Here is an 84,142-nt window from a genome sequence, read left to right on the forward strand (position 1 = left end):
CCACTGGAGCTTTTTGTTTGTTTTACAATACAGATACAGCAGGCAAACAAGAGATAGCACAGAAACAATTCAAATCAACAGTAATACAGATTCCAGTTCGCTCTAAATCTTCTGGTGATTCGTCATCAATTTGATCGCATGGTGTATCACCAGTTTTTTTATGGTCTTCAAATACAAGTAATTCTAATGTAGCACAGCAGTCTTTTACTTTGTTTACACGGAAAATAAAGCTCTCCACACAATCGAAACGAGCATTACCGTGAGTAACAATTTCAGCACCTATGCCTTTGAAAGGCTCTCCTTTTTTGGTGAAAAGAATAAATGGAACAGTATCAAAGTTCGTACTTGTTTCTCCAGAAATTAAATTTTTGATGGAACGATGACAGCTGATATCACAATTTTGATTATCTACATCTTCTTGCGCTTCTGCAATCGCCCTCACCACATCACAGACACAATCATTATGAGTAACAACACCCATTAATTATACCCTCCTTAAAGAAATATTAATCCGAACACTACAATCTATGTAGCTAGGGTTATTTGGTATGGTCAGTCACCATGGGGAATCGGCTGAATTTCAAGAGGTGCTAGTTTTTATGGTGATCCTGCATTTGTACAGAAAACAAAAGAATGGACAGAAGAAGAAAGTTGTCCAGACTTCAGGGGTATTGTGTGATGATCTGTAAGACGAAAACCCGTACAAAAGATTATCTGCGAACGTTGTATGAGAAGCGAGTAGATGGAATTATCATGGGTAGTGTCACGCTTGATGAAGAGACCTATAAAGAAATTGCCAGCAAGGATATACCAGTAGTAAATGTAGCCGCTAAATCACCCTATACAAAAATTCCTTTTATCAATATTGATGAATATCTGGCTTCCTATGAAGCTGTCAACTACTTAATGAAGCAGGGACATCGTCAGATCGGAATAATCTTTGGCACTAAGGGTGATCATTGTGAACAAGGATATAGAATAGCATTGGAAGATGCTGGTTTAAAGGAGACAGAATACTGATATAAGGATTATTATTTTGAGAGCGGTATATAGAGGAACTGCTAGTACATTTTCCGAATATGGCCGCGGTGTTTGGTGTCAGTGATGAAATGGGTGCAGGTGTGCTATCCTGTCTATACCAGAAACAGATAAAAGTACCAGAGCAAATATCTGTGATTGGTTTTGACAATACATTGACAGCGAAGAAGGCTATACCTCCTTTAACCGTGGCACAGCCGCTTTTTGATATGGGAAAATCGGCAGTAGAATTGTTAGTGAATCACGAATTTATGGAAAATAAAATTTTTCCTCATCGGATTGTAGAAAGAAAAACCGTTCAAAAATTATCATAAAGGTGCGTAAATGAATCTAGTGCAGCTTCTAGGATAAGCTTTTTGAACAATTTATCGCAGTGTAACTGGCTGTAAGACCCCCACTTCAAGCAATAAGGGAATACGTCATGTCAAAGTGGGAGATCCAACAGCCAATAACGGCCCGATTGGCTCAACTAACGTTCAGAGGTGGGGATGGAAAAAAACCCCTCTGAACGAAGTTTCACTTTATAAAATAAAAGAGGAGTATATTTGGACTTCAGCCAAACATACTCCTTTAACAATTGGAGGTATTTAGCAAATAACAAATGTTCTAATTGCTAATTAATTCCCAGACAAAGGCACTTCCGGGTGTTTCCCCCAGTGTCCACCACCGTGCTTGATAGACAGCTCCTTGGTAACTGACACGATCTCCATTAACATATACAAGCGAAGCATCCCACGCATCTGGTAATTCACCAGGTTCTTCTGGTTCACCCGGTTCCTCGGGCTCTCCCGGTTCTACAAAATCCCCATCAAAATTAGCATCAATTACTTGGTAGAAGGCATTTGGTGTGTCAGCCACTTCCCAATAAGCAAGAATCACATGATAGCCTTCACGTGGAGGAATCTCACAGTCGTGTGTGGTAACGGCATCAGGACGCTGTCCGTGATCATCATATGTGCAAAATAATTCAAAGTCAGATCTTTTTAATGGTGTATTTGGATCCCAATCTTCTTTGGTAATATAATAATCCCAGTTTGCTGTCGCATGTGCGGCGGTCAATGTCCATTCAAAAGTAAAGGCTCCACTGGACATAGGTACTTTCGCCCAGCGATAAGCTGACTGCTCGTCCAATTTAGGGAACACGCCTCCCGCGCTGGCGATTTGACCATCTGGCACACCAGATTCTGGATAGTTTCCTGGTCCTTCTAAGCTTTGTGGTTCATAAATTACTGCCCCACAATCATTGTTTACACCATTGGCACAAAGTACCGCACGGCTTTCTGGATTACTTACATAACCATGAGCAGAAACAACGGTTGTAAACAGCAAAGACACCATCAATAACCCTATTGTCATAAAGCTAATTTTTATCAGGTTTACTTGAAAAAAATGTGATTCAGCCACTATACAACTCCTCCTTTTTTAACTAGATGTCTATACCTAAAAAGACAGGAAAACACAAAATAAAACTATTTAACCGCTCCTCCTTTCTATTTTTAAGATGAAGGCAAGCGCTTACAGTTTCTAATTCTAAAAAAATTGCTTAAAAATGTCAATACTCAATCTTAAAATGATTAAAAAATCCTATTCAAAGCTTAAAAAACCAATCTAAATCAATTTATGTAAAATTTTTATAATTTAAGGATTGATTTGTTTAAGGTATACTGGTATAGTTATCTTAACGTTCAGTTGTGATATCTGGACTAGATCACTTTAAGCGAAAAAGACAGGGGGGAGATTGTATGCAAGAAAAATCGGAAATCACAATAGAGCGAATCCGGCCAAAGAAAAAGCGAAATATCTTTTATCGCTATTTTAAACAATTTGATTTGCAGATGATGGTTATTCCGGGGTTATTATTTATTTTTATTTTCAATTACATACCGATGTACGGCGTATTGATGTCATTTCAGGACTATAACATATTTGATGGCATGAGAAATAGCCCTTGGGTAGGGTTTAAACATTTTGAAATGTTTTTTAATGATCCGCGCTTTATGGAAATTATGCGCAATACCATCGTTATCAGCGGTCTGAAGATTTTGATTTGTTTTCCAGCACCTATTATTCTGGCGCTGATGTTAAACGAAGTAAAAAATATGGCCTTTAAGCGGTCGGTTCAGACGATTACTTATTTACCGCATTTTCTTTCGTGGGTTATCGTTGCAGGTTTTGCGATGTCGATTTTAGCAACTGACAATGGGAGTTTGAATATCGCCTTAGAAAAGGCTGGTCTGATTGATGAACCTATCAATTTTTTAGCGATTCCGCAATATTTTTGGACGATTATTGTAACCACTAATCTGTGGAAATCGATTGGTTTTGCTTCTATCGTTTATATCGCAGCTATTGCTGGTGTAGATCAGCAATTATATGAGGCAGCAGCATTAGATGGGGCAAGCCGTTTTAAACAAATGTTTTTGATAACGATTCCATCCATTATGCCGATTATTGTTATTTTCTTTATTCTAGAAGTGGGGAACCTCTTAAATGCTGGATTTGAAGATCTCTTAATCTTAGGTGATGATGCCATCCTGCGCTCTGTATCAGATGTACTGGATACCTATGTTTATCGAGTCGGAATTGGGAGCGGCAGATATTCATATGCAACGGCTATTGGATTATTTAAAGCTGTGATTAGTGTTGGTTTATTAACATTAGCGAATTATCTGGCAAGAAAAACAGGTAACAGCTTGTGGTAATTTAAGCAATGGGGGTGAACATATATGATTAAACCAACCTTTGGTGACAGAATAATGATCTTTATGATTTATGTCTTTTTAATAGTATTGGCATTTGTCACTTTTTATCCTTTCTGGAATTCACTTGTTATCTCGTTCAATACGGGCAAAGATACTATGTTAGGCGGAATTACTTTCTGGCCTCGAGAGTTCACTTTGGAGAATTATCAGATTGTCTTTCAGGATAAACGATTGTTAAATGCTTTTATGATTACGATTTTACGAACAGCAATAGGTACTTTTCTATCTGTTCTTGTAACCGCTTTATTGGCATATGGGCTCTCCAAGAAAGAATTGATAGGCAGAAACTTTTTTATGATTTTTTGCTTGCTGACTATGTTTTTCAGCGGAGGGTTAATTCCAACGTTCTTGTTGGTGAGAGGCTTAGGATTAATGGATTCTTTTTGGGTGATGATCATCCCGTCTTTAGTGCTGGTCTGGAATATGATTATCTTCCGAACATTCTTTAATCAATTGCCTAAAGGACTGGAAGAATCAGCGAAAATAGATGGCTGCGGCAATTGGCAGATCTTCTTTCGGATCGTCTTACCTTTGTCAGGTCCGGTGATTGCTACCTTGTCTTTATTTACCGCTGTATTTCACTGGAATGACTGGTTTTTTCCAAGTATTTATATTACTTCGGAGAATTTAATCCCGATTCAAACACTGTTAAGACAAGTACTAAACTCTAACACGGTTACATCGCAGATGAGTCAGCTTGATGCAGGGGCGCTTTCACATATGTCTAGTGTGGCAAAAGTAACAGGAAAGTCTTTGTCGATGGCAACAATGATGGTAGCAACTATTCCGATTATGCTTGTATATCCGTTTGTACAGAAGCATTTTGTGAAGGGTGTGTTAATCGGCTCTTTAAAAGAATAGCAGAGAGTCGATAGGAGTTTGTTTTAAAGCTAATGGCTTTAAATAGAGGTTTTTGCAGTAGATCAGTCTGTGAAAATCAAAAAAATGAATAAAAGGGGAGAGAAAAGTTATGAAATTTAAGCAGCAGCATTGGTACACTTTACTTATTTTGTTGCTGACGGTCGGCATTATTGCGGGGTGTTCTGAATCGAGCACAAATACCGACGCGGACAGTGACCAAGAAGAGACAGAGAACGGTGAAACAGCAGATGGAGAACCATTCGTTCTTGGGGAAGAACCGCTGGAGATTACGATGTTTGGTAATTATGACTGGTACACCATGCCTGGCTGGGGAGATGACGAGGCAACAGCATGGATTAAGGAAAATAAGCAGGTCGACATTACAGCCGTTGATGGCGGCGGTAATGCAGAGCAGCGTTTGACAACGATGATAGCTGGGGAGGATTTGCCAGATTTTATTTGGACAGACAGAGGAACTCCTGTTGAACGCTTGCGAGAAGGCGGTGCATTAGTACCATTAGATCCATATCTTGATAAATATACTAATTTAAGAGATTGGTTTGGCGAGGCAGGCATCAATATGCTTCGTTCAGAAGATGGTCATCTTTATCAATTCCCGAATTGGTATAATTCCAGTCCATTCGGAAATGCAGGTTATGTAGTGAATAAAGGGATTTATGAAGAGCTAGGTTCCCCGCCATTAGAAACAACGGATGATTTATATGAATATTTAAAACTGGTACAGGAAAATTATCCTGATGTAATTCCATTTGAAGTCGGTATTGATGGTCAAGGAATTAATGTGCTCTATTCTGCTTTTGCAGAAGGGGAATCCCCGGCAAATATCAATAATATCGCTGTACCGCAAGGGGATCAGCTCGTATCGATCTTTACGGATGAAAATTATATTGAGTCGATGAAATATGCCAGTCAATTGTTTAGAGAACGATTAATTACACAAGATGCTTTAACACAAGATCAAGATATGCTGATTGAAAAGGTGACAACGGGTAATCTTGCTGTATATGCAGCAGCCAGCCCGACTGATCATGCCAGAACAGGTCACTATGCCTTACAAGAAGAAGATCCGGATGGCGGTTATTTCATGATCTGGCCAATCCACAAAGAAGGATTAGATAAGAATGAAATTTATCCAGGCTCTTACAATATGATGGGGTGGAATGTCAGTGTTATTACCAAAGCGGCAGAAGATCCTGAGAAAGTCTTTGCCTTCCTTGATTGGTTAACAGGTCCAGAGGGACAGGCATCATTGATTTTCGGTCCCGAAGGAAAGTATTGGGATGGATTTGATGAAGAAGGCTTCCCACGATTTACGGACGCTTATTATGAAGATCCAGAAGGTTTAGCAACAATTGAAGAAGATACAGCTAACTTCCAATGGAATGGAAATTCTAATTTCTTGGATACAGCAAAAGCTAATTTTGAAGCCACATTGTCAGAAGAACATCGTAACTGGACAACACACTGGCAACACACGATTACATGGGATACACAGTATGATGCCACACAATATTTGAATATTAGTCCACTTCCAGAAAGTGAAGAGGGTATTATTCAGCAACGTATAGGAGAGATTTTTGAAGAGGCACGCGCCGAAGCTTTGTATGCCCAGAGTGATGAAGAGGTTGAGGCTATCATGGCAAGGGCAGAAGAATCTGCCCAGAGTGTGGGTTATCAAACATTGCTTGATTTCCAAACGGAGAAATGGCAAGAAAACCTGGCAACTTTGGCAGGGGAATAAAAAGTTAGTATAAAGGTTCCTATAGTGAGGGATTTTCCCCCTCGCTACAGGACGGCGATAAAGCTGGAAGGGAGCGGTATAATGTGGAATGGATCGGAATAACAGGAAAGTTATATCAACTATGTCACTGGGTGATGAAATTATTGATAGTTAATCTGATTTGGATAGGTTTTAATTTCCCGGTTGTGTACTCGGCATTAGCAACTTTAGATGTAAGAACAATCGATGAATTATATCTGATCTTGTTTACCATGATTGCTCTTCTTCCCTTTATCCTTTTTCCGGCTACTGCAGCCATGTTTGCTTTGGTTAGGCGGGCAGTGATTCATCGTATACAAGATCAACTATTCCGTACATTTTGGAGGTTTTATAGGCAAAATTATCTGCAAAGCATGACAGGTGGTATTATTTTCACAATTATTTGGGGGATTTGGCTGGTGAATTATCAGCTGTTAAATGCTGAAATAGGTTCAGGGTTATTTTATATTTATCTGCTACTGACCGTTTTTCTGCTCGCCTTTACTAGCTATTTTGTAGCTGATATAGTACATGTACACTTAAATGTATGGGCTAGTTTGAAGAAGGCGTGTATGATCAGTCTTGCCTTTCCGCATTACACGATCGCAAGTATTGGTGTTTCTACTGCTGCCCTGTATATTTTGTATCAGATACATCCGTTATTTTTCATCTTATACAGCGGGATTGTGCCGACGGTTATCGTTTTTTTAAGTTATTATTTGATTGTCTTGCGTGCCAGTAAAATGATGCAGGCAAATATGGAAGCAAAGAAGGCGTTTTTCTAGGAGAATGTCTGCTTTTGCTGACCATTAACAAGCTGCAGACGGAGTCATTATTCCGTCTGCAGCTTTTTGAAGTTGGTAATTATATACAATGTCAGCCGTTAGGAGTTATTTCGGAAATATTATCCGTTGAAGGTTCGGAGAGCAGGGCAATTGCTGTTGCTGACCATCTCGCTTTATCTAATGACATCCTGTCTTTGTGCGGTCACGGCTTGCTGGATGTCAGCTTCACTGGCTAAGGAAGTATCTCCAGAGATCGTGTGTGCCAGCATAGAGGAGGCAACGGCGAATTGAATCGTTTGTTCAGCTGGATATGACTGTAATAAGCCATGGATAATCCCGGTAGTGAAAGCATCACCGGCACCAATGCGATCGAGTACGGCAAAATGCTGCTGGGATGCATAAGAAAAAGTAGTATCTTGATAGAGGAAGCCGCGAATCGAATGGCTTTCATCTCCATGTACATCCCGGTGTGTTCCTGCAATGCAGGAAATGTCATACGTATCAGCAATCTTTGGTATTAACTCTTCTAACTGCTTTTCTCGTGTAGTATGGGCAGAGGGGTAACCTAAGATATACAGGGCATCCTTTTCATTCATCATCACCATATCGGCCAGTTTGAAGAGTTCTTCATAATGCGGTTTTGCCTGCTGATAACCAGACTCTCCCCAAAGTGCTGGCCGGTAATTACAGTCAAACAGGATCATGCCGCCATTTTCTTTAACCAGCCTTGTCAGCTGTTTTAACTGTGAACGGACTTGGGCATTCATAGCCAAGGTAATGCCGCATACATGTAAAAGTTGAATATCTTGTGCCATTTTGACAAAATCATAGTTAGCGGTATCTGCTGTATTAAAGCTGCTCTCTATGCGGTTAGAATAGGTAACACGACTAGGGCGTGCCCCGAAGCCGTTTTCTAAGAAATACATACCGAGATACTTGCCGGAACGTGAAATATCTCCAGTAGAAATCCCTAACTTCTGTAAGTAGCTTAGTGCAGCATCTCCTAAAGAGTTGTTTGGCAAAGTGGTAATGAGCTTGGTCGAGTATCCTAGCCGTCGGAGACTGCCAGCAATATTAACTCCTGTACCAGAGAAGCTGTAGTTTAATTGACTTGCTTGTGTCAGCAAATCGTGTCCAGGTACTTCCAAACGCATCATCACTTCCCCAAACGCAGCAATGGTTTTAGGCATATTGATCCACCAGCTTTTTGATTTCAGCTAGTAAAAACTTGGTATCCTCTATTCGTGTAGCACCGGTTTCTTTGTCTATAATCGAGGAATAAACATGCGGGATTACCTTTGGAACACCAGCAGCTAAGGCGATCTCCACAATCTCTGAAAAATTATCCAAGTCAATGCCGCCGGTTGGTTCTAGTGCAAAATTCTCTTCACTGCATGCAGCAGCAACAGCTTGAAATTCTTCTTTTGTAGAAAGTCCCTTCATTGGGAAATATTTAATCGCATTTCCGCCCATATCTTTTATTAAGTGAATAGCTGATTTGACTGGAATAATCGCCTTTTCGCCCTTTTCGCTTATTGGTCCTGTGGATATATTGACATAGCCAGGTTGACCAGTTGGTGTCACCAGACAATTAATCCAGCTGTCTGTTTTTCTGATATTAGTACGGGTATGACCTACAAATGGGAAGACTTGATTAATGTGTTTCCCAGGATAAGATTGAACAATTTCTGCAACTACTTTTCCTTGTTTACTGTCACCAGCTCCTAGGCCGATCGAAACCGCATCATTAATGGCTGCTCCATATTCCTTCATAGCGGCAACCGCTTCAGAGATCTGGGCATAGTTTTTCGATAACACCCCAATCAAAACAAAGCCTTCAGCTGCCTGGAATATTTCTTTGGCGTTTTCTACGCTGTTGGCCAGTACATTTAATGCAACACGATTTTTGTAAAAGTGATCTGAAATAGTAGACATGCTTCAATTTCCTCCTAAAATTGCTTGTATTCTCTGAACAATTACATCCATATCATCGCCTTGTAATGGACGTGGATCAATATCGAAAAAGCCTTGTTTCATGCCATAATCCCGTGTATAAATGGCGATCGGGCCTGTTTTCAGCTTGGCAACCGTTTCTTCAGCCGTTTTCTTTGCGACAGTACTATCTATTTGAATACGTGCCCGGTATATTTCCCTGCCTGCCTCATCTTGGACAATCTTTACAGATACGCCTGGCAATGAATCTAAAGCTGTTAGTGCCGTCAAACTTTCTTTTTCTTGCTGGCTATTATCAGGCCGTTCCCAATAGTTATCAAGTGCCTGCAATAGGCCGAAGCTGGCTTCTTTGCCTACTTTCATACTTCTTCCGATGCCATGCAGCTGTACTTTTACCCAATCTATATATTTTTTCTTACCTGCGACAATGCCGGATGTAGGGCCTTCAATTGCTTTGGAACCGCTATAAATCACTAAATCAGAACAGGCAGGGTATTTGCGCAGGTCTTCTTCTGCCGCGGCATCTATAATTAATGGGATACCATGCTGTTGTGCTGCTTCCCAAGCTTCTTCTGCCGAAATGGTATTCTTCTGTACAGCGTGATGTGATTTTACATAAAGGATTGCTGCGGTGTTGTCATTAATAGCTTCCGTTAGATGCGTCTGCTTCCCTTCATTGGCATAGCCAACCTCGACTAATTTGCCTCCGCCTAAATAGACCATCGTTTCAATTGGTGCACCGTATTGCACATTGTGTCCTTTAAAAGCGATAATTTCGTTTTTTTGAATCGGTGTTTGATGAAGGGTCAAACTTTTACGCTGGTTCCCTTGTGTAATAATCCCGGCAACAGAAAGGGCAATCCCGCTTGAGGCCGAATTAACAATTACGGCATCTTCGCTGCCCAATTGTTTGGCAATATGTTCCCCCGCCTTGTTAACCAAATCATCTATTTCTACATAGTTTTGTGCACCGATCTTCATAGCTTCAAGTACTTTATCGTTTGGAGCAGAAACACCTAGGATACTCATGCGTCCGCTGGCATTTACCACTCGTTTTAATCCGTATTGACTATGTAATGAGTTCGCCATTTTTCACCACTCCTATTGTGTTAATCATTTGCTTGGCAGTTCTTGTCTCTCCATCCGAGTCTGTCAATGTTTGTTTTGCCGCTACGACTTCAAATAGGGTCAGATCTGCTGGACGGCCAGCTTTTAGCTGTCCTAACTCTGGCTGGTGGATCGCTTTGGCAGGCTGCACGGTAACGGCATCAATGATCTGTTCTAAGCTGTAGCCAAGCAATAGAAATTTACTTGCTACATGTGCCAAACTGTAGACTGGGCCGTTTTTGCGATTATCCCGATAGATGTCGGAACTGATAGAAAAGGGTGCGATACCGTGCCGTTTAGCCTCTTCTGCAACCTTGAACGAGAAGCTGGCACTGCCATGTCCTACGTCTAATAAGACCCCTCGTTGAATTGCCGCCAGCAGAGATGGTAATGGTTTGCCATGCAAATCAAATAAATTATTTGCCTTTCCATTTAAAAAATGGGTAATGATATCCCCTTGATCTAAGAGTTGAAGAATGCTATTGATATCTGGCGGTCCAGATCCAATGTGCACCATTAAGGGGAGTTTTGTTTCATCAGCAAATTGTCTGGCTGTTTCTAATGGTTTCAGACCGCTGTCTTTGACTACACTTTGGCTCATTCTTACTTTTAACCCGACGATTTTATCGCAATGTACTTTAATGGTATCCAGTAATGCCTGCTTGTCTAACCATTCAAGGTTTGATAATTCATCGATTCGCTGTAAACCAATGGTGGAGATATTCAAGAATGCAAGCAAGTCGGTTTTGAAAGTAGCAGCAACTGGGAGGATATCGCTTACATTGTCGGCACCGCAACTGCCTGCATCTACTATCGTAGTAACTCCTTGTCTAACTCCGATCTCATCGATATCATCTCCATAAGGATGGAGGCGATTATTGGCATGGACATGCAAGTCAATCCAGCCGCTGGATACATAACAACCGGAATAATCATATTTTTGCTGTGCTTGTCCTTGTCCTGCTGTTGCGATTTGCTCTATTTGTCCATTCTTAACGACAATATCTACCAATTCTCCTGTTACGAATTGCAGGTTCTGTAAGACATAAGAAGTTGTCATATAAAATTCCTCCTAACAATATTAAGAATAGCAATTTCAGATATAGATGTCTATACATATTTCTGATTTTTTAGAATAATAAAAGAATGAAAGGATAGATTCTTAAAACTCTTAACGTGTGTGTTCAAAAACCATTATGTCTTGACAGACACATAATCCTTGAAAACTTTGTCCGCTCTTCTTGTTTGATTCATTCGGGGCTGTTGGATGATTTCTTTTGATTGTTTCTAATACTGGGAAAGAGCATTCACATAAGATATCCTTTTTTACTTTCTAAGTCGCTTTCGACAGAAGGATGAGATAGCCTTGGCATATGCTTAAAAAGCAGCTTATAGGGGTTTGAAAAGATAAGACAAAGCCGGCATCCTATCAAATGATAAATCTTTAAACCGATAAGTAAATCCCAGCATCTTATCAAAAGCCTGCTCTTTGGTATTTGAAGAGATCGAACAGCCATAAAGGTATCAACAAAAATGGAGACCTTTACGACATCTTTTTCAACCGTCTGAAAAGAATAAGTCTTTGTGTAAGTCATGCATCTAAAAAGAGGGGGGAGCCTCTATCAACCCTTCTTATTCATGGTAAAAACCTATAGTTGCAAAACAGAGGATATCCCGTGTTTTTGTGAGGAGTGTACTCATCATTATTCAGTAGAGTGGCGCAAAGAAACAGCCTGTCGCCTCAAGTAGTTCCTATTTATTTAACAGTGCCAAGTGCAGCCACTTAGTCCTAGTTTTCGTATAAAAAGTTTCCAATGGAGGAGCAAGTTGACGAAGTGATTTGCTGGTTATCATTTGGCGTCCTTTTGAACAATTTCTTAAAGCAAAGTGACCCAATCAGGTACCGTCATACTGCATAATACATCTAATTCCTTTTCTCTGTTGTAAGTATAAGAACTGACCGCAGCTAGCTCTTCATTGGCGAATCCTGGATGGGTCATTACCTCAACAGAGGAATAAGGCTGCTTCCTTAACTCATTAAATAGATTCTCATTTACTCTATCTCCATAGAAATCGAGCCAAAGGGCTTCTGTAAGTAACAAGTCAGGCCTGTCTTGAAGAGAGTCAACGCAGCGAACGGGCACTTGGTATTCAACAGCCAATTCCACGATGACTTGCTTCAAAGGCAGCCAGCCGTGAATATGGTGGTGGCTGTCTAAATGATGTAAGGTCAGCCCTGTCTGTTTAAATGCTTCTATTTGTGCACGCCATTCCTGCTTTACTTCCATGAGGTCAGGTGGTTCCATGGTTTGGAAGTGCTTTGTCCACTTAAAATATCCTTGCTCATCTGTGAGATTAGTTGTAGAAGCGGTTAAAGGTTTGCCGAATGTAAGTGTTAGATGTACGCCAATATCTAGTGAAGGCACTTGTTTGGCTAATGAAGCGGCATAGTCAACGGCCTTCCCATTCATCAATAAAGTGGTCGATGAAACTACGCCATTGTGATGAGCTTGAATAATGGCCTTGGAAACAGCCTTTGTTAATCCGAAATCATCGGCATTAAATAAAACCTGCAATTGGATGCACCTCCTGTTTACATATCTGGATCTTCAGGATAGAACCTTTCAATCACGAAATTAGTCTTATCTCCTCTAAAATAAGATTGGGAATATTCAATTGTTACTCCTTCTTTATCCTCGGCAATGGTTTCAATATAAAAACATGGTAAGCCGATTTCTGATTCTAAATAATAGGAGATAGCTTCATCAGCCAGTGTAAGTTCAATATGTTCCGTTGTTTTGGCAATGGCTACATGAAAATCTTGTTTTAACGCTTTATAAAGCGAGGTTTCTGCTTGTTCTTTCGTAATACCGGGCGCAATATTCCAAGGGATATAAGAAATTTCATACTGAGTTGGTGAATTGTTGGCTTTTCTTACCCGTTCGATTTTTTGGATCGGATCATTTAATGGGACATCTAAGGCTAATTGTATCGTTTCGCTGGCAGGAATTACAGATAAATTGATTAATACGATTTCGGCAGTTTTCCCTTGCACTTCAATTTGATCAACATATCGCTTAACTGTTTGAGAGAGGGTTTGATGCACCTTTTTATCGGCAACAAAGGTCCCTTTTCCTTGTGTTCGCTCTAAATATCCTTCCAATGTCAATTGGTTCAATGCGGCCCTAACTGTTGTTCGGCTTACATCAAAGGTTTTACACAGTTCCAATTCGGTAGGGATCTTTTCTCCTTTTTGATAGGTGCCATTTTTGATCCGTGCTAATAGTTCGCTTTTGATATGGGCATGTAACGATTGTTTTTTCTCCATTGTTTTCTCCTTTATGCCTGTAGTCGCCATTTTTTTTAGTTTACTAAATACGAATTTAGTTGACAAGTCAAAAAGGTAATTACAAATAGGGGGAAGTATTATTTAGTATTTACATTTTTATGATTGTATGATACTTTTTAATTAAAATAATGGAAATATTAACAATTATAATCGTTATGCTCATACTATGGATGGAAGTTTCCCCGTAACATCACCATATGATATCCCAATCAATGATTCTCAAGATAAAGGAAGTGTATGTCAACTATTCCCCTTATCAGAGCTAGCAAGTTAAGGCTGGTTATCTAAGGACGAAAGCTATGAATGGGAATGAAAACGCTTATCATATATTTGAAATCAAAGATATATTGTGTTGATTATTTCAGAAAGGGGGCGGTAAGGGCATGAATACATACATGCAACAATTTATAGAGATAGCAGGAAAAATCGGGGCTCAAAGACATTTGACGGCTATTAGAGATGGTTTTGTTGCCGTGATGCCTTTGGTGATCATTGGTTCATTAGCAGTTTTGATCAATAACTTTCCGCCATTAGGACGATTTCATTTGGCGGCATGGCTGAACGCAATTTTTGGTGAAGGGAATTGGCAAAAGGTGGGAGGGAATATATGGGAAGGGACTTTTGCTATACTTGGCTTACTTGTTTCATTTACAATTTCCTATCATTTGGCAAAAAGCTATAATATAGACAGATTACCTGCTGCTCTGCTCTCTGGGGCGTCTTATATAATCTTAGTCCCGGTTACAGCGGATTTTGGTCTGGATATGGATTGGCTTGGAACACAAGGGTTGTTTGTTGGGATTATTATAGCATTATTAACAACGGAATTATTTCGAATTTTTCTCATTAATCCTAAATTGATTATCAAAATGCCTGAGGATGTTCCGGCAGGAGTGACTAATTCCTTTAAGTCACTCATCCCTATTATGCTTGTTTTATTTATAGTTGGCTTATGTCAGTCTTTGCTTTCTATTTTGGCAGATACGAATATATTTGAAATTATTTTTACAGCTATTCAACAGCCAATTCAAGGATTAGGTGATTCCCTGCCGGCAGCAATTCTTGTAGCCTTGCTTACACATGTATTATGGTTTTTCGGTTTACATGGCACCAATATAACAGGTGCTATTACGGAACCGATTTATATTTCATTGGTAGAAGAGAACTTGCGCTTATTTGGTATGGGGATGTCCGCATATGACGTACCTAATATCGTTACTAAACCTTTTCTGGATGCCTTTGTATTTATGGGCGGTGCTGGTACTACGATTGCCTTATTGGCAGCCGTTTTCATAGTGATTCGCACCCAGAAAAATCATCCCTATCGACAGGTTGCCAAATTATCAGCGCCTGGCAGTATGTTCAATATTAACGAACCGGTGATTTTTGGCTTACCAATCGTGTTAAATCCAATTATGCTGATCCCTTTTGTATTAGTGCCAGTGACCTTAACGATTATTTCGTATATGGCTATGTTCTTGGGAATTGTACCGAAAACAGTGGCAATGCTGCCATGGACCACACCGCCGATTCTCAGTGGATATCTTGTTACCGGCGGGAGCTGGCGGGGAGTCGCACTTCAAATATGTAATTTATTGATAGCAATTATTATCTATATTCCTTTTTTATTAGCAGCTTTATCTGCAGCTAAACAACAAGAACGAGTGGAGGAGGTATGATATTGGAAGCTAATGAAGAATTGCAAAGAATTTCTTTTTCGATCATTCTCCATGCTGGTAATGCACGATCATCTGCAATGGAAGCCATTAAACTGGCAAAAGAAAACCGTATCCAGGAAGCGCAAGCAAAAATGGATAGTGCAGATGTCGATTTTGTCAAGGCGCATCAGGAGCAGTCGCAGCTATTGTCTAAAGAGATTCGTCATCCAGACGAAAATCACCTTTCGATTATACTGGTTCATGCGCAGGATCATTTGATGAATGCATTAACAATCAAAGATTTGGCGTGGGAAATGATAGAGATGTATCAACGATTGAATAAATTGGAGGTGGCGATAACTTGAGGGTAGTATTAGTATGTTCTGCCGGTATGTCTACTTCTATTTTGGTAGAACGAATGAAAGAGGCCGCAGAAGAACAGCAAGTATATTTGAATGTGAAAGCAGTGGCGGAGTCTGATTTGCGTGATAACCTTCATGAATTAGATGTTGTCTTGATTGGTCCGCAAGTGCGCTATTTGGAAAAAAGCATTAAGGAGAAGGTAGAACCAACAGGGGCAAAATGTGATGTCATTAATCAACAAGCATTTGGATTAATGCAAGGGAAGCAAGTGTTAGAACAGGCATTAAACTTAATGGCAAGTAATGATTAAATATGGTGATAAGAGGCGGAAGTAGATAGGTATTTTGTTAGCGTCCGTAAGTCCTTACTTTATTCCCTCTTTCATGAGAAACCATGTTTTATGTTTTATAAAATACTCCTTTTTAGTGAGGCTGTCAATGGAGGAAGGGTTTCTACAAATTAAATTTTATAGGTTAACGTTTCCTCCCGCTCTTTTAACAAAACTTAAAGAGGTCTTTCTTTAAAATGAACGAAGTGCAACCAATGTGTTAGGGATTTCTTATAAAGCTTTTGACAAGGTGTGGGGAACGAAACAATTTCAAACGAGTGAGCGTATACAAAAGAGAATGGAGGCGATACCATTATGTCTAATTATTTAATAAGTCTTGATTTATCAATTTTAATCAGTGGAGAAATTCAGTCTATTAAAAAGTGATTTTACTAAAACTATATCCCGTTAAGGCAGTTTTCTAGTTCTGCAGACAACAACAAACTGCCTTATAACAATAGTTATAGGGCAGTTTGTTGCATGCCACCTAACGTTCCAAATCAAGCATAAATTGATACCTGTCTGCCCGATAAGAAGATTTAACTACCTCGAAAGGTGTGCCATCGTCTAACTGTGTAATCCGCTTCATAAGCAGTACCGGGGAGTTTTCCGGAATGTTTAAATATTCTAATTCTTCATCATTGGCAATTGTTGCTTCAAACAGCTGGCTTGCACGTCCAATTTTCAGACCTAGATCGTTTTCGATATATTGGTATAAGGAAGATTGAACAATATTATCTGTCAAACCTTTGATTAAATTCGCCGATATATAGGTGCGTTCCAAAGCCATCGGGATATCTTCTGCTAAACGAACCCGTTTCACTTCATATACCGGTGAATGTTCAGCAATGTTTAAGTGATTAGCTAAGTTCTTTTTGGCTGGGACAATCTCGAAGCTGATTAATTTGTTACTTGGGGTCATGCCGCGTGCTTTCATATCTTCTGTAAAACTAGTTAACCCATTTAAGTTCTGTTCGAATTTCTTTTCCGTAATAAAGGTTCCTTTTCCCTTAATACGGTGAAGGTATCGTTCGTTTACTAAATTAGTAATTGCTTGTCTGACAGTCATACGGCTAATGTTGAGTTGTTCGGCATACTCTCTTTCTGAAGGCAGGGCATCTCCCGGCTTATATTCACCTTTTTCGATTTTGCTCTTAATCTGCTCTTCTAATTGATGATAAATCGGTATCGGTGACTGTTTATCAATCATGATTAAGACTCCTTCCAAATAGTATACGATTCTCTAAAGTGCATCCTCTGTAGCAATCACTGTCACATGTGGATGTTGCTGTAATATGGAGGCTGGGAAGTCAGTAGTAACTTCACCATGTAATAGATGTTGTAAAGCCTCTCGTTTTTGTTCACCTGAAACGATTAACAACATTTCTTTGCTGTCCATAATGGTACGGATACCAGCTGTAATCGCTTGTCTAGGTACTTCCTCCAATTTGTCGAAAAAGCGGGCATTTGCCTTGATTGTTGACTCTGCTAAATCAACAACATGTGTACGCTGTTCGAATGGAGTGCCTGGCTCGTTAAAACCAATATGACCATTGTGGCCTAATCCTAGTAATTGCAAATCAATGCCGCCATGTTGTTTAATAAGGTCTTCATATGCCGAACATTCCTCTGTTAAATCAGCTGCTAAACCGTTAGGCAGAAACACCTGAGTATCAGGAATATCGATATGGCTGAATAAATGTTTGTTCATGTAATAGTGGTAACTGTTTGGGTCTTCTACTGGTAAACCAATGTATTCATCTAAATTAAACGAAGTAACACCTTGATAAGTGGTATCGTTTTTTTGGTGCTCTTCTACTATATTAGCATAAGTTTGAACGGGTGTGCCTCCTGTGGCCAGCCCAAGCACTGCCTTTGGATTTGCTTTTACCTTTTCAATAATAAATTGTGCTGCTTTTTTACTCATATCTTGATAATCTTTTGCTTTAATTAATTCCATATTCATTACTCCCTTTCGTAAGCTACTTCTCCTCGACAAAGTGTCAGAATAATATCATGATGTTTATCTAATAGGACAATATCTGCATCTTTGCCTGCAGCAATAGATCCTTTTCGATCAGCGATGCCTAATTCGATAGCGGCATTGGTTGAGCCCATCTTAATTACTTCCTCGACGGTACAGCCGGCGAAGTCCATCATATTCTTGAGTCCATTTCCTAAGCGGAGCGTACTCCCGGCAATTGTGCCGTCTTCTAATGTAGCTTTTTGGTTCTCAACTAAGACTTTCTGTCCGCCTAGTTCATATTCGCCATCTTGTAAACATTTTGCACGCATGGCATCTGTAATTAAGAGTAACCGGTCTTCCCCTTTTAAATCAAAGGCGATTTTGGCTGCCTCTGGAGTTGAATGAATGCCATCTGCAATCAGTTCTACCATTAATTCTTTCCGAAGCCATGAGGCTCCAACTACACCAGCCTCCCGGTGATGAAAACCTCTCATTTGATTATAGAGGTGGGTGATATGTGACAAACCATGATTGATGGCTGTGTCTATTTCTTCTGCTGTTGCATCAGTGTGGCCAGCCGAAGGAATAATGCCGTGATCAGCTAGATACTTCGTAAATGTCAAATCTTCATCTAATTCGGGAGCAAGCGTGACTAATCGAATATGCTGATTGGCTAACTTATTCCATTTTTGAAACAATGAAATGTTAGGTTTTTGGATATATTCTTCTGGCTGCGCTCCTTTTCTTTTAGCATTAACAAATGGCCCTTCTAAGTGAATGCCAATAATTTCCGCTTGATTGACAGGTTGTTCTTCCATATAGGCAGCGGTAGCTGTTAAGGCTTTTTCAATGTTTGCTTCGCTTTGTGTCATGGTAGTAGCCAGAAAAGCGGTTGTTCCTTCCGCAGGCAGAGCCTGTGCCATTGTGTCCAAAGCTTCAGCAGTTGCATCCATCACATCTGCTCCGTTGGCGCCATGGATATGCACATCAATTAAACCAGGAATTGCCTTTGTTTCCTCAGCGAAGGATAAGACATGATAGGAATTCGTTTCGGTTAAGTTATCCATATCCCCAATTGTTTCTATTTTTCCATTAATTATTTTAATAAATCCTTGTTCTATATATTGGTTATCTGCGTAAATCTGAATATTTTTAATCAGGATTTTCTCTTGTTTCACGTGTGTTCACACCTTTTTGAAGAAGTAATGTAAGTATAGAATAACAGGTTAAAGTATGGTTGTCTATACATAATTTAATTGTTTGAATAATTTGTCATAAATATCGCCTCTATCCTTTTAAATCAAGTAATTAATTTGGTATATACCATTAATGTAGTTACAAATAAAAACAAAATAGGTATACCGTGCATAATTCCTTTTTTATATAAAAATAATAATTGATTTATATATAAAAAAATAAAAGTAATAACAATTATATTTGTATTATTTATCGAATTAAAATAGAAAATATTCTTTTTTAAATTTAAATGTAGTAACAAATATTATATTTGTATTGACAAATTTGTATCAAGTGATTATATTAGGTATAGACAACTGAACACAGTTGATTGAAAAAATAGACAAAAGAGAGGGGAAGTTAGTAATGAAAAAATGGAATTGGATTGTAATGTTAACGTTTTCTTTGGTTGTGTTGATGCTGGCGGCATGTGGTAATAGTGATGCAGGGTCAGCAAGTGATAATGAAAATGGTAGTAACAATTCAGGGGATGAACAAACAGAACAAGAAAATGTGAACTTACGTGTGGTAACAACGATGGCTGGAACGGATCCAGCAGGGGCAGTATTTCAAGAAGTCTTAGATGAGTTTGTGGAAGAACATCCACATATTTCGATTGAAAATGATTCACAGTCGGCAGACGCCGGAACTATTCGTACGAAAGTCAACACCGATTTCTCTTCTGATAACGAACCAGATATTATGTTTTATTTTAATACCGTAGACGCAGAGGGAATTATCAATGAAGGTAAAGTAGTGAATTTGGAAGAAGCAGAAGGAATTGATTTATCAGGGTTTAATTCCATGTTGGAACAGCAAAGACATCAAGATGGGAATATCTATGCTGCGCCGCAATCAGGTTTCTATGAAGCATTGTTTGTCAATAAAAAATTATTTGAAGAAAATGATATAGAACTGCCAACAACTTGGGAACTATATGAAAAAGCAATTGAAGAATTTGCTAAGACCGATATTGTTCCATTAGCAGCTTCAACGGAAGATTCTTATTATGTTGTAGAACATTATTTGTTGGCAGCAGGCGGTATGGAGAATTACAACGCAGAATTAGCAGATAAAAATGAGGCATGGGCAGAAGGATTAGATTTAATTAAGCAACATGCAGATATGGGGGCGTTTACTCCTGATGCAGCAACGATTGATTTGGCACTTGCACAAGAATTATTTAAGCAGGAACAAGCTGCTATGATTTTTGAAGGGTCTTGGTTATGGGGGCAGCTAGAAGAAGCAGGAATGGGTGAAGATGTGCTTGTTTTACCTATGCCAATTAAGGAAGGCGGAGAAACAGGTGAATTAGTTGGCGGTGCATCACAAGGCTGGTTTGTTAGTAGCAAATCTTATGAAGATGAAAGTAAAAAGGATGCCGTTGTAGAACTATTTAATTATTTAACTTCTGAAGATGTGATTGTTCAAATTGCTGGAGCAACTGGTCAGCCGCCAGCGAAAGGTGAACTGACAGATCTGCCGGATTATTTGAAAGCAGGGCATGATTTAGTAGCAGATGCACCAGCAGTTGCTCTTCCGATTAATGATCGTATTTATCCAGAGTCATTTACACATATTCGTACCAGTGTACCGGCTATTGTGAGCGGTGATAAGACGGGTGCGGAAGTGATAGAGATGGCAGCAGAAATGGAAGAATAATAGAATATTAGATAACGAGAGGGGTTGCCCTGAAATCAGGCCAGCCTCCTTGTTTATCATTTTTATGATACAAAAAAAGATAAACAAAGGTAGCTAGTCCTAATCGCTATGAAATATATCAATGGCAACTCTGTTATATCCAGAGCTGTTTTGTCAGCTTTTTTGCATAGCGATGGCATGTTGGACTGGCTGATCTAGCAAGGAGGATCACATGAAGGGTGACAGAATATATATATTCCTCTTTTTGACACCAGCATTTATTATTACGGGTATTTTTCTATACTACCCATTTATAGAGAATCTTTTGCAGAGTTTTTATAATACAGATGGATTTTTCAATTCGACCTTTATCGGATTGGATAATTACATTCGCTTGTGGAATGACGAAATTGCGAGAACGGCGCTGTTTAATTCATTAGAATTAATCTTATATGTAACGGTTTTTCAGGTGGGTATTGCCTTGATTTTGGCGATTTTGGTCGATTCGATTACCAAAGGAGCCGCATTTTACCGCACCACCTTTTTCTTTCCTATCGTGATCTCTGGCGCAGCTATCGGTTTGTTATTTACTTTGATTTATAATTATCGAAATGGTCTGTTAAATGAGATATTGGTCAGTATGGGAATGGAGCGGGTGCTTTGGCTCACGGAACAATCTTCTCTATATATGGTAGCTATACCAACTGTATGGAATTATGTCGGCTTTTATTTTGTTATTTTATTAACAGCGATTCAGAAAATTCCAAATGATTTCTATGAGGCTGCAAAGTTAGAAGGCATCACTGGCTTCCAAAAGATGTTCCGCTTAACGATACCGTTAATTGTTACCGATTTAAAGACGTGTATGGTACTGGCAATTACCGGGACGTTAAAAATATTTGAATTAGTTTACATTATTACAAGAGGCGGACCAGGAAATTCATCTGAGGTACTAGGCACTTATATGTACCAAAAGGCGTTTGAAGATACGGCTATGGGATATGGTGCTACGATTGCTGTTTTGATTGTGGTATTAGGCTTAACATTAGCATTTATTACAAATAAACTGCTAAAAAGAGAAGAAGTGACTTACTAGCTAGAGAAGAGGTGGATACAGAATGGAACAAGCGAGGGAACGACGGTTAACATTTTGGGAGAGAATGCAAGAACGATATTTTTCGCAATCTAAGATAGGAAAAATATTTATCTATGTCGTGTTAACCATTTGGTCAATGACTACCATTTTTCCTTTGGCATGGGTGTTTTTAAACTCATTTAAGGAATCACGAGAGATTATTACCGATACATTTAAACTGCCGACTGATCCAACACTGCAAAATTATGTGAATGCATTTGAAACGGTGAATATTGGCAGGAGTTATCTAAATAGCTTTATTATCTCAGGGTCTGTTGTATTATTAGTATTATTTATTGGAGGGATAGCTGCTTTCGCAATGGCACGGATGCAGTTTCGCTTGCGCGGCTTTTTGCAGACGTTATTAGTTGCAAGTCTGCTTATTCCATCTTTTGCAACGATCGTTCCTGTATATCGAATGATGATTGGCATGGATTTGGTCAATACGTATCGAGCTTTGATTATTCCACAGACGGCTGGCAATTTACCGTTTGCCATCCTGGTAATCAGCGGTTATATGGCAACCATACCAAGGGAATTAGAAGAGGCAGCCGTCATGGATGGGTGCGGCCGGTTTAGAATGTTTACAAAGGTATTTCTGCCGATATCTTTGCCATCCTTTGCCACAGTTGGCATCTTTGTTTTTCTATGGTCTTATAATGATCTCTTCTCTTCTTTAGTATTAGTATCACATGAGAAGGTGGCACCGATTGTAGTATTGTTATCTAATGTCAGTTCACAATACGGTACTGATTATGGATTGATGACTGCAGCTATTGCGATGACAGTTATCCCAGTTCTGATATTCTATCTTTTGGCTCAAAAAACTTTTGAAAAAGGGGCGACATCTGGAGCTGTTAAGGGATAAACTGATGTTTCCATTAGTAAGCATGCCCCCTTGCTAATGGTCATTTTACTGATTAAAGGAGGATCTGTATGCAATTGTGTCTGAAAGGTAATTATCAGCCTTTTTTACCAGGATTGAAGGAATTAGCAGATGAAGTTGGCATTTCTTACGGAGAAGAAGGTGCGGTATTAACGATTGAAAAAAGTGATAGTGATGAAACAATTATTTCCTGTCGAGACGGTGAAGGAGTTATCTATTATGCAGAGAACTATCATGTTTTTCGAGCGTTTGGGATATTTGTGGAAAAATGGATGACAGGTCAGCAGTTTGAGAAGAGAGAAAAGCCGCAGTTTCAAACGATCGGTCCGATGTTTGACTTTTCGAGAAATGCAGTAATGCGTGTTGATCAGTTAAAGGGAGTTTTAAGAAAGCTGGCATTAATGGGATTCAATGCAGCGATGATGTATATGGAAGATACGTATGAAGTAGAGGAACAGCCTTATTTTGGCTATATGCGCGGCCGGTATAGTGCATCCGAATTAAGAGAACTGGATGATTATGCATATAACTTAGGAATAGAATTGATTCCGTGTATTCAAACTCTGGCTCATTTAGAAGAATTCCTAAAGTGGGATGCTGCGGCGCACTTAAAGGATACACGCGGTGTACTGCTGACGGAACAAGAAAAAACCTATGACTTCCTGCGGCAAATGATTACAGCGGCGCAACAGCCATTCCGCAGTAATCGCATTCATATTGGTATGGATGAGGCAGAAGAGTTAGGAAGGGGGATTTTCCTCAATCGCTTTGGTTATAAAGATCGTTTAGATATTATGCTGGATCATTTGGAGCGAGTGATAGAAATTACCGAAGATTTGCATTTAGATGTGATGCTTTGGAGTGATATGTTTATCAAGCTTGCCTCAGAGTCTGGGGAAGATCATTATAATATGGAAACAGAAATTTCAGAAGAAATGCAGGGTAAGATCCCAGATAGTGTGACGCTTATGTATTGGGATTATTTCCATACGAACAAGGCAGACTATAAGAATATGATTGACAAACATAAGCAATTGGGACAAACTCCCGCATTTGCTGGAGGAATTTGGGTGTGGAATACCTTTGCTACGAAATATGACTTATCCTTGCAAACTAGTGAAGCGGCTCTGCAAGCCAGTAAAGAAGAAGGGATTAAAGATGTCTTTGTTACACTATGGGGCGATGATGGCTATGAGAATAATTGTTTAACGGCCTTGCTTGGTCTTCAGTTATATGCCGAGCATCAATACCAGCAGACAGTTCCCCTAGCTGAGCTTTATCAGCGGACAAAATTTTGTACAGGTTTAGATGCCGACCAATTTCTATTATTAAGTGAGTTAGACCATATTCCAGGTGTGGCAGAAGGAAATATGGATCAAACGAACCCATCCAAATTTTTATTGTGGCAGGATGTGCTTCTTGGTGTATTTGATAAGCATATAGAAGGATTAGATATAGCTGCTCATTATCAAGCATTAGAACGTAAAATAAAATTATCGAGAAATTCCGATTCTGAGCTCGACTTTATTTTGGATGTACCTGAGAAACTGTGTGCTGTGCTGACTAAAAAAGCCAGTCTAGGAATCGATCTGAAGCAAGCCTATGACAATCAACAGGACGATACGTTAAAAGAATTGGCAAATCAGTATATTCCTGACGTGATCGAAAAAGTTCAAGAATTGCATGAGGCACATAAAAAACAGTGGCTCCGAATTAATAAGCCATTCGGATGGGAAGTCATTGATATCCGTTATGGCGGATTATTAGCCCGGTTACAAACTGCAATAGAACGCATTAATCAATATCTTGACGGCGAATTGGCTGCTATTGAAGAACTGGAACAGGAACGGCTGCCATATAACCATAGGGTAGCGAAATCCACTGGATTAGGCTGGTCAAGTTATTATTATCGTATTGCGTCACCGAATGCCTTTTTTCATGTACTGCCAATCTATTAAGCTATGTAATAAAGGAAGGTCAATTAGACTATATTTCTCTGATCTTTTACCTGCTCGTGATTTAGTTCTATTCCAGGTGGCTTAAGCCTCAACTAGTCTTCATGGACCAAGTGATAGGGACAATAAAATGGAACCATCAGCAAAGTGTCTCTCTTTCTACTTTGGAATTTGCTGTTCTGTCATGACATCAGTCTGTATTCATGCTATGATAATAAAAACTAAATGACAGGAAGGAGAGACAGAAAATGGTCTTGTACTTGTATGCATTGGCCGCAGTGATAGCTGGTATAGGAATTATGGCAGTCTACCGTCAAACGCTTGACGCATTAATTGATAAACCTGATCAAATCATGCAAATCCAGACACGATTTTTTACAAGAATTGCAATGGTGGAATTCATTCCGCTTGTTTTACTTGTGGCTGGATTTGCATTTGGTCAAGGGCAAGAAGTGCCGCAAATACATATCATTATTTCAACTGTGGTTGTGATCATTATACTTTGCTATAATCTTTTCTTTACTTTCTCACAGCGGGCACAGATGAGAGATTATGCACAGCGTACACCAATTGGGAAAGAAAATGAGAGGGTGACAGCTGCCATCAATGTCTTATCGATGATCACGCTAGCCTTCTCTGTATCTATACCTTTGATTGCGATTATTTTTATATTCCTTACGCTTAGTTAATAAAATGGAAGAACATAAAGGGGGGAGTCTGTGCCTGTGTATCAATTAGTAATCGGTTCTTATGGCAAAGAAGACCAAGCAGCTATCCAAATAGTTGAATTTGACAGTGACAAATTAACATTTAAAAAATTGAAAGAACAGACGGGTGTTGCCTCCCCATCCTTTTTGACCTTGGCGCAAGATGGCTCATCTCTTTATGCTGTAAGTGAGGTGGAAGAAGGAGCAGTCATTAGTTATGACTTGGAGGAAGAATGGCAGGAAACAAATCGACAGCCTACAGGAAAAGGGCCGTGCTATTTACACTTGGCTCACGATGCCAGCTATATCATTACAACGAATTATGGAGGCGGTACGATTTCCTTGCATCCATTAGATGCAGGAGGAGCAGTCCAGCCTTTAGCAGATACATATAGTCTAGGAGGAAACCAGACTGATTCACATCCACATATGTGTTTTCCACTAGGGAGCAGCCATGATTATTTTATCACAGATCTAGCACAAGATAAGTTATTTTTATTTCATGTAGATACAGATAATTATCAGTTGATAAAAAAGAAGGCGTTTTCCCTGACAGCGGGATCTGGACCAAGACATATTGTTTGTAATAAGCAGCAAAAGATATTTTATATTGTTAATGAATATCAGTCTTCTGTTTCGGTCTATCAATTTCATGAACAGGAAGAGATGTTAGAGCTGAAGCAAGAAGTGCAGACAATAGCAAGTCAGCAAACAATAGAAAATTATGGTGCTGATATTCACCTGTCACCAAATGGTGAGTACCTTTATACCTCTAATCGAGGCAGAAATACGATTACTAGTTATCGCGTATTGGCAGATGGTTGTTTGCATTATTGGGGAGAAACTTCAGTCATTGGAAAATGGCCTAGGAATTTCACCTTATCTGACGATGGAAAGTATTTGTTTATTGCTAATGAACATAGTAACTATATTTCCGTTTTGCAAACAGGAGAAGATGGAGAATTAATGAAGACAAAGGCTCGATTCGACATCTTTGCTCCAACATGTGTGCGTAATTATTATGGAAAGGGGTAAGTACTATGACGGATATGATTGTTAATCTTCATTCAGAGTTGTTAGAGGAGAAACTTGAACAAAAAGGGGTCATAATCAGAAGAGTTGTCCCGCCAGAGAAACATGTGGTATTGGAATGGGTAGGAAAGCATTTTTCGGAAAAATGGGTAAGTGAATGCGATGTTGCATGTTCTGTAACACCTGCTGATTGCTTTATAGCAGTCAAAGATAAGGAATTACTCGGGTTCGCCTGTATCGACACCACTTTTCGTAATTTCTTTGGACCAACCGGTGTTAAAGAGGAAGAAAGAGGGCAAGGAATCGGTCAGCAATTGTTAATCCATAGTTTAAAAGAGATGAAGAACAAAGGGTATGCCTATGCTATTATCGGAGACGCGGGACCAGTCGGATTTTATCGCGCAAAAGTAGGAGCGGTGCCGATTGAAAATAAACCTGCTTTACAATATATAGAATATTTGGATTGATTGAACAAGCAAGGCTTTAGTGAACAGTATTTATGTCTTTTTCATACTTTACTAAGCCTTGTTAGACTTTAGTCGAAATCGATACATACAGCCTAAATTCCGGGAATAAGGGATGGTGGTTAACGGCATTATAACTATACATAACTATTCCTTTCTTTATAAGGTCAGCAAGTATATAATTTTTCATGCGTTTATTCTTATTCAAGAATTGCCGTGTCCAGCTCCAAGTGCCAAACTTTAGAGATTTCGCGTCACGCCCTGCGATAAGTCAACATTGGTTCGTCACCTCACCGTGTTTCCTTTATCTCCGTTGTGCCATTCCAATCTCTACGTTTTTAAACGGGCACCCTGCACTTTTCGTTCAGCAGATGGAAGTGAAGTGACACATTTGCTAAACAATGATAAACTAGAAAAAGGTATCATTAGATATTTGTAAATTTATAAGCATAAGGAAGGTTGACATGAGCGACAATCATACTAGTACAGACGTTATTTTAATTGGTGCTGGAATTATGAGCGCTACTTTAGGGGTGTTAATGAAAGAACTAGCCCCGGATTGGAAGATAAAGGTGTTTGAAAAACTGTCTAAGCCAGGAGAGGAAAGTTCGAATGAGTGGAATAATGCTGGTACAGGGCATGCGGCACTTTGTGAATTGAATTATACAACAGAGAAATCTGATGGAACGATGGATCTAACGAAAGCTAATAATGTGAATGAGCAGTTCCAAGTGTCGAAGCAATTCTGGTCACATTTGGTCCAATCCAAGCTAATCAGTGATCCTAAAGAATTCATTAGGGCCATACCTCATTTAAGTTTCGTACAAGGGGAAAACAATGTTTCTTTTTTGAAAAAGCGTTACCAAGCAATGGCAAAAAATCCTTTGTTTAAAGATGTAGAGTATAGTGAAGATCCTGATCAATTAGCGGAATGGATCCCCCTGATGATGCAAGAACGTTCACAAGGAGAACCGATTGCAGCTACTCGAATTGCTGCAGGAACAGATGTGAATTTTGGATCCTTAACGCGCAAATTATTTCAACATTTAGAAGCAAATCAGGTAGAATTACACTATCAGCAATCAGTGGAAACGATTAAGCGTGATCGTGACGGAAGATGGAATGTGCGAGTTCGTGATTTAACGAATAATAGTGTGAAGAATCACACGGCCAAGTTCATTTTTATTGGTGCAGGCGGCGGAAGTATCCATTTACTGCAAAAAACAGGTATTCAAGAAGGGAAACAAATGGGCGGCTTTCCAGTAAGTGGTCTGTTTATGGTGTGTAATAATCCTGAAGTTGTTCAGCAGCACCATGCCAAGGTGTACGGCAAAGCAAAAGTTGGAGCACCACCGATGTCAGTTCCGCACTTGGATACACGTTTTATTGATAATGAGAAATCGTTACTATTTGGCCCTTTTGCCGGCTTCTCACCAAAGTTTTTAAAGACTGGATCTAATCTGGACCTAATCCGTTCTGTCAAACCAAACAATCTTTTTACCATGTTGGCTGCTGGATTTAAGAATATTCCATTAACGAAATATTTAATTCAGCAAGTATTGCTCTCCAAGGAACAGCGAATGGAGGAACTGCGAGAATTTATCCCTAATGCTAAGTCAGAAGACTGGGATTTATTGGTTGCCGGACAACGTGTGCAAGTTATCAAAGATACGGAAGCAGGCGGGAAAGGAACACTTCAGTTTGGAACAGAAGTGGTAACCGCCAAAGATGGCTCGATTGCAGCATTACTAGGCGCCTCACCTGGTGCTTCAACGGCCGTATCAGCTATGCTGGCGCTGTTAAAGGATTGCTTTCCTGAAGAATTCCAGACATGGGAGCCAAGAATCACAGAGATGATTCCTTCCTATGGCAAGAAATTAATTGAACATCCTCGATTGTTAGAGGAAATTGCAGAAACAACAGATAAGGCATTAGGTTTTTCTACTCCAAAACCGGTTAAATTGTAAGAAAAAGTGCTGTTGATAGCTGCTGTCAATAGCTCTTTTTATGATCAGACAGCATGTGGGCGCTGGTCGTCTCTGTTCATATCAAGCTTTATGATATTGCCGCTGGTTGGATCAATTTACTAATCTTGAAACAATATAAGCTTTTTTAACTATATTTGTTTAAATAAGATAAAAAAGGGAAAAGATTTACAATAGTGTTCATCACTCAAAAGCCTTTGTTTTAAGAGGGAAATAGGAAGTGGGGAGAAAGCCCCCCACTTCTTTATTAAATGTATTATATGAAAACGCTGACTCAGTGGCGTACTGGTTCGTTTACGCACTGTTTTTAAACACGTATTAAAAGTAAAAAAGGAGTGTTGGCTTTGCTTACATTAGAACAAGAGATTGAATCAATGAGAAATACAATGTATCAATTATATGAGCAACAAGCAACATACGATGAGATACTGCAAATTTCGCAATCTTTAGATTCCTTACTTAATCAACTAGAAAATAGATCAAATGGTATGACTTCGTATTAAGAAGGAATCTGTGTAGGGAAAGGTGCTGTTGGAAATGGTGGTTCATGATATTTGATTAAATATTGATAAATAGCTTGAGCGACTGTGTCTTTTTGGTGGTAAAGTCCTTGATTGCCAAACAAGACATTGAATTCGAGAATATAGTAGTTACCATTGTTTATTAGAATGTCAAAGCCTGCATGGTTAATTGCCAGTCGTTCAGCAATTTGACGGACGAGTTGCAAGGCCTGATCTGGAATATGCTGATAATCAATAGTACCGCCCTGTGCAATATTATGAAGAAACTCCCCTTCTTGACCAATTCTCCAATAAGCTGCATACACCTCATCTCCAACTATGCAGACTCGTAAATCTTTCCCATCATTAGGCAGGTATTCTTGAATGTATAAGACATCTGTCAAAGCCGTATAAGCAAGAAAATCCTGTGTATTTTTAATTAAGAATACCCCTTGTCCCATTGCACTTTTCGCTTGTTTGGCGACAAAAGGAAAGGGAAAGGTGGCTAATATTTGTTCGATATTCTCCTCGGTATTTATTAGAATTTCTGTATAAGGCACATGCTGCGGTGCAATGCTCTGTAAGACCCTGGTCATTTCAATCTTATTAGCCCCGATCTGCATCGTTTCAATACTAGGAAATATCTTCTTTTTTAAGCCGTATACAAGCGTGGGTACTTGCCATGTTTCGGGAAACAGAATCACGTCTGCAGCTTCTATGGTGTTTATTTCCTTGAACATATGATCTGGCTTAATATATCTAACGCCAGGAATTCCAATCGTTCGAAATGCATTAAAAGTTATTAATTTCATTCCTTGTTTCCTCATCTCATTCAGATTAACATGTTTATCATAGCATAAAATGAAGTAAATGAAATAAGTATGTGTTCAAAAAGTCTGATAAAAAGGATCATCCTCGGTTACATTCGCAATATCATGTTGCAGCACCAATACTAGCATACCCTGTACGTCGGCAGGCTGAAGCCATGACGTCCTATCATAACGCCTGCACTAGTACGTCCTGTACGTCGAAGTTCCACTACCGTCAACTCCAACATTCGCCGTGTCATTTTTATTGAACCTTTGGAACATCCTCTAAAAAAATTATTGAAAACCTACGATTGGATGAGCAGTATAAGGCTCCTCTAAATAAGCTATTTCTTCGTCAGATAAAGAAACAGACAAAGCCCCTGTTGCTGTTTCTAAATGATCTGTTTTTGTTGCACCGATGATAGGAGCTGTAACAGGCTGTTTATGCAATAACCAAGCGATAGCAATTTGTACACGTGGCACTTGTCGTTTTTGAGCAATCTCTGCTACTCTCTCAATTACTTTCCGATCATCTTCGGCGGTATGATCATACTTGTCCTTCGCCACTTCATCAGTGGAAGAACGATATGTGGATTCGTTCCAGTCCCGTGTCAAACGGCCAGAAGCAAGTGGACTGTATGGTATTACACCTATTCCTTCCTCTCTACAAAGCGGCATCATTTCTCGTTCCTCTTCGCGATAAATTAAGTTATAGTGATTTTGCATCGAAATAAATCGAGTCCAATTATTTTTTTCAGCAACATGCAGAGCCTTTTGGAATTGCCAGGCATACATAGCAGAGGCACCGATATAACGTACTTTTCCTGCTTTAACCACGTCATGTAAGGCTTCCATTGTCTCTTCAATCGGGGTATGATAATCCCAGCGGTGAATTTGGTATAAATCAACATAATCTGTACCTAAACGCTGTAGACTGTTATCTATTTCTGTCATAATGGCTTTGCGTGAAAGACCTTTTCCATTGGGACGGTCATTCATTGGAAAGAATACCTTGGTAGCAAGGACTATTTCATCTCTTTTGGCATACTCTTTTAATGCTTTTCCGACAAATTCCTCACTCGTTCCATTTGAATAAACGTTGGCGGTATCAAAAAAATTAATTCCTAAATCAAGCGCCTTTTTGATAATAGGTCGAGTCTCTTTTTCATTAAGTACCCACTTGTGAATCCAGCGATTGGCATCACCGAATCCCATACAACCGAGGCAGAGTCGGGACACATCTAAGCCTGTTTTTCCTAATTTTACATAATCCATTATAAGTCCTCCAATACTAAAGTGCTGTTAACTAATCAGTGCGTCACTTCTTTAGTATCTCAGTTCCATATATAAAAGGATAGCACAATATTATTTGTTATTTGCCTAATCCTATCAAAAAATTGTATCATCTAGGTAAGCATTGCAGAAAGGAAGAAGAAAATGGAACCTTTGATCATACAACATAAACAAGAACAAATCAGTCAATTAATACGGCGCCATATAAAGAACGACGGTGTCTATGAAACCAGTATTCCCAAGTTGTTTCTGATTAAAGAATCATTGGAAACGGAGCCTGTACATCGTCTGTATCATCCATGTTTTTGTGTGATCACACAAGGGGAGAAGGAAGTTCAGCTGGCAGACACCACTTATCGATATGGATCATTTAATTATTTAGTCGCTTCAGCAGATTTACCTGTGACAGGCAAAGTAATCCATGCTACGCCATCACAGCCTTACCTGGCATTGAAGTTAGAATTCACACGTGAACAAGTTCTTGAGGTGTGGGAGCAGTGTGAGTCGCTTCCGTTGAAATCAAAGCAGTCTGATCAAGCATTGTTCGTCCATCAATTGGATAGCGATTTATTAGATGCTGTCGAAAGATTACTGCGTTTATTAGATAATCCAAAAGATATAGCAGTCTTAGCACCTATTTTTATGAAAGAAATCCTTTATAAAGTGCTGCAAGGACCTTATGGCAGAGTACTTGCTCAGATGGTGCTGGAGGATAGCCATGCTTATCAAGTACGAGAAATTATTGCATATATGGTGAATAACTATGACAAAAAAATAAAGATTAAAGAGTTATCGGAAATGGTCAATATGAGCCCAGCTTCCTTGCATCGACATTTTAAAGCTGTAACGACTATGACGCCTATTCAGTTTCAGAAACAAATAAGGTTACAGGAAGCCCGGCGGTTACTGTTGGCAGAACCCGTTGATATTACACAGGTCGTTTTTCGAGTGGGATATGAAAGTTCGTCACAATTCAGCCGTGAGTATTCCCGAATGTTTGGGCGTTCTCCCCGGGAAGATCAAATGGCAGTTAAGCGGAAATACCGACAGCAGGTCAATGGCTAGGTATTAATGATCGATGGGTATATAGAAATGGAGAGTATCAGGCAAAGTATTTCTTTGCCTGATACTCTCCATTTTGTTTCTATACTGACGAATCATTCTTCTTTACTAATAACCAAAAGCTGATCAGAGCTCCACTGCTTGTAATCAGCATGATAAGCCCCATTGGTACAGCCGTTGTTTCGCCAGCAATGCCGACAAATGGGATAACAAGGCTTCCAAATAGATAAGGCAGAATTCCTAACAGGGCAGAAGCACTGCCTGCATGTTCATCCTGTTTTTGCATGGCAAGAGAGAAGGTCGCAGGTGTATTCATTCCTACACATAATACGATGAAAAATAACGGGACCGCTATCCAGATTAACGGTGCCTGGATAAAAGTCATGACTAATAAAAATAAGCTGGCACTAGTTGATAGCAATAAACCGATAGTAAGTATGCGCTGTTCAGGTACTCTGTAGGTTAGATAAGAAGCAATTCGTGTGCCTAACATAATACCCATACCATTTATTGCAAACAAGTAACTAAAGACCTGTGGTGACACACCATAAATAGTCTGATAGATGAAAGGAGAACCAGAAACATAAGCAAAGACACCGGCCATCAGTAGTCCTTGTGTTAAACCATAACCTAAAAACACCTTATTTTTAAACAGCTGGATAAAGATAATGAGGGTCGCTTTTATATCACTGGATGAGCGTGCTTCCAGCGGCAGTGTTTCCGGTAATTTAACCGATACTAACAGGATCATCAGCAGACTCATTCCCATTAATACAACGAAAATTCCGTGCCAGCTCGTGAAATCAAGCACCGCTCCTCCAATGATTGGTGCAAGAATAGGTCCCACACTAACAAACAAGGTAATCAGACTGTATAACCGTGTTAATTCTTTACCAGAATAGAGATCACGTACAACGGCTCTTGCAATGACAACTCCTGCCGAAGCAGTTAATCCTTGAAAGAAACGGGCAGTAATAAAAACCTCGATTGAAGATGCAAAGATACAAACCGCAGAGGCAGCAATATAAAGGAATAAAGAAAGTAATAATGGTTTCTTTCGCCCACGCTGATCACTTAGGGAGCCGAAGACAATTTGACCAGCAGCTAAACCTAACAAGCAAAAAGTTAAGCTTAATTGAACATAGGAAGCATTGGTTGTAAAAGTTTGTGCCAAATCTGGAAAACTAGGCAGATACATATCTACGGTGAGTGATCCAAAGGCTGCGAGAATTCCTAGTATACTATAAAGCCAAATAGTACCTAGTAATCGGCTGTGTAATGTGTTGTTCATTTCCTGTCCCCCAAACTCTATCTGAAATCATTGCTTAATTTATTATTGTATCACTTCAAGCCAACTCTAAGGCAATTTTTTTTACTTGGTAAGTCAGCTTCAACAGATAGAGTCATAGCATCAAGAGGATGGATAGTTTGGCATCTGTTTAAAAGCCGGCACTTTGAGGCTTGAAAAGATAAGAGAGGAAACAGAGCGTATCCTGCGTTTTTGTTACGAATTACTCGTCATCCCTTCATCATATATAAGCTCAGCCCCTTTGTTCAGCGCAAAAAAACAGACTGTCGCTTTATTATGCAACAGCCTGTTTTCCAATGCCAGAGTCTCCGCTAGTAACGATTTAGCAAGATGCTTAGTAAGTTATTTTATCGCTTACACACCTGATTATATTCATAGGGCGTTAGACTACGAAGCTGATTGGTCAGAGGGAAAAATGTCCGCTTTATTATTCGGAGCTTAATTGCCAATGCACGCCAAATTTATCGGTCACTTTACCATAATGTTTAGACCAAAAAGTTTCTTGCAGCTCTAATTCTACTTTTCCGTTTTCCTGTAGAGTTTGGAAGGCATGCTGAATCAGTTCAACATTAGGTGAAACCAGTGCGATAGTGATATTGTTGCCTGCTTGGAATGATTCTGAAGAGCCAGGGAAGTGGTCAGAGAACATTAATATGGTTCCATCCACTTCTATTTTGGCATGTAAAACAAGCGATTTAGCCTCTTCAGGAATTTTATTCTCTTTACCAGGCATTTCCCCATACGTACTTACGACGGCAGGTTCTGTTTGGAAGGCTTGTTCATAAAAACGAATCGCTTCTAAGGCATTTCCGTTAAACATAAAATAAGGGTTAAGCGGCATAATATTGCCTCCTTTAAATAGTTGTTATCTTCAATATAGCATAACCGGCCGCTACAGAGAATATACCGTTATAAATCAAGGCAGGATAATCCTCTTGCGGTAAATTCATTGATTATCTCAGCAATTTGTTTTGGGGCTTCTCTCGCATTGTTGGCTAACCAATCTTTTGTTACATGGATGGCGCCGCTAATAATAAAGGTGCTTAAATAAGCATTCAGGGCTGGGTCATCTGTTAACTTATGGGACATTAAAAATTGTTTTGCGACATCCATGACTCGCTGTTCAAAGCTGGTACCTGTATGTTGATGTAATAAGGTATAGCAGATGTCTTTATTTTCTCCGATATATTCTAGTAATTTTTCGATCATCTTCACAGATTCTGATTCTTCCTCCAATTGACATTCACTTAAATGTCTTCTCATTTCTTCAATAATTTCTGCTTCAATTTGATAAAGCAAATCTCTTTGATCACTATAATGAGTATAAAACGTTGAACGATTAATATCAGCAGTCTGGCAAATTTCTTTTACGGTAATCGCAGAAATAGGTTTTTCATTTAATAAGGAGATCAAACTCTCTTTCAATACCATTATCGTATACTTTTTACGCCGGTCTATTTTACTTTTCATTTGTTATGAACCCCTTTCGTCAGTTATAAGCAGTCCCAAAGGAAAATGTGAACTTTTTGTTACAGCCCAACATTTTTAACTAAAGTGTTGGGGTTTGAACATTTTATCATAAACTGTTTGTTGAATATCCAACACGATGTCTCTATAATAATAAAGTGTATTCTGGATGAAAGCAAGAGAGGATGAATGATGATAAATTTTCCGTCAATTATTACAAAATATAAAAAAACTATTGTTGTGTCTTTTTTTCTTGTGGCGCTGATCAGCTGTATTACTCAATTTGCTGTCACCGTCAATTACAATATGGCGGATTATTTGCCAGCAGAAGCACCTTCCAGTATTGCAATGGATGTGATGGAAGATGAGTTCCAAACAGGTATAGAGAATGCTCGGGTGCTTATTCATGATGTAAGTGTGCAAGAGGCATTGCTTTATAAAGAAAAGCTAGCTGCATTGGATGGAGTAAGTGATGTAATGTGGCTGGATGACGCCGTTGACCTAAAAATACCATTGGAACTAATCGACGATGATACAGTTGAAAATTATTATAAAGACAATCAAGCATTAATTTCTTTGCATATTCGTGAAGGAGAAGAAGTCCGAATTACGGAAGAAATTTATCAGCTGATAGGGGAAGACAATGCGCTAGCAGGTGAGGCAGTTAATACGGCTTATTCACAAGAAATGGCTGGAACAGAGTCTGCCTATGCTGCTTTATTATTAGTACCTATTATTATCATTATCTTGGTATTATCGACAAATTCCTGGATAGAACCAGTTTTCTTTCTAACGGCTATTGGTGTTTCGGTATTGATCAATTTAGGAACGAACATTTTTCTTGGTGAAGTTTCTTTTGTTACACAATCAGTCGCGCCCATATTACAGCTAGCTGTTTCTTTAGATTATGCGATCTTTTTATTGCATAGTTTCTCAGATTTCCGAAAACAGGGTCAAACACCGGAAGCAGCGATGAAGTCGGCGATTAAGCAGTCATTTCCTGCTATTGGAGCTAGTGCCTCGACAACATTCTTTGGTTTTATAGCACTGTCCTTTATGGAATTCGAAATTGGTGCTGATCTGGGGATTAACTTGGTAAAAGGGATTGTGCTGAGCTTTTTAAGTGTGATGATCTTTTTGCCTGCCTTAACATTGACCTTCTATAAATGGATGGAGAAGACAGAACATAAGCAAATTATTCCCCAGCTGATGGGAATTGGCAGGCATGTCTTAAAATTCCGTATCCCAGTGATACTGCTTGTCTTTTTATTAGTCGTCCCTGCATTCTTAGCACAAGCGAATACCAATTTTATTTATGGTATGGGAGACCAGCCGGAAGAAACTAGAATTGGTCGGGATGCCGCTTTGGTTGAAGAAGAGTTTGGTAAATCGACACCAATTATCGCTTTAGTACCTAAAGAAGATTTAGCAAAGGAAACAGAATTTGTTCAAAATGTAAAACAGCTGAATCACGTTACCAGTGTCCTTGCTTATACAGAAGCGGTCAGCCCGGTTATACCTCCTGAATATTTGGACGAATCCGTGACAGAAAATTTTTATTCCGACAACTATGCCCGAATTATAGTCCATACAGATACCGAAGAAGAAGGAGAGACGGCCTTTTCTTTAGTAGATGAGGTGACGGCAATGGTCACTAATTATTATGACGATGATGCCTATCTACTGGGGGGAAGTGTGACCTTACATGATATGAAATCAACGGTGGAGAGGGATAACACCTTAGTTACTACCTTGACGGTTTTAACGATTGGTTTGGTGTTAATGTTTGTCTTTCGTTCGCTGTCTTTTCCCGTTGTCTTATTGCTGACGATTCAATCTTCTGTATGGATCAACTTAGCTATACCGTATTTTAGCGGTGATTCATTAGTATTTGTCGGCTATTTGATTATTAGTACAGTACAATTAGCTGCCACAGTTGACTATGCCATTCTATTATCAGAGGCATATAAAGAGCACCGCAAAGAAATGCCAGCATTGCAAGCAGTCAAGCGAACCTTGGATGAGAAATTTTTCTCTATTCTTATTTCCGCATCGATCTTATCCAGTGTCGGATTTATTCTGTGGATCACTTCCACTAACCCAATTGTTTCTTCGATTGGGCTGCTGTTAGGCCGGGGAGCCTTACTGGCATTTATCTTGGTGTTATTCTTGCTGCCAGCCATTCTTGTATTATTTGATAAGCTGATTGAGAAAACATCTTGGAAAGCAAACTTTTACAGGGAGAAGGGATAATATGACGGTAAGAAAGTATTTGTTGCTTATAATGATTAGTATGCTAACCTTACCAACGATCACAGTTTCCGCAGAGGAGAATCAGCCAGCGAAAAATGAAGTCGTTTATACGATACTTCAACCCGATGGTTCGCAGAAGGAGATGTATGTTGTAAACAGCTTTGAAGAAGTTGGTAATGGCGAGATCACAGATTATGGTGCTTATACCGATGTGAAGAATTTAACGGATTTATCAGAAATAAATCTTAACGGCGACAAAGTAAGCTTAGCGGCTGAGCAGGATAATTTTTTCTACCAAGGTAACTTGGAGGAACAGCCGCTGCCATGGAATTTTGAAATTGACTACCAGTTAAATGGTCAAGACAAGGATCCGGAACAAATGCTTGGGGAAGATGGAAGGCTGAGGATTGAAATCAAAACATCAGCTAATAGTGAGATAGATTCTGTTTTTTATGAGAATTATTTATTGCAAATATCATTAACATTTGATGGCGAGCACTATCAAGATGTGAAGGCGGAAGACGGAACCATTGCCAATGCCGGTAAAAATAAACAGGTGACATTTACGGTAATGCCAGAACAGGATGGTCATCTTGTTGCTGAAGCGCAAGTGAAGGATTATGAACAAGGGCCGATTGAGATTAGTGCTGTTCCTGCGTTTATGGCGATTGATTCTCCCGATTTGGAAGACGCAAAGGATGAGTTTCGCACTTTATCTGATGCATTGGCAGAACTGGCTTCCGGGGCAGAGGATCTGCAGCAAGGTATGTCGGAGTTAAATGGCGGTATCTCTGAATTGGCGGATGGATCATCAGAATTTAACGATGGTATGCATGAGATCAATAATGGATCCAGTGATTTGGTCAATGGTTCAAGCGCTATACAAGAGGCACTGCAAACGATGAACGAATCTCTCCAGCAACAGATGAATTTTGATGACTTAGATGAGTTAAGATCAGGCTTGCAGGAGCTGGCTGCTGGATTGAGAGAGGCTAGTAATGGAATTAGTGACTTTGATCAGAATTATTTTCAAGCTTTCGACCTATTAGAAGAGGCCATGCAAGAAATCCCAGCTTATCAAATTACCGAAGCGGATATCGCCAATTTACGAGAAAGTGATATAGACCAGGAGTTGGTGGAGTCTTTGCTGGAGACTTATTATATGGCACAGGAAGCAAAGACGGTTTATGAGGATGTACAGACAGAAATAGAAACTATAATTCCAACTATCGAAGGAATACAAGAGGCACAAGCGGAAGTCATTACTACCTTGGAAACAATGGCTGATCAATTAGAGACAGCAAGTGAACAGCTTGACTTAGAAAGCTCCTTCCAGCCATTACAGGATGGAGTTGCTGCATTAGCGGAAGAATATCAAGGTTTTCATGAGGGATTGGTGAGCTATACGGATGGTGTAGGTCAGTTGACAAACTCCTATGAGTCACTCCACCAAGGGATTAGCGAGCTGCCTGAAGGAGCGGCAGCATTGGCAAGTGGTGCTGGGGAACTTTCTGATGGTGCCAGTCAATTAAGTGAAGCCACCTCTGATTTGCCTGATCAATTGCAAAATCAAGTAGATGATATGATAAACGAGTTTGATAAATCTGATTTTGATCCGGTTTCTTTTGTTTCTGATAAAAATGAAAATGTCGAGCTCGTTCAATTTGTGATCCAAACAGATGCCGTAGAAAAAGAGACAACCGAAGAAGAAGCAGAAGAACCAGAGGAAGAAAAAGGCTGGTGGGAAAAACTAATCGATTTATTTCGTTAATGCGAAAAAATCTTGTGATAAAACAAAATAGGATGGGGGACAGAGTCATACATAGATCTGTCCCCTTTCTTTTTTCTTCCATCTGTACACATTTTAAAGATTGTCTGCTTCTGCAAAACTATTCCATCTAGGATTATCTTCGTGTATGCTAAGAAAGGGAATAGTTGCAAAGGAGTATTTATAAATGAGAAAAAGAGTACTGATTATTGCGATGGCGATTATTATATGTGGTATTATTTCTATTGGTGTACATCAATTAAGCAAGTCCAGAACTTTTCAAGTGTTTGGTGAGTTAATACATCAAGTCGACACCAATGAAAAAGTGGTCGCATTAACTTTTGACGATGGACCAACAGAGAATGTGCCTGATATTTTAGCTATTTTAGAAAAATATCAGGCAAAGGCCACTTTTTTCTTAATTGGAGAAGAGATTATCACTCACCCGGATGAAGCAGAATTAATTGTGAATGCTGGACATCAAGTGGGGAATCATACCTTAACACACAAAAGAATGATATTTAAAACACCTGCTTTTATCAAACATCAGATAGAAGAGACGAATCAGCTTATTCGTCAAGTAGGGTATGAGGATGAGATAGACTATCGTCCGCCAAATGGAAAGAAATTGCTGCTCGCACCTTTTTATTTGTATAAGCATAATATCGATACAATCATGTGGAATTTGGAACCAGACAGCTATTTTACAGAGCCACAGGAAAAAATGGATTATGTTATGGAACATGTAAGTCAAGGCTCGATTATTTTGTTGCATCCAATGTATGATCAAACCGGTGGTCAGCTCGAGGTTATAGAAGGAATACTGGCACGTCTTGCAGAAGAAGGATATTCGTTTGTAACGATTGATGAGTTGAAAAACCTGGCAAGATAATAGATAAGGTTGTGAAAAAATAGTTCAGTGGGGGATTAAAAACCCCACTGAACGAAGTTTCACTTTATCTTTGGTTTTCTGTTCGATCCATTCGACTTCACCAACTCTGTTTTCTTATAGCTCTGATACTGTCTAGCTCCTGTTTATATGACCTTTTCATGCATTGGGTTAGAAAAGTGGGGTTGTTAACATACTAGTAATCTCCCTATTTTGGTTCCAGATAATTTGCTAGCTTTCCTTCATATAATAATTCCAGACGCTCATTCTTCCTAAAGTCTTCAGGTGTAATCATTGCCGGAAGTTTCTCCCAGAGGTGGATTCCGGAACGGTTCAGAATATCTGCCACAAACTGGGAACAAAAATAGGAGTTACTGAATTCAATCGGCTCTTTCAAAGAAACACCGATGACGCCAAGAATATTGTATAGAAACTTATTATGATTTTTAATAAATACTTCTAAAATCCGTTTCATCTTTTGCTTCTCGCGCTCAGACACCTCCAGCCGATAGATAACACAAGTGGTTTCAGGATATCTGCTATATGTACCTGTATAAATATTCTCTTTCACAAAGCCGCCATGCAATGGGTTCTTAGGGTTTCTCCGGCCAAAGCTGTACATTTCATTTAATTCCTTGTCAAAAGCAAGTGAAGCATGGTTATAGGGGGCTTTCGTATAGGTTTTTATCACGGTAGTAAATAAGGTTCCTGTATCTGATAACATGATGTAGACGTATTGTTTTTCTTCCAAATCAGCCACCTAAATTCTCTGTTTAATAAATTATATATTAGCATGATGATAAAATCTTACTATATCTTTATATTATAACGTATTTGCAGTAAAATAAATGATATTTCTATTAGAAGTTGTTCAAAAACTCTATCTTAGAGGTTGCATTTGGTTCATATCATACGAATGAATTGAATTAGGAGGGCGATTAACGTTTTCATGATAGTAATGTCAGGATATATTGGTTGTGAATACACATTATTAGTTATTGAGGTGGTGTTGGTGTGCAAGAGCCTGTCTGGGTATTATTGATTATTTTATCTGTAATTACATTAGCAACGATTTGTTTCTTTATTGTAAAGAAGCTGCAGCCAGAGAAAGATCTCTCAATTATTCAATATCGTGTGAAAACATGGTGGGGCATGTTTGTTATCTTTTGTTTTGCTACATTATTTAATACAACTGTGTCATTAATTGCGATTATGATTCTATCATTAGTTGCTTTGAGAGAATATTTCTCCATGATGAAAACAAGAAAGTCAGACAGGCGGATTTTCTTATGGTCCTACCTGATGATTCCACTGCATTTTTATTGGATTTATATTGGCTGGTATGGTATGTTTATTGTCTTTATTCCGGTATATGTCTTTTTATTCCTGCCGCTGCCGCGCATTATCGGCAAAGGAACGGTCGGTTTCCTGCGCTCTGTCAGTTTTACACAATGGGGGCTTATGTTAATGGTGTTTGGTTTAAGCCACTTGGCTTACTTTCCGATCGCGACCCCAGCATTTGGCGGTAACTTGGTGTTATATTTGGTTATTTTGACACAGTTGAATGATGTGGTACAGTATTTGACTACTGTCTATCTCGGCAAACGAAAGATTGTACCGACAGCGAACGCCTATATCTCTTGGGAAGGCTTTATCGCCGGCTTAGCTGCAACTACTTGTATTTCTTATTTGATTTATCCATATTTGACCCCTTTGACTCCGGCTTTTGGTATTATATCTGGCATACTTATTAGTGTTGCAGGTTTTATAGGAAGTTTAACGGTTTCTGTATTAAAAAGGGACTTGCTGATAGGTGATCAGGAGAAATGGGAGAAATTAAAGGGGCGATATTTGAGCCGGATTGATAGTCTTACTTATACAGCCCCAGTATTTTTTCATGTGATTCGGTATTATTTTGATTTTATGTAGAATTGAAGGGATATGTATAAAATAGGGGGCAGCTTAGCAAGTGGATCTGAGGATAAATAAACGTGAAAACCTTTTCTTGAAATTCGACATAAATACTAGAATTATAGTATGATTACTTTATATAAGGAGGGAGGTTCTTGGAACCAACCAGTATCTATTTTAATGTGAATAGGGCGGAATAATTATGCATAGTTCAAATCAGACTATTTCCCTGTTAGGTGTGGAGAAAAGAGCCACAATTTGGTTTCTATGGTTATTTTATATTATCTACTATTGCTACGAACTTATTTATTATTTTATGATGCCAATAGTAAGTTGGGATAATGCGTCACAAATATCTAAATCATTTGTAGATTACTTGGTATATGTTATTTTATTAGCCATATTGCCAGCAGCTATCTATCTTTTAAGGAAAAATAACCCTAGTCCGATAAAATATATCTATTTTTTCACTTTTATCATTTTAACTTTTATTCAAGAATTGTCCTTTTTTATTTTAAATCATGAGCCTTACTCACATGGAAGTATTATTGAACTAATCTTTATTTTGTTTTCTCCTATTTTTGTGAATAAACGGTTTTTTTATGTTGTATTCCTAGGTTTAACGGGTAAGTATCTAATAGTAGGTATAGTATTTCAAGATCCTGTATTTATCTTGCCATTATTCTTAGTTCTGGTATTGTCTTGCGTCGCTTTTATCGTATTATCACGATTTATTCATTATGTTTCTGCTTTTCAATCTGCCTATAATCAGCAAATCGAGAATATTGTCAAAGGAATTACCGCTACATTAGAACTAAAAGACATGTATACGAAAGGTCATAGTGAACGGGTTGCCAACTACTCTCTTATTTTATTAAAATCTTATAAACAATATAAATCAAGGGATGTAAGGTTATTCTATTATGCTTGTCTCCTGCATGATATTGGTAAAATAAGCATTTCTGAACAAATTTTATCAAAGGAATCAAAATTGTCTGTGGAAGAATATGAAGTAATGAAAACCCACCCAGTTGTTGGTGCAGAGGCGTTGAAGAATGTGGAGGGCATCAACGAATATCTGGATGTGGTTCGTCATCATCATGAGCGATGGGATGGCGCCGGTTACCCAGATCAGTTGAAAGGAGCAGAAATAACCATATTTGCCCGTATCGTTGCTATCGCTGATGCGTTCGATGCCATGACATCTTCACGCTCTTATCGCCAGGCTCTATCTCCTGACGAGGCCTATGACCGAATTATCAAAGGCAGCGGTACACAATTTGATCCGCAAGTAGTATATCAGTTTAAAGAAGTTTATCCTTTATGGATTAACTATTATAAGCAATATAACAAAGCAGGTCATGTATAACAGAATTAGTCTTATGGCCTGTAGCACAACAAATAATAGAAAGGAGGAACGAAATTGAAAATTCGTAAATTAAAACGAGTAAAAGCAACATGCTGGTGGTGTATTATTTGGTTTTAAGCAGGGAAGGAAGTGGATGCCTCACAAAGCGGCATCCTTTTTTACACAAAAAAACCATAGCACCGGTCAATAAGGCGGTATACTAAAGCAGATAGGGGCGGCGGGATATGGAAATTACATATCAAAGTAATGTGCAGTTGCACTTATTTGAATTAATAGAACAGGATGGTCATTATTTGATCAGTTTGGCAGGTAACGAGGATTTTTTTGAAGTGAATGAAGTAGCTGTCAAGGCAATCGAACGAATAGGCCAAGAGAGTTTAATAACGATCGAAGCAGAGTTAAAACAGGTATATCCCGACGAAGAAATAGATATACTTTCTTTTATAGAGCAACTGGCAAAGCTCGGCATAGTTGCTCAAATAGATGGTGTTCCCTTTCAGAATCTAAGTCAGTCCAGACATTCATCAGGATGGCAATGGATTCCAGGTAATTTTGCTCCATGGTGGCTGCAGCGTTGGACTATTCCGATCTTTTTAATATGTTTAATGGTGAATATGCTTGTCTTTTGTTTCTTTCCAGCCTTACTGCCTGTTTATCAAGATCTATTTGTATTTGATTCGATGGCACTTAATATTTTGTGCTATGCGTTGATCTCTTTGATACTTGTTTTCCTGCATGAATTAGGCCATATTTTAGCGATGCGGTCATTTGATTTACCGGTCCATATGAATATTGGTAATCGCTTATTCTTGCTTGTGTTGGAGTCTGATTTAACACCAGCTTGGACATTGGCAAAAAAAGAAAAGAACACAATATTTTTAGCAGGGATGCTGGTAGAGCAATTGATTTTATCGATAAGTCTTACCTTGAAAATACTAAATGCAGGCACTCCGCTTATACAAGCTTTCTTATCTGTCATTATTCTGAATATTTTTATTAAAACAATATATCAGTGTTGTGTTTTTATGAAAACAGATCTATATTATGTATGGGAACATCATTCAGGTTGTTATAATTTATTGGATAATAGTAAAAATTACCTATCCAGATGGCTTCCATTTCTTAACAAAGATACTTCAACTGAACCGTTTGAAGGAGAAGAGAAAACGATTAAGCTGTATAGTATTTTTTTGCTGTTGGGAGTGGGACTGCTCATTGCATTATTTGTCTTCTTTTTTATCCCGCAGGCAGCCTATATGCTAAGTCAGGCTTTGTCACGTCTGTCCTATTCTGTAAGTAATCCGTTGTTCTGGGATGCCATCGTAATATTAGGCCAATTTGTCTTGATTGGATTACTGTTTATTTATTTGCAAGTAAAAAGATATAAGCATAAGCAGTAATATTTCCCAGGAAATAGTTCATAAAGCATGGTGATTAAGGTTATAGTAAGCAGCATAATATCAGATGGAAAGCATATGTATTTTAAGCTTTATATTTGACGATTATACTGCAGGGGGGTATATTAAAAATAGGGAGGCGATAGCAAATGAAGGAATCTTTGCATAACCATCCAAGTACACCACGTTCCAAAGGTGAACAGGATGTTCTTATTAATAGATTAAAACGAATTGAAGGACAGGTAAGGGGTATCCAAAAGATGATTGAGGAAGATCGTTATTGTGTGGATATTCTGATACAAATAAGTGCGATTCAGGCAGCACTGAAAAAAGTCGGTTTTTCTGTTACAGAAAGACATATGAAACATTGTGTGCATGATGCGGTTGTTTCTGGAAAAGGAGATGAAGCGATCGAAGAGTTAATGGAGGTCATGACACAATTTTCGAAATAGGAGTTAATGAGAAGTCATCAACAAAAGATAACGACCCCATCAGATGATAGTACCTGTTCACCCGATTAAGTTTGACAGGCAGAACAGTCAGCATAGAACTGTTGTACAACATGAAGAGATATTGTAACAAGCAGTATCTCCTTTTTGCATCCAAGATAATTACGGATATAGAGGTCTTGACAGAAAGCAATCTGATCAAACATATTCATAAGCCTTTTCTTCAGATATCCGTTCTTGTTTTTGTGAATTAACAATGGAAAGAGCATAGTTCTGTACAGGAAGCTAATTTATATAAAGAAAAAGTAATAAAAATCAGATGATTAATTATTCTTAACCAGTTATACTGTAATAAAATAACGTAATGAAACGTGGTGGTTATATGAATCAGAGAATAAATAAATATAATCAGCCAATTGGTGAAGCGATGTCTAATTGGCAGAAACGACCATTCCCAGGTGATATGTATTATGTCGGTAAGTATACCATTATCACAAGGTTATCTCGTGAGCATAGCAAAGCTCTCTATGAATGCTTTACACATTCACACCCTAGTAATTGGACTTACTTGCCAGAAGAACCGCCTCAAAATTATGAAGCATTTGAACAGATGCTGCTAAATAAAATAGCAAGTAAGACAGAAATCTTTTATGTTGTGTTGAAAAAAGAAACGAATCAGCCTCTTGGAATTTTTAGTTTAATGAGGATTGATCAAGAAAATGGCGTAATAGAAGTAGGACACGTCAATTTTTCTGATGCATTAAGAAAAACACGCATATCTACTGAGGCGCATTATCTATTAGCAGTATATGTGTTTGAGGAACTTCAGTACCGACGTTATGAGTGGAAATGTGATTCTCTTAATGCTCCTTCCAACCAAACCGCCAAACGATTAGGGTTTCAATATGAGGGGACATTTAGAAACAATAAGATTTATAAACAACGTTCACGAAACACCAACTGGTTTTCTATGTTAATAGAAGAATGGCCGCTCCATAAACAGGTAATAGCTAAATGGTTGGCAGAAGAGAACTTTGATAACAAAGGAGTTCAAATTCGAAGATTAGAAACATTTAAGCATTAGGGACAGAATGGGCTGCTTATTGGTTGTACAAAATGGGTATTTTTGTTAAAAACAGGTGAAAACGAATTGGATTGTTGCAAAATTATATAGTACTTCATACGAAAAATTCTTTTCAAAAAGGATTTATTCGTATTGGTGTGCCCTAAATACCGGTGGTTTTGATCAAACTTTCTTTTCATCTAAATCGAAGAAGGGCTAAGTTTGTCCATCATGATAATCAGCAGCATCAAGTTTATTTATGGTGACATTGGAAAATACATACTGCATGTTTGATGAGAAAATAAAATAAAACGGTTGCAATAATCGTCAGCTGGTGATATATTTTTATTATCAACTAAATAAATAGTAACTATATGAGCGTAAAGGAATGTTACCTTTAGTGGGCATAACCTGAGCTGATATCTGCACAATAAGTATGTGTATCGATATCAGTTCAGGTTTTTTTATTGGAAAAATACCATCTCTGTTGCTATTTATTGTTTGACGTTTACCATTATTAATCACAGGAAAGAAGGGGATCAAATGAAGTACGAGCAGCTTGCCAAAGACATTATCAAATATGTCGGCGGTAAAGAAAATGTCATTAGTTTAGTCCACTGTATTACTAGACTGCGTTTTAAGTTGAGAGATGAGAGCAAGGCAGACACAGAAGCATTAAAGAACATGGATGGTGTGGTAACCGTTATGAAAAGCGGCGGACAATATCAGGTAGTTATTGGCAACCATGTTCCTGATGTATATGCAGATGTGATGGCAGTTGGCGGCTTCCAAGCTGCGGATGCCGGCAATGAGGAAGAAGAACAGCAAAGCAGCGGCAATTTACTGGATAAATTTGTAGATATTATCTCCAGTATTTTCACCCCGGTTTTAGGTGTGTTGGCTGCAACAGGTATGATCAAAGGTTTTAATGCCTTATTTGTAGCTTTAGGCTGGATGAGTGAAGAGGGTGGAACATTTGCCATCTTAAATGCTGTTGGTGATGCGTTTTTCTACTTCTTCCCTATTTTCTTAGGTTACACAGCCATGAAGAAATTCGGCGGAACACCATTTATGGGGATGGTGATCGGGGCTTCCTTGGTCTATCCAACTATTGCAGAAATTATGGCTGGTGAACCACGATATACTTTATTTGCAGGTACAATCTTTGAATCACCTATCCATATTGAATTCTTAGGTATTCCGGTAATTTTAATGAGTTATTCAACATCTGTTGTTCCCATTATTCTTGCGACATTCTTTGGAGCAAAGGTGGAGAAATTCTTCCGTAAAGTTATTCCAGATGTAGTCAAGACATTCTTAGTGCCATTTTTTACGTTTTTAGTAATTGTACCGCTAACTTTCTTGTTAATTGGTCCAGTTGCAACATGGGCAGCTAATATGGTTGGAAGCGGCATTAATACGATTTTTAATTTAAGTCCACTAATTGCAGGGATCGTTATTGGTGCATTCTGGCAAATACTTGTTATTTTCGGTTTGCATTGGGGCTTGATTCCACTTTCATTCCTGAATTTAGACACACTTGGATATGATCCAATCTTATCGATGATCTTCGCTGCTTCCTTTGCACAGATAGGAGCCGTCTTAGGTGTATGGATCAAAACAAAGGAACAAAGTATCAAAACATTGAGTATACCGGCCTTTATCTCAGGGGTATTCGGTGTAACAGAACCAGCAATTTACGGGGTTACTTTACCGAAAAAACGTCCATTTATTATCAGTTGTATTGGTGCAGCAGTAGGTGGAGGAATTTTAGGGTTCTTTGGTACAAAATTGTTTACTATGGGTGGTTTAGGTATCTTTATGCTTCCATCTATGATTGGGCCGGATGGTATGGACAGTGCCTTTTGGGGCAGTGTTATCGCCATGTTAGCTGCTTTCGGCTTAACGTTTGTACTGACCTACTTATTTGGAATGCCGCAGGAACCAGATACTGCGACAGCAGGAGCAACCACAGCAGCTGCGGATGCGCCGGCAGCAGTAACAGAAGATACAGATACAGAAATAATTGCCAGCCCGTTAACTGGCGATGTATTGGAACTATCCAGTATTAAAGACGAAACATTTGCTTCAGGTTTGATGGGCAAAGGTCTTGCCATTGAACCTGCAGAAGGAAGAATTGTTGCACCTGCAGGTGGAACGATATCTGCCTTCTTCCCGACTAAACATGCCATTGGTATTACAACCGATTATGGTACAGAATTATTGATTCATGTGGGCATGGACACCGTTAATCTAAATGGACAATTCTTTACAGGTCATGTAGAACAAGGCGATCATGTAAATGCTGGTGATTTGTTGATCGAGTTCGATATCGAACAAATCAAAAAGGCAGGTTATTTAGTAACCACACCTGTCATTGTTACAAATCCAGACAAATATCAATCACTTATTATTTTAGAAAAGGGCAAGGTGAATGCAAATGATGAATTGATTACCTTGACAAATAATGAGGCTTAGTTGGTGAATAATAAAAAGCCGTTGCAGCAGGTTTAGCTGTTGCAGCGGTACATAGGAGGCAAAAAAATGAGTAATGAAAAGAGATTTCCAGAGAATTTTTTATGGGGCGGTGCATTAGCTGCCAATCAAGTAGAAGGGGCTTACCGAGATGATGGCAAAGGATTAACTACGGTAGATTTAATGCCGACAGGGCCGAAGCGTTGGGATATTATGCACGGGTATATCGACGAATTACAGCCGCAGAATGATTTGTTTTATCCATCACATGAAGCGATTGATTTCTATCATCGTTATAAAGAAGATATTGCCTTATTTGCAGAAATGGGGTTTACATGTCTGCGTGTATCGATTGCTTGGGCGCGTATTTTTCCAACAGGTGAGGAAAACGAGCCAAATGAAGCTGGTCTGCAGTTCTATGACAACTTGTTCGACGAGTTGCTCAAACATAATATAGAACCAGTCGTGACTGTATGTCATTTTGATGTCCCAGTAGCATTGGTTGAGAAATATGGCAGCTGGAAAAACCGAAAAATGGTAGCATTGTTTGAGAAATACGCCCGTACGATCTTTACCCGTTATCAAGGCAAAGTGAAATACTGGATGACTTTTAATGAAATTAATATGCTATTGCATTTACCTTTTATGGGTGCGGGAATTGTACTTCATCAAGACGAAAATCGTGACCAAGTGTTATATCAAGCAGCTCATCATCAATTAGTTGCAAGTGCTTTAGCTGTCAAGGCTTGTCATGAAATTATACCAGAGGCCCAAATCGGATGTATGCTGGCAGCTGGAATGACGTATCCATATTCTGCTAATCCGGATGATGTTTGGGCAGGAATGGAGAAGGATCGTGAATCCTTTTTCTTTATTGATGTACAATCTCGTGGTCAATATCCTGGCTATGCTAAACGTTTCTTCAAAGATAATCAATTAACGATTGTGATGGAACCAGGTGATGAGGAATTACTAGCCAGCCACACAGTAGATTATATCGGTTTCAGTTACTATTCCAGCCGTTGTATCAGTACGGATGAGAAAGTTCTCCAAGATCAAACAGATGGAAATGTGTTTGCCTCTGTCAAGAATCCTTATCTAAAAGCTTCGGAATGGGGATGGACAATTGATCCAAAAGGTTTGCGCATCACGGCAAACCAGTTACATGACCGCTATCAGAAGCCGTTATTTATCGTGGAAAATGGTTTAGGGGCGATCGATCAGCCAGATGCAGATGGATATGTAGAAGATGATTACCGGATAGAATATTTAGAAGCGCATTTTAAAGCGATGTATGAGGCGATTCAAGACGGCGTGGAGATTATCGGCTACACCAGCTGGGGGCCGATCGATATTGTCAGTGCCAGCACTGGTGAAATGAAGAAACGCTATGGCTATATTTATGTAGATCGTGATAACGAAGGCAATGGTTCATTAGCCAGATCACGTAAAAAGAGCTTCGCTTGGTATCAACAAGTCATTAAGGATAATGGGTTCAAACGATAAATCATAAATACGAGGAGGGATATGATGAAAAAAAGTTGGTTTCTGATTATGGTATTACTGTTGATAACAGTAGTGTCCGCTTGCAGTAATAGCAAGGAAGCAGAGGGAGCAATGGAAATAGAGGATCAAAACACCGAAGAAGTGGCAGAAAAGACTGCAGAGAAAGAATTAACTATTTATATTGTCCGTCATGGAAAAACGATGTTAAATACGACCGATCGTGTACAAGGTTGGTCGGACGCCGTACTAACACCGGCCGGTGAAGAAATTGTCACACAAGCAGGTATTGGTCTAAAAGATATTGAATTTCAACAGGCATATAGCAGTGACAGCGGAAGAGCTATTCAAACAGCAGAGATTATTATCGAAGAGAATGACGCTTCTTCTGATCTTGATTTGGTAACGGATGAGCGTTTTCGTGAATTCAACTTCGGTACGTATGAAGGAGATCTAAATCATACAATGTGGCAGGATATTGCGGATTCTCAAGGAATCACTTTAGATGAATTCTTAGAAACACTTACGCCGGAGATGTTTGCCGATAGTGTGGCAGCACTTGATAAAGGAAGAGATGAAGAAGGACTTAATTGGCCGGCAGAAGACTATCAAACGATTACCGACCGCTTAAAGGCTGGTTTTGATGAATTGGTGCAAAAAGAGTCGGAGCAATCTGGGTCCAACAATATTTTATTGGTTTCTCACGGGCTAAGTATTTCCGCTTTATTGGATACTTATTTTGATGATTTCAAGATACCGGCAGGCGGATTGGAGAATGCGAGTGTATCGGTGGTTAAATATAAAGATGGCGAATTTACACTAGATACGGTGAATGATATGAGTTATGTAGAAAAAGGCAAAGAATAAGGCCAATTATGATGCTGGGCACATGATTATTGTTGTGCGCAGCATTCTTTCTTATGGAGAAAAACTAACTGCAATGTTTATCCAATTATGTGATAAAATATAAGCAGTATAATTGAAACAAGACACGAATTTTTTGAATACACATTTTTAGTGAGAATAAACTCAACTTTTTGTTAGAAAAAATCAGAAAAGGTTGGTTTTAGTGATGATCATAAAAAAAGTATTAAATAATAATGTCGTAATGACAGAGAATCATCAAGGGCAAGAAGTAGTTGTGATGGGGAAAGGTTTGGCGTTCCAAAAAAAAGCAGGGCAAGTTATTGAAGAAGATAAGATAGAAAAAATATTTAAATTAGAAGATCAAACGATTTATGACAAGTTAATCGAGCTGCTTAAAGATACCCCGGAAAAATACTTAGAGTTAGCGGATAAGGTTTTGCAATATGCAACCTCACAGCTGCCTTATAAATTAGATGAGTATTTGTACATCGCATTAACGGACCACTTACATTTTGCGATCAGCAGATATAAGCAGGGTATCGAATTAAAGAATGCCTTGCATTGGGAAATTCGTAAATATTATAAAGAAGAATACCGTGTTGCACTACATGCCTTAGATATTATTGAGGAAGAAGCGAATGTAAGATTTGCAGAGGATGAAGCGGCCTCTATTGCTCTGCATTTAGTAAACAGTCAATTAAGTGACGGGCATATCGATGAAACGATCCAAATCACGAAAATGGTAAATAATATATTAACGATTGTCAGATATCACTATCAAGTTCCATTAGATGAGGATTCAGTCAGTTATGATCGTTTCCTTACTCATTTACGCTTCTTTGCTTTACGATATGTGAGAAAAGAAGTCGCAGAAGGTCAACAGACGGATGATTTTTTGCTGGAGCAAGTAAAGAGCAAGTATCAAGAAGCTTATCGCTGCAGTGAAAAGGTAGCCAAATATGTCGAAAAAGATTTTAATTGGGTAATAGGTGATGATGAAAAAATTTATCTTACACTCCATATACATCGTGTTACTCAGCGGTTACAATAGTAAGATCTCATTAGCAAAGTGCGTTAATTTGTTAGAAAAGCGATAGCTGCTCTTGTGTTTGCTATGTTATATGTCAGACTATAATGGCTGATTGCATAACTAAAGTGATATCTTCTAAATGAAGGACAGGCTAGGTGATGGCAACAATGGACATTCAACGATTGGCACAGAATATTATCCGCTATGTTGGAGGAGAAGACAATGTACAGTCACTGGTGCATTGTACCACTCGTCTTCGTTTTAAGCTGGCAGATGACAAGAAAGTAAATAAAACGGCTCTTCAACAGCTTCAAGGGGTTATTCAAGTCATTCATATGGCTGGGCAGTTTCAATTAGTGATTGGTAATGAAGTGTATGATATATACCGGGAAATTTTGCGGCAGACGAATATTGACAGCAGCCGGCATAATACCAGTATACTGCAAGGCAGTCTGTTCAATCGGGCAATTGATACTATTTCCGGTATCTTTATTCCGCTGTTAAGTGCACTTGCTGGTGCAGGAATACTGAAGGGGTTACTATTATTAACAGTTAGTTTAGGTTTAATCGAGGAGTATACAGGAACTTATCGTATTTTACATGCTGCGGCAGACAGTTTATTTTATTTTTTACCAATGTTATTAGCGTATACCGCTGCCAAGAAGTTCCAGGCAGATCCAATTGTAGCGGTAGTCATAGCTGGTGCTCTGCTGTATCCTGATTTAGTTGAGGCTTATCAATTGCAAGAAAATCTAACTTTTTTTGGCATTCCTATTATTTTGACTAATTATGCAACCTCTGTTATTCCGATTATTATTGCTATTTATGTGATGTCAAAACTGCAACAGCTGTTAAATAACTGGGTGCATGTCACGATAAGAACTTTTGTCGTTCCTTTGCTGCTCATCGCTATCATGGTGCCATCGACATTACTGATATTTGGTCCAATTGGCACCACACTGGGCAATATGATGGCGATTGGCTATATGTATGTGTATGATAACAGTGCTTTTTTTGCCGGCGTGACGATCGGTTTCTTCTGGCAGATTTTAGTTATATTTGGCTCGCATTGGGGGATTACACCCATCGCATTTAATAATATAAGCCATTATAGTATGGATACGTTGACAGCCATGCTGACTCCGGCAGTATTTGGACAAGCGGGTGCTACACTGGGAGTATGGCTGAAAACAAAGGATAAAAAAATGAAACAAATTGCTGGACCGGCCGCTTTTTCCGGAATTTTGGGAGTAACCGAACCTGCTATTTATGGGGTAACATTACGTTTGAAAAGGCCATTTTTTATTGGCTGCTTCGCTGGTGCCTTAGGGGGAGGTTTAGCAGGGTTAGCCGGGACATCCGCTAAATCGATAGCACTTCCAGGGTTAGCGTCTTTGCCGGTATTTCTTGGGGAGGGCTTTCTGCTTTTTCTAGTTGCGATAGTGGGTAGTTTTCTCTTAGCTGTCATTCTCACTTATTTCTTTGGTCAAGTGGATAGGAAGGAAACGGTGCATGAAACTAAGACAGAAGCAAAAAATCACAGCGTAATTAATAAATTAGAGATAGTCAGTCCTTTACAAGGTGCTGTTATCCCATTAAGTGAGGTGGATGACGCTGTCTTTTCGTCTGGGGCAGCTGGAGAAGGAGTTGCTGTTATCCCTGTGAAGGAGACCGTACGAGCGCCGATTTCTGGCACTGTCACTGCACTATTTCCCACACATCATGCACTAAGTATTACTGCTGAGTCTGGTGTGCAAATACTTATTCATCTAGGAATCAATACGGTTCAGTTAGAGGGGAAGTATTTTATGATGGAGGTTCAGGCTGGCGACCAAGTGAAGCAAGGAGATAAGATCGGCAGTTTTGACTTAGCAAGTATTGTCGATAAGGGCTACAACATGACGACGCCTATTGTTATCACCAATAGTGATTCCGATATGGAAATTTTTATTACCGAAGCAGAAAATATTACGTTTAATGAGACATTGCTTACTGTGATGAAATAGTTACTTTGAAAAGATAAGCATAACAATCCCATTTGTCTAAGGCTATTTAAAGAAGAAGGAAGCAGCCGTATACGAACTATTCCATATACTAAAGCGGGAAAGCCTATCTATGGGCTTTCCCGTTTGCATAAGATCAGGTGTGCATCTAGGTGCTATATCCCACAAAAATAAGTCTAGTTATCACTTGAAACTTGGAGAAATAAAAATTTTTATCCCTCTTTTTGCGGGACTGACTTTAGCATATCTTTGATGGCATAAGCAACCCCATTTTCCTCGTTTGATTTCGTCACATAGTTACATACTTCTTTGATTGCTGAATCAGCGTTTCCCATTGCTACCCCATGGCCGGCCATTTGCAGCATGGTCATATCATTGTAATTGTCACCAATTGCCATGACGTCTTGCATATCAATCCCTTTGCTGGCAGCAAAGGCTTCTAAAGCAAATCCTTTTTGGGCAGCCGAATGGTTGAATTCCAAGTTCAATTCACCAGAAGAAGTAATAGCTATATCATTTGCTTCTACAAAATGATCACGTACATTTGCCAATGCGGCCTCCTCCAAAGAGAAGGCTAATATTTTATATACTTCGATATCTGTTTCGGCAAATAAAGCAGAGAAGTCTTTCATGACAGAAATTTCCTCATCTTGAAAACGCTTGATTGCCCATTGGCGCATTTCTTCGACAGTCATATCTGGAAAAATAAGCTGGCCAACCTTTAGCATGACTTGGATAAACTGTTCTCGATCATAAGCGAACGTGCCTTTATTAGTGAAGACCTCAAAGTAAAGTCCATATTCTTGGCAAACTTGCTGAATCTTTTTACAAGCATCTATTTCCATCGGTTTAGATAAGAATAACTCACCATTCTCGTCGATAACTTTAGCACCATTTAGACAAAGAATTGGGCATGATAAACCAGCTTGCTCTACCGGTTTTCGCGCTGAATCATAGGATCGGCCAGTAGCAACCATGATTTCTACCCCTTGTTCCTGTGCTAATAAGAGCGCCTCTTTGTTTTCCTGACTGATTTGATGATTCTCGTTTAATAATGTCCCATCTAAATCTGTTGCTATTAATTTCATAAGTACCTCCAATAAGCTGATTTACCTCTCTATCATACTACAAAAATAGAGAAAATGGTTGCCAAAGCTATTGCCATTCTAATATAACGGACAATAAGTGCCTAAACAGGTCTCGTTTGTATATTATCCTTATGCTTGAAATGTAGTAGATGGGCGTCTGGAAGAATTGCTGAATAGAGGCAAGGGAGGATTGGAAGAAAACAAGTCTATTACCAGACGCAAAAAATAACAGACTCTACCAACAGGCATGTTAGAGTCTGAGTAAAGAATTTAACTGAGTTGCATCGATGTAATACATGTTGCATCATCTTCATATGTAGACAAAGGGGCTTCAACTTCTTTGCCGTCAAAGGAAATTTTTGCATTAAATGCTTGATTCCTTGGCAGCCAGATATCAAAAAAGCCATTGTCAAAGGATTCAATGGTTTCATCGATAATCACATTTCCATCAACATCTTCAATATAGACATCAAAAGCAGTGTTGGCTAATTCTCCTTGACAGCCGGTTAAGCTGTGATATGTACAAGGGTGTGTTTCTTCTACAAAAGGAGCAATCGAAACAAAGAACTCATCTTCTGGTAACTCATATTGTTCTTGTTGTTCCCCGTTGTCTACAAGTAACTGAGTAGCGTTGACAGAAGCTGAAACAGCTTCTTTTTGGTCAGTGCTATAGTCGTTTATTAATGATTTTATGTCTACCTCAGCTGACTGTTCTCCGTTATTACATGCTGCCAAAAATATCAATAACATCATACATAGAAAAACAAAGCGATTTTTCAAATAGACAACTCCTATCATGGATTGATTTAGTACTATTATAGCATGCTGTATCACAGAAGAGCGGCTGTTCACAGGATTGTAAAGAATAACAAGAGGGAATTGGGATTTCATGGATAACAGTGTATATCTGGGCATAATGGTTTTGAACAAATAAAAAAACGCACCTGTTTAACAAGTGCGCTTTCCTATCAGTCTCCGTTAAAGATGGAATTTTTCACAATCACGTAATCAACAGTGCCAATGGCTTCTAGTGTTTTGCCACCAGCATAAGAAATGGAGGATTGTAAATCTTGTTCCATCTCCGTTAAGGTATCTTGCAGATTACCTTTATGTTCCACATGCATTTTCTTACCTTCGACGTTTTTGCGCTCACCTTTTTGGAATTCAGAAGCAGAACCGAAATACTCTTTATACAGCTTACCATTGATTTCGATCGTTTCTCCTGGAGATTCTTCATGTCCGGCAAATAAAGAACCGATCATAACCATCGAAGCACCAAAACGTACAGATTTCGCGATATCACCATGGGTACGAATACCACCGTCCGCAATAATCGGCTTTGTTGCTGCCTTAGAACACCATCTTAAGGCTGCTAATTGCCAACCACCGGTACCGAATCCAGTTTTTATTTTAGTAATACAAACTTTACCAGGTCCAATCCCGACCTTGGTAGCGTCTGCCCCTGCATTTTCTAATTCTCTTACTGCTTCAGGTGTTCCAACATTACCGGCAATCACAAAGCTGTCTGGTAAGTGATGTTTAATATGCTGAATCATCTGAATCACGGCATTAGAATGACCATGAGCAATATCAATTGTGATATAGTCAGGAATTACCCCTTCTTGTGCCAATTCTTCAATAAATATATATTCTTCTTCTTTTACACCCACACTGATGGAAGCGATTAGATTTCTTTGCTGCATTCGCTGGGTAAATTCTTTTCTAGTTTCTGGTTGAAACCTGTGCATGATATAAAAATAACCATTTTCAGCTAAATAGGTAGCAATCTTATCATCGATAATCGTCTGCATATTAGCTGGTACTACAGGTAGACGAAATGTATGTTTGCCGAATCGAATAGAAGTATCACATTCACTGCGGCTGTCTACAATACATTTTGCGGGAACTAATTGAACATCTTCATAATCAAATACATTTTCCATTGTTTTCACCCCTGAAAAACGAACAAAATTTATATATTTGGCGAAAAATATTCGCCTTATGTAATATAATATAGTTGTCATGTTTTGTCAAGAAAGGAAACTGGTTTCGACAGTATCTTATTTTAAAAGATAAGTATATCCAATACCAGCTATTATTACCTATTTAAGAAATAACCTCAGTAGAAGATATGGAGAGCAAGGCAACCGCTGCGGCTGATCATTTCGCTTTTCGACGTACAGGACGTACTAGTGCAGACGTGGCAATTGTCGTCGCGACGTTGGTCTGCCATGGGGCATGCTCTTCAGCTAACTTTTGCCAAGGAGAGCACTTCGCAAAAGTGGATCTTCAGATCATGCGAATCCCCACGGAGTAGAAATGGTTGGTCTTCGCTAATGTTTTCGATAGGACGAATACTAGCCGTCCCATTGTTGAAAAGGCGGAGTTTCTCAGAATAATAGGAATAGCACATGGCTGCTGCAAACTTCTTTTACCGCTGCAGATGTAATTCAGCGGTATATATGTTATACTACCCTTTGGATGAAAAATTTAATCAAGTCTACTGTACATGGTAGGAGAGGTTCTAGCGACACCCTCTATAAAAAACTAAGGATAATCATGCCGAGCCTTAGGTATGATTTTTTATATTTTTTAGGGTGTGCAGAATTCTCTTTTTCCAATTGGAAAGGGGATTTTTTAATGGATAAAAATAAACGAGCGGTAGTGGTATTCAGCGGGGGACAGGACAGTACTACCTGCTTATTCTGGGCATTGGAGCGGTTTGAACATGTAGAATTAGTTACCTTCGACTACAATCAGCGGCATAGCTTGGAGATTGAGGTAGCAAAGGAAATTGCACAAGATCAGGGGTTGAAGCACTATATTCTGGACATGTCTCTGCTCAATCAATTGGCACCCAATGCGTTGACTAGGAACGAAATCGGTATAGAGGACGCCGAGGATGGCGGGGTACCAAATACATTTGTGCCAGGAAGAAACCTGCTTTTTCTTTCGTTTGCAACGATTCTAGCCAAGCAAATCAATGCGAAGCATATTATTACTGGTGTATGTGAAACTGATTTTAGCGGTTATCCAGATTGTCGCGATATCTTCACCAAATCATTAAATGTCACGTTAAACTTGTCGATGGATGAGGATTTTGTTATCCATACCCCCTTAATGTGGCTGGATAAGGCGGAGACTTGGGAACTTGCTGACCAATTGCAGGCTTTTGATTACGTAAGAGAGCGTACATTAACCTGCTACAACGGGTTGAGAGGGGCAGGCTGTGGTGAATGTCCGGCGTGTAAACTGCGCCAGCGCGGCTTAGAACAATATCTAACCAAAAGACAGGAAGTGAAGCAGTAATGTTCGGATTTCGCATTGTGGAAGAATTACAGAAACTAGATCAAGATATTAAGAGAGAACAGCTAGCTTATCACCAAAAACGGGTAATGGTAAGTAAAGAATTTACCTTTGATGCGGCACACCATCTCCATTGCTATGAAGGGAAATGTAAGAATCTCCATGGTCATACCTATAAGGTTGTATTTGGCATCAGCGGCTTTGTGGATGAAGTTGGCATAGTAATTGATTTTGGTGATATAAAAAAAATATGGAAAGAGAAGATCGAAGTGTACTTAGATCACCGCTATTTAAATGAAACCTTGCCTAAAATGAATACCACTGCGGAGAATATGGTGGTCTGGATCTTTGAACAGATGGAAAAGGCGCTTCAGGAACAGCCAAATGATAGCCGCGTCGAATTTGTTCGTCTGTTTGAAACACCTACTAGTTATGCTGAAGCAAGACGGGAGTGGATGTACGATGAGTAAGATACCTGTCTTAGAAATCTTCGGTCCCACTATTCAAGGGGAAGGCATGGTAGTTGGCCGCAAAACCATGTTTGTCCGTACAGCCGGGTGCGATTACAGTTGTGCATGGTGTGATTCCGCCTTTACATGGGACGGTAGTGCCAAAGAAGATATTCGGCTTATGACCAGTGAGGAAATATGGCTGCAGCTACAAGCAATAGGCGGGAGACAGTTTGATCATGTCACCATTTCAGGCGGCAATCCAGCTTTATTGTCCTCATTAGACAACTGTATTGATTTATTTCAAGAAAATGGTATCGAAGTAGCCTTGGAAACACAAGGAACACGTTATCAAGACTGGTTTGTAAAAATTAATGACCTGACTATTTCACCAAAACCTCCAAGTTCTAACATGAAAACCGATTGGCGTAAATTGGATTATATAATCGATCAATTAGCTCAACATGGGCGGCTGGCGTATACCAGCTTAAAGGTGGTTGTTTTTGATCGTGAGGATTTACTTTATGCAGAAAAGGTGCACAAGCGTTATCCTGAGGTATCCTTTTTCTTGCAGGTTGGTAATGATGATTTAACAGAAATCGAGCCGCAGCAGCTGTCTCGACATCTATTAAATAGATATGAATGGTTAATCGATCAAGTTGTGGCTTCGGAAAGTCTAAATCATGTACGTGTTTTGCCGCAGGTACATGCTTTGGTTTGGGGAAATAAACGCGGAGTATAAAGTGAAACTTCTTCAGTGGGGTTTCACCGCATAGGATATGCTAGTGCAGAAGTTACGAACTTAGTCCGTTTCCATTCTTCTTCACTGAACGTAAGTCGAACCAATCGGGCTGTTAGATCTCCCACTTAGATATGACGTGTTCCCTTATTTCTTGAAATAGGGGTCTTACAGCCAGCTACACTGCGGATAATAAGAGAGAAGGAGGCTTCTGCTTTCCTTCTCTTTGTCATTACTTGAGAAACAGTGTTTTTCATTAAAGTCCAAAGGAGGTGAAAATCGTACCTAGTTTTTGTTCATAAACCGTTTTTCCGGTCGTCTCATTAATAATGCGAATATTTCGGTCTACCGCAAGCCCTAAGTTAGTTGCACCAGTCCCGTGAGAATGTTCTAAATTGGTTAAGGTATAGAAATGATGATCATGCTGCTTATCTTTAAACACTAGCTTGAAGTTCTGATCTACTTTATAGCGTTTGTCATCTTCCCATTCAATCTTTTGTCCAAAACGGGAATAGAACCAATCAGGAATGTTAGGCTTATAGCCAGTGGCAAGGATCAGTTGATCCGTTTGAAATTGAAAATCTTTTCCTTGCTGCCATTGCTCAGCTTCTACTGTTAACTGTTTTCCCAATTTAGTGACCTTTTGTATCTCTGTTAAGGGCTGGATGGTAACAGGTAATGATTTCCCGCCAACCGATCGATGATAGAGCAAGTCAAAGATATGATGTAATGTGGATCCGTCAATACCATTTCGTAAGTGACCAAGGTGATCCAAGGAATCCAGCCGCTCTGGAAAGGATAATTGCTGAAAGTAATTCACATAATCCGGTGTAAAGGTTTCCTGTCCAAGCTTAGAACTATCTAATTCTAGAAAACCAGGTGAACGGGTGTACCATGCTAGTTCAAAATCATAGCGATCTTGCAATTTTAATAAATCATAAAAAATCTCAGCGGCGCTTTGACCAGAGCCAACGACTGTAATATGTTTATGTTGAATGGTGTGGTCCTTGTGATAAAGATACTGACTCGAATGATACACATCTTCCGAGTCAACATTCTCTGTGTCAATAGGAATCAAAGGAGTACTGCCAGTGCCGAGTACGACATGTTTGGTCAAATAAGAAGTGACCTCTTGTTCTTTCCAATGATTCACGACTACTTCATAGTGATCCCCATGATCGATAACATCCTGCACTGTTGATTGAAAGTGACAATTAGGCAATTCATCCGCTACCCATTTTAAATAAGCTGCATATTCTGTTCGCGGCATTTCAAACTTATGGAAAAGAAAAAAAGGATAAAGCCGATCATGGTGATGCAGATAATTAAGGAATGTATACTTGCTTGCAGGATTAGCAAAGGTGACTAAATCTGCCAGAAAAGAAACTTGAAGATCTGTACCTTCAATCAGCATTCCAGGATGCCAAGCAAACTGCCCATTTTGATCGAAAAAAATAGTTTCAAGCTCTGATCTTTCTGTTGTTAGTGCTGCCAATCCTAAATTATAAGGGCCAATTCCTATGCCGATTAAGTCATATATTTTCATAAGCAACCTCTTTTCCGTATTTTTGATCAAGAAATATTGAAGAACTGTTCGTTATATTATAAATGATTTTATTAGGATTATCATGATGGGAAATTTCTATCCGCGGGGTCTTAAAAGAGATCACAAATACCAGCACTGTGATACATTTCATTTATGAAAAGTAAGGCGGACAATATTCGGATGGATGAAAAAACACTTGATGATGCAGAGAAGCGCCTTTTCATCTGAGAGAGAGACGCTTCTTTGCTGTTTAATTGAAATATTTAGCAATCACTCGTTCAAATCGATCTCCCTGTTTATTTAACAACGTTAAATTAACAGAGACTGTTCGTTTATCTTTTCGAAAGATACGGAAAAAGGAAGTGGTTACTCTAACTTGAGAAACCCCTGCTTTCTGTTTATGGTTATCGACAGCGACGATTTCATTCCATGGCACAAAATGATGGATAAAACCATAAGTAAGGACATGAATCCCTTCTGCATCAAATTCGATGATAGGTCTCAGGTCAAATGTTTTAAAGAGACAGGCAAGCATGCCGAATATGCTGACCACGGCTAAAATCCATATAAAAGTAATTGCAGTATCGGTTAAATGCCGAGTATCATTTAATATTTGAGTGAAAATTACAAATAAAGCAAAAATAAATAATACAGTAAGGATGATTGTTTTGACACGATCGCTATAAAAAGACTCTTTTTCCAATAAGCTTAATCCTCCGTTTTACTCGGAAACTGGAATAGTAAATTCGGTATGTTCATGTAAACCATCATCATCTGTAACATGCACAACGACCTCATGATCTCCCGTCTGGGTAAATGCATGTGTAGCAGAATAAGTACCTTGTTCGGTTTCTTCTGTTTCTATCCAATCATGCGTTTCACTGCCTTCTGGAATGACTTCATAGCGAACACGTGCACCTTCATAAGGCTCATTATTCATTTGCAGTTCGACAGTAAGCACTGTCTCTTCATTGGTGGTTACATGACCCGGTTCATTTACGTGGATTTCAAAGTCAGGGTGATGATGGTGATCATGCTCATCACCATGGTCATGTGACTCTTCAGCTTCTTCATGCTTGTCATCAGACTCTGCTAGTGCTTCCCCTTCGATAGTGATCGATTTCTTAGGCATCGTATGTAGTTCACGTGCTGTTGTATGTGCATAAATTTCATAAGTTCCAGGTTGCTCAAATACTACTTCTGCTGTATAAGTCCCATCTTCATTATTGGTGGACTCAATGCTGGTTGTATTTTCTTCATCCTCGACATTCCAGTATTCGTAATACATTTCTTCCGCATCAGTTACCAGTTCCTCTTCACCATAGGTAACAGTTGATTTCAGTTCTACACTTTCACCAGTTTCTGCAGTTTCTGGCAGTTCAAAGTCTACTGCAATGCTTTGGGCTTCTTCGATAGGATCTGCTCCCGATTCATCCTCTTGGTCATTACCACAAGCCGCGATAAAGAAAATAAGGCTTATGATTAAAAAAAGTAACTTTTTCATTGTATTCCTCCTCCTCGTATAATAGTTCGTTTGATTGCGGTGTTTGTCATCTATTCAGTTTTGTAACACCTTGGGAATCATTTCTTAATGAAATTCATTATCATTGCTTAATATACTTGGATATATGAAATTAATCAATGGATAAACTGTGACAATACCGGGGGGAAAAAAGAAAAGGGAGAACAAATCGAAACAATTACTATTTACTTTTAAGCATTTTTTCGTTATAATACTTAGATCGTAATTACTATTTGGATAAATATCATAAGGGGAGTTCATATTAGTGAAGCAGATTGGGTTTACTATTACTTTATTTATATTATTATTGGCAGGTTGTGCAGCAGATACTTCCACACCCTCAGAAGGAAAAGCAGCAGATGCCTTAAAGATTTATGCCACATTATATCCGTTAGCCTATTTTGCGGAACAAATCGGTGAAGAATATGTTGATGTAGAAACGATTTTACCACCTGGATCAGATCCGCATAACTTTGAACCCACTTCAAAGATGATGGTAGATATTGCAGAAGCAGATATCTTTTTGTTTAATGGGGCAAATCTGGAAGGTTATGCAGGAGCCATTGAAGATTCTTTGGCAAATGAAGAGGTATATATGCTTGAAGCAGCCAAAGGAATATCACTGGTAGATCATGTCCATGACCATGGAGAAGAAGGACACAGCCATGATGACCATGATCATGGAGAAGAAGGACACAGCCATGATGATCACGATCATGGAGAAGAAGGACACAGCCATGATGATCACGATCATGGAGAAGAAGGACACAGCCATGATGATCATGATCATGGAGAAGAAGGACACAACCATGATGACCACGATCATGGAGAAGAAGGACACAACCATGATGACCACGATCATGGAGAAGAAGGACACAACCATGATGATCACGATCATGGAGAGGAAGGACACAGCCATGATGATCATGATCATGAGGGGCATGCACATGGGGATGAAGATCCGCATGTTTGGCTAGATCCCATTCGTTCGATTGAATTGGCGCGTCATATTAAAGATACATTAGTAGATCTTAAACCAGAGCAAGAAGAGTTGTTTGAAGCTAATTTTACTGATTTGGAAAGTCGTTTGACTGATTTAGATGAGGCGTTTCATGCTAAATTAGAAGGAACGAGTCAGCACGAAATCTTGGTAACCCATGCTGCTTATGGCTATTGGGAACAGTATGGTATTGAGCAAATTGCCATAACAGGTGTCTCCTCTACCGAAGAGCCGTCACAAAAGAAATTGGAGGAGATTATTGATCGGACAAAAGAGGCTGGAATTAAAACCTTACTATTTGAACAAAATATCGAACCAAAAGTTGCCGAAGTAATTCAATCGGAAACTAATGTTGATTCTTTGCAGCTGCACAATCTATCAGTATTGACCGATGAAGATATTAACAATAATGAAACATATTTTACGTTAATGGAAAAAAACTTAGAAGTGCTGGAACAGGCACTAAATTATTAATAACAAATGGGCAGTTACAAAATGTAAATATTGCATTTTGTAACTGCTTTTTTGTATATTGGATGGTGCTTGTTGATGGGAAAGAGTATTCACATAAGGTAGCTTTTTTCCACTTTTTACGTCGGTTTCACCAGATAGAACCATAGCATGAAAAGGGTGGAATAACCTTGGTCTCCGATTAAAAGTCAGCTCCATAAAGAGCTAAGATAACCTCAGCATCTAATCAAAAGACAACTCTCTAGAACCTAAACAACTAAGATAACCCTGGCATCTTTGCGAAACACAGCTCCTTAGAGTTTACACAGCAAAGATAATCCCGGCCTCTTTGTAAAAGCCAGCCTCTTAAAGTTTAAACAGCTAAGGTAACTCCGACATCTTATCAAAAGCTCACTTTTTGGTATTTGGAGAGATCGAAAAATCAGCCAGTCCTATGCTGCTGTTGCCATTTGTAAACTGTCTCTATCCCGTCTGCAAAGATTTATTCGCTTATTCATAAGTTAACATTCATACTCCCTGTAATATACTTAAAGTGTTTTCTAAATCAGGATTCCAATAATTAATTACTGATACTTTTTAGCAACTAAATATTGAACCATATTTATTATTTTCAATTGCATTAATATTGCATTAATGGTTTGTCTGCTTACATTACATAAATCTGCTAACTTCCCTTGAGAGATACTTTTCTTTTCACGATACTCTTTTATTCTGTTTCGCATATAAGTACCACCTCGATTGTTGTAAAACATCTTTTGCACCTGTATTGTAAAATAAGATAAGAGAGTTAGATGCTTTTTACATCTTTTGGGATTCAGGCCAGCAATTTTTCAGTAATTTGTATTTTCTTAAGCAATTATCTTGAGTTTGAGATGATTACTTGCTATGATATGAAGCGTTCTATTTGAATCAAACATTCAGTCAAATAGTCAAATACTAGAGATTCAAAGGAGTTAGAGAGAACATGGTAAAAGTAGCAGTAATATATTATAGTTCAACGGGTACAAACTATCAGATGGCGAAATGGGCAGAGCAAGCCATCATAGAAACAGGAGCAGAAGCAAAAGTAGTACGTGTAGAAGAGACGGCACCAGCTGCCGCAATTGCACAAAATCCTGCTTGGCAAAAACATCATGAAGAAACACAAGATGTGCCTGTTGCACATTCAGAAGATATTATCTGGGCGGACGCAATTATTTTCAGTATGCCTACTAGATTTGGGAATATGCCTTCACAAATTAAGCAATTTATTGATATACAAGGTGGTTTATGGGCACAAGGCAAAACAGCTAATAAAGTTGTTTCCGCTATGTCTTCAGCTTCTAACCCTCATGGCGGTCATGAAGGAACATTATTGAACTTCTATACGTCTATGATGCATTGGGGAGCGATTATTGTGACACCTGGTTATACCGATGCCTCTGCCTATACATCAGGAGGTAATCCGTATGGTACTAGTGTGACACAAAGCCAGCAAGATGGATCTATGGTAGAAGACGTAGAAGAAGCTGTAAAACACCAAGCCCGTCGTGTAGTGGAAGTGGCTAATAAAGTACATGGATAGACCAGATGCACTTTCACTTGAAAAAAAGGGGCAATTATGTCAAAGTAAGAAGTGACAATTAAACAATGATGTAGGGGGACCAGTGTTGCTGGTTGAGATAATATCCGGAAGATATAGACCCTTAGAACCTGATCTGGTTGAGACCAGCGTAGGGAACATACCTGACATTTTCTATATGAAGTGTATGTACCCTAGGCTTAACGGTCTAGGGTTTTTTCATGGCTTAATCGGTCAATATCAAAAGTTAGGGAGAGATACGATGAAAAAATTTTGGCTCGTGTTAGGTGCGATTATTTTGCTAGGAGCGGCCGGATGTAGTTCTGGGGGTGACAGTAACAATGAGGCTGGCCTCGAGAAAGTCACCTTTGTGCTGGATTGGACTCCTAATACAAACCATACTGGAATCTATGTAGCTGACGAGGAGGGCTATTTTGAAGAGGAAGGTTTAGACGTAGAGATTGTAATGCCTGGAGAAGCGGGAGCAGATCAGACTGTAGCTTCTGGACAAGCAGATTTTGGTGTAAGCTATCAAGAATCGATTACAGAAGCCAGAGTTCAGGATATTCCTTTAGTTTCGATAGCAGCCGTTATTCAGCACAATACGTCTGGTTTAGCTGCTCCGGTAGAGAAAGGAATTCAATCACCGAAAGATTTTGCTGGTAAAACATATGGCGGCTGGGGCGCACCTGTAGAAGAGGCAGTACTGGATGCACTGATGAAACAAGAAGGTGAATCAGTTAGCGATGTGGAAATAATTAATATTGGCAATACCGACTTCTTTACTGCGGTAGAGCGTGATGTTGATTTCGCATGGATTTATTACGCTTGGACAGGAATAGAAGCTGAATTACGCGGGGAAGAGATTGATATGATTTATCTGAATGAGTATTCTGATAAACTGGATTATTATACACCGGTAATCTCAACCAGTGAGAAAATGATAGAAGAAAACCCGGAAACTGTTGAGAAATTCTTAGCAGCTGTAAGTAGAGGCTATCAGTTTGCGATTGATAACCCAGCAGATGCGGCAAATATTTTGATCGAAAGTGTGCCAGATTTAGATGCCGAACTGGTAAAGGCCAGTCAAGAGTGGCTTTCTCCCAGATATCAGGATGAGGCATCTCGTTGGGGTGAGCAGTCTGCAGCAGTTTGGCAAAACTATGCCGATTTTATGTATGAAAATGATTTGTTAGAACGAGAACTAGAAGCAGATAAGGCATTTACCAATCAATTTTTACCAGAATAAAAAGGAGGAGTTAAGATGGCAGAAGCATTAGTAAGTATTCAAATTATTCCAAAGACACCGAAAGGAGAGGACTCCATCCCTTTTGTTGATGAGGCGATTGCGATTATTGAGCAATCCGGTGTGACATACCAAGTAGGACCGTTAGAAACTACCATGGAAGGGAAACTATCCGATTTGTTTGCCGTTATTGAAAAAATGAACCACCGTATGCATGAGTTAGAATGTCCAAGTGTTATTTCACAAATAAAAGTGTATTCCCGCGAGGACCAGCAAGCCTCCATGCAGGAGTTAACGAAGAAATATCAATAACAAACATGGATAAAGTGAGACTTCCCTACAAAGGGAGGTCTCGCTTTATCATCGTGTATAACATATGAGTATGGGAGTATGGCTTATGTTGAAGAAATCTTTTTTACCGTTAAGTGCTATCATTGGTTTATTGACAGCGTGGGAGACCACCAGCCGATTATTTGATATACCATCATGGATTCTTCCGGCACCGGTAGCCATTTTTCAGGAAGCGATTCAAAGTTGGGATAACTATCGACACCATTTACTATCTACGATATCACTTACTATCAGTGGATTGGTGATTGGCATTACTATCGGTATTGCTATCGCTATTATGCTGCATCTAATGCCGAGAGTACGTGAGGCCGTTTATCCTTTGTTGATTATGTCACAAAATATACCAATTATTGTATTAGCACCGCTGTTAGTTATTTGGTTCGGTTTTGGCATTCTGCCAAAGCTGTTAATTATTATCTTAGTGTGCTTCTTTCCAATTACTGTAGCCATGGTGGATGGGCTGCGTCAAACCAGTCCGGAATTGGTGCACTATATGAAAATGGCTGGGGCAAGCAAGAAACAGATATTCACCAAGCTGGAATTACCTCATGCTATTCCTCAAATGTTTTCGGGATTGAAGATTTCTGCAACCTATAGTGTGATGGGCGCAGTGATTTCAGAATGGTTAGGCGCACAGAACGGGATTGGTGTCTATATGACATTAGCCTCTTCCTCTTTCCGCACCGATCGAGTGTTTGTAGCGATATTCTTTATTATGTTATTATGTATGCTGTTGTTTGCGGTTATTTTATTGTTAGAGAAGTATTTGTTGAAATGGCGCCCTAGTCAGGAGGAATCTTCATGAGTAAATTAGTCTTGGAACAGATCGAAAAAGGCTTTGATGAACAATTGATTTTAGCTGATTTGTCATTTGGAGTAAACGATGGTGAATTTGTTTCTTTGCTGGGTCCGTCGGGAAGCGGCAAAAGCACCATCTTTCATTTAATCGGCGGACTCTATCAGCCGGATCAAGGTACGATTTACTTAAATGGCCAGGACATTGTCGGTAAAAAGGGTTCGATTAGTTATATGCCCCAAACACCTGCCTTGCTGCCCTGGCGCACGATTTTAGACAATGTCATGTTAGGAGCAGAATTAGCACATCAGCCAGATAGAAATCAAGCCATTCATATGTTGCGAAGGGCAGGACTGGCAGAGTATAGCAATCGGTATCCCCATGAATTATCAGGAGGCATGAAACAGCGGGCAGCCTTTGTACGAAGTTTATTAAGTCCACAGCCATTTATTTGTCTGGATGAGCCATTTTCTGCGCTGGATGAATTCACACGATTAGAGATGCAGAAATGGTTGTTATCAATTTGGGAAGAAGAGCGGCCGTCCGTACTATTTGTGACCCACAATATTGAAGAGGCGATTTTTCTCTCCGACCGAATTATCGTATTAGGTTCCAAGCCAGCGCAAGTAATCAAGGAATTCGACATAACATTCAACCGGCCGCGTACAGAAGATCTTACTTTAACGAATGAATTTTTAGCAATAAAAAAAGAAATTTTTCAGACATTGCGAGGTGTACTTGATGATTGACGCCCATATTCATCTGGATTGGTATCAGCCAGCTGAACGAGAACAATTAATCAACCGGCTGGAAGTGAACGGGATGATTGCTGTTTCCAATCATCTGAAAAGTTGTAAAGAGGTATGGCAGCTGGCACAACAATATCCATTTGTTTATCCTGCTTTTGGCTGGCACCCAGAACAGCCGCTGCCCTCTGATCAAGAAATAGACCAAATTTTACAGCTGATAGAGGAAAAACATCAAGAGATTATCGCGATCGGCGAGGTAGGGTTGCCTTATTATACCCAACGAGAAGATCCGTCATTAGATCCGACAGCTTATCGGATCATTTTGGAGCGATTTGTACAATCGGCGAAACAATATGACTTGCCGATCGTGCTACATGCCGTTTACCAAGATGCAGTGATTGCCTGTGATTTACTAGAAGACTATCAAATTCAACGTGCTCATTTTCATTGGTTCAAAGGCGATCAGCAAACAATCAACCGGCTGATCGATAATCAATATATGATTTCGATTACACCAGACTGTTGGTATGAAAAAGAAATCCAGGCACTAATCAAGCGATATCCATTAGAACTGATTATGGCAGAGACAGACGGACCATGGCCGTTTGAGGGGCCTTTTCAAGATCAGATGACACATCCCAATATGATCATAGAAGTGATCAAGAAGATAGCAGCATTAAAGCAGCTGCCGGCAGAAGAGGTACAGCGGCAGGTCACCAACAATACAATCGAATTTTATCGTATACATGAAAAAAATAAGCAGAAATGGAGCGAATGAAAATTCCTCCATTTTTTGTGTGACGAGAACAAACTTATATTTGACGATAACAGACTGAAGAAAAAACTTCTTTTATCCTAATGGACAGAGGGACCGGAAAAACACCTGCCCAATCCATAAGAATGAATTTTATGAACCGGGCATCCCCTCGTCTGCATCTCAGAGCTTTCATTTACATCTATGTTGGAGAATAAGCCCTATTTTCCATCGGCTGTTCTATTCCACTTACGATAATCTAATGGAGTATAACCAGTCTCTTTCTTGAACAATTTAGTGAAGTAGGAGTAGTTATCATATCCCACCCTGTCAGATATCGTATGAATAGGAAGGTTGGTATTTTTTAGCAGGTCTTTTGCGACGTCCACTCTTTTGTTAATTAGATATTGCACAAGAGGGAGGCCGGTCTCTTTTTTAAATATTTTTGCAATATAATCAGGACTTAGAAAGACGATTTTTGCCATGGTTGCTCTTGTGATATTTTCTGCGTAATGCAGGTCAATAAATTCACATATGGTTTGCACAACAGATTTTTGACTGTTGGAAAACTCAATATAATCCAGTGCCACACGTAATAAATACGAAAGGTAGATCAGTAAATCGTCTATGGAACGGGATGATTGTGTGAATAAAAAATCATGAATTTCCTTTTGAAATAATTTATTAGCAAGTATCTCTTTCTTTTTCAAATGTGTATAGATGAGTTGTTCAATATCTAGTCTAAAACTAGCAGCAATATAATCACTTACGCCATCATCGTATGCCGTCACTGTTAAGTGATGATAGCATTTATTAACAAAACTTAAGCGATTATTGGTTTCAAGGTAATTTTCTAATGCTGATAAATTAGGTTCCTTGTATTTGGGGGAAGCATTTTTAATAGATCGAACAGCAATGGTCTTATTTCTAAATTCGATCATTTCTTTTTTTGTCTGCTGAAGCTTGTGAACAGCGTCTGGCATATCAATAATAGAGGCGATTTCTCCCAGGTGACACTGAGCGTCACATCCTAGTTGCTGGTTGATATGGTTGATCACTTGATCGCATATGTTGACGCACTCGACGGGAGTGATAGAACGTTGAAGATCTAATTGTTTCAAGATAACTAAATATTCGTCTTTTGTTATCTCCAGCAAAAAGTCTAGACTCCCTATATGTGAAAAGGACTCTGCAATCATAGATTTTATAATACTATGTACATCAGTCTCTTGATCTATGATCGTTTGAATCTCTTTATTGTCCACCAACCTATAGGGAAATAAAGCAATGAAAATCGGAAGAAGCTGATCCTCGATGGAATAGTCTAACTGTCTAGAATGCAATTGTTCCTTAAGTTCAGTATGAGTAAATGGATTGCTACTGTAAAGAAAGTTATGCCAAAAATGTGTAATGATTTCTTGTTTGTTTTGTTGTAAATAATGACCTGCTTTTAAGGCATTCTCTGTCATTTGTGATTGCTGTGCTTTCTGTACAGCTTTCTTAATAATTAATTCCAGCTTATCGAATTCAATGGGCTTTAAGTAATATTCAAAACTTTGTAATTCAATAGCTTTCTGAGCATAGTTGAAATCAGCAAAATTGGTTAAGAAGATGGCTTGTACATTATATCCTCTGTCTCTAATCCATGCTAATAATTCGAGGCCGCTGCCTCGGGGCATTTCGATATCAGAAACAAGAATATCAATCGTATATTCTTCCAAGATTTCTTTTGCTTGATGAATATTATAGGCTGGATAAACATTTCTAATTCCTAATCTATCCCATTTCATTTTTTGCTGTAATGCAGAAATGACAAATCGATCATCATCAACGATTAACACGTTCATAGCATATTCTCCTTCTGAGGTAAAATGATTTGAATGACTGTACCACCATATAGATTATTAGAAAAATCAATGGAGAAGTCTTTCCCGTATAGTAACTGAAGCCTTTGAATCACATTATGAATTCCAATCTGCTTACCATCCCCTGTTGTTAATGGAATATTCTGTTTGAGCTTGGTCAAGATAGCTTCAGGAAAACCAGGGCCATTATCTTTTAATTTGATTTGAATAGCTTGTTTGTTATCGACATAGTGTATTTCTATCTTGATTTTTATCTGCTCCTCTGGAGAAACAGAGTATTTAACCGTATTCTCAATAAATGTTTGCAAGACTAATGGTGGTATTTTCGACTGTTCAATACCAGCGTCCATCTCGATATGGTAGTGTAAGGCATCATGATGAACCAACTTCTGGATAGATAAGTAATCCTGAACATGTTTGAGTTCATCTTCTAAGTTCACTAGATCATGTTTCGTCTGCAATAAGTAACGAAAGTATCTCGATGTAGATAATGTCATCTCCTTAATTTCATGATACATTTCCATTTGGGCCATGCTATAAATAGTTGTTAAGCAATTCAAGTAAAAGTGTGGTTTAATTTGTAATTGCATATAATCCAATTGAGTTTGTTTTTTCTCTATCTCTTGTTCATAGATATTTATTTTTAATGTTTTTACTTTGCTGATCAAATCTTTGAATTGTTTATTGCTTTTCTCCAATTCTATGATATTGCTGCTTTCAAAGTCCATCGACTCATTATTTTGGTTGATGATGCTTAGATTTTTAGAGAATACTTCAATAGGCGTAATAAGTTTATTTCTGACATAACGCAGAATGGTGAATAACATAATACTTATAATAATGATGGCAGCAATAAGTGCTAATTGTGTGATCACTCCTTTTTTGAAAGCACTAAAGTGATCAACTGTAAGGTGCAACGTAAAAGGTAGTGAGGTGTCCACGTCACGAAACACTAGTGAACTGGTTAAGAAGCTATAGGAGTGCTTCTGAGGAATGCCCAGCTCTTGATTGCTATTCGGTAAAAAGCCAAGTTTGCTATATTCAATCCACATATTACCATCGCTGCCTAGTTCAATATCTTGTAATGGCAGTAACAGGTCATCAACCGAAATAATCGAAATAAATACTCGGTTCTCATACTCCAATAAATGATATAAGAAATACTTCCCATTTATAATTAAAGGATACCAAGACTTAATATTTTCATAACGATACAGTCCATTGATATTTCTCATAAAGTAGTCTTTCATTTCCAGATAATCGGTATAATTTATTTGAAGGGTTGAGCTATTAAAAAAAATATTTTCTTCCTTTAACAATAAAAAAAATTGATATTCCTTTCCTGAGGTGTATTGGAAATCATTCACCCTCGATCGGAATTGTTTGATGCCTTTAGAAAGGTCTGCAATGCCATCAGCTTGCTCTATATCGGTGATCAGGGGCTCATTTTTAACCGTCCATACCATAAAATGGTCCATTGCATTGAGTTTCTGTAATGTGTCATCTAAATAGAGATTGATGGTATTGGTAATATAGTCGATATTTTGCTGTCTTGTTGTATAAATGGTGAAAAAACTTACAAATACATTAATGATTAATATGAGACACAAGACGATTAATAGTATTTTTGAATAATAATTAACTGAATGTGAAGTATTTCTTTTCCTGTTCCAGCACAAATTTCTCAGCTCCTAGTCGTGACCTTACTTTCTATTATAAAGAATCATAAATTCGGTTATCTAGCACAAAACGTTCAAAAAGCGTTTAATTTGGCCTAAAAGAACGGAATAGTGATATTTTTATTATTTTACATGAAAAGAAAAGGACGGAGTGAACCGGATAGTACCATAATGGAACGATTTACTACTATCTTGTTGTGATGTTCCTTGCCATAATATAAAAGGCATGAGAGGGAAAGAAGGAGGATGATTGTCAGGTGCATGTAAATTAACTTTCAAAGTATATCGAAAAAGGAGAGAATAGGCATTGAAAACGAAGGTTGAAGACGGAAGTTTAGTTTTATCCAATAGAAGCAAACAATCTATTTTCGGTAAAAAACTAAAGAAAAGTGCCCCGTTATATGTATTATTGCTGCCATCTATTATTTTATTAATTTGCTTTTTTTATATTCCTTTATATGGAATTGTAATCGCGTTCAAAGATTATTCGCCTGCATTAGGATTTTGGGGCAGTCCATGGGTAGGATTTAAACATTTTATTCAATTTTTTAATTCTTACCAATTTGATTTGACGATAAAGAATACGCTGACAATAGGTCTTTACAGCATTTTAGTCGGTTTTCCTTTACCAATTGCTTTAGCTATTCTCTGTAATCAAATTCGTGTGGGGATGTTTAAGAAAGTCTTTCAAGTAACGACCTATTTACCGCATTTCATCTCTACCATGGTTATGTGTGGGATGATTTTGATTTTCTTATCACCCAGTAATGGATTGTTTGCCAATTTGTTGTCCTTAATTGGAGTGGAGATGCCGAATATTTTATCCAATCCTTCTGCATTCAGCAGTATTTATGTTTGGAGTGATGTATGGCAGCATGTCGGCTGGGACAGTATTATCTTTTTGGCGGCACTGTCTGCTATTAATCCCACCTATTATGAAGCAGCAACAATGGATGGAGCAGGTAAACTGCAGAAAATCCTTCATATTGATCTGCCATTACTGCTGCCTACAGCGATGATTCTTTTGATTTTGAGGGCCGGGAATGTCTTGAGTGTAGGATTTGAAAAAGTGCTATTATTACAAAATCCGTTGAACCTAGCTGGAAGTGAAGTTATCTCTACTTATGTGTATAAAGTGGGTTTGCAGAATTTCGAGTATAGTTTGTCAACAGCCATTGGCTTATTCAATTCAGTCGTCAATGTGATTATCTTATTACTCGTGAATTGGATCTCTAAGCGGTTAACGAAAACCAGCCTGTTATAGAGGATGTTCAAAAAGTCCGATAAAAATGACACGGCGAATTTCTGCGTTGGCTTGCTTTTCCGCTACTCACGTATTAAAAGCATACGCTCCGTTGCTCAAAGGCTACGCCGCCTGGAACTTCTTGGTCCTTTTCACCGAACTTTTTGAACACGCACTTATAGAGAGGAGGAGAATGTTGTTATGATTGCTCAAAGATTAACTATACCAAAAAAGAAAACAGACATCATTTTTGATATAGCCATCTATACTGTAGCTATATTAATGATTGTAATGATTATATATCCACTTTGGTTTATTATCATCGCTTCATTTAGTAATCCCGCCGATGTTGCTAATGGGAATGTCTTATTTTGGCCAAAAGACTGGCGATTGGACGGTTATATAGAATTGGTAAAGCAAGAAATGATTTGGCGAGGTTATTTAAATACGATTCTGTATACAATTGTCGGAACGATGATTGGCTTGTTTGTTAATATAACAGCTGGCTACGCCTTATCAAGACGAGAACTGCTAGGAAGAAAATGGATTATGATTGTCTATATTCTTCCGATGTTTATAGGAGGCGGGCTTGTTCCTACCTATTTAGTCGTTAGAGAATTTGGCTTGCTGGATACATTTTGGGTATTGGTTTTACCGTTTTCAGTTAGTGCATTCAATATTATTATCGCACGGACATTTTTTAAAAATAGTATTCCAGAAACTTTATGGGAAGCTGCACAAGTGGATGGTTGTGGAACACTGCGTTACTTTATAACGATGGTATTGCCTTTATCAAAAGCTATTTTGGCCGTTATTGGGCTTTGGACAGCAGTAGGGATATGGAATTCATGGTTTGACGCCATGATTTACCTTTCAAGTGAACATTTACAGCCGTTGCAGCTGGTGCTGCGCAGAATACTGATTATGAATGAATCCCTGCTTGGACAAGCTTCCGGGGAATTAGCAACCGAATTAAGGGCGCTGTCAGAAATGATGAAATATGCGGCTATTATTGTTTCTACCTTGCCGATTATGTGTTTATATCCATTTCTGCAAAAGTATTTTAATCGAGGAGTTATGGTTGGTTCAATTAAAGAGTAGGAGGAAAATAAGATGGTTAAAAATTTATTCAAACTAACGTTAGGTATCACGATGATGGTAAGTATATTAATCGGTTGCAGCTCAGATACCACCAATGAAACAGCAGAAGAGGATGAAGCTTATACCATTGCTACGGTCCGATGGGCGGAATGGGGCGACAGTTTCTTAAAAGGATTTGTAGAAGAAACGGAACAAGAGGCAGACATTTCAATCAATTGGGATGTGTATGTTAACAGCGAATGGGGCGACAAGAAATCAGTGGTGATGGCTGGAGGCGAATTACCAGATGCTTTTTGGGGTTCATTAGCCTTAACAGATTCTGATATAGCTAAGAACCAAGGTGTATTCATTCCACTAGAGGATTTGATTGAAGAACATATGCCAAATTTAACAAAAGCATTTGAAGAAGATCCTACCATGCGGGCGATGGTAACTTCACCAGACGGTCATATTTATAGTTTGCCTAAGAAACTGCCTTTACGGCCAATTGCTGGTAATTCATTATTTATTAATCAACAGTGGCTTGATCATTTAGGGTTGGAGATGCCACAAACATATGAAGAACTGTATGATGTGTTGAAAGCATTTAAAGAGGAAGATGCCAATAATAATGGTGATCCTAATGATGAGATCCCTGCACAAGTGGGTGTGTTACAATTCATACTGCCATTTGGTTTACCTATAGGTGCCTATGATACCAATTTAACGGTACAAGATGGCAAACCTGTTTATATCCCAACAGCCGAAGCATATAGAGAAGGGATTGAATGGATGCACCAGGCATATGCAGAAGGATTAATTGATCAAGAATTGTTTACGCAAGATACCTCCATGGCGGAGGCAAAACGTCAAAATGATGAGCAGGCTCTTGTAGGATTAGGTACAGGCTGGACCGCAGATGCCGTGTTCGGACCAAATGCAAATCAGTATGCTCAATTACCAGCACTAGAAGGACCTGATGGAGAACGATATGTCATGACAGATGCACCTATTTATGAAAGAAATGAATTTATGATCACTACCGAAGCGAAGAATCCTGAGAAATTATTGCAATGGGCAGATCAGTTCTATACAGAAGATGCCAGTATTCAAACATTCTATGGTTCATATGATATTGCGGTAGAGAAACATGATGATGGCACATATGAAGTATTAGAAGCACCAGACGGGGAATCGGCAGACATTTTTGCTTGGACAAACTCCTTCCGCGACTTCGGTCCTAAGTATGTCGGAGAAGATTTTAATGAAAAAGTGACACTTCCAACCAGTGGTGGAGATGGTTTGAAACTTGAATTAGATCAAGAACTCAATCCGTATGTAAGAGAACAATTTCCTAATGTAATTTATACAGAGGAAGAAAGTGCCCGTTTAAGTACGTTGACTGTAGATCTGGAAGCTTATGTTGAGTCGATGCAATCTAAATGGGTTGTCGAAGGCGGTGCAACAGAAGAGTGGGATGCCTATATCTCTCAACTGGAACAGATGGGGTTAGGAGAATATATGGACATTCAAAATGAGGCTTTTGATCGGTATCAAGAAAGTCTAAGTGAATAATAGCTTCTTATAGTTGAATAGGAAAAACAGTTGGTGTCCATCGTTAAGGGGGTGAGGCCAGCTGTTTTTCAAGTCTTGTACTGGTTAGGAAGTTTTCAAAGTGTAAGAAAAGGAGGGGGAATACGTTGAGTCAACTTCTTAGTTTAGATAGTCCGTTGATGAAGCTTCTGGCAAGAATGGTAGACATGGTTATGTTAAATACATTGTTTTTAATATGTTGTATTCCTATTATTACACTAGGTGCTTCTCTGACTTCACTGTATTATGTTTTGCTGAAAATGGTTAGAGGGGAAGACCTAGCTATTGTTAGCAGTTTTTTCAGAGCCTTTCAAAGGAATTTTAAGCAGAGTACTATTGTCTGGGTATTTTTATTAGTATTAAATATCATTTTGCTTGTTAATGCCTTCTCATTAGGAATTCATGATGGCTTGTTAAAGGTGTTTTATATGGGAATGCTGTTATTTTTAGGTACTCTTAGTTTATCTGTTTTCTTGTTTATTTTTCCTTACATTGCGAGATTTCAAGATACGATTAAACAATCATTGATTAACTCTGTCATGATCAGCTGGTTTCATATGCGTTATTTCTTTTTATTGTTAGTGATGAATGTGCTTCCTGTTATTCTTGTTCTGTTCTCTGTGAAATGGTTGATCATTGTTGTTTATTTTGTTACTTTTGGTGGAATTGCATTAATAGTTTGGCTGAATGCTCATATTCTTAATAAAATTTTTGCTGTATATGAAAAAAGAACTGCATAGGAGGAATGTTTAATGAACAACCAAATAGTTAAAATAGGGTTAATTGGGCTTGGAGGCATGTCAAATTTTTATCGGCACATCATTGCTGGAATGGAATCGATTCAGATTACGGCGATTTGTGATGTGAATCCAGAATTGTTAGCACAAGCTGGCGAGCAGGAAAATATTAGAGAAGAATGTCGTTTTCGTGATATGGAACAGTTGATAGCATATCCAGAAATTGATGCCGTGATTGCGGTTGTGCCGAATCACTTACATGCAAAAGTATTAGAATTATGTATTGCTCACCAGAAAGCCGTTATTTCTGAGAAACCATTTACGTTAAATGTTATGGAGGCAGAAAAGTTAAAAACATTATATGAAAATAGCCCAATTCCTTGTGCAATCGGATTTATTCATCGTTATACACCATCTTTTCAATATGCGAAAGATATGGTAGAGGCGAATGTATTAGGCCACATCGAACACATTGATGTCCGTTATGAGCAGTCGTTTGGCTCTCCTGTATTTAATACGCCTTTCTTATGGCGTTATGATAAAGAAATTAGCGGTACAGGTGCATTAGGTGATTTAGGTGCCCATATGATTGACAGTGCACGATTTTTTGTAGGAGAGTTTCAGTCTGTGTCAGCGATGATGAAAACGTTGGTACATAAAAGAGTTGATCCGGATACTGGAGAAGAGAAGCAGGTGACGGTGGACGATTTTACGAGTTTTCAAGCGATTTTGGCAGAAGATGTGATCGGGACCTTTGTTACCACAAGGAATGCTGTTGGTTCCAATAACAAACATACGGTCACTATATATGGAGAATATGGAACGATACATGTGGATATTGAGCGACCAAAGGAAATTGATATTTGCTCAGCAGATGGAGCCGAAAAGAAGCCAGCTTTTCAGACAGAAAAAGTACCCGATAAGTATAAAAAGACACTGGTAAGTGATTTTGTGGAACTGCTCTCTCATGGTTCAGTTCAGCACATGCCGACTTTTTATGATGGCTATATCAATCAAAAGGTTATCGACGCTATTATTCAATCAGCAGGCAGTAACACTAATGTGAACGTGGAATAGTCAGTATAGATTCGTCCAAGAAAGATTCCCTTCTAGTCCAAATCATAGTATAATGAAGCATACAAAATGATCACGGTACGGGATATAGAGGGGTATGCGTTATGGTAACTTTAGAATATTTTACCGAAGATGATTTCGAACAATTAATGGCTTGGATTCCAAGTCCGGCATTCTGTTTGCAATGGGGAGGGCCTGGTTTTTCCTATCCACTAACAAAAGAACAATTGGCAGCTTATCTGCAAGGGGCAAACCAAGAGAATGCCCAGAAATATATTTTCAAGGCAGTGAACCAGACAACAGAGGAAGTGATCGGTCATATTTCCTTGCGGGATGTAGACCGGGAACAAGGTTTTGCTGTAGCAGGAAAGGTATTGGTTGGTGCAGATAACGCCAGGGGGAAAGGCTATGGCACCCAAATGATGACCAACCTGTTGCAATTTGCCTTTGATACATTAGCATTGGATAAAATTAATTTATTGGTATTAGACTTTAATACCTCTGCCATTACTTGTTATAAAAAGGTCGGTTTTCAAGAAGAAAATTATCTGCACAAAGCTAGAAAGAATGGAGAAGAGTATTGGAGTTTGATTGAGATGGGAATTACCAAATCAGAATGGGAAGCACGTCGTTCTCACTGAGATAAGAAGCCTGCGGAGCGATCTGATCCACAGGCTTTTGATTATTCACAAGCAACACCGTCACGATCGCCATCCATATGGACACCATAACCCGGGTCTCCTTCATAAAGCGGTGTAGCTCCAGCTTCTCGTGCTTCAGAACAATTTTTATAATAGACCTCTGCATTTTTTGCAGGGGAAATGTCGTTTTGTACTTCTTCGACCTTCTCATGATCAAAACCTCGATCAGTGACATAACCATCCAAACTCCAGATACCAATGCCTGCTTCTCTAGCCGCTTGTTCTGCCTGTTCCATCTCCTCTTCATGTATATATGGCGGATCATAGACATAAGCATAGCGTGCCAAGCCGTTCTCTAATAGCAATTGGTTAAAATTTTCCCCATCAACCCATATGTATGCCAATAACCGATCATATTTATCACGCTCAGGGCCGTCAAATTCAAGGCCAATCTCTTTTCCAGCCAGCATCTCTACTGCATATTCAGATGCTTCTGGACCAAAGGGCTGGACCGGCATGCTGGGGTGTTTGGTTTCCGGCGTATCGACTAATAGCAATCGCAGGGTCTCTTCTTTACCGTTGTATGTAATTCGTAATGTATCGCCGTCTACGATTCGCTCCACTTGTGCTGTTTCAAGCTCTTGATCACCAGTGTAAGATCCTGCGTCTAATGGAGCGATTCCACAGCCAGCCAGCAGGAGTAGTAACATGGTGAATGAAATCGACCATTTTTTTATTATCATTTTCTGCCTCCTTTAAACACTTCAACAATCTAGTTTACAATAGAATAAAGGTGGATAAAAGAGTTTTTATCGCATCTTGATATAGTTTCTTACATTATTAACATTGGGATAAGTATTACCTGCCTATATTAAAATATCACTTTATGAACCTTTTATGAAACATTTCCCAGACGGTAGATAAACGAATGTCCTGCTAGTATAATGATGGTGTATAGATAAATAAGCTGAGTATGAAAGTTATCATTTAAGGTAACAATGAAATAGGAAACGAAAAAAGGAGAATGATCATGCAAAAAATATGGTTAGGGATTACCACATTATCGCTTGCTCTTATGTTAGCTGCTTGTGGCGGCGATGATACAGAAAACAACACATCGCCAGAAACAGAAACGAATGAAAATGGAGAAGCAGTAAACATAACAGCTAGCAACTGGGAATTTGATCAAGAAGAATATACCGCTTCTGCTGGAGAAGTAGTGGTAAATCTATCTAATGAAGATGGATATCATGGTATCGAAATTGATGGTACAGATATTGCAATTGATGGAGATGGTTCTGCCACAGCCACATTAGAAGCTGGTGAATATACGATTAGATGTTCTATCCCTTGCGGAACAGGTCACAACGACATGGTTGCAACCCTTGTTGTACAGTAAAAGGTGATGACAGAGCAGATGACTGTCTTGCCATTAAATAAATGATTAAATCCCTTGTCAGGAAGAGACAAGGGATTCTTTGCAGATTAATTTTATGCTACAATATAAATGAAAGCAATTACAATGTAAAGGAGCATTTTATGTCCTATAGTCGATTCCGAACCCCATTATTAATTGGATTAATTATTTTAATGGTTTTAGATTTTTCAGGAATTATCCGCGTGCCAGCGATTGTTATTATTTTGCTGATTATTGGTCTGCTTTGGTATAACATCCATATTAGAAATAAAGCAGCTCAAGGTTACTCATCCAATCAAAAAAAGTAGGCCAAACGTGTACAGGTTTTATCGCCTATATTTACCAAACAGGCTTAAGGGTTTGATTGATGACGTTTCACAGCAAAATAATAACGATAACAAAAGTTGTATAATATTTTCCTCTAAAGAAATGATTTATTCCGTTGTCATAAGGGAGCTGTTGCACAATGTACATGTTGTAACAGCTTTTTTGTATGTTGGATGGTTTATTTTGATTATGGTTTGTGATGGGAAAGAACCTGCACATAAGACATCCTTTTTCCACTTTCTAAGTCGGTTTCACTAAATGGAATCATAGCATGAAAAGGATAGAATAGCCTTGGCATCCGATCAAAAACCATCTCCTCAAGGCGTGAATAAGATATCCCCGGCATCTGATTTAAAACCTGCAACAGTCTCTTTATCTCTATCCTCATACACAGACAATAATAATGCTTAGACAAAAAAACTGAAAAATATTAAAAAATACGACAAGTGTCTTTACACTTGTATATTATTGTGTATAATTAAGAGCATGATAATATAAGACAGCCAGAGGCGAGGGACTTTATCCTTTACTTATGGTTTGTACTGCAATGAATAAGAAGGGTGAGGAAGATGAATAAAAAAGAAAAGATATGGGGAACAATCATTTTGATCATTGTTATAAGCTGTTATGTGATTCCTTACACAATCTTTCAACATGTCACCAAATGGTATGGCAGCTTTCTTGTATGGACAGTCCTAGCCATTATTGCGATCTTGATCAATGTGAAATTGACAGAAGCTTGGGGTGACAAAGAATGAATGTCGGCTTAATATGGACGATTATTGCCCTTTATGTTTTGTTTGGTATCATTATTGCCTGGTTGTCACGAACAGGTAAGCAGCAAAGTATGGCCAGTTATTTTATTGGTGACCGCAAGTTGAATGGTTTTATATCTGCGATGAGTTATAGTGCCACTACCTTCAGTGCTTTTATGTTAGTCGGTTTGGCGGGCTTGACATACAATGGAGGAATTGGCGCCTATGGTTTTGAAATTATTTATATTGTTGGAGTATCACTTGTCGCTATCTTTGGCCCACGTTTCTGGCTGGTTGGCAAGAAGTATGGCTATGTGACTCCATCTGAAATGTTGGGTGACCGTTACCAGAATAAAGCTGTTGCAATTGTTTCGGCTGTTTCAAGCTGTTTGTTTTTGATTCCATACAGTGCTGTTCAATTAACAGGAATTGGTTACTTACTGCAGGGGGTAACAGGAAATGCGATTTCCCATACAACAGGTGTCCTGATTGCAACGGTATTGGCCTTGGTGTTTACCTATATCGCAGGGATACGTTCGGTTGCCTGGACAGACGCTTTGCAATCGATCGTTATGATTATTTCATCTACGATTGTTGTGCTGCTGCTGATTCAGCATCTGGGTGGCTTTCAATCATTTGCTGACGCGATTGAAGCAAATGATCCGCAAGCATATACTGTGCCTGGAAATGGCTTTTTTGATTTTTGGACTTTCTTAGGATTGACGATCCCATGGTTTTTCTTTAGTATCTCCAATCCGCAAGTCAGCCAGCGTTTATATATGCCGGCCTCGTTAAGAAGTATGCGGCATATGCTGCTGGGTTTTTTAGTGTTTGGCTTAATCTATACCTTTGTATCCGTTGTATGGGGTTTTTCGGCAAGTATCTTATATCCAAATTTGGATAACCCGGATATGGCAACACCTACCTTGCTGTCATCCGATATTATCCCGCCTATACTCGGTGTGTTGGTCATGGTGGGGATTATGGCAGCGGCCATTTCAACGATTGATTCAATTTTGTTAACCTTGTCTTCCTTATTTTCACGAGATATTTATGCAAATATGAAAAAAGGGACTACTGATCGCAAACAGTTGGCAGTGGGGAAGATCGTCATTCCGATTATCGCCATTCTGGCCTACTTGTTTGCCCAGCTGCAGCTTGATTTGATTGCTGTCTTATCGGTTTCGTCTTCAGCGGGGCTGATCGTGGTGGTGCCTGCTATTATCGGAACCTTCTTTTGGAAAAAGGGTACAGCAGCTGGTGTGATCAGCAGTATTGTGATTAGCGGGTTGCTCGTTATTTATATCGAGATTACGGGTGGTCTATTGTTTGGCTTGAAATCGGGAATCTGGGGACTGGCAGTTGCTTTTCTTGTGTTTGTAACCGTCAGTCTGGCTACCAAAGCCCCGGAACAAAAAGCAGAGGAGTTTTTACACTATATTAAATCACATATGAAAAAAACAAGCTAACTTTGAAGACCTATGTGGATGAACATGGGTCTTCTTGTTTTTTTCGCTTATTACTTATGATAAACAGTTAGTATGTGTAAAATAATACTCGAAAGTGATAAAAAATCCCCTAGCCAAAAAAGAGAAGGTACTCTATCATAAAATGTATGCTTTGCAGGGCATAATACATTTACGAAAGAGGCCTTCTCATGGAACTAATTATATCAAAACTATATGAATTAATAAAGGATACAACGAATGTCATTGAAATGGAGGAAGAAGCCCATCGCCTGATGT

Annotated in this window: 79 protein-coding genes, 1 pseudogene and 2 riboswitches; of the genes and pseudogenes, 53 read left to right on the forward strand and 27 right to left on the reverse strand. The window is 38.9% G+C overall.

Translation table 11 applies throughout. From position 1 onward, the window contains the following. Positions 1–22 precede the first annotated feature (22 nt). The gene (locus tag JOD18_RS02600; protein ID WP_204667373.1) at positions 23–481 is read right to left on the reverse strand and encodes a CotY/CotZ family spore coat protein; all 459 of its coding nucleotides are present in this window, start codon (positions 479–481) and stop codon (positions 23–25) included. Between the two features lie 197 nt (positions 482–678). On the opposite strand from JOD18_RS02600, the gene JOD18_RS02605 reads away from it, so the two are divergent. Next, positions 679–1,020 (forward strand): type 1 periplasmic-binding domain-containing protein, encoded by a 342-nt coding sequence (locus tag JOD18_RS02605; RefSeq protein WP_204667374.1) that lies wholly within the window; start codon positions 679–681, stop codon positions 1,018–1,020. A gap of 59 nt (positions 1,021–1,079) precedes the next feature. Continuing rightward, on the forward strand, positions 1,080–1,352 hold the full coding sequence (locus JOD18_RS02610) for a substrate-binding domain-containing protein (protein ID WP_204667375.1): 273 nt from the start codon (positions 1,080–1,082) through the stop codon (positions 1,350–1,352). Positions 1,353–1,644: 292 nt separating this feature from the next. Here the strand turns inward: JOD18_RS02610 and JOD18_RS02615 are convergent, their stop codons facing one another. After that, positions 1,645–2,442 (reverse strand): lytic polysaccharide monooxygenase, encoded by a 798-nt coding sequence (locus JOD18_RS02615; protein WP_338029480.1) that lies wholly within the window; start codon positions 2,440–2,442, stop codon positions 1,645–1,647. A 431-nt stretch (positions 2,443–2,873) separates the two neighbouring features. On the opposite strand from JOD18_RS02615, the gene JOD18_RS02620 reads away from it, so the two are divergent. The 5 genes from JOD18_RS02620 to JOD18_RS02640 all read left to right on the forward strand — a co-directional run bounded on the left by JOD18_RS02620 (position 2,874) and on the right by JOD18_RS02640 (position 7,462). Next, positions 2,874–3,740, forward strand: a complete 867-nt coding sequence (locus JOD18_RS02620; protein ID WP_420827777.1) for an ABC transporter permease — start codon at positions 2,874–2,876, stop codon at positions 3,738–3,740. A gap of 24 nt (positions 3,741–3,764) precedes the next feature. Then, complete coding sequence (locus tag JOD18_RS02625) at positions 3,765–4,661, forward strand: carbohydrate ABC transporter permease (RefSeq protein WP_204667377.1); 897 nt, start codon at positions 3,765–3,767, stop codon at positions 4,659–4,661. 109 nt (positions 4,662–4,770) lie between these two features. Further along, positions 4,771–6,423 carry an extracellular solute-binding protein gene (locus JOD18_RS02630; RefSeq protein ID WP_204667378.1) on the forward strand — a complete coding sequence of 551 codons (1,653 nt, stop codon included), beginning with the start codon at positions 4,771–4,773 and terminating at the stop codon, positions 6,421–6,423. Positions 6,424–6,506: 83 nt separating this feature from the next. Then, entirely contained in the window at positions 6,507–7,226 is a 720-nt protein-coding gene (locus JOD18_RS02635; RefSeq protein ID WP_204667379.1) for a DUF624 domain-containing protein, read from the forward strand. Positions 7,227–7,240: 14 nt separating this feature from the next. After that, entirely contained in the window at positions 7,241–7,462 is a 222-nt protein-coding gene (locus JOD18_RS02640) for a hypothetical protein (protein WP_204667380.1), read from the forward strand. On the opposite strand, the gene JOD18_RS02645 is transcribed toward JOD18_RS02640, so the two are convergent. The 6 genes from JOD18_RS02645 to JOD18_RS02670 all read right to left on the reverse strand — a co-directional run bounded on the left by JOD18_RS02645 (position 7,400) and on the right by JOD18_RS02670 (position 13,614). Continuing rightward, complete coding sequence (locus tag JOD18_RS02645; protein WP_204667381.1) at positions 7,400–8,416, reverse strand: sugar kinase; 1,017 nt, start codon at positions 8,414–8,416, stop codon at positions 7,400–7,402. The genes JOD18_RS02640 and JOD18_RS02645 overlap by 63 nt on opposite strands. Next, the gene (gene dagF, locus JOD18_RS02650; protein ID WP_204667382.1) at positions 8,409–9,161 is read right to left on the reverse strand and encodes a 2-dehydro-3-deoxy-phosphogluconate aldolase; all 753 of its coding nucleotides are present in this window, start codon (positions 9,159–9,161) and stop codon (positions 8,409–8,411) included. The genes JOD18_RS02645 and dagF overlap by 8 nt, the downstream gene beginning before the upstream one ends. Before the next feature lie 3 nt (positions 9,162–9,164). Then, the gene (locus JOD18_RS02655; RefSeq protein WP_204667383.1) at positions 9,165–10,268 is read right to left on the reverse strand and encodes a DgaE family pyridoxal phosphate-dependent ammonia lyase; all 1,104 of its coding nucleotides are present in this window, start codon (positions 10,266–10,268) and stop codon (positions 9,165–9,167) included. Continuing rightward, positions 10,249–11,346 carry an amidohydrolase/deacetylase family metallohydrolase gene (locus JOD18_RS02660; RefSeq protein ID WP_204667384.1) on the reverse strand — a complete coding sequence of 366 codons (1,098 nt, stop codon included), beginning with the start codon at positions 11,344–11,346 and terminating at the stop codon, positions 10,249–10,251. Before JOD18_RS02660 ends, JOD18_RS02655 begins: the two co-directional genes overlap by 20 nt. An 817-nt stretch (positions 11,347–12,163) precedes the next feature. Beyond that, the gene (chbG, locus tag JOD18_RS02665; RefSeq protein WP_204667385.1) at positions 12,164–12,862 is read right to left on the reverse strand and encodes a chitin disaccharide deacetylase; all 699 of its coding nucleotides are present in this window, start codon (positions 12,860–12,862) and stop codon (positions 12,164–12,166) included. A gap of 17 nt (positions 12,863–12,879) precedes the next feature. Then, a complete protein-coding gene (locus JOD18_RS02670) occupies positions 12,880–13,614 on the reverse strand; it encodes a GntR family transcriptional regulator (RefSeq protein ID WP_204667386.1) in 735 nt (244 codons plus the stop codon). A gap of 404 nt (positions 13,615–14,018) precedes the next feature. Between JOD18_RS02670 and JOD18_RS02675 the strand changes: the two genes are divergently transcribed. The 3 genes from JOD18_RS02675 to JOD18_RS02685 are packed head-to-tail and all read left to right on the forward strand — an operon-like array spanning position 14,019 to position 15,966. Next, positions 14,019–15,314, forward strand: coding sequence for a PTS sugar transporter subunit IIC (locus JOD18_RS02675; RefSeq protein ID WP_239587873.1), 1,296 nt, complete (start codon positions 14,019–14,021; stop codon positions 15,312–15,314). Then, on the forward strand, positions 15,311–15,658 hold the full coding sequence (locus JOD18_RS02680; protein ID WP_204667387.1) for a PTS lactose/cellobiose transporter subunit IIA: 348 nt from the start codon (positions 15,311–15,313) through the stop codon (positions 15,656–15,658). Before JOD18_RS02675 ends, JOD18_RS02680 begins: the two co-directional genes overlap by 4 nt. Then, positions 15,655–15,966, forward strand: a complete 312-nt coding sequence (locus JOD18_RS02685; protein ID WP_204667388.1) for a PTS sugar transporter subunit IIB — start codon at positions 15,655–15,657, stop codon at positions 15,964–15,966. Before JOD18_RS02680 ends, JOD18_RS02685 begins: the two co-directional genes overlap by 4 nt. A 505-nt stretch (positions 15,967–16,471) precedes the next feature. Here the strand turns inward: JOD18_RS02685 and JOD18_RS02690 are convergent. The 3 genes from JOD18_RS02690 to nagA are packed head-to-tail and all read right to left on the reverse strand — an operon-like array spanning position 16,472 to position 19,128. Further along, on the reverse strand, positions 16,472–17,194 hold the full coding sequence (locus JOD18_RS02690; protein ID WP_239587874.1) for a GntR family transcriptional regulator: 723 nt from the start codon (positions 17,192–17,194) through the stop codon (positions 16,472–16,474). 33 nt (positions 17,195–17,227) lie between these two features. After that, positions 17,228–17,944, reverse strand: a complete 717-nt coding sequence (nagB, locus tag JOD18_RS02695; RefSeq protein WP_204667389.1) for a glucosamine-6-phosphate deaminase — start codon at positions 17,942–17,944, stop codon at positions 17,228–17,230. Positions 17,945–17,949: 5 nt separating this feature from the next. After that, positions 17,950–19,128 carry an N-acetylglucosamine-6-phosphate deacetylase gene (nagA, locus tag JOD18_RS02700; RefSeq protein ID WP_204667390.1) on the reverse strand — a complete coding sequence of 393 codons (1,179 nt, stop codon included), beginning with the start codon at positions 19,126–19,128 and terminating at the stop codon, positions 17,950–17,952. Positions 19,129–19,552: 424 nt separating this feature from the next. On the opposite strand from nagA, the gene JOD18_RS02705 reads away from it, so the two are divergent. From JOD18_RS02705 to JOD18_RS02745, 9 genes are all read left to right on the forward strand, one after another. After that, the gene (locus JOD18_RS02705; protein WP_204667391.1) at positions 19,553–20,848 is read left to right on the forward strand and encodes an ABC transporter substrate-binding protein; all 1,296 of its coding nucleotides are present in this window, start codon (positions 19,553–19,555) and stop codon (positions 20,846–20,848) included. Positions 20,849–21,059: 211 nt separating this feature from the next. Then, complete coding sequence (locus tag JOD18_RS02710; RefSeq protein ID WP_204667392.1) at positions 21,060–21,923, forward strand: carbohydrate ABC transporter permease; 864 nt, start codon at positions 21,060–21,062, stop codon at positions 21,921–21,923. Positions 21,924–21,945: 22 nt separating this feature from the next. Then, positions 21,946–22,830 carry a carbohydrate ABC transporter permease gene (locus JOD18_RS02715; RefSeq protein WP_204667393.1) on the forward strand — a complete coding sequence of 295 codons (885 nt, stop codon included), beginning with the start codon at positions 21,946–21,948 and terminating at the stop codon, positions 22,828–22,830. Positions 22,831–22,898: 68 nt separating this feature from the next. Next, a complete protein-coding gene (locus tag JOD18_RS02720) occupies positions 22,899–24,806 on the forward strand; it encodes a beta-N-acetylhexosaminidase (protein ID WP_204667394.1) in 1,908 nt (635 codons plus the stop codon). A gap of 245 nt (positions 24,807–25,051) precedes the next feature. Next, complete coding sequence (locus JOD18_RS02725; protein WP_204667395.1) at positions 25,052–25,492, forward strand: hypothetical protein; 441 nt, start codon at positions 25,052–25,054, stop codon at positions 25,490–25,492. 30 nt (positions 25,493–25,522) lie between these two features. Next, positions 25,523–26,545 carry a beta-propeller fold lactonase family protein gene (locus JOD18_RS02730; RefSeq protein WP_204667396.1) on the forward strand — a complete coding sequence of 341 codons (1,023 nt, stop codon included), beginning with the start codon at positions 25,523–25,525 and terminating at the stop codon, positions 26,543–26,545. 5 nt (positions 26,546–26,550) lie between these two features. Further along, on the forward strand, positions 26,551–27,009 hold the full coding sequence (locus tag JOD18_RS02735) for a GNAT family N-acetyltransferase (RefSeq protein WP_204667397.1): 459 nt from the start codon (positions 26,551–26,553) through the stop codon (positions 27,007–27,009). 446 nt (positions 27,010–27,455) lie between these two features. After that, positions 27,456–28,973 carry a malate dehydrogenase (quinone) gene (gene mqo / locus JOD18_RS02740; protein WP_338029482.1) on the forward strand — a complete coding sequence of 506 codons (1,518 nt, stop codon included), beginning with the start codon at positions 27,456–27,458 and terminating at the stop codon, positions 28,971–28,973. 362 nt (positions 28,974–29,335) lie between these two features. Beyond that, positions 29,336–29,494 carry an aspartyl-phosphate phosphatase Spo0E family protein gene (locus JOD18_RS02745; protein WP_239587875.1) on the forward strand — a complete coding sequence of 53 codons (159 nt, stop codon included), beginning with the start codon at positions 29,336–29,338 and terminating at the stop codon, positions 29,492–29,494. Here JOD18_RS02745 and JOD18_RS02750 read toward each other — a convergent pair. After that, positions 29,491–30,303 (reverse strand): ATP-grasp domain-containing protein, encoded by an 813-nt coding sequence (locus JOD18_RS02750; protein WP_204667399.1) that lies wholly within the window; start codon positions 30,301–30,303, stop codon positions 29,491–29,493. The genes JOD18_RS02745 and JOD18_RS02750 overlap by 4 nt on opposite strands. A gap of 291 nt (positions 30,304–30,594) precedes the next feature. Beyond that, entirely contained in the window at positions 30,595–31,575 is a 981-nt protein-coding gene (locus JOD18_RS02755) for an aldo/keto reductase (protein WP_204667400.1), read from the reverse strand. A gap of 162 nt (positions 31,576–31,737) precedes the next feature. Here JOD18_RS02755 and JOD18_RS02760 point away from each other — a divergent pair, with 162 nt between their 5' ends. Next, on the forward strand, positions 31,738–32,658 hold the full coding sequence (locus JOD18_RS02760; protein WP_204667401.1) for an AraC family transcriptional regulator: 921 nt from the start codon (positions 31,738–31,740) through the stop codon (positions 32,656–32,658). 79 nt (positions 32,659–32,737) lie between these two features. Here the strand turns inward: JOD18_RS02760 and JOD18_RS02765 are convergent, their stop codons facing one another. The 3 genes from JOD18_RS02765 to JOD18_RS02775 form a co-directional block, all read right to left on the reverse strand. Continuing rightward, positions 32,738–33,946 (reverse strand): multidrug effflux MFS transporter, encoded by a 1,209-nt coding sequence (locus JOD18_RS02765; RefSeq protein WP_204667402.1) that lies wholly within the window; start codon positions 33,944–33,946, stop codon positions 32,738–32,740. 445 nt (positions 33,947–34,391) lie between these two features. Next, positions 34,392–34,805 carry a VOC family protein gene (locus tag JOD18_RS02770; RefSeq protein ID WP_204667403.1) on the reverse strand — a complete coding sequence of 138 codons (414 nt, stop codon included), beginning with the start codon at positions 34,803–34,805 and terminating at the stop codon, positions 34,392–34,394. Positions 34,806–34,873: 68 nt separating this feature from the next. Beyond that, positions 34,874–35,434, reverse strand: a complete 561-nt coding sequence (locus JOD18_RS02775; protein ID WP_204667404.1) for a TetR/AcrR family transcriptional regulator — start codon at positions 35,432–35,434, stop codon at positions 34,874–34,876. Between the two features lie 189 nt (positions 35,435–35,623). Here JOD18_RS02775 and JOD18_RS02780 point away from each other — a divergent pair, with 189 nt between their 5' ends. From JOD18_RS02780 to JOD18_RS02790, 3 genes are all read left to right on the forward strand, one after another. Continuing rightward, positions 35,624–37,684, forward strand: a complete 2,061-nt coding sequence (locus tag JOD18_RS02780; RefSeq protein ID WP_204667459.1) for an efflux RND transporter permease subunit — start codon at positions 35,624–35,626, stop codon at positions 37,682–37,684. 1 nt (position 37,685) lies between these two features. Then, positions 37,686–39,455 (forward strand): YhgE/Pip domain-containing protein, encoded by a 1,770-nt coding sequence (locus tag JOD18_RS02785; protein WP_204667405.1) that lies wholly within the window; start codon positions 37,686–37,688, stop codon positions 39,453–39,455. 184 nt (positions 39,456–39,639) lie between these two features. Beyond that, complete coding sequence (locus tag JOD18_RS02790) at positions 39,640–40,344, forward strand: polysaccharide deacetylase family protein (RefSeq protein WP_204667406.1); 705 nt, start codon at positions 39,640–39,642, stop codon at positions 40,342–40,344. Positions 40,345–40,549: 205 nt separating this feature from the next. Here JOD18_RS02790 and JOD18_RS02795 read toward each other — a convergent pair whose 3' ends face one another. Continuing rightward, positions 40,550–41,065, reverse strand: coding sequence for a hypothetical protein (locus JOD18_RS02795; RefSeq protein ID WP_420827778.1), 516 nt, complete (start codon positions 41,063–41,065; stop codon positions 40,550–40,552). Between the two features lie 314 nt (positions 41,066–41,379). Between JOD18_RS02795 and JOD18_RS02800 the strand changes: the two genes are divergently transcribed. The 10 genes from JOD18_RS02800 to JOD18_RS02845 all read left to right on the forward strand — a co-directional run bounded on the left by JOD18_RS02800 (position 41,380) and on the right by JOD18_RS02845 (position 54,411). Next, positions 41,380–42,270 (forward strand): phosphatidate cytidylyltransferase, encoded by an 891-nt coding sequence (locus JOD18_RS02800; protein WP_239587890.1) that lies wholly within the window; start codon positions 41,380–41,382, stop codon positions 42,268–42,270. Positions 42,271–42,454: 184 nt separating this feature from the next. Then, on the forward strand, positions 42,455–43,621 hold the full coding sequence (locus JOD18_RS02805; protein ID WP_204667409.1) for an HD-GYP domain-containing protein: 1,167 nt from the start codon (positions 42,455–42,457) through the stop codon (positions 43,619–43,621). Between the two features lie 224 nt (positions 43,622–43,845). Then, positions 43,846–45,021: a peptidase gene (locus tag JOD18_RS02810; protein ID WP_204667410.1), complete on the forward strand. Its 1,176-nt coding sequence runs from the start codon at positions 43,846–43,848 to the stop codon at positions 45,019–45,021. A gap of 146 nt (positions 45,022–45,167) precedes the next feature. Then, entirely contained in the window at positions 45,168–45,470 is a 303-nt protein-coding gene (locus JOD18_RS02815) for a metal-sensing transcriptional repressor (protein WP_204667411.1), read from the forward strand. 379 nt (positions 45,471–45,849) lie between these two features. Then, positions 45,850–46,551: a GNAT family N-acetyltransferase gene (locus JOD18_RS02820; protein WP_204667412.1), complete on the forward strand. Its 702-nt coding sequence runs from the start codon at positions 45,850–45,852 to the stop codon at positions 46,549–46,551. Positions 46,552–47,073: 522 nt separating this feature from the next. Next, complete coding sequence (locus JOD18_RS02825; protein WP_204667413.1) at positions 47,074–49,008, forward strand: beta-glucoside-specific PTS transporter subunit IIABC; 1,935 nt, start codon at positions 47,074–47,076, stop codon at positions 49,006–49,008. A gap of 66 nt (positions 49,009–49,074) precedes the next feature. Then, a complete protein-coding gene (locus tag JOD18_RS02830; protein ID WP_204667414.1) occupies positions 49,075–50,511 on the forward strand; it encodes a 6-phospho-beta-glucosidase in 1,437 nt (478 codons plus the stop codon). A 24-nt stretch (positions 50,512–50,535) separates the two neighbouring features. Beyond that, the gene (locus JOD18_RS02835; protein ID WP_204667415.1) at positions 50,536–51,375 is read left to right on the forward strand and encodes a histidine phosphatase family protein; all 840 of its coding nucleotides are present in this window, start codon (positions 50,536–50,538) and stop codon (positions 51,373–51,375) included. Positions 51,376–51,580: 205 nt separating this feature from the next. After that, on the forward strand, positions 51,581–52,426 hold the full coding sequence (licT, locus tag JOD18_RS02840) for a BglG family transcription antiterminator LicT (protein WP_204667416.1): 846 nt from the start codon (positions 51,581–51,583) through the stop codon (positions 52,424–52,426). 146 nt (positions 52,427–52,572) lie between these two features. Continuing rightward, positions 52,573–54,411, forward strand: coding sequence for a beta-glucoside-specific PTS transporter subunit IIABC (locus tag JOD18_RS02845; protein ID WP_204667417.1), 1,839 nt, complete (start codon positions 52,573–52,575; stop codon positions 54,409–54,411). Between the two features lie 209 nt (positions 54,412–54,620). Here JOD18_RS02845 and JOD18_RS02850 read toward each other — a convergent pair whose 3' ends face one another. From JOD18_RS02850 to guaC, 3 genes are all read right to left on the reverse strand, one after another. Then, entirely contained in the window at positions 54,621–55,496 is an 876-nt protein-coding gene (locus JOD18_RS02850; protein WP_204667418.1) for a Cof-type HAD-IIB family hydrolase, read from the reverse strand. A 270-nt stretch (positions 55,497–55,766) separates the two neighbouring features. Further along, positions 55,767–56,276, reverse strand: a complete 510-nt coding sequence (locus tag JOD18_RS02855; protein ID WP_239587876.1) for a CueP family metal-binding protein — start codon at positions 56,274–56,276, stop codon at positions 55,767–55,769. 188 nt (positions 56,277–56,464) lie between these two features. Further along, positions 56,465–57,439, reverse strand: a complete 975-nt coding sequence (gene guaC / locus JOD18_RS02860; RefSeq protein WP_204667419.1) for a GMP reductase — start codon at positions 57,437–57,439, stop codon at positions 56,465–56,467. A gap of 569 nt (positions 57,440–58,008) precedes the next feature. Beyond that, positions 58,009–58,053, forward strand: a riboswitch (PreQ1 riboswitch). Between the two features lie 83 nt (positions 58,054–58,136). Here guaC and queC point away from each other — a divergent pair. Genes queC through queE form a run of 3 tightly spaced genes read left to right on the forward strand, consistent with a single transcriptional unit; the run spans position 58,137 to position 59,993 of the window. Continuing rightward, positions 58,137–58,805 (forward strand): 7-cyano-7-deazaguanine synthase QueC, encoded by a 669-nt coding sequence (gene queC, locus JOD18_RS02865; protein ID WP_204667420.1) that lies wholly within the window; start codon positions 58,137–58,139, stop codon positions 58,803–58,805. Continuing rightward, positions 58,805–59,272 (forward strand): 6-carboxytetrahydropterin synthase QueD, encoded by a 468-nt coding sequence (queD, locus tag JOD18_RS02870; RefSeq protein ID WP_204667421.1) that lies wholly within the window; start codon positions 58,805–58,807, stop codon positions 59,270–59,272. Before queC ends, queD begins: the two co-directional genes overlap by 1 nt. Beyond that, the gene (gene queE, locus JOD18_RS02875) at positions 59,265–59,993 is read left to right on the forward strand and encodes a 7-carboxy-7-deazaguanine synthase QueE (RefSeq protein ID WP_204667422.1); all 729 of its coding nucleotides are present in this window, start codon (positions 59,265–59,267) and stop codon (positions 59,991–59,993) included. Before queD ends, queE begins: the two co-directional genes overlap by 8 nt. A 253-nt stretch (positions 59,994–60,246) precedes the next feature. On the opposite strand, the gene JOD18_RS02880 is transcribed toward queE, so the two are convergent. The 3 genes from JOD18_RS02880 to JOD18_RS02890 all read right to left on the reverse strand — a co-directional run bounded on the left by JOD18_RS02880 (position 60,247) and on the right by JOD18_RS02890 (position 63,040). Beyond that, positions 60,247–61,536 carry a lysine N(6)-hydroxylase/L-ornithine N(5)-oxygenase family protein gene (locus JOD18_RS02880; protein ID WP_338029481.1) on the reverse strand — a complete coding sequence of 430 codons (1,290 nt, stop codon included), beginning with the start codon at positions 61,534–61,536 and terminating at the stop codon, positions 60,247–60,249. Between the two features lie 250 nt (positions 61,537–61,786). Then, positions 61,787–62,239 (reverse strand): hypothetical protein, encoded by a 453-nt coding sequence (locus JOD18_RS02885; RefSeq protein ID WP_204667424.1) that lies wholly within the window; start codon positions 62,237–62,239, stop codon positions 61,787–61,789. An 18-nt stretch (positions 62,240–62,257) separates the two neighbouring features. Further along, a complete protein-coding gene (locus JOD18_RS02890) occupies positions 62,258–63,040 on the reverse strand; it encodes a FixH family protein (protein ID WP_204667425.1) in 783 nt (260 codons plus the stop codon). A gap of 283 nt (positions 63,041–63,323) precedes the next feature. Here JOD18_RS02890 and JOD18_RS02895 point away from each other — a divergent pair, with 283 nt between their 5' ends. After that, the gene (locus JOD18_RS02895) at positions 63,324–64,532 is read left to right on the forward strand and encodes a metal ABC transporter solute-binding protein, Zn/Mn family (protein WP_204667426.1); all 1,209 of its coding nucleotides are present in this window, start codon (positions 63,324–63,326) and stop codon (positions 64,530–64,532) included. A gap of 620 nt (positions 64,533–65,152) precedes the next feature. Here the strand turns inward: JOD18_RS02895 and JOD18_RS24130 are convergent. Continuing rightward, positions 65,153–65,251, reverse strand: a pseudogene (locus tag JOD18_RS24130) (helix-turn-helix transcriptional regulator); the annotation flags it as partial. Positions 65,252–65,493: 242 nt separating this feature from the next. Here JOD18_RS24130 and wrbA point away from each other — a divergent pair. The 6 genes from wrbA (at position 65,494) to JOD18_RS02930 (ending at position 70,010) form a co-directional block, all read left to right on the forward strand. Further along, a complete protein-coding gene (gene wrbA / locus JOD18_RS02905) occupies positions 65,494–66,093 on the forward strand; it encodes an NAD(P)H:quinone oxidoreductase (RefSeq protein WP_204667428.1) in 600 nt (199 codons plus the stop codon). Positions 66,094–66,155: 62 nt separating this feature from the next. Next, a riboswitch (TPP riboswitch) is annotated at positions 66,156–66,265 on the forward strand. A gap of 87 nt (positions 66,266–66,352) precedes the next feature. Then, complete coding sequence (locus JOD18_RS02910; protein ID WP_204667429.1) at positions 66,353–67,339, forward strand: ABC transporter substrate-binding protein; 987 nt, start codon at positions 66,353–66,355, stop codon at positions 67,337–67,339. A gap of 15 nt (positions 67,340–67,354) precedes the next feature. Further along, complete coding sequence (locus JOD18_RS02915; protein WP_204667430.1) at positions 67,355–67,648, forward strand: thiamine-binding protein; 294 nt, start codon at positions 67,355–67,357, stop codon at positions 67,646–67,648. Between the two features lie 85 nt (positions 67,649–67,733). After that, on the forward strand, positions 67,734–68,492 hold the full coding sequence (locus JOD18_RS02920; protein WP_204667431.1) for an ABC transporter permease: 759 nt from the start codon (positions 67,734–67,736) through the stop codon (positions 68,490–68,492). Beyond that, positions 68,489–69,232, forward strand: a complete 744-nt coding sequence (locus tag JOD18_RS02925) for an ABC transporter ATP-binding protein (protein ID WP_204667432.1) — start codon at positions 68,489–68,491, stop codon at positions 69,230–69,232. The genes JOD18_RS02920 and JOD18_RS02925 overlap by 4 nt, the downstream gene beginning before the upstream one ends. Then, on the forward strand, positions 69,225–70,010 hold the full coding sequence (locus JOD18_RS02930; protein WP_204667433.1) for a TatD family hydrolase: 786 nt from the start codon (positions 69,225–69,227) through the stop codon (positions 70,008–70,010). The genes JOD18_RS02925 and JOD18_RS02930 overlap by 8 nt, the downstream gene beginning before the upstream one ends. A gap of 197 nt (positions 70,011–70,207) precedes the next feature. On the opposite strand, the gene JOD18_RS02935 is transcribed toward JOD18_RS02930, so the two are convergent. Beyond that, positions 70,208–71,833, reverse strand: a complete 1,626-nt coding sequence (locus JOD18_RS02935) for a response regulator transcription factor (protein ID WP_204667434.1) — start codon at positions 71,831–71,833, stop codon at positions 70,208–70,210. Beyond that, positions 71,830–73,530 carry a sensor histidine kinase gene (locus JOD18_RS02940; protein ID WP_204667435.1) on the reverse strand — a complete coding sequence of 567 codons (1,701 nt, stop codon included), beginning with the start codon at positions 73,528–73,530 and terminating at the stop codon, positions 71,830–71,832. The genes JOD18_RS02935 and JOD18_RS02940 overlap by 4 nt, the downstream gene beginning before the upstream one ends. 307 nt (positions 73,531–73,837) lie before the next feature. Here JOD18_RS02940 and JOD18_RS02945 point away from each other — a divergent pair, with 307 nt between their 5' ends. The 6 genes from JOD18_RS02945 (at position 73,838) to JOD18_RS02970 (ending at position 79,898) form a co-directional block, all read left to right on the forward strand. Further along, on the forward strand, positions 73,838–74,794 hold the full coding sequence (locus JOD18_RS02945) for an ABC transporter permease (protein ID WP_204667436.1): 957 nt from the start codon (positions 73,838–73,840) through the stop codon (positions 74,792–74,794). Positions 74,795–74,974: 180 nt separating this feature from the next. Continuing rightward, complete coding sequence (locus JOD18_RS02950; RefSeq protein ID WP_204667437.1) at positions 74,975–75,874, forward strand: carbohydrate ABC transporter permease; 900 nt, start codon at positions 74,975–74,977, stop codon at positions 75,872–75,874. 12 nt (positions 75,875–75,886) lie between these two features. Then, on the forward strand, positions 75,887–77,428 hold the full coding sequence (locus JOD18_RS02955; protein WP_204667438.1) for a type 2 periplasmic-binding domain-containing protein: 1,542 nt from the start codon (positions 75,887–75,889) through the stop codon (positions 77,426–77,428). Between the two features lie 125 nt (positions 77,429–77,553). After that, positions 77,554–78,186, forward strand: coding sequence for a DUF624 domain-containing protein (locus tag JOD18_RS02960; RefSeq protein WP_204667439.1), 633 nt, complete (start codon positions 77,554–77,556; stop codon positions 78,184–78,186). 12 nt (positions 78,187–78,198) lie between these two features. After that, a complete protein-coding gene (locus JOD18_RS02965; RefSeq protein ID WP_204667440.1) occupies positions 78,199–79,260 on the forward strand; it encodes a Gfo/Idh/MocA family protein in 1,062 nt (353 codons plus the stop codon). Between the two features lie 101 nt (positions 79,261–79,361). Beyond that, on the forward strand, positions 79,362–79,898 hold the full coding sequence (locus tag JOD18_RS02970; RefSeq protein ID WP_204667441.1) for a GNAT family N-acetyltransferase: 537 nt from the start codon (positions 79,362–79,364) through the stop codon (positions 79,896–79,898). Positions 79,899–79,939: 41 nt separating this feature from the next. Here JOD18_RS02970 and JOD18_RS02975 read toward each other — a convergent pair whose 3' ends face one another. Then, positions 79,940–80,641, reverse strand: coding sequence for a thermonuclease family protein (locus tag JOD18_RS02975; RefSeq protein ID WP_204667442.1), 702 nt, complete (start codon positions 80,639–80,641; stop codon positions 79,940–79,942). Positions 80,642–80,928: 287 nt separating this feature from the next. Here JOD18_RS02975 and JOD18_RS02980 point away from each other — a divergent pair, with 287 nt between their 5' ends. The 4 genes from JOD18_RS02980 (at position 80,929) to JOD18_RS02995 (ending at position 83,866) form a co-directional block, all read left to right on the forward strand. Further along, the gene (locus JOD18_RS02980) at positions 80,929–81,297 is read left to right on the forward strand and encodes a cytochrome C oxidase subunit II (protein ID WP_204667443.1); all 369 of its coding nucleotides are present in this window, start codon (positions 80,929–80,931) and stop codon (positions 81,295–81,297) included. Positions 81,298–81,437: 140 nt separating this feature from the next. Further along, on the forward strand, positions 81,438–81,623 hold the full coding sequence (locus JOD18_RS02985) for a hypothetical protein (RefSeq protein WP_204667444.1): 186 nt from the start codon (positions 81,438–81,440) through the stop codon (positions 81,621–81,623). A gap of 588 nt (positions 81,624–82,211) precedes the next feature. Beyond that, complete coding sequence (locus JOD18_RS02990) at positions 82,212–82,400, forward strand: hypothetical protein (RefSeq protein ID WP_204667445.1); 189 nt, start codon at positions 82,212–82,214, stop codon at positions 82,398–82,400. Beyond that, entirely contained in the window at positions 82,397–83,866 is a 1,470-nt protein-coding gene (locus tag JOD18_RS02995) for a sodium:solute symporter family protein (protein WP_204667446.1), read from the forward strand. Before JOD18_RS02990 ends, JOD18_RS02995 begins: the two co-directional genes overlap by 4 nt. Positions 83,867–84,142 lie beyond the last annotated feature (276 nt).

Origin of the sequence: Gracilibacillus alcaliphilus, from assembly GCF_016909015.1 — a bacterium.
GTDB classification, from domain to species: domain Bacteria; phylum Bacillota; class Bacilli; order Bacillales; family Amphibacillaceae; genus Gracilibacillus; species Gracilibacillus alcaliphilus.

Excerpts from the sequence above, each read along its gene's own strand:
- JOD18_RS02600 (WP_204667373.1), bottom strand. The coding sequence starts at position 481 with ATGGGTGTTGTTACTCATAATGATTGTGTCTGTGATGTGGTGAGGGCG.
- JOD18_RS02605 (WP_204667374.1), top strand. The coding sequence starts at position 679 with ATGATCTGTAAGACGAAAACCCGTACAAAAGATTATCTGCGAACGTTG.
- JOD18_RS02610 (WP_204667375.1), top strand. The coding sequence starts at position 1,080 with ATGGCCGCGGTGTTTGGTGTCAGTGATGAAATGGGTGCAGGTGTGCTA.
- JOD18_RS02620 (WP_420827777.1), top strand. The coding sequence starts at position 2,874 with ATGATGGTTATTCCGGGGTTATTATTTATTTTTATTTTCAATTACATA.
- JOD18_RS02625 (WP_204667377.1), top strand. The coding sequence starts at position 3,765 with ATGATTAAACCAACCTTTGGTGACAGAATAATGATCTTTATGATTTAT.
- JOD18_RS02630 (WP_204667378.1), top strand. The coding sequence starts at position 4,771 with ATGAAATTTAAGCAGCAGCATTGGTACACTTTACTTATTTTGTTGCTG.
- JOD18_RS02645 (WP_204667381.1), bottom strand. The coding sequence starts at position 8,416 with ATGCCTAAAACCATTGCTGCGTTTGGGGAAGTGATGATGCGTTTGGAA.
- dagF (WP_204667382.1), bottom strand. The coding sequence starts at position 9,161 with ATGTCTACTATTTCAGATCACTTTTACAAAAATCGTGTTGCATTAAAT.
- JOD18_RS02655 (WP_204667383.1), bottom strand. The coding sequence starts at position 10,268 with ATGGCGAACTCATTACATAGTCAATACGGATTAAAACGAGTGGTAAAT.
- JOD18_RS02660 (WP_204667384.1), bottom strand. The coding sequence starts at position 11,346 with ATGACAACTTCTTATGTCTTACAGAACCTGCAATTCGTAACAGGAGAA.
- JOD18_RS02670 (WP_204667386.1), bottom strand. The coding sequence starts at position 13,614 with ATGGAGAAAAAACAATCGTTACATGCCCATATCAAAAGCGAACTATTA.
- JOD18_RS02675 (WP_239587873.1), top strand. The coding sequence starts at position 14,019 with ATGAATACATACATGCAACAATTTATAGAGATAGCAGGAAAAATCGGG.
- JOD18_RS02680 (WP_204667387.1), top strand. The coding sequence starts at position 15,311 with ATGATATTGGAAGCTAATGAAGAATTGCAAAGAATTTCTTTTTCGATC.
- JOD18_RS02690 (WP_239587874.1), bottom strand. The coding sequence starts at position 17,194 with ATGATTGATAAACAGTCACCGATACCGATTTATCATCAATTAGAAGAG.
- nagB (WP_204667389.1), bottom strand. The coding sequence starts at position 17,944 with ATGGAATTAATTAAAGCAAAAGATTATCAAGATATGAGTAAAAAAGCA.
- JOD18_RS02705 (WP_204667391.1), top strand. The coding sequence starts at position 19,553 with ATGAAAAAATGGAATTGGATTGTAATGTTAACGTTTTCTTTGGTTGTG.
- JOD18_RS02710 (WP_204667392.1), top strand. The coding sequence starts at position 21,060 with ATGAAGGGTGACAGAATATATATATTCCTCTTTTTGACACCAGCATTT.
- JOD18_RS02715 (WP_204667393.1), top strand. The coding sequence starts at position 21,946 with ATGGAACAAGCGAGGGAACGACGGTTAACATTTTGGGAGAGAATGCAA.
- JOD18_RS02720 (WP_204667394.1), top strand. The coding sequence starts at position 22,899 with ATGCAATTGTGTCTGAAAGGTAATTATCAGCCTTTTTTACCAGGATTG.
- JOD18_RS02725 (WP_204667395.1), top strand. The coding sequence starts at position 25,052 with ATGGTCTTGTACTTGTATGCATTGGCCGCAGTGATAGCTGGTATAGGA.
- JOD18_RS02735 (WP_204667397.1), top strand. The coding sequence starts at position 26,551 with ATGACGGATATGATTGTTAATCTTCATTCAGAGTTGTTAGAGGAGAAA.
- JOD18_RS02750 (WP_204667399.1), bottom strand. The coding sequence starts at position 30,303 with ATGAAATTAATAACTTTTAATGCATTTCGAACGATTGGAATTCCTGGC.
- JOD18_RS02755 (WP_204667400.1), bottom strand. The coding sequence starts at position 31,575 with ATGGATTATGTAAAATTAGGAAAAACAGGCTTAGATGTGTCCCGACTC.
- JOD18_RS02760 (WP_204667401.1), top strand. The coding sequence starts at position 31,738 with ATGGAACCTTTGATCATACAACATAAACAAGAACAAATCAGTCAATTA.
- JOD18_RS02765 (WP_204667402.1), bottom strand. The coding sequence starts at position 33,946 with ATGAACAACACATTACACAGCCGATTACTAGGTACTATTTGGCTTTAT.
- JOD18_RS02770 (WP_204667403.1), bottom strand. The coding sequence starts at position 34,805 with ATGCCGCTTAACCCTTATTTTATGTTTAACGGAAATGCCTTAGAAGCG.
- JOD18_RS02775 (WP_204667404.1), bottom strand. The coding sequence starts at position 35,434 with ATGAAAAGTAAAATAGACCGGCGTAAAAAGTATACGATAATGGTATTG.
- JOD18_RS02780 (WP_204667459.1), top strand. The coding sequence starts at position 35,624 with ATGATAAATTTTCCGTCAATTATTACAAAATATAAAAAAACTATTGTT.
- JOD18_RS02785 (WP_204667405.1), top strand. The coding sequence starts at position 37,686 with ATGACGGTAAGAAAGTATTTGTTGCTTATAATGATTAGTATGCTAACC.
- JOD18_RS02790 (WP_204667406.1), top strand. The coding sequence starts at position 39,640 with ATGAGAAAAAGAGTACTGATTATTGCGATGGCGATTATTATATGTGGT.
- JOD18_RS02795 (WP_420827778.1), bottom strand. The coding sequence starts at position 41,065 with ATGTTATCAGATACAGGAACCTTATTTACTACCGTGATAAAAACCTAT.
- JOD18_RS02805 (WP_204667409.1), top strand. The coding sequence starts at position 42,455 with ATGCATAGTTCAAATCAGACTATTTCCCTGTTAGGTGTGGAGAAAAGA.
- JOD18_RS02810 (WP_204667410.1), top strand. The coding sequence starts at position 43,846 with ATGGAAATTACATATCAAAGTAATGTGCAGTTGCACTTATTTGAATTA.
- JOD18_RS02815 (WP_204667411.1), top strand. The coding sequence starts at position 45,168 with ATGAAGGAATCTTTGCATAACCATCCAAGTACACCACGTTCCAAAGGT.
- JOD18_RS02820 (WP_204667412.1), top strand. The coding sequence starts at position 45,850 with ATGAATCAGAGAATAAATAAATATAATCAGCCAATTGGTGAAGCGATG.
- JOD18_RS02825 (WP_204667413.1), top strand. The coding sequence starts at position 47,074 with ATGAAGTACGAGCAGCTTGCCAAAGACATTATCAAATATGTCGGCGGT.
- JOD18_RS02830 (WP_204667414.1), top strand. The coding sequence starts at position 49,075 with ATGAGTAATGAAAAGAGATTTCCAGAGAATTTTTTATGGGGCGGTGCA.
- JOD18_RS02835 (WP_204667415.1), top strand. The coding sequence starts at position 50,536 with ATGAAAAAAAGTTGGTTTCTGATTATGGTATTACTGTTGATAACAGTA.
- licT (WP_204667416.1), top strand. The coding sequence starts at position 51,581 with ATGATCATAAAAAAAGTATTAAATAATAATGTCGTAATGACAGAGAAT.
- JOD18_RS02845 (WP_204667417.1), top strand. The coding sequence starts at position 52,573 with ATGGACATTCAACGATTGGCACAGAATATTATCCGCTATGTTGGAGGA.
- JOD18_RS02850 (WP_204667418.1), bottom strand. The coding sequence starts at position 55,496 with ATGAAATTAATAGCAACAGATTTAGATGGGACATTATTAAACGAGAAT.
- guaC (WP_204667419.1), bottom strand. The coding sequence starts at position 57,439 with ATGGAAAATGTATTTGATTATGAAGATGTTCAATTAGTTCCCGCAAAA.
- queC (WP_204667420.1), top strand. The coding sequence starts at position 58,137 with ATGGATAAAAATAAACGAGCGGTAGTGGTATTCAGCGGGGGACAGGAC.
- queD (WP_204667421.1), top strand. The coding sequence starts at position 58,805 with ATGTTCGGATTTCGCATTGTGGAAGAATTACAGAAACTAGATCAAGAT.
- queE (WP_204667422.1), top strand. The coding sequence starts at position 59,265 with ATGAGTAAGATACCTGTCTTAGAAATCTTCGGTCCCACTATTCAAGGG.
- JOD18_RS02880 (WP_338029481.1), bottom strand. The coding sequence starts at position 61,536 with ATGAAAATATATGACTTAATCGGCATAGGAATTGGCCCTTATAATTTA.
- JOD18_RS02890 (WP_204667425.1), bottom strand. The coding sequence starts at position 63,040 with ATGAAAAAGTTACTTTTTTTAATCATAAGCCTTATTTTCTTTATCGCG.
- wrbA (WP_204667428.1), top strand. The coding sequence starts at position 65,494 with ATGGTAAAAGTAGCAGTAATATATTATAGTTCAACGGGTACAAACTAT.
- JOD18_RS02910 (WP_204667429.1), top strand. The coding sequence starts at position 66,353 with ATGAAAAAATTTTGGCTCGTGTTAGGTGCGATTATTTTGCTAGGAGCG.
- JOD18_RS02915 (WP_204667430.1), top strand. The coding sequence starts at position 67,355 with ATGGCAGAAGCATTAGTAAGTATTCAAATTATTCCAAAGACACCGAAA.
- JOD18_RS02920 (WP_204667431.1), top strand. The coding sequence starts at position 67,734 with ATGTTGAAGAAATCTTTTTTACCGTTAAGTGCTATCATTGGTTTATTG.
- JOD18_RS02925 (WP_204667432.1), top strand. The coding sequence starts at position 68,489 with ATGAGTAAATTAGTCTTGGAACAGATCGAAAAAGGCTTTGATGAACAA.
- JOD18_RS02930 (WP_204667433.1), top strand. The coding sequence starts at position 69,225 with ATGATTGACGCCCATATTCATCTGGATTGGTATCAGCCAGCTGAACGA.
- JOD18_RS02935 (WP_204667434.1), bottom strand. The coding sequence starts at position 71,833 with ATGAACGTGTTAATCGTTGATGATGATCGATTTGTCATTTCTGCATTA.
- JOD18_RS02950 (WP_204667437.1), top strand. The coding sequence starts at position 74,975 with ATGATTGCTCAAAGATTAACTATACCAAAAAAGAAAACAGACATCATT.
- JOD18_RS02955 (WP_204667438.1), top strand. The coding sequence starts at position 75,887 with ATGGTTAAAAATTTATTCAAACTAACGTTAGGTATCACGATGATGGTA.
- JOD18_RS02965 (WP_204667440.1), top strand. The coding sequence starts at position 78,199 with ATGAACAACCAAATAGTTAAAATAGGGTTAATTGGGCTTGGAGGCATG.
- JOD18_RS02970 (WP_204667441.1), top strand. The coding sequence starts at position 79,362 with ATGGTAACTTTAGAATATTTTACCGAAGATGATTTCGAACAATTAATG.
- JOD18_RS02975 (WP_204667442.1), bottom strand. The coding sequence starts at position 80,641 with ATGATAATAAAAAAATGGTCGATTTCATTCACCATGTTACTACTCCTG.
- JOD18_RS02980 (WP_204667443.1), top strand. The coding sequence starts at position 80,929 with ATGCAAAAAATATGGTTAGGGATTACCACATTATCGCTTGCTCTTATG.
- JOD18_RS02985 (WP_204667444.1), top strand. The coding sequence starts at position 81,438 with ATGTCCTATAGTCGATTCCGAACCCCATTATTAATTGGATTAATTATT.
- JOD18_RS02990 (WP_204667445.1), top strand. The coding sequence starts at position 82,212 with ATGAATAAAAAAGAAAAGATATGGGGAACAATCATTTTGATCATTGTT.
- JOD18_RS02995 (WP_204667446.1), top strand. The coding sequence starts at position 82,397 with ATGAATGTCGGCTTAATATGGACGATTATTGCCCTTTATGTTTTGTTT.